This is a genomic window from Kribbella sp. NPDC056861 (assembly GCF_040687575.1).
Taxonomy (GTDB): Bacteria; Actinomycetota; Actinomycetes; order Propionibacteriales; family Kribbellaceae; genus Kribbella.
Genome location: NZ_JBFBNQ010000001.1, coordinates 340010 through 451229 on the forward strand (window position 1 = coordinate 340010; position 111220 = coordinate 451229).

Here is a 111220-nt window from a genome sequence, read left to right on the forward strand (position 1 = left end):
TCCAACATCCTGGTCGGTACGGCGGGGCAGATCACCGACATGCTGAAGCGGTACCAGGAAGCAGGGCTGACGATGCCGCTGCTGTGGCCGCCGTTCGCCGACGTACCGGTGTCGAAGACGCTCGATGACCTGAAGCGGCTCAAGGAAGAGATCATGCCGAAGGTGGAGGCGTCCTAGCTGAGCTGTCGCGCGGGGGCGAAGGCGTCCAGGACCGCTTCGGCAGTCTCGGTCACCGCCCCCGCGTCCACCTCCGGTGAGAAGTTCGGGTCGAAGAACACCTCGGTGACACCTTGGGCGCGCAGGTGCGCGAGGTCGCCGAGGATCTGGTCGCGGGTGCCCTGAAAGCGCCGTCGGTCCGCACCGGGATCTTCGTCCAGCAACTCGACCACCGACCGTACGACGATCCGCAACGCCGCCGGATCGCGTCCGGCCTCCAGCGCTCCCGCCCGCACCGTCTCGATCGACTCGGCAATCCGGCTCAGGTCCTGCCGCGAGCTGCAGATCCAGCCTTGCGCCAGTCGGCCGGCCCGGCGCAGCGCTGGTTCCGCCATACCGCCGAGGAGGATCGGCGGATGAGGTCGCTGGACCGGCTGCAGACCCAGGTGTGAGCGGGGCACCGTGTAGAACTCCCCGGCGAACTCGACCGGGTCCTGCGTCCACAACGCCTTCAAGCACCGCAGGTATTCGTCCATCCGCGCACCTCGGCGAGCGAAGGGGATGCCGGCCGCGGCGTACTCCTGTGGCATCCACCCTGACCCGAGCCCGACGGTCACGCGGCCACCAGTCAGCTGATCCATCGTCAGCATGGTCTTCGCCAGCAACGCGGGCGCGGTGAACGGCGCGCACAGAGTGGCGGTGCCGAGCCGAATCCGCTCGGTGTGCCCGGCAACGTACGCGAGGGTGACCACCGGGTCATGGACCGCCCGGTACGACGTGTCGTCGGCCGGCCGTCCCGTCGGATCCTGCCCACCGGCCGCGGCTGGGACGAGAACGCGCTGGAACGTCCACAACGACTCGTACCCGAGCGCCTCGGCGCGTTGCGCGATCCGAATCATCGTGGCCGGCGTCGCCCAGCTCCCCGACACCGGCAGTCCGAACCCGAGCAGTGGCAGCTGATCTCCCATGGACGCAGCCTCTCAACCAGTTCGGTCGGTGAGAAGCCGAGCAGGCATTGCCAGGTGGGGGCTGTCGGCGGGATGCTGGGCATAAGCAAGGGGGGGCGGTTGGAATGGCTACTACATCGCGTGCGGGGGCAACGCAGAAGACCAAGCCGTACAAGGCGGTCGGGGCCGGGGTCTTGAGTGGGCTCATAGCCTTCGGAGGGTCTTTGGTGACAGCGCTTCAGGGGCCGACGGCAAGCTTCGGCCAGATGACGGACGGGCAGTGGGTCGCCGCGGTGCTCGCCGCGTTGGTTGCCATTGGCGCCACCGGAGGGGTCACGTACGCCGTACGCAATCCGCCGGCCTAGCGGTGAGCGCGGTCGAGCTGCATGCGCTTGCTCCTGCCGCATCGGGACACCATCGGTTGTGGGTCGGTGTCTTCGATGGTGCGCGGCCGGAGCGGCTCGAGTGGACGGTCAACGGGAACCCGGTCCGGGACGGTGACATTCGTGAGGTGAGGGCGCTCACGCCGGTGCCGTTGCCGGAGGTGGTGACCCAGACCGGGGTGTTCGAAGTACCGGTCTCGGAGGCGCGGCTGGATCGCCCGCCGCCGGACACGGTGGTGGTGACCGCGGTGTGGGCCGATGGTCGCCGGGAGAGCAGTTCGCTGACGAATCGTCCGCTTCCTGGCCGGCTGCCCTCGGGGCTGGGGGAGACGTTCAACGTCCTGGCGGTCTCGTGCTTTTACGAACCAGGCGACTCGGGTGGTCGAGCCGGCCAGCTGGTGGAGTACCTGAGCCAGAACGACGCCACCCGTCCGGACCTGGTGATCGGCATGGGGGACCAGGTGTACCTGGACAATCCGTTCCTCAAGTCGCAGGCGCTCTACAGCCAGGCTGCGCTCGCGAAAGCGTTCGAGGTCAAATACCGGAAGAACTGGCAGGGTTCCTCCTACGCGAAGATCCTGCGGGCGGCTCCGGTCGCGTCGATCCCCGACGACCACGAGTACTGGAACAACTATCCGCAGTCGCAGATCTTCTGGCCGGCGACGATGTTCGGCGGCAGCCGTGATCACTGGGAGCTGGCGGCGCGCGAGCTGTTCGACGCCTTCCAGCTCGCGGAGACCGGCCGGTACTCGTATCGCATCGACGTTGCGCCGGTGTCGTTCTTCCTGCTCGACAACCGGTCGTTCCGCACGGTCAGCCGGTGGCGCAACCCCGGCAGCAGCGCTCGCGCCGACGATCTCGAGCTGTTCGACAGCTGGGTCGACGAGGTGATCCAGAGCAGCGAGTTGCTCCCGGTGCTGGTGACCGGACCATCGCTGTTCCAGCCGGCGAAGGGCGGCTTCGCGAAGTACCGGGATCAGAATCTGGCGAACCTGACCGACTACCCGCACATCATGCGAGGCCTGCTCAAGCTGTCGAGCCATGGGCGTCCGCCGCTGGCGCTGACCGGCGACGTCCACTACGGCCGGGTGGTCTCGGCGACGCACCGGACCGGCAACCGGGACCGGCCGTGGAGCAACCTGTACGAGGTCATCTCCTCGCCGTCGTCCATGGTCGGGCTGCGGCCGCGGCCGGACGGCAAACGGCCCGAGGCCGAGAAACCGGATCGGCATTTTCACGTGGAGGGCACCACGGCGATGCTGGACTGCACGATGCAGTGGCCGGCCAAGGACGCGGACAAGATGGGCGACCACGTCACCTTGCTGCAGTTCAGCCGGAGCCAGACCGGCGTCGACGTGGACACGCAGTACTGGATGATCAACGAACCCGGCAAGTCCATGAACCCGATCCGCGCGCCGCGGCTGTCGCTGCGGCGCCTGTGATGGCCAAGGAGATCTGATGCTCACTGTTCGCGGCTCGGCGGCGCTCGACCCGGCGAAGAAGCACTTCCAGTGGGACGCCCGTGCGGCCGGCGAGGACAACCTCGACTGGGTACGCCGTCAACTGGTTGCCCTGGGCCACAGCCCGAAGGGGCCGAAGGCAACCTGGTTGTTGCTGGTCGGCGGCACCGGGATCTACGACTTCCGGCTCAAGGTCGCCCAGTCGCACCTGCGGCACGACATGACGCCGAGCCACTGGTCTCATGCCGCGCTGATCTCCACCGTGAACACGAGGACCGGGACGAGCCGGCTGCTGGAGACGTCGCTGGAGCCGCAGGAGGGGTTCGAGATGCCTTCGACGTTCAACGGAGTCCAGGGCGCGACGCTCGACCGGTACGCCGATCCGGAGCGGTACCCGAACATCGCCCTGATCAGGGTCCCGGTGGATCCCGACCTGTGGCGCGGCGATCTGGAGAACCAGAAGTCGATCCTCGCTCAGTTCGCTGAGCAGCGCGTCGCGATCGACGTGCCGAGTCTGATCCTGGAGTGGCTCGCTTTCGTCTGGGGCGCGGGCGCTGCCGGCAACCCCATCCTGAACGGGCACGGCATCCCCTCGGCGGCGGTGATCGAGTCGCTGATCGGCGCCGCGGGGTACGACCTGTGTCCCGGCTTGGACAGCGCGGCCAGCTCCCCGGAGGCGTTCTGGCAGACGGCCAAATGGTGGCAGGCCAGCGTCGAGGCGCTGAACCTTGAACCGCTGCAGACCCGCTACTACCTCTACGGGCACGACCCTGCGGATGCCGCCGCGACGCCGCCGACCCGCAAGCGTCCCGCGGCGAAGCGCGGCGCGGCCGCCAAGAAGGCCGCGACTGCCAAGAAGGCGGCGTCCGGTACGCCGGATGTCTCCGACCTGATCCGTACTCCGGCGCCGCCGCTGTTCCGGCAGGCATCGCAACTCACCCAGGAGCTGTTCCGACGGCAGTGAGGCGCGTGGGTCTTATGGGGTGCTGAGACCGAGGTCCGCGGTTGTAGGCGGGCTCTCGGCGTCCCAGACTCTGGCGTAGGTCTCTGCGACGAGCGGCCAGATCTGGCGCAGACCGTCTTCGACCGACTCGATCTCACCGGCCAGGTCTCCGGACACGACGAACTCGTGGGGGATGAGGCGACCGGCGGTGTCTCGGCGTCCTAGCGGATCGGGCCAGCGCAGCGCGACCTTTCCCGCAGTACGCCGGTACGCCGTCGGCTCGTCCTGGAGGTCCGCGAAGGCGTTTTCGTACTCGCGGAGTGGGTCGGGCAGTCCGCCGTTGAGAAGGAAGCGGAACCCCCAGGAGCGGCCGCGGGTGGCCCAGATCAGGGTCTCGGGCGGGGCGCTCATTTCAGGCTCTTGATGATGAGTTTGTTCTTGACGCCCTGCTCGAGGTCCAACTTGAACTGGGTGAGCGTCGCGGTCAGATAGTCGTGGTGCTCGCGCGCCTGGGCGTTGATCTCCCGGAGCTGCGAGCCGGCCAGCTTCGCCGCCTCGGTCAGGACCGGAATCGCCGCCACACCAGCCAGCGGGCCCACCTTGGGCAGGAATGCCATCAGCTTGTCGATCCCCAGGGCCTTGCCGCCCGCCAGGACCGCCGCCAGCGTCTCGGCGCCGTCCGCCAGGGTGTCCAGTACCTTCCGCGGGATCTCCATCCGCTCGTTCCACTGGACCCGGCGCTCCAGCGGAAGCATCGAGGCCACCGGCAGGATCAGGTCGAGCCCGACCCGTTGGGTCACGTCGATCTCCACCGGTTCGGCACCGGCCGCGGAGAGCTCGAACTTGGCCGAGGAGAGCAGCATGAAGTCCTCGCCGACCGAGAGCGCCTCCGGCGTGTCCACCAGGTCCTTGAGCGTCGAGCGCAGACCCTCGATGTGGCTGGCCGCCTTCTCGATGACGAGATCGCGGAAGGAGTGGATGTCCCAGTCCGGGAACAGATCCGCCTTGGACAGCGCCAGGATCCAGATCCGCGGGAACTCGACCAGCCGGTCCTCGTCGCCGAGCAGGTCGTCCTTGAGGCGCAGTACGCCCTGGCGGAAGTTTGTCAGCAGCGACTTGAGGTACCGCTCCTCCTCGCCCGCGTAGTCCAGCAGCTTCTGGCCGTCCACCAGCAGGATCGCGACGTCGGACCGCAGCAGCGACCGGAAGGTGTCGATCCGCCGGTTCGCCTCCTCCTCACTGCTCGGCGTCTCCTCGAACCACTCACCGGGGTAGTCGTGCCACGCGAGCCGCAACGCGTCGAACGGCCGCTTGCTCGCCGCGGGCTTGTCGCCACCCTTGAGCTTCACCGAGAAGTAGTAGGTCGTCGCCTCGAACCGAGTCGGCGCAGGCGCCCGCGCGCGGTCTCGCATGCCGAGGTAGTTCTGGTAGAGCCGGTTGCCCTGACCCGTGTCGTCCGCGACCAGGTCCCACAGGTCGTTCGAGTACGACCCCTCCTGGGTCGGCCCGAAGAACGAGGAAACGAGCACGGTCTTCCCGGAGCCGCTCTCTCCGAACACTGCGATGTGCTGCTCGCGGATCCTGGGATATTTCGCCATAGCGCGAAACGTACAGGCTTTGGCCGTTCCGCGGGTCAGGGGCGGCGGGTGTGGAAGGTACGGCGTAGGTCGGTGATCCAGGCGTTGGGGTTTTCCTAGGGGATGAAGTGGCCGCCGTGGTCGGGGGATTCAGGTGACCGTTCGACCGACGCAGTGCGGGACATCGATCTAGACAGACGGGTGGTCCGTCAGAGAGTTGGTGCAGATAAGGCATCTGCGGGATCTATTCGCGGGCTGCCAGTTCGGACAGACTGTGCGCGGTAGCAGGGGGGGGCACCATGTTTTACCTTCGAAGTTCTGTCAAGGCCGGACCATTTCGCTTCAGTATGGGGACGTCCGGGCTCGGGGTCAGCGTAAAAGTCCCTGGTTTCCGGGTGGGCGTCCGGCCTCGCGGCAATTACGTGCGTGTCGGCGGCGTTGGGGTGAGCTACCGCGCCACCGGTGCGGGGACGGTGCCGTTGGCTCGACCTGGGCCGGGGTCCCACTACCAACAGGCGCAGGTCGAGATGAAGGACGTCACAGGCGTGACAGCGATGTCGCTCGCCCCGACAGGTAGGGGCGATGTCGTCGACCAACTCAATGCGGCAGCGGCACGGCGAGGCTGGGGTTTACCTGTAACGATTATCGCCGGTGTGCTAGGTCTCTTCACGTTGCCTTACGGCTTGTTGATCTGGATGTTGGCTGCACCGTTGTGTTGGTGGCTCTTCCTTCGGGACAAGGCACGCCGCACCGTCGTGCTGTTCTACGACGTCAACGACGCGCCGGCCGCCTGGTTCGACGCCATGGTGACGAACTGGGGATGGCTGGTGGGGGCGAAGCAGTTGTGGAGAGAGGTCCAGTCCGGGCGCGTTCATACGACGTACCAGCACAAGACCAATGCCGGCGCCAGTAATTTGGTAAGCCGGGTGCCGGTGGCAGCCAGTCTGGCTGGTCCGGGGCACCTGGCCACCAATGTGGCTGTTCCTTCGCTCGTCGCAGGTGGCTCCAGTCTCTACTTCCTGCCCGATCGGGTTCTTCTCCTCGACAACAAGCACTACACGGACATCAGCTACCGGCATTTGCACGCCAACGCGTACCGGCAGCGCTTCATCGAGAGTTCCGGTCGGGTGCCGAAAGACGCGCAACGGGTCGGTCAAACCTGGCAGTACGTCAATGTCAAAGGTGGTCCGGATCGGCGGTTCGCCAACAACCCGGTTCTGCCGGTCATGCTGTACGGGAATGTCGATTTCAGCACTGTGCAAGGGCTGGATTGGCGTCTGCAGGTGTCGCGAACGGATGGAGCGATCTCGATCTCCGAGACACTTGCCGCCGTACCTGCGATCGAAGGACCGTCCTTCTGACTGCTCCACAGCTGGCCGCTCATTTGCTTCAACACCACCTCCACACTCGCAGTACGGGGTCAGGGGCGGCGGGTGTGGAAGGTACGGCGTAGGTCGTTGACCCAGGCGTCGGGGTTTTCCCAGGGGATGAAGTGGCCGCCGGTGGTGTGGGCGGTGACGTTGACGTGGTTGAACCAGGCTGACTGGGGGCCGGATTTGAAAGCCTCGACGCGGTCGTCGGTGGTGTGGATGCCGGGTGGGTTTTCGTAGCTGACGAAGGTGAGGCCGACGGGGGCTTCGACCACCGGGGTGCGGTTGTGGGACGGGGTCCAGGGGTAGCGGTTGGCCCAGTAGATGGTGGCGTGGGTGAGGAGGTCGTCTTTGGTGAAGACGGTTTCGAGGGGGCCGTCGCTCCAGGCGTTCCAGCGTTCGAGGAGCCAGGCGAGGAGGCCGATGTGGATGCCGTAGAGGGCGTCGGCGTACTTGTGGCCGAGTTGGCTGGTGACGAGGCCGCCGATGTCGCAGCCGCCGGCGGCGTACTTGCCGTAGCCGAGGGTCTCGGTCATCAGGGTGTGAGAGAGGTCGGAGACCTTCCAGAAGTTGACGTCCGGGAAGCCGGTGAGGGGGCCCGGGACTTGCGCCAGTCGTAGCCGTCGCGCCAGTAGGTGACTAGCTCGGTGAGGTAAGCGGCCGGTACGCCGTACGACCAGTCCTCGTTGCCCTCGTCCAGCGGGGGGGGGGGCGAGTCGGGTGCGCAGGTCGGCGAGGACCTCGTCGGAGACGTGGATCGGGGTGGGCTGGAGATCAAGCACACAACAGATTTACAACATCACCGGAAGGCAGGCGGACCACCCTGCAGCGCCCGATGCGTGGCGTCGGTGTCGGCGAAGAAGTTCGGGACCTGGGTCTCCGCGTCGTAGTACCGGTGGAAGACCGGCGTCTGCGATCCGGACAGCGGGGGTACGATCCAGCTCCAGTCGGCGGGGCAGCGGCGGCCGGCTCGTTCTTCGCGTTCGAGGTGGATGAGGAAGCGGCGCGACTCGGTGTGGTGGTCGCTGATGCTCACGCCGTTCTGCTGGAACGAATGCAGGACCGCGCGGTTGATCTCCACCAGCGCGCGGTCACGCCAGAGGGTCGCTTCACTGGAAATGTCGAGTCCCATCCGACCGGCGACCTCAGGGACCATCGCGTAGCGGTCGCTGTCGCCCAGGTTGCGGGCGCCGATCTCCGTGCCCATGTACCAGCCGTTGAACGGCGCGGCCGGATACGAGATGCCGCCGATGTCGAGCCGGTTGTTGCTGATCACCGGTACTGCGTGCCACCGCATCCCCAACTCGGCGAACCACGCCAGCTCAGGGTGTTCCAGCGGTACTTCGTGCAGCGACTCATCAGGCAACTGGAACAACTGCGGCCCGTCCTCGACCGTCTCCACCACAAGCGGCAACACATCGAAAGCCCCCGGTACTTCGGGCGGCTGCCACCCACGCTGGACGAGTTCGCTGGTGAAGGCGACATAGCGGGGATCACCGAGGACCCGGTCGTGCGGCTGCTCGTACCCGGCGTACCGGATGAGTTGCTCGTTCCAGATCCGCGGCGCGGGCCTGGTCGGGGTCTCGGGGGCGAACACGCTGATCATCGGCCGGATCTTGCCGCCGTTGTGCGCCATCCGCAGATGGTCGAAGCAGTGCCCGGCCAGCTCGGCGGCGTCGGAGACGGTTCTCAGATCGCGCACCTGCAGGCTGTGCCAGTACAGCCGTCCGATGCAGCGGGCGTTGTTGCGCCAGGCGACCCGAGCGCCGAAGGTCAGCTCCTCGGGGGTGTGCCAGTAGGTGCCGGTCAGGTCGATCTCGCGCATCACCGCGAGCAGCCGCGGTCCCAACGGCCCCGCCTGCGCGTTCTCGGTATGGAAGAGCTCAAGAAATTCCTCAGCAGCAGCCCGAACCTGCTCGACGTCAGCGCTCCCGGGGCGCGGCTCAGGAGCAGGCTGGCTCACCAACGGACGCCTGACCCGGATTCGCCCCGGAGCGGGCACTGCCCGCCGTCGACCGGTCCGTAGCGGCTTGCGCCACGGCCTGTCGCCGACCTGCAGCAACTGCTCCCCGGCGTGGACCGCGATCAGCTGCCGAGCGCAGATCCAGACGGCCAGGAAGAGCACAGCCACACTCAGTACTACGAAAGCCTGCCGATCGGCCGCCTCGGTCCGGCGAAGACCGACTGCGCCGATCGCGGCACCGAATCCGATAACAGCGAGTAGAAGAGCCACCAGCCGGCGATGCTGTGTCACCGGTTGAGCGGCCGAGACGCCATGGGCGGGGCAGGTCGGCTGCGACTCACTCATGGGGGGTCAGTCCGACCTTGGCGAGGTCGAGCGGCTGCCGTTGCGGGTGACGGCCCGCCAGTCTCCCGCTGGATCATGCAAGGGATCCGGCGGGCTGGGCGGGACGACGTTCCCGAGGTTGTCGACCTCGGTGGCGAACGAGTCCACCAGCGACTGCATGTGCGCCTGCGCCGTCTGCGCGTACGAACGGACCTGCTGCCCGGCCGTGTCCATCGCCTCGGCGACGATCTTGCGCTCGTGCTCGCGGGCCTGCCCGATGCGCTCGCGAGCGTCCCGGCTGACGTCCTGGACCATCTCCTCGACCACCAGCTGGGCCTGGCTGAACATCTGGACGACCTGCTCGTTCACCCGGTCGCCGGCCTGCTCGTAGTGGTCCAGCTCCGCCTGAACGCGCTGCAGCTCCAACCGGCTGCGCTGCTGCTCGGCCTGCCCGCGTAGCAGCTCCGCCTGCAGGCGCTCGTTCTTGGACCGGCTCTCGCTCAGCTCCAGTTCGGTGGCCTGGATCTGGTCAGCCAGCAGATCGAGGTACTCGTAGACCTTGCCCGCGTCGAGGCCGCGCATCCGCCGCTGGAACGTCTCGTCCCGAATCGAGCGGGGTGTCTGATGCGCGGAGCGGTGTCGGTGGTTGCTGCTCGTCACTTGCTGTCTCCTGACCTGATGGCGCCGGCCCGACGGCGTGCTCGCCCGCGGCTGCGTAGTAGAAGTGCTCGTACTTGATGTACTCCGGGCGCAGGCCGGCGGCGGCCAGCTGCTCCAGCGTGTGCGCGACCATCTGCGGACCGCCGCACACCATCGCGGTGCGTCCCGTCAGCGACTGCCGGGCGGCGACGGTGCCGACCTTCCCGCGGGTGCCGGGGTACGACGGGTCGTCGGACACCACCTCGGTGTACTCGAACCAGGGCCTGGTCCGGGCCAGCTCGCGCAGCCGGGGCCGGTCGTAGAGGTGCCAGGGCATCCGGACACCGTGCAGCAGATTGACCAGCGGTCCGGCCTGGAATCGTTGCCACTCTTGGTCGATCTGCTCCAGCACCGACAGCAACGGAGCCAAGCCGGTACCGCCGGCGACCAGCAGCAGCTCCTTGCGGTCGCCTTCCCGCCTGGTCAGCCGCTCGCCGACCGGTGCGCCGAGCTTCACCGTGTCACCGGCCTTCAGGGACCGTACGACGGTAGGGCTCACCCGCCCGCCGTCGATCTGCTGGACGTGCAGGTCGATCGTGCCGTCCTGGCGCGGCGCGTTGGCCGGGCTGAAGTACCGCCACAGCTTGGGGCGTTGCGGGATCTCCATCGACAGCGACTGCCCGGGCCGGAACGGGAACGTGCGCCGTGGCCGGACGGTCAGCAGGGTGAGGTCCATGGTCCGGCGCTCGGCCGAGACCACCTCGGCGTCCCACCAGTCCGGCGTGGTCTCCGACGACGTCTCCGCCGCCTCGACCATGATCCGCGCGACCAGCTGGTACGCCGCGGTCCAGTGCGAGGCGAGGTCCTCGTCCCACTCGGGGCCGAGGAAGTGCGCCAGGGTCGCGCACAGCGAGGCGCCGACCGCGTTGTAGTGCTCGGTCATCACCGCGTACTTGCGGTGGTCGCGGCCGAGGTGTTGCAGGAAGGCGACGTCGTTCTCGATCTGCTCGGCGTGGCTGACGATCCGGCCGAGCGCGCCGACGAACTTGTCCCGCTGGTTGGACATGTTCAGCGGGAACATCGTCCGGACCTCGGGATGTGACACGAAGAGGTGCGAGTAGAAGTACAGCGGGACTTTTTCGCCGTGTCGGGTGACCTGGTCCCAGCTGCGTTGCAGCGCGTTGGCGTCCATCGGGTCTATCCGCGTCGGAAGGACGGCTCCTCGGGGAGAACGGATGGTTCGGCACTGGACACCTGGTACTCCCGGTTGTCGGCAGCTCGAGCCGACGGATGATGCGTGGACAAGGGTTCCCTCCCAGTTCAGTCCCCGAGCCTGCGGTTCTCTGCGACCTACCCCCGGTCCGGAGGGCCGAAACCGCCGATCGGACTCAATCGTTCCGAAATTCCCGCCGGGACGAAACGGGCAAGCGCTTAACACGCGGTGAAGGCCCGGACACGCTGCGAGAAAGGCGATCTGGACCGGAATCGCGGAGAATCAGGAGAGCCGAGCCGGAGGGTGCGCAAGGTGATCGCTGATTCGTCCTACGACCGTGCGGCCGCGGCGCAGATCCTCGGTGACGTGCTCGCTGACGTCGTACTGCGTGCGGAGCAGCCGTTCCCGATCGCCGGAGAGCCGCGATCGACCGAGCTGGAATCGATGCCGGGAAGTCACCTCGGCAAGGCCCAGTCCAGCTACTTGCGGACCAGGATGCAGCCTTGCCCGGCCGAGCTGGTGACCAGCGCGACGCACCAGGTGATCTGGAACGACAGCGGCGGTGTGGTCAACGTCGCGCACTACGGGCCGTTCGGCGCAGTCGTGCCCGTCGTTGCGCGCGAAGCGACGCTGGTACTGCGGCGCGCGCTGGCGGCCGACTCGAGGGCGCAGGCCGCAGCAGAGCACTTGACCGCGGGGGAGCGCGCGACGATGGCCGCGACCACGACCGATCGCGATCCGATCGAGATCCTCAGCGTCGGGCTGGAGACCACGGCTCGCGCGCTGGTCCAGCACGCTTACCTGGCCGAGCAGACGCCGTACCGGGATCCGGCGTCGTTCGCGCGGGGGCTGCGGGACTCAGGCGTCTTCGCGGTGGTGGCGAACACCTGGTTCTGGGGGCTGCAGTCGTCGACGTACCGGCGCGGGATGATCCCGGTGGCCTTCACGCAGAAGGCTGACGGTGGGGTTCGGTACACGACCAGGTCGGCGGCCATGCTGCGGGCGATGAAGGACGCGACGATCGCCCAGGCTCGCAGCGGGAGAGATGAGGATGCGCCGGCGCAGTACGTTCACCTGCCGGTCGGTGAGCAGCCGCGATGCCTGGCCAATATGCCGACCTCGGTGGGCGGCCTGAGGGTGATCCTGCTGCCCCGGGTGGTCGACGCCTTTGTCGAAACGTTCGTTCGTCTGCTGGAGTGGGAGGAGAGCCCGATGAGTAGTCCCGTCGACGAGGTGTTCGAGGTACCGGACATGACCTGCTCGCACTGCACCAGCACGGTCACCAAGGTGCTGCAGACCAACGGCGTCACCGTGTCGCAGATCGACCTGGAGACGAAGAAGGTGGTCGCGGCCTTCCCGTCCCCGGACGTTCGCGAGCGCTGCTTCGACGCGATCCGCGACCGCGGTTTCACCGTGATCGCCTCCTGACCAGCGGCTACTGGCCGTCCTTCGGCTCCTGTTTCCTGGCCTGCTTGGACTGAGCGGCGGCGCCGATCCCGGCGCCGAGAGCGATCCCGATCCCCATCCCGAGGGCGAGGTTGTCCAACAGCAGGCCGAGGGAGGAGCCGAGAGCGACTCCTATTGCGATGCCGAAGGCCATCGCCGTGCCGGCGTCGTTCTTGATCGACTTCTTCTCCGGCTCGGGCTCGTTGTGCTGACTCATGGTCTCCTGGTGCCCAGGTCCGGCGCTTTCAGTCGCGCCGGACCTGGGCCGGTCAGCCCTTGACCGCGCCGGACGTCATGCCGGCGACGATCTGGCGGTTGAAGAACAGGAACATCACCAGCGGCGGGATGGTGATCAGCAGGATGTTCATGAACAGCAGGTTGTACTGCGTGGTGAACTGGCTGGAGAAGTTGTAGAGGGTCAGCTGGACGGTGGCGTTCTGGTCGCCGGGCAGGAAGTACAGCGGGTTGACGAAGTCGTTGAAGACGACCACCGACTGGACCACCACGACCGTCACGATGACGGAGCGCAGCAGCGGGAAGATCACTTGGAAGAACAGCCGGACCGGGCCGGCGCCGTCGATGATCGCGGCTTCGTCGAGTTCGCGTGGGATGGTGGCGACGAAGGCCCGGAACAGCAGGATGCAGAACGACAGCCCGAAGGCGATCTCGACCAGGATCAGCCCGGGCATGGTCCGGAACAGGCCGATTCGCTGCAGCACCCAGATCGTCGGAACCACGGCCGGCGGGATGATCAGCCCGGCCAGCACCAGGAAGTTGATCAGGCCGTTCCAGCGGCTCGACCGGCGTTGCAGCACGAACGCCGACATCGCGGCCAGCACGACCATCCCGGCGACGCTGGCGACGGTGAGCACGGTGCTGTTGATGAAGGCGATGATCAGCATGTAGTCGCGGGCCTCGACGACCGCGACGAAGTTCTGCACGAACTGGAACTGGTGCGGCCAGGAGAAGTCCAGCAGCGAGGCCTGCTGCCGGTCCTTGACCGCGGTCAGCACGATGAACGCGAACGGCACCAGGAAGACGACGAACGACACCAGGATCGCCACCGAGCTGAGCAGGTAGTTCTTCTGCCTCACAGCTCCACCTCCCTGCGGTTGAGGAACCGCGACAACGGCAGCACGATCGCCGTCACCACCAGGAACAAGATCACGTTGCCCGCCGTCGACAAGCCGTAGAACCCGGCCTGGTACTGCTTGTAGATCACCGACGCGATCACGTCCGAGGTGAACCCGGGACCGCCCCGCGTCATCGCCCAGATCAGGTCGAACGACCGCAACCCGCCGATCAGCGACAAGATGATCACCGTCACCGTGGCCGGCCGGGCCAGCGGCAGGATGATCCGCCGGAACCGCTGCCACGCGGTGGCCCCGTCGACCTTCGCCGCCTCGAGGTACTCCGCCGGGATCGACACGATCCCCGCGATGTAGATCAACGTCGCCAGCCCGACCCCTTTCCAGACATCGACCAACGCCACCGACAGCAGCGCGTACTTCGGGTCGGTCAGCCACCCCGGCCCGTCGACCCCGAGCGCCGCCAACGCGCCGTTGATCAGCCCGCGCTCGGGGTTCATCAAGACGGTGAAGGTCAGCCCGACCCCGATGGTGGAGACCAGCACCGGGAAGAACACCACCGACCGCAGGTAGCCGCGGGCAACGATCTGCGAGGTCAGCAGGACCGCCAGCAGCAGCCCGAGCACCACCTTCGTCCCGGAGGTGACGACGGCGTAGATCAGCGTGTTCGTGAAGCCCTTCACCAGGGCGGGCTCGGAGAAGAACGTGCTGAAGTTGCCGAACCCGATGAACTTCGACTCGAAGATGCTCCAGCGGGTCAGGCTGAAGTAGAACGACGCGAAGGTCGGGATCGCGAACAGCACGCCGTAGACGACCGCGGCCGGCAGGTAGAACCAGTGCGAGTACGGACTGCGCAGCCGCGCACTGCTCACCAGCCCTCCAGCCCGAGCTGCTGGGCCTGCTTCTTCACGTCGGCGTCGTAGAGCGTGGCGCCGGCGTCGGCCTTGCGGATGCCCGAGCCGACCTCGACGGTGATCTGCTCCAGCGACGGGCCCTTCACCGGGGACAGGAACTCCAGCGCGAGGCTGGACGAGCCCTCCTTGTCGATGTAGGGCTGCATGTCCTGGACCACCTGCGGTACGTCGGCGGGCAGCTTGCAGTCCTTCACCGCGAACGGCCCGGTGACCGCCCCGGCCTTCGCCTGCGAGTCGCACCCCTCCTTGCTGGAGATGAAGCCGAGGAACTTCTTCGCCGCGTCGAGCTTGGCGCCCGTCGTACTGGTCGGGACGTAGACGCCGGCCGGCGCCCAGACGGTCAGGCCGTTCTTCGCTGCGTCGTCGCCGGGGATGGCGAACAGGCCGACGTCCTTGGTCGAGTTCGGGTAGGTGGCGGCCAGGTCGCTGACCACCGCGGACAGGATCGGGTAGTGCGCACCTTTGCCCTGGGCAAGCAGTTTGAGCCCGTCGGGGAGTTTCGCGGAGGCGAAGTCCTTGTTCACGTAGCCGAGGTCGTGCACCTGCTGCAGGTGCTCGAAGCCCTTCCGTGCGGTCGCCGACGTACCGTACTTGGCCTGGTTCTTGGTGTACTTCTCGGCGAAGTCGGGCTCGGCCGCCGACACGTTGTGGAAGTCGCCCAGGACGAACAGCTGCGAGGTCCAGGTCTCGCCGTAGGTCTGAATCACCGGTGCGACCCCGGCCGACTTGACCTTCACGTTGTTCGCCATGAACTCGGCCCACGTCTTCGGCACCTGCAGCCCGAGCTTGGCGTAGAGCGGCTTGTTGTAGAGGATCGCGCCGCCCATGAACCCGCCGTACGGCGCGCCGTAGATCTGGCCGTCGGCGGTGACGGTGCTCTTGAAGTTCTCGTCCAGGCCGGCGCCCCACGGTTGGTCGCCCATCGGGACCAGGTTCTTCTGCGGCGCGATCGCCTGGAACAGCGAGCCGGAGTTGTACATGAAGACGTCGGTCATGTCCCCGGTGGAGAGCCGGGTCTTGACGATGTTGTCGCCTTCGCTGCCGGCCGGGCGGGTCTCGACCTTGACCGTGACGCCGGGGTTCTTGGCGGTGAAGTCCTTGCCGAGCTGCTCGGCGGTCTTCACCGTCTGCTCGCCGTTGTCGACCAGGAAGTTGAGGGTGACGGCGTCGCTGCCGCCTTCGTCGCTGGATGAGCCGAGACTGCCGGCGCTGCAGGCGGTCAGCGCGAGCGCGGCAACAGCCAAGGTGGCCAGTGCTGCCGTCCGTGATTGCTTCATGGTGAAGGCCTCCGTAGCTGTCTAGTGCGTGATGTTCAGGGCTTCGAACTGGGCCCGGACGGCATCGGCGGCCGGGGAGAAGGCGCCACCGGCGACGGCGATGATCTTGGCGGCGGGGGCATCCAGATAGGGCTTCAGGCGACCGGCCAGCTGAGCGTCGTCCTCTGCCACGCCGGCGCCGACCGCTGCGGCGACGATGGCGTCCCAGCTGGTCTCGTGGTCGAGGACCTGCCGCACGGTCGGATCGGCCGCGAGCCGTGGCGCATCGGCGTACGGGTCGGCGACGGTCCACTCGTGCTTCCCATGCCGTACCTCGACCGGGCCGCTGCCATCGGGCAGGTGCACGGTCGCAGTCACACCGACGGGGATGGTGACCGCCAGGTGGAAGCTGCCGTCGTCACGAGTCCACTCGACACCCGCTTCCCCGTACGGCGTGAGGTGGCGAGCCGCCACCCGGGTGAGCTGTTCCGCAGGCAGTGGGTCGATGACGATCGAGCGGTACCCCGCTGACCCGGCTGCGAGCCCGGCAACTCGGCGGTGCATCCAGTCGGCCACTGCGCCGAGCGCGTAGTGGTTGAACGACGTCATCTCGCCCGGGTTGATGCTCCCGTCGGGAAGCATGCTGTCGTAGCGCTCCCAGACAGTGGTGGCGCCCATGGTCACGGCATAGAGCCAGGACGGGCAGCCGGTCTGAAGGAGCAGCCGGTAGGCCACCTCGGGCTCCCCGGCGTCGGCGAGTGCGTCGGTCATCAGCGGAGTACCGACGAAGCCAGTGCTGATCCGGAAGCCAGAGGTGCGTACCAGGTCGGCCAGTCGCTGACCTGCTCGCTTCCGCTGCACCTCGGTCGGCAGCAGTGCCCACTGCAGCGCCAGCGCGTACGCCGTCGGCGCATCGCTGAGCACCCGCCCACCATCAGTCGCGTACTCCGTTGCGAAGGCCACCCGCACCCGTGCCGCAAGGTCCGCGTACTGCGTGGCCAGGTCGCTGTCGCCCGTCACCTCGGCCGCCCAGCCCACGATCTCGGCCGAGCGAGCCAGATGCGCTGTGGCAATCACGTCGGGATCGGCCTTCGCCGCGGCAGCGTTCTCCGGGGGAGCCGTCGGGTCGAGCCAGTCCCCGAACTGGAACCCGCCCGACCACAGCAGGTTCTCACCGGCCAGCCCCGCCATCCGGTCGACCCACGCGCGCATGCTCGGCAGCTGCCGGGCCAGGAGGTCGCGGTCGCCGGTCCGCTGGTACAGCACCCAGGGGACGACCGTCGCCGCGTCGCCCCAGGCAGCGGTCGCCGGGCCGGCGTCGCGCAGTACGTCGGGGATGACGAAGGGGACAGAACCGTCCTTGTGCTGCTCAGCGGCGAGGTCGGCCAGCCAGCTGGTGAGGAAGCCGGCACTGTCGAACAGGAAGCTGGCGGTGGGGGAGAAGACCTGGATGTCGCCGGTCCAACCCAGTCGCTCGTCGCGCTGCGGGCAGTCGGTGGGGACGTCGAGGAAGTTGCCGCGCATCCCCCAGACCACGTTCTCGTGGAAGCGGTTGAGCAGGTCGTTGGACGACTCGAACCAGCCGGTCCGCTGCAGGTCGGAGCCGAGTACTACGGCTTCGAGATCCTCCTTGGCGAGATTGGCGACGCCGGTGACCTCGGCGTACCGGAAGCCGTGGAAGGTCAGCGCCGACTCGAGGACGGTCTCGTCCGGTCCGGCCAGCACGTAGGAGTCGGTCGCCTTGGCGGTGCGGAGCGGTCGGACGCCGAGCTCGCCCTCGTCGAGGACCTCGGCGTGGCGAAGGACGATCTCGTCTCCACGAGTGCCACCGCGAACGCGCAGGCGGACCCGCCCGACGAGGTTCTGGCCGAAGTCGACCAGCGTCTTGCCAGTGGGCGAGGTAGTGATCTCCAGCGCGGGGAGCACGTCGGTGACTCGGACGGGCGGCCCGTCGGGTGCGACCAGGAGGCTGAGGTCTGCATCCAGTACGTCGACCGGCGTCGGCTCGGCGGCCGCGTGAGTGAAGTCCGTGCGCTGGCCGTCGTAGAGGTCGTCGCTGAGGATCTGGCTCTCGCGGGCTGTCCAGCTGCCGTCGCTGGCGAAGGTGTGGGTCTCGCCGTCGGCAGTGGTGACTTCCAGCTGCGCGAGGATCGCCAGGCGGTCGCCGTACACGGCCTGCTGGTCCTGGAAGCCGAGGCGGCCGCGGTACCAGCCGTTGCCGAGCAGGAAGCCCAGGGTGTTGTCACCTGGCTGGACGAGGTCGGTGACGTCGTGCGTCTGGTAGCGGAGCCGGAACTGGTAGCTGGTCCAGCCGGGAGCGAGTTCCTCGTCGCCGATGCGCTGGCCGTTGAGTTCTGGGACGTAGACGCCGTGGGCGCTCGCGTGGAGCCGGGCGCTGACTATCCCCTCGGGAAGGCTGGCTGTGCCGCTGACGATCGGTGCGGGCTGCCCCTGGGACCCGATGTCGCGGGGGCTGACGAATCGCGCGGTCCAGTCGTCTGCACTGAGCAGGCCTGCCTCGACGACGACCGGTTCGCTCCAGTCGCTCCACTCGATGCCGTCGCTGACTCGTAGTCGCACGGCGGCCTGCTGGCGAGACGCCAGCGGCGTACCGGGCCAGGGGACCAGGACCTGGTCGGGGGACTGGACGGTGTGGACCTCGGGGGAGCCGTCGCCGGTCTGGATCTCGACCTCGTACGCCGTCTGCTGGTAGCCGGCGTCGGCGGTCGGGACCTGCCAGGACAAGCGGGGGGTCGCAGTACCGAGACCTAGGACCGAGTCGGCGGCAGTGCGGTGTTCGAAGCGGACGGACACGGGTGCGGCTGCAGGGCGGGTCATGGCACTCCAGACTGTGAAACGATTCATTCGATGTCTTCCTGATCCTGCGACGCCGGGTCGGTCGCGCATAGTCCGGAGTGCACCGGAGCTAGCACAAAACGCACCTGCGCTCGTATGTTGGACCATGACCGAGGTGCCGATCGTGAACGCCGGGACGCTGCTGCACTTCGTCGACGGCGCCTACGCCTATGCCGGGCACTACGTGCACCAAGGCGTGCAGACCGCCCACACCCACAGCTTCTTCGAGGTAGCCGTCGTCACCGGCGGCCGCGGGCTGCACCACAGCCCGGCCGGCTATCAGGAGCTGACGGTCGGCGACGTGCTGCTACTGCGCCCCGGCGTCTGGCACGGGTACGACGGGTGCGAGGGCCTGGACGTGTTCAACTGCTGCTTCTCCGCCGACCTGTTGCAGCACGAACTGGCCTGGACCCGCGAGGACGCGCTGCTCGGCTACCTGCTCTGGACCGGCCCGAACTCGGCCCATCGGCGGGGAGTGCTGACCGGCCGGCTGGGTGAAATCGCGATGGAGGAGTGCATCAGCCAATTGGAGCATCTGGAGGATCTGCGCGCCCGGCCGCTCGACCTGCATCGCGGCGATGTGATCGGGCGGTTGTCGCTGTTCCTGAGCTGCCTGGGCCGTGCGCTGTCCGGCGACGCGATCGGAGCCGCTCGGCCGGCGCACCCCGCAGTACTGACGGCAATGCGGTTGCTGGAGTCCGACCCGGCGTACCAGTGGACTCTGACGGAGTTGGCTGCCGAGCTGCATCTGGCACCGGGGTATCTGGTCCGGTTGTTCAAGTCGTCGACCGGGTTGCCGCCGATGTCCTATTTGTCCCGCCACCGCGTGGAGCTGGCCGCCGACCGGTTGCTGCACTCGGACGAGCCGATCGGCCGGATCGGCGAGGCGGTCGGCTGGCCCGACCAGAACTACTTCGCGCGCCGCTTCAAGTCCCACTACGGGCTGAGCGCGACCACCTACCGGACCCGCTTCACCCGCGTCTGATCACAGCAGGGGCAGCTTGTGCAGGAGCGACTCCCAGGAGTCCGGCAGCCAGCCTGGCACGCCGAGAACCGCCATGTAGAGCCACATCGCGATCAGCACGCAACAGAACAGCGCTACGGTGCCGAGCGCCTTCAGCCAGGCCGGCTGCTTGCCGGTCCAGGCGGTCAGGGCCTTGACCCAGTCCTTGACCCGGTAGAGCAGGCGCTGCGCCCACTCGAACTCGCTGGCCAGCACGGCCAGGCCGGCGATGAACAGCGGGATGCCGCCGGGACCGGGCAACCAGCCGGTCAGCGGTGCCGCGATCACCAGGATGCCGCCGACGACGCCGACCCCGATCCGGTAGATCAGGTGCTTGCGCGGGTTCGCACGGATCTTGCGCCGCCACTCCCAGCGATCGTCCTGGGCGTCCAGCGTGAGGTTGTCGTCCGTGCGGTCGGGACTGGTCTGCTCGGCCACAACCACAGCGTACGTGCTGACCGGACCGAAACCCTGAAGATTTCCCAAGGGTTAGGTGCGGGCGTTGCCGAACTCCCAGTGCCAGGGCTCCTCGCGGTTGCCGCCCTGCTTGGCCCAGCTGGGGTGCACCCAGCCGTAGGCGCCGGCGTGCGACACCATCCACTGGTACTGCGCGGTGCCGAACTTGTCGACGCCGCCGCACAGGTCCACGGCCACACCCCAGCCGTGGTTCGACGTACCGGGCAGGGCGGCCAGGGACGGCTTGCGGCCGTACAGGCTGACCTGCGACGAGTAGGACCGGTAGGAGTCGGTGATGCAGAGGCTCTTGCCGAAGGTCTGCTTGTACGCGCTGGAGAGCTGCTGGTACGCCGCTGCGGCGTCGCAGCGCAGCGAGTGCCCGTTGGGGAGGCTGCAGAGCTGCGACTGCGGGATCAGACCGTTGCTGTAGCCACCCCAGTTGCCGCCGGCCCCACCGGTCGCGAGGAACGGCATCGGGTTCACCGCGTCGCCACCGAGGCGTACTTCGAAGTGCAGGTGCGGGCCGGTCGAGTTGCCTTCCGTGCCGACCGCGCCGATCCGCTGGCCAGCGGTGACCGTCGAGCCGTCGGCGACGTCGACCGCGCTGAGGTGCGCGTAGAGCGTCTCCAGGCCGTTGCCGTGGTCGATGCGGACCAGGTTGCCCGCCCAGGCCGGGTGCTCGACCCGCACGGTGCCGGCGGTGACCGCGCGGACCGGCGTACCGATGGAGGCGGGGAAGTCCTGGCCGGTGTGGATGCCGCTGGACCACATCGCGCCGGACTGGCCGAACGGAGTACCGATCTCGTAGGTGCCCTCGGCAAGCGGCCAGGTCCAGGCGCCGGTGCCGACGTCGACCGTGGTGGCGGTGTTGCCGCAGCGGAAGGAGGCGGCGCTGGCCGTGGTGGCCGGGGCGACCTGTGCCTTGGCCGGCTTGCCGAGCGTCGGCCGCAGGGCGGCGTACAGGCTGTCGGGGATGGAGCTGACGGCTACGGAACCCTTGGCCTCGTCAGCGGCGATCATCTCGGCGTTGTCGAGGGCGATGCCGACATGGAAGAGGCCGACGGACCGGCTGCCGATCAGCAGGATGTCGCCCGGCTGCACCAGCGAGTTGGGGACCTTCTGGTAGCTGCCGTAGACGGAGGTCGCGAGTCCGGCGAGGGTCGTGTAGGGCTGCCAGGCAGCTCGGGCAGCACCGAGACAGCCGTACTTGTCCGGACCGGTGCCGCCGACGCCGTACGGCTTGCCCATCAGTGAGAAGGCCTGGTTGACCGCGCGGATCGTCTCGGCCGGTAGTACACGCAGTGCGCGTCCGGCGCTGGCGACGGCCGCAGTGCCCGGCACCGGCTGACCAGCGATCTTGTACTGCGTGAGCCCGGTCGGCAGGTTGAACGGGTTCTTGATCGTCGCCGCGGCCGGTGGTGTGACCTTGGCCGCAGTCAGCTCGGCCAGATAGGTCTGCCAGCTTGCCAGCGCCTGCTGGTTGCGCGTGCTCTGCAGTTGCTTCGACAGCTGAGTGGCGCCGGCCAGGTCGGCCAGCTGGCCTTCCATGGCCATCGCTGCGCTCGCTGCCTTCTCGCGGACCGTCTTGCCGAGCTCGTTGGCGGTCTGGGTGGCCTTGTCGGCTGCAGCACGCTTGGCTGCGGCGTCGGCGGTCGCAGTACCGGCTGTGGACTCGGCTGCCGTGGCTGCTTTGTACTGCGCGACCTGGGTGCTGCCGAGCTGCCTGATCGAGGTCTGGCGGTCGGCGATCTCCTGCAGGTTCTCCGCGACCGGTGCGAGGGACCAGAGCATCGACTCGGTGCCCATGACCGTCGGGATGCCCATTTGGTACGCCTGGGCGGTCAGCAGGCCGAGGCGGCGGCGCTCCACCTGTGACTTGGCCTGGGTGCCGGCCGCGAACGCCTCTGCCTTCTTGGCGGCGGCCTCGGCAGTCTGCGCGGTCTGCAGGGCGTTGGTGTAGGCGACAGTGGCCTTGGCGACGTCGATCTGGATGGCGGCGGCCTCGGCCTGCAGCTGCTCGAGGGACCGGTTCACGTCCGTGACGGAGGCCGGGGGCGGCAGGGTCGGGTCGGCAACAGCGGCGTACGTCGGCAGTGCGAGCACTGCCACCACCGCGCCGAGTGCGGCGAGCCGCAGTCTCCGGCCGTTGCCCAGCATCGAGCCCCCATTGTCCTCGTGTCCGAACCCCTGATCGAGTACCCGGCCAGGGGGCGCCTCACGCGCGCACGGAAAGAGGACCGCCCCCGTGCCTGCCCCAGCGTAGGCGTCCGACGGTCCTTACGGAACCCGGTCCGGGAAACGCTGGCGCCAGCGACTAGGATTTGGGTCATGGCCTCGCACTTTGACGTTGTTGTCCTCGGCGCCGGCCCGGGTGGGTACGTCGCGGCGATCCGCGCCGCCCAGCTCGGGCTCAAAACCGCCATCATCGAGAAGAAGTACTGGGGCGGTGTCTGCCTGAACGTGGGCTGCATCCCGTCCAAGGCGCTGCTGCGGAACGCGGAGCTGGCGCACATCTTCCGGAAGGAGGCGAAGACCTTCGGGATCAGCGGAGAAGTGAGCTTCGACTTCCCGACGGCGGTGCAGCGCAGCCGCAAGGTGGCCGACGGCCGCGTCAAGGGTGTGCACTTCCTGATGAAGAAGAACAACATCACCGAGTTCGACGGGTGGGGTTCGTTCGTCGACGCCAACACCCTCGACGTCTCGCTGAACGACGGGGCGTCCGAGACCGTCACCTTCGACCACTGCATCATCGCCACCGGCGCGACCACCAAGCTGCTGCCGGGCACCCAGCTGAGCGACAAGGTCGTCACCTACGAAGAGCAGATCCTCACCGAGGAGCTGCCGGGCAGCATCATCATCGCGGGCGCCGGCGCGATCGGCGTCGAGTTCGCGTTCGTGCTGTCGAACTACGGCGTCAAGGTGACGATTGTCGAGTTCCTGGACCGGATGGTCCCGCTGGAGGACGTCGAGGTCTCCAAGGAGCTCGCCAAGGCGTACAAGAAGCTCGGGGTCGACGTGCTCACCTCGACCCGGGTCGACTCGATCGACGACTCCGGCGACAAGGTGAAGGTGACCGTCACCGGCAAGGACGGCAACCAGCAGACGCTGGAGGCCGACAAGGTGATGCAGGCGATCGGCTTCCAGCCCCGCGTCGACGGCTACGGCCTGGACAAGATCGGCGTCAAGCTGACCGAGCGCGGCGCGATCGAGGCCGACGGCGTACTGCGCACCAACGTGCCGAACATCTTCGCGATCGGCGACGTGAACGCGAAGCTGATGCTGGCGCACGCCGCCGAGGCGCAGGCGGTGATCGCGGCCGAGACCATCGCCGGGGTCGAGACGATGGAGCTCGACCACGTGATGATCCCGCGGGCGACCTTCTGCCAGCCGCAGATCGCCAGCTTCGGCTACACCGAGGAGCAGGCCCGGGAGAAGGGCTACGACGTCAAGGTGGCGAAGTTCCCGTTCACCGCCAACGGCAAGGCGCACGGTCTCGGCGACCCGAACGGGTTCGTCAAGGTGATCGCCGACGCGAAGTACGGCGAACTGCTCGGCGCGCACCTGATCGGCCCCGAGGTGACCGAGCTGCTGCCCGAGCTCACCCTGGCGCAGAAATGGGACCTGACCACCAAGGAGCTGGCCCGCAACGTGCACGCCCACCCGACCCTGAGCGAGGCGCTGCAGGAGGCCTTCCACGGTCTCGAAGGACACATGATCAACTTCTGATCCCGCTGTGACGAAGGGCCCCGGACCACTCGGTCCGGGGCCCTTCGTCGTGATCAGCGTTCGTCGGTGAGCACAGGTTTGACGTCGATGATCGGGGTGCCGTCGAGGGCTTCCAGGTGGTTGACCTTGATCCGGAGGCCGTCCGTCTCGAGCACAGTGACCCGATGCACGCCCAGCGGGTTGGGCCGGTCGGGTGAGCGGGTGCTGAACACTCCGGTCGGCGGGCGCTCGGTGTCGCCGCGGGGATGCACCACCTGGGCGGAGCGGTCGGCGCGGTCGAACCAGGTGATCAGCAGGACCTCGTCGCCGACGGCCAGGTCGCGCAGCGCATCGCCGTACTGCGCACCGAAGGCCAGCCACGCGTCGGGCGCGCCTTCGTCGCCCTGTCGCGGCGCGTCCTCCTTGGCGGTGAGGACCGACTCGACCTGCCCGACGGGCTGCAGTGTGAGGTTCATGAGCTCGAAGGGACGACCCGGTAGACCGTTACCAGAGGCTGGCCGTCGGCGAGGACGTGGAGGGCCAGGCCTGGCGGGGTGTCGGTGTCCGTGAGGGCCTTGGCGGCGGCCGGCTCGAAGGGCAGGGGAGCGGTCGATCTGATGCCGGGGGCAACGAGTAGCGGGTGGCCGGCGAAGCTGGTGGCGACACCGTTGTGGACGTGGCCGGTGAGGATCGCGGTGATCGGTTTGTCCCGGAGTACGGCGGCGAACGGGTCGGCGTCCTGCAGGATCCACTGGTCGAGCACGGGATGCTGCAACTCGTTGGGCGGGTGGTGGAACGCCACGAACTGAGGACCGTCCACCGGCTCGTCCAGTACTCCGGCCAGCCACTTGAGCGACTCCGCGCTGAGCAGTCCGTGATCTTCACCGGGCACCGACGTGTCGAGCAGCACGAATCGGGCCGCGCCCACGAAGCGCACCTGATGGACCGGGTGCCCTTCGCCCGGCGAATCGATCGGCAGGCCCGCCCGCAACGGCGCGCTGAGGTCGTGGTTGCCCGGCAACATCAGTACCGGTACGTCGAGGTCCAGCTCGGCCACGACCTCGGCGTACTCCGCTGCCAGCCCGTGATCGGCCAGATCCCCGGTCACCAGCACCACGTCGACCGGCCGCGAGAACGCCCGCAGGTAGTCGACGACGCTGCGCAGCCGGTCCCGCGCGACCGCGGTGCCGTCGAGGTGTGGGTCACTGAGATGCGCGATCACATACATGGGGACAACCTACTGTCAGCGGGCCTGATCGGTCGGCCGAATTACCTGCTTCCTTACTGTCCGATGACGCACCGCCAGGGGGCTTGGCCAGCGTGTCGCCGTCTGCGAGATTAGCGCTATGGCTGAACAGGTGGACGTGGTCGTGATCGGGTTGGGCGTCGGCGGCGAGGAGGCCTCCGGCCGGCTGGCGCAGGCGGGGCTGAACGTGGTCGGCATCGAGCCGCGGCTGGTCGGCGGTGAGTGCCCGTACTTCGGCTGCATCCCGAGCAAGATGATGATCCGCGCGGCCAACCTGATCGCCGAGACCCGGCGGGTCGACGGCATGGCCGGTACGGCGTCGGTCACGCCCGACTGGGCGCCGGTCCACAAACGCATCCGGGACGAGGCGACCGACAACTGGAACGACAAGGTCGCGGTCGACCGCCTGGTCGGCAAGGGCGTCACCTTCGTGCGCGGCCACGGGACCATCACCGGGCCGGGCCGGGTGGTGTCCGGCGATCGTGAGTTCGAGGCGAGCCGCGGCATCATCGTCGCCACCGGCACGGTCCCGGTGGTGCCGCCGATCGACGGCCTGGCCGGTACGCCGTTCTGGACGAACCAGGACGCGATCCAGCTCGAGACCCTGCCGGACACCTTGCTGGTGCTCGGCGGCGGCGCGATCGGGCTGGAGCTGACGCAGGTGTTCGCGCGGTTCGGGGTCAAGGTGACGGTGATCGAGGGCTCCGACCGGATCCTCGCGATGGAGGAGCCGGAGTCGAGCGAGCTGGCCAGGTTCGCGCTGGAGCGCGACGGCGTGGTCTTCCGGACCGGCGTCCATGCCAAGGCGGTCAGTCACAGCGGTGACGGGTTCAGCGTGACGCTGGACGACGGCAGCGCGGTCGCGGGGGAGAAGTTGCTGGTGGCAACTGGTCGCCGGGTGGACATCCGGCAGCTCGGGCTCGACCAGGTCGGGCTGGACCCGGCCGCCCGCCGGATCGAGGTCGACGAGCACGTCCGGGCCGGCGACGGGGTCTGGGCGATCGGCGATGTCACCGGGGTGGGCGCGTTCACGCACAACGCGATGTACCAGGCCAACATCGCCGTCCTGGACATCCTCGGGACTGACGACGCGCCGACCGCGAGCTACCACGCGATGCCGCGGGTGACCTTCACCGATCCGGAGATCGGCGCGGTCGGGGTGACCGAGCAGCAGGCCCGCGATCAGGGGATCGACGTCCGGACCGGGATCACCCAGGTGCCGTCGTCGACCCGGGGCTGGATCCACAAGGCGGGGAACGAGGGGTTCATCAAGCTGGTGATGGACAACGAGCGCGGTGTCCTGGTCGGCGCGACGAGCTCGGGGCCGACCGGCGGCGAGGTGCTCGGCGCGCTCGCGCTGGCGGTGCATGCCGCAGTACCGGTTCACTCTCTGCAACAGATGATCTACGCCTACCCGACGATCCACCGGGCGATCGGTGACGCCCTCAAAGATCTGTAATCGGACGTAAGGACGGCTCTTGTTGCGATCGGGTCGCAACAAGATCAAGAATGTCCACATGCATGTTCCTGACGGATTCTTCGACGCGCCCACGTCCATCGCGACCGGCCTGATCGCGGCGGGCGCGGTCGGCTTCAGCCTGCAGCGCGCGAACCGGGAGATCCGCGAGACCGGCCCGGCGCTGGCCGGGCTGACCGCGGCCTTCGTCTTCGCGGTCCAGATGGTCAACTTCCCGGTCGGCGCCGGCACCAGCGGCCACCTGCTCGGCGGCGCGCTCGCCGCCGCGCTGGTCGGGCCGTGGACGGCCGTGCTGGTGATGTCGACGGTGCTGCTCGTCCAAGGTCTGCTCTTCGCCGACGGCGGGCTGACCGCGCTCGGCACCAACATCACCTTGATGGGTGTCATCACAGTCATCGTCGGGTACTTCGTCACCCGTGCACTGCTGCAGGCGCTCCCCAAGCGAGTCGGCAGCGTCGTGCCCGCTGCAACTGCAGGCGCGCTCGTCTCGGTGCCCGTCGCGGCGCTCTGCTTCACCGGTCTCTACGCGATCGGTGGCGCGGTCGACATCCCGCTCGGCAAGCTCGCGACCGCGATGGTCGGCTGGCACGTGCTGGTCGGTCTCGGTGAGGCCGTGATCACCGCCGCCGTCCTGAGCGCGGTCGTCGCGACCCGGCCGGATCTGGTCTACGCCGCCCGGCACCTACAGGCCGACCTCGTCCTGGTCGATGCCGATGGCAACACATCGACCGTCTCGCCGGACCGCCCGATCGCGGCCAAGCCGGCCGGCCGGTCGTACGGGATCGCCGTCGCGGCCACGTTGGTGGTCGCGGGCGTGGTCAGCCTGTTCGCCAGTGCGCATCCCGACGGGCTGGAGTTCGTCGGCGCGAAGCTCGGCTTCGAGAGCGCTGCCAAGGACTCGGCCGTGGCGGGCAGCCCGCTGGCCGATTACGGCGTGAGCGGGATCGGCAACAGCCATGTCTCCGGCGCGCTGGCAGGCATCATCGGCGTACTCGTCACGATCGCTCTCGGCCTGGCGATCGCGAAGATCGCGTCGCTGCGCTCGTCCGCCCGCGCGGACAAGGTCGCCTGATGCGCCTGTCCGCTCGGTCGCTGACCTGGGCGACCAGACCCCGCGTCGGCCGCTCGTGAGCGGTTCGGCCGGGGACGGTCTGCTGGTCGCGGTGGACAGCCGGATCCACCGGCTGCCCGCACAGGTGAAGATCGTCGCGTTGTTCGTCTTCGTGCTGGCCGTCGTCTCCACCCCGGCCGGTGTCTTCTGGGCCTTCGCCCTGTACGCCGTACTGCTGGCCGGCGCTGTCGCACTGGCAAAGCTGCCCCCGACGACGGTTCTGCGGCGGCTCGCGGTGGAGACGCCGTTCATCGTCTTCGCGCTGGTGCTGCCGTTCGTGGCGACCGGCCCGCGGGTCGACGTACTCGGGGTGTCGTTGTCGGAGTCCGGCGTACTCGGCTCCTGGAACGTCCTCGCGAAGGGCACCCTCGGCGTCATCGCCGCGATCGTGCTGTCCGCCTCGACCGGACCACGCGACCTGCTCGCCGGCCTGGAGCGACTCCGGCTGCCGTCGACGCTCGTCGCGATCCTCTCCTTCATGGTCCGCTACCTGAACGTGGTCTCCGACGACCTGCACCGGATGCGGATCGCCCGCGAGTCCCGCGGGTACGCCGGCGGCCGGGCCGGCCATCTGAAGGCCGTCGCCGGGGGAGTCGGCGCGCTGTTCGTGCGGAGCTTCGAGCGCGGCGAGCGAGTCCACCTGGCAATGCAGTCCCGCGGCTACACCGGCCGGATGCCGCAGCTGACCACCTCCGGCGCAGCCCGGAACCAGTGGGCCGAGGGCCTCGCGATCTCCCTGCTCGCCGTCCTGATCGCGATCACGGCTAGGGTTGCGGGCTTGTGAGCGGTCCATCGATTCTTGTCGAGCGTCTCGTCTTCGCCTACCCCGACGGCCGCCAGGCCCTGTACGGCGTCGACTTCACCATCCAGCGCGGTGAACGCGTCGCGCTGCTCGGCCCGAACGGCGCCGGCAAGACGACTCTCGTGCTGCACCTGAACGGCATCCTCGGCGCGGTCGCCGGTGGCAGTGGCAGCGGCCGGATCCAGATCGGCGGCTCGGACCTGCACCGCGAGCACCTCCGCGAAGTACGGCGGAAGGTCGGGCTGGTCTTCCAGGATCCCGATGATCAGCTGTTCATGCCGACCGTCCGCGACGACGTCGCCTTCGGTCCGGCGAACCTGGGGCTGCGCGGCGCCGAGCTCGAGGACCGGGTGCGCGAGGCACTCGTCCAGGTCGGCATGCAGGACCACGCCGACCTGGCCCCGCATCACCTCTCGTACGGTCAGCGCCGCCGGGTTGCCGTCGCCACAGTGCTGGCGATGCGCCCCGAAGTACTGGTGCTGGACGAGCCGTCCAGCAACCTCGACCCCGCCAGCCGCCGCGAACTCGCCGACATCCTCTCCGGCCTGGACGTCACCTTGCTGATGATCACCCACGACCTCCCGTACGCCCTCCAGCTCTGCGAACGCAGCCTGCTGATGGACGCCGGCCGCATCGTGGCCGACGGCAAAACCCGCGACCTGCTGGGCGACGCGGACCTGATGTCAGCTCATCGCCTGGAGCTCCCGTACGGCTTCGACCCTCTTTCGGTCCCAGGTCCCGAGCACTAACACCGAAGGGTGCGGTCGAAGAACGAGCGGACCTGGCTGCGGATCAGCGGGATCGACCGGGTCGGAGGCAGCGCGCCGATCAGGGTGGTTCGGTCGGAGGCGGTCATCAGGCCGGCGGTCTGGAGTTGGGGCGCTATGGCGCCGAGGTCGGTGAAGATCCAGTGATTGGCGTTGGCGATCTCGGTACGGCGTACTGGGCCGCCGTGGGCGAGAAGAGCCGACCACGAGTTGTCGAAGCGGCTGTCGCGGTAGCCGTCGGTGCCGGTCAGGAGTAGCGGGCGGTCGGTGCCGTGCTGGGCGATGGGGTAGAGCTCGTTCGGCTGGCCGGGGGTGAGGGGCAGGAAGTCGAGGTAGCCCTCAAGGTTGATCGCGGACTTCACCTGGCGGTTGTCGTAGAGGGCTTGGGAGGCAGTGGCGCCGCCGGCTGAGTGACCGTAGATACCGATCCGGCGGAGGTCGGCGGCCGGGGCGATCCTGGGTAACTGGGAGAGCACGAAGCGGACGTCGGCGAAGCGGGTGGTGAGCATCAGCCGCGACAGGACCGGGTCCATGGGTGCTGTCGGTGGCATGTCGAGTTGGCGCAGCCGGCCGTTGGGGAACTCGACCTCGCTGGTCTCGCCGGGGTGGTCGATGGTGACCACGATGTAGCCGTGGCTCGCCAGTTCTTCGGCGAGACCGGTGCCGAGCGTTCGGGGGTCGGTACCGCCGGGGGAGTAGAGGACGACTGGGCGGCGTCCGGGCAGCGGCGGCGCATCGGCGTACGAGTGGGTGCGGGTGGCCGCCCAGTCGACGCCTGCGGGCAGGTGGTGGTACCAGGCGCCGAAGCCTTTGAACGACTCGGCGGCTCGCGGTGTCATCTGTGGCGCCAAGCGATATCCGCGGGTCGCCGCGGCGGGGTAGAAGACGGTGAGCATCAGCTCGCGATCCGCGCTGCCGTCCCACGGATCAGGTCTACCCCTCTCAATGAGGTGCAGAGTCCGTACGCCGGTCCGATGGCGTCCGGTCGGCGCCGGCAACCTCAACTGGAGGCCGGTCGACGGTGAGGCTGAGGTAGAGGTCGAGGCGGTTGCCCTCGGCATCGCAGCGCTCAGCGAGGTGAGTGAGGTCAGGGCCAGGAAGCTTCGTCGGGTCCACATGCCTTCACCGTCGCAGCGAAATCCCGCCGGGCGGCCGGTCCGGACCGGATCTCCATCCGGTCGGCGCCGAAGTTCCACCGACGGGTGGACGCTGGTTACTGATCTCCCCACGCGCCGGTGAATTTCTTACCGAGGTCTTGCGTGTTACTCATTGGTCGTGGATGGTGACTCTCAGTTCACCCTGCCTTGGTCTCCCCCCACACCAACGCAAAGGCGGTTCCGCCCCATGAAAACCATCGCCGGCCTCATCGGCGCCGCAGTCCTCGGTACTGCGTTGCTCACCTCCGTCCCCGCCCATGCCGCCGCGCCGGTGTACGTCGCTCTCGGCGACTCGTACGCCTCCGGTGTCGGCACCCGCACCTACATCCCCGACAGTGGCTCCTGCCAGCGCTCGACCAAGTCCTACCCGTATCTCGATGCCGCCCGGGTCGGCGCAGCGCTCACCTCGGTCGCGTGCTCTGGCGCCCGGGTGGCCGACGTGACGGCCAACCAGCTCGGCCCGCTGAACAGCGGCGTCAAGTGGGTCACTCTCCAGGTCGGCGGGAACGACGCCGGCTTCTCGTCGGTGATCACCGAGTGCGCCAAGCCGTCCTGGCTCGGCAACTGCACCGCCGCGGTCACCACGGCGCAGGCGACCATCAACAACACCATCCCCGGCCGGCTGAACACGCTCTACGCGACCGTGCGCAGCCGGGCGACGACGGCGAAGGTGATCGTCGTCGGCTATCCACGGTTGTTCAACGGCACCGACTGCAACGCGGCCACCTTCTTCAGCCCCGACGAGATGACCAAGCTGAACGCGACCGCCGATCTGCTGAACTCCAAGATCGCGGCCGCGGCCAGTGCGGCCGGGTACAGCTTCGTGAACCCGACGGCGTCCTTCGTCGGGCACGCGGTCTGCGGCAGCCCGGAGTGGATCAACGGCCTGTCGAACCCGGTCAGCGAGTCGTACCACCCCAACACCACCGGTCAGGCGGGGTTCGCGAACCTCGTCGACGACCACCTGACGTAAGCGGCTGGAATCGGTTCGACCTGCGCGGTTTCCCCGAACGTGATGTCATGCAGGGGTGCCGCGCAGGTCTGTCCGGTGCACGAGGCCGACCCCGGAGGGGTGGCCGGTGTCGTCCGCCGGACAGCGCGGTGCCGCCGCCCGCCACGCTGCCGTGCCCATCTTCCGGCCGTGTCGCCGTCCTCCCGCCGTCCCCGGCAGGACGCTGAAAATCTCTTGTGCCGTTGGCCTTCTGGTGTCGCGGCGCACCAGTGCCAGCACTCTGCGTAGGCCCCGCTGAGCGGGCGTTTCAACGCTGTAGTGACCGTCCGTAAGCCCGGAAAACGGTTGGGTGTGAGATGGGTCACGTCGAGTCGCGCCCGGGATTGGCCGGATGACAGATTGCAGCGGTTACGCCCGCTCAGCGTAATAACGGCAATGGGGAGGAATTTCTTCGTGAAAGCTCGTACCTGGCTCGCCGGCCTCGCGGTCGGCGCAGTTTCCCTCGGCCTGACGGCCCCGGGGCTCGCGAACAGCGCGCCGCTTCCGTCCGCCGACAGCAGCACCACCGCCCAGAGCCCGGAGCTCCGCACGCTGGGGACTCCGCTGGCCGGCGGCAAAGGCCTGGTCGCCAAGCGTGACGCGACCGGCCGCGCCCACTCGATCCGGCCCACCACCCCGCTGAAGGCACCCGCCTCGGTCAGCGCGAAGGCCGGCAGGTCCGCGACCAGCAAGACCGACGCGGTCGCCGTCGCCAAGGCGCAGGTCACCGCGATCGCGCCGTACTTCGGCGCCCGCCCGGCCGACCTGGTGGCGAAGTCGAGCACGCTCAGCGCGCTCGGTTCGCAGGTCCGGTTCCAGCAGAGCATCGACGGCGTCCAGGTGTACGGCGGCGAGATCGTCACCACCCTGGACAAGGCCGGCTCGCTGGAGTCCGCCAACGGCGAGGTCGCGCTGGCGACGTACGGCACGTTCCCGAAGCCGGAGGCGGCCGACGCCGCCAAGGCCGCCGCGCAGAGCGCCGCCCTGCAGTCCGTCGCGGACCGCGGCAAGCTCGACGCCTCGACGCTGACCGCCAAGCTGGCCGGCCCGCGCTGGTTCGACCTCAGCATCGTCACCCGTCAGCCCGGCTCGTCCGCGCTCCCGGTCTACCTGTACGACGTGACCGGCCCCGGCGACACCCGCTGGCAGGCCATCGTGCACGCGTCGGCCGGCAAGACGCTGATCGCCTGGGACATGGCCGAGCACATCAAGCGCGTCGTCTGCGACGCGAACCGCACCAACATCGTCACCGGCGGCGAGGACGCCCGCTGCGGCGGCGGTGTGTTCGCCCCGACCCGGGTCGAGGGCGGACCGGTCTCCTCGGTCCAGGACGTCAACCAGGTCTTCGAGTTCTTCGGCGACACCTCGAACACGTACGCCGGGGTCGGCACCGACCTGACCGACCTGATCGGCGCCGACTACGGCGACGGTCTCGGCAAGGCGCTGCGCGGTACCGTCCGGGTCTGCGTCAGCGGCAGCTGCCCGTTCGCCAACGCGTTCTGGAACGGCGAGCAGATGGCCTTCGGTGAAGGCGTCAGCACCGACGACATCACCGGTCACGAGCTGACCCACGGCGTCACCCAGCACACCTCCGCCCTGGCCTACCTGTGGGAGGCCGGCGCGATCAACGAGTCGCTGTCCGACATCATGGGCGAGTTCGTCGACCTGACCAACGGGTCCGCGGACGACACCGCGGCCAACCGCTGGCTGCTCGGCGAGGGCTCCAGCCTCGGCGCGATCCGGTCCCTGAAGGACCCGACCGCGTTCGGCGACCCGGACAAGATGACGAGCGCCAACTGGTTCGACGACCAGTTCTTCCAGGACAACGGCGGCGTGCACTTCAACTCCGGCGTCGGCAACAAGACGGCGTTCCTGATCACCGACGGCGGCACCTTCAACGGCCAGACCGTGGCCGGCATCGGCATCCCCAAGTCCGAGGCGCTGTGGCACGAGACCCAGAAGGTGCTGACCACCGGCGCCGACTACGGCGACCTGGCCGAGGGCCTGCGGGCCGTCTGCAACGTGCTCCAGAAGCACGACGTGAAGGGCATGACGAAGGCCGACTGCGCCCAGGTCGAGAAGGCCATCAAGGCCACCGAGCTGGACCTCGGCCCGAGTGTCGGCCTGCCGGCCCAGGCTCCGGTCTGCGACACCACGGACGCCAAGGTGAAGAACCTGATCACCACCAGCTTCAAGCAGTACCCGGACGGTGTCGTCACCCGTAGCCCCGGCTGGGTGCTCGGCAAGGCCGAGGGCAACCCGAACGCCGCCGTCGACACGGCGTACACCTCGGACGGCAACGACTCGATGTACGGCCAGATCACCGACCCGGCCGGCTCGATCTCGGTGCAGACCAAGAACGCGATGAAGATCAAGAACGAGAAGACGTACCTGCGCTTCACGCACGCGTACAACTTCTACAACGTCTTCATCATCTTCGGGGTCCGGACCGGTACCGCGACGCTGGACTACTCCGCCGACAACGGCGCCACCTGGCACGACAGCTCGGCCCTGCCGTGGAAGAACGGGCCGACCGTCGACCCGAACTTCGACGACGAGCCGGCTGCCTGGCACGGTAGCTCGGGCGGCTTCGAGACCAGCCGGCTGGACGTGTCGCAGTTCAGCGGCAGCCTGCTGAAGTTCCGCTGGAACGGCAACGGCGGAGAGTTCTCCGACATCCTGCCGGGCAACTGGTGGCTCGACAACGCCACCATCTACACCTGCTCGTAGTCAGTAGTTGAAGGCCCGGCGGCACCGTCCGCCGGGCCTTCTTCTTGTCTCGTATATGCCTAGCGCGGTATATATAGACCATGACCGAACAGCTGACCACCGAGAACGGCCGGACCGTACTGCGGATGGAACGCGCCCTGCGTCATCCACCCGAGAAGGTCTGGCGGGCCCTCACCGAGCCCTCTGAGCTGGCCGCCTGGTTCCCGGCCGCCGTCGAGCTGGACCTGCGACTGGATGGGCGGATCGCCTTCAGTTTCGAGGGGGAGGAGGGCTCGGACGGCGGCGTGATCCGCGCCTACGACCCGCCGCGCCTGCTCGAGTACAACTGGGGTGCCGAGATCCAGCGCTGGGAGCTGGTCCCGACCCCGGACGGCTGTCTGCTCAAGCTCACCGCCACGTACGACGACCGCCCCGGCTCGGCCAGCTTCACCGCCGGCTGGACGCTCTGCCTGGACGCGCTCGACCAGGCCCTCGGTGGCAACTCGATCCCGCGCGAGCACTACGCGCTGCTGCACGAACACTTCATCAAGACCTACGGCCTGGACCAGGGCGAACTCCGCGAGGACGGCAGCATCCGCTTCGAGCGGCAACTCACCGCGCCGAAGGAACGGGTCTGGCAGGAGCTCACCGGTTTGGTTGCCAACGGCATCGAAGCCGGATCCGTGCTGGTGGCCGACGAGCCGGGGGAGCTGACCTTCGAATGGCAGCACGGAGTGGTGACCTGGCGGCTGCGGGACGGCAACGGGGGAGCGCGGCTGACGCTGACCCAGAGCGGACCGGCCGCGCAGTACCTCAAGGCCTGGCGTCAGGTGATCGAGGAACTGGCGACCGGTCTGGCGGCTCAGACCAGCGCCGGCTGAACGCCGATGTAGCGGCGTAGGTGGTCGGCGGTGAGGGAGGCGCTGCTCTCGACCAGGTCGGCGGGGATGCCGGTGAAGACGATCCGACCGCCGTCGTGGCCGGCGCCTGGGCCGAGGTCGATCAGCCAGTCCGCGTGGGCCATCACCGCTTGGTGGTGTTCGATCACGATCACTGTGTTGCCGTCGTCAACCAGGCGATCAAGTAGCGTCAACAGTTGATCGACATCGGCAAGATGCAGTCCCGTGGTCGGCTCGTCCAGGATGTACGTCGTCCCGTTCTTCCCCATGTGGATCGCCAGCTTCAGGCGCTGCCGCTCGCCGCCCGACAGCGTCGTCAGCGGTTGCCCCAGGCCCAGATAGCCGAGGCCGACGGCAACCAGCCGGTCGAGGATCGCTCGCGCCGGGCCCTTGGCGAAGAAGGCCTGCGCCTCGACCGCCGACATCCGCAGTACCTCGCTGATGTTCTTTCCCCGCAACTGGTACGCCAGCACCTCGGCCGTGAAGCGCTCGCCGTTGCAGTCCTCGCACACCGACGCGACCTCGGCCATCATCGCGAGATCCGTGTAGACCATCCCGAGCCCCTTGCAGCCCGGGCACGCTCCCACCGAGTTCGCGCTGAACAGCCTCGGCTTCACCTTGTTGGCCTTCGCGAACTCCGCCCGGATCGGATCCAGCAACCCCGTGTACGTCGCCGGGTTGCTCCGCCGCGACCCCCTGATCGGCTCCTGCCCGGCCAAGATCACCCCTTCGCGCCCGGCCAGCGAACCGTGGATCAGCGAACTCTTCCCCGACCCCGCGACACCGGTCACGACCGTCAGCACCCCGAGCGGGATCTCGACGCTCACGTCCCGGAGGTTGTGCAGCGTCGCCCCCTCGATCGGCAACCAGCCAACCGGCCGCCGGACCTGGTCGCGCAGCCTGACCCGGTGATCGAGGTACCGCCCGGTCAGCGTCCCGGACTTCTTCAACCCCTCCAGATCGCCCGCGTAGCAAAGCCGCCCACCGGCCTGCCCGGCGCCCGGACCCAGATCGACCACATGGTCGGCGATCCCGATCGTCTCCGGCTTGTGCTCGACCACCAACACGGTGTTGCCCTTGGCCCGCAGTTGCAGCAGCAGATCGTTCATCCGCTGGATGTCGTGCGGGTGCAGCCCGACGGTCGGCTCATCGAAGACATAGGTGACGTCGGTGAGGGAGGACCCGAGATGCCGGACCAGCTTCACCCGCTGCGCCTCGCCGCCCGACAGCGTCGACGATTCCCGGTCCAGGCTGAGATACCCCAGCCCGATGTCGATCATCGACTCCAGCGTTCCGCGCAACCCTTCCAGCATCGGCCCGACCGCGGCGCTCTGGATCCCGCGGACGAACTCCGCCAGGTCGCTGATCTGCATCCGCGAGCAGTCCGCGATCCCGACCCCGTCGATCCGCGCCGACAGCGCCGCCTCGTTCAGCCGCGCACCCTCGCAGGCAGGACACCGGGTCAGCTTCATCGCCCGATCCGCGAACACCCGGACATGGTTCTGCAGCGACTCCCGATCCTTCGCGAGCAACTGCCGCTTCACCTTCGTGACGAGACCTTCGAAGGTGAGATTGCTCGTCCCCACCTTCACCTTCGTCGCCGGCTGGTACAGGAACTGCTCCCACACCTCGTCCGGATAGTCCTTCAGCGCCAGCTCCGGATCGAACAGCCCCGACTGCGCCATCAACTGCCAGTACCACGTGCCGACGCCGTACCCCGGCACCTTCACGGCCCCCTCGTTGAGGCTCAGCGACCGGTCGACGAACTCGTCCAGGTCGATCTCGGACGCCTTCCCGAGCCCCTCGCAGGCCGGGCACATCCCCTCGGCGCGGTTGAAGCTGAACGCCGACGGCGGTCCGACCCGCGGCGTACCGAGCCGGCTGAACAGGATCCGCAGCATCGTGTGCGCGTCGGTCGCGGTGCCGACCGTCGAGCGGGCGTTGGCGCCGATCCGCTCCTGGTCGACGATGATCGCGGCGCTCAGGTTGCGCAGCGAGTCGACGTCCGGCCGGGCCAGGCTTGGCATGAAGTTCTGGACGAAGGCGGTGTAGGTCTCGTTGATCAGCCGCTGCGACTCCGCGGCGATGGTGTCGAAGACGAGTGAGGACTTCCCGGAGCCGGAGACCCCGGTGAAGACGGTCAGCCGCCGTTTGGGGATGTCGACCGAGACCCCGGCGAGGTTGTTCTCGCGGGCTCCGCGGACCTGGATGACGTCATGGCTGTCGGCGTTGTCGAGGTCTGAATTCGTTGCAGGCATGCATTCAAGCTTCTCATTGCAGCGCCCGTAGAGACTTTCCCCGTACTACGCTCCGCTGCCGAGCCTTAGAGCCCGCCAAAACCTTTGAACGGCAGGTGAAACCCCGGGTGCAAGGTCAGCGCGTCACCGGCGCGGTCCAGAGACCGGCGAGGGCATCGATCAGCCCGGTCGCGGTCTCGTCCCAGCTGGCCCGGGGGACCGGTGTGCCGTCGGCCAGCCCCCGCTCGTACTCCGCCAGCAGGTGCACCATCAGCAGCCGGGCCATGTCGCCGCGCTCCCGCTGTACCTCGGCAGGCAGGGCCGGCAGGCTGAGCTTCAGCCCGTCGATGATCTGCAGCAGCGACGGCGAGCTCAGCGACTCCTCGGCCATGATCTTGCGCAGCCCCGGGTCCGTCATCACCTGAGCGCCGAACCGCGCGAACCAGGTCGGCGGCCCGCTCTGGGCCAGATGCTCGGTCTGCGGCCGGATCAGGCAGGTCAACCAGTCCCGGATATTCGGCTCAGGACCGAGCTCGGCCAATCGCCGGGCCCGGAGCTGCTCGACCTGCTCGGTGTGTTTGCGCACGATCGCGCGGACCAGGTCGGTCTTGGTACCGAAGTGGTAGCCGACCGCCGCGTTGTTGCCCTGCCCGGCGGCCTCGCTGATCTGCCGGTTGGAGACCCCGAACACCCCGTGCTCGGCGAACAGCCGCTCGGCGGTTTCCAGGATCACGTCACGGGTGGCGCCGGCCCGGTCGGCCCGCGCGGTCTTCTCGGCCGCTGTCATCGGTGCACCCTTCGTCTCGTACCGCGGCCAGTCTGTCAGTTCACTTGCTTAAGTCAACTGACTGACTTAGCGTCGTCCAGGTTGCCTGTTCCTCGGCGACCGTTTCCCTGTGCACGTCAATCGGAGGCTCCCCGTGCCCGCTGCCCCTGCCGAACCGGCTGAGGTGTCCACCCCGCCGAAGGTCACCGCCGTGGTGGCGGTCCTCGCCTTCGGCGGCATCGTCGTCTCGCTGATGCAGACCCTCGTCATCCCGCTGATCCCCGAACTGCCCAAGCTGCTGCACGCCACAGCGGCCGGTACGGCGTGGGTGATCACGGCAACGCTGCTCGCCGCCGCGGTCGCGGTACCGGTGGTCGGCCGGCTGGGCGACATGTACGGCAAGCGCCGGATGCTGCTGGTCAGCCTGCTGCTGCTCATCACCGGCTCGGTCATCGCCGCGCTGAGCGACTCGCTCGCGCCGATGATCGTCGGCCGGGTCCTGCAGGGTATGGCGTCCGCGGTGATCCCGTTGGGCATCAGCATCATGCGCGACGAGCTGCCGTCCGAGCGGCTCGGCTCCGCGACCGCGCAGATGAGCGCCTCGCTCGGGGTCGGCGGAGCGCTAGGCCTCCCAGCCGCCGCCTTGATCGCGGACCGCTTCGACTGGCACGTGCTGTTCTGGACCTCCGCCGCCCTGGGCGTCATCGTCCTCGCGCTGGTGCTGACCTTCGTACCGGAGTCCGCTGTCCGCAGCGGCGGCCAGTTCGACTTCATCGGCGCAGCCGGTCTCTCGGCCGGACTGATCTGCCTGCTGCTCGCCATCTCCAAGGGCTCGTCGTGGGGCTGGGGCAGCAGCCGCACCCTCGGCCTGTTCGGCGCGGCGGTCGTCGTCGTGTTCCTGTGGGGCTGGTGGGAGAAGCGCGCAACACAGCCGCTGGTCGACCTGCGCACCACCGCCCGGCCGCAGGTGCTGCTCACCAACCTCGCCTCGGCCGTCTTCGGCTTCGCGATGTTCTCCATGTCGCTGGTCCTGCCGACCCTGCTGCAGTTGCCCAAGGCGACCGGCTACGGCCTCGGCCAGTCGATGCTGACCGCCGGCCTGGTGATGGGACCGTCCGGCCTGGTGATGATGGCCACCGCGCCGTTCTCCGCCTCGGTCTCGAAGAAGCGCGGCCCGAAGGTCACCCTGATGATCGGCGCGGTGATCGTCGCCATCGGCTACGCGCTCGGCATCGTCGCGATGTCGGCCGTCTGGCACCTGATCATCGTCTCGGCCGTGATCGGCGCCGGCATCGGCTTCGCGTACGGCGCGATGCCGGCCCTCATCATGAGCGCCGTCCCGGTCTCCGAGACCGCCGCGGCGAACAGCCTCAACACCCTGATGCGTTCCATCGGCACCTCGGTCTCGAGCGCCGTCGCCGGCGTCATCCTCGCCCAGCTGACCATCACCATGGGCCCGGTCACCGTCCCGTCGAAGACCGGTTTCCAGGTCATCCTCGCGATCGGCTCAGCCGCCGCCCTGATCGCCTTCGCGATCGCCGCCTTCATCCCCACCCGCCGCCCGACGGACACCGGCAAGCCCACCCCGGTCGCCGCCAACGCGGCCTGAAACCAGAGTCACGAGGTCGCCCGGAGCTCGGCCACCACCGAGACCATCCGGGCGACCTCGTCCTCGGTGTTGTAGTAGTGCGGCGAGAACCGCGGACACCAGTCGAGCCCGGCCGACCGGGAGAGGTTGCCCATAGCAACCAGTAGCCGCTGACAACGAAGGCATCGCGCGGTGCGCGGGATCGTCGGTGACAATGGCCCCATGCGTGCCACCGTCAAAGACGTCGCCAAGCTGGCCGGGGTGTCGCCGAAGACGGTGTCGAACGTGATCAACGGGATCGTTTTCGTCCGGCCGGAAACCCGCGAGCGGGTCGAGCAGGCGTTGGCCGAGCTCGACTACGTGCCGAACATGAGCGCCCGCGGGCTGCGCAACGGCCGGTCCGGGATGATCGGGCTCGCGTTGCCCGACCTGCTCCGGCCGTACTCCGCCGAGATCACCCACCTGGTCGTCGAGTTGGCCCACCAGCGTGGCTGGGGAGTGCAGATCGAGCAGACCGCGGCCGAGCCGAAACGCGAGTTCGAGCTGCTCTCCAAGGCGCGCGCCCATCTGGTCGACGGGCTGATCCTGAACCCGGTCAATCTCGACGACAGCGCCGTGACGACTGCCGGCGTACTGCCGCCGGTCGTCCTGATCGGTGACGTCGACCAGGACATGGTCAGCCAGGTCGCCATCGACAATGTCGCCGCCGCACGCGACATGGTCCAGCATCTGCTGGATCAGGGATGCCGGCGCATCGCAGCGCTCGGCACCCCCGAGGTCCCGAGCGGGTCCAGCGGTACCGGCCGGATCGGCGGCACCACCGACTCAGCCGGTACTGCGGCTGCCCGCCTCCGCACCCGCGGCTATCGCGAGGCCCTCACCGCCGCCGGCATCGAGCCTGACCCGGAACTGGAGATCGCCCTCGATCGCTGGAGCCCGGAAGGCGCCGCGTTGGTGGTCGGCCGCTACCTGGAGAGTCACGAGCCGCCGGATGCGCTCTTCTGCTTCACCGACACGCTCGCTGTTGGTGCACTGTCGGCGCTCTGGACGGCAGGTGTCGCAGTACCGGCTGATTGTGCGGTGGCCGGGTTCGACAACCTGCTGGAGAGTCCGTACACGGTGCCGCCGCTCACGACGGTGGACTTCGACCGGCGGCTGTTCGTCGAGTCGGCGCTCGATCTGCTCGCCGAGCGGATGGCCGACCTGGACACCAAGCCGCGGCGGGTGATGATCCCGCACCGGATCGTCCCGCGCGCCAGCTCAGCCCGCTAGACCACAAACTCGCACAAAAACCCAGATCATCAGACTCTTGTCAACGTATTCCAACGATGTAATGATCGAAGCGGCCTGCGAAGGAGAAATCCATGACCGCGTTTGATCGTCCGTTCTCCCGGCGCCGGCTGCTCTCCGGAGCGGCCGCGGTGGCTGGCAGCGGACTACTGCTCGGCTGTTCACCCAGCGCCGGGAAGTCCGCCAGCGAACTGAACTACTGGCATCTGATGACCGGCGGCGACGGCATCGTAATGGCCGGCCTGGTTGACGCCGTGAACGGCCTCAACGCCGGTTTCCACACCACCCAGACCGTGCTCGCCTGGGGTCCGCCGTACTACACGAAGCTCGCGATGGCCTCGGCCGGCGGGCGTGCCCCCGATGTCGCGATCATGCACGCGTCGCGGATCGCCGGCTACGCGCCGGGCGGCCTGCTCGAGCCGTGGGACACCGAGTTGCTGGCCGAGTTCGGCGTTCACGAGAGCGACTTCCCGCCGCTGGTCTGGCAGAAGGGCCAGTACGACGGGAAGCTGTACTCGCTCGCGCTCGACACCCACCCCTTCGTCCTTTACTACAACACCGAGCACGCTCAGAAGGCCGGTGTCACCGACACGCTGCGCACGATGGACTCACCCGAGGAGTTCACCGAGGTCGCGACCAAGCTCCAGCGGGCGACTGGCAAGCACGGCTTGTCCTACGGGTACCTCGGCGACGGCCCACAGATGTGGCGGTTGTTCTACACGCTCTACCGTCAACAGGGCGCCGAGATGAAGCTGGTACCGGGCCAGAAGGCGCAGGTCGACGAGGCTGCCGCGGTCAAGGCGCTGACCTTCGTCCGTTCGCTGCTCAATGACACGATCGCCTCGCGCAGCGGTGACGGCGGCACGGCGTCGAGCGAGTTCCTGCACGGCGAGAGCGGGCTGTTCCTGGGCGGCGTGTGGGAGCTGCCGGTGCTGAAGGCCGCGAAGCTGCCGTTCGACGCGATGCCGATCCCGACGTTGTTCGGCACCGAGGCCGCGTACGCCGATTCGCACACGTTCGTGCTGCCCCGGCAGTCGAAGGTGTCGCCGGAGCGCCGCCGGCACGTCTACCAGCTGGTGGCCGAGATCCTCAAGCGGTCGGTGAAGTGGGCCGAGGGCGGTGGCCACATCCCGGCGTACCAGCCGGTGATCAAGAGCGCGGAGTACCAGGCGCTGAAGCCGCAGTCGAACTACGCCGGCATCCCGGCGTACGTGAACTACGACCCGGACGTCTGGTTCGCGGGCGCCGGCAGCGACTTCCAGAACTACTTCGCGGAGAACGTGCAGAACGTCTACCTGGGCAGCGGCGACCCCGCGGCCGGGTTCGACGGATTCGTCCAGCGGCTGAACGTGCTGCTCGACCGGCCGCAGCCGGTCTGAGCCCGGAAGGGAGATCAACGATGTCGACTGCCATCGACAGTCCCGCGGCCGCGACTCCCGTTGTCGCCGACACCAAGCTTCGGGCCCGCCGCGGCGAGACGCTGACCGGCTGGGCCTTCGCCGCGCCGTTCGCGGTGCTGTTCGTGCTGTTCCTGGTGGTGCCCGCGGTCTACGGGCTGTACCTGAGTTTCACCGGGGAGACGCTGACCGGCGCGAACAGCGGCCTGGTCGGCCTGGCCAACTACACCGAGGCACTCACCGATCCGGACATGTGGCGCTCGCTGGGCAACACACTGTGGTTCACCTTCCTCAGCACCGTGCCGCTGGTCGTCCTGTCGCTGGCCTTCGCGCTGCTGGTGAACCTGGGGCTGCCGGGACGCTGGCTGTGGCGGCTATCGTTCTTCCTGCCCTACTTGCTCGCCTCCACGGTCGTGGTGCTGTTCTGGACCTGGATGTACAACCCGAAGATCGGGCTGATCAACGGCGTGCTGGCCGAGCTCGGGATCGCGCCGGTGGCCTGGCTGCAGGATCCGAAGGTGGCGATGTTCTCGGTGGTGATCACCACCTTGTGGTGGACCATCGGGTTCAACTTCCTGCTCTACCTGGCCGCGCTGCAGAACATCCCCGAGCAGCAGTTCGAGGCGGCCGCGATCGACGGCGCCGGCAAGTGGCGGCAGCTGTTCTCGATCGTGATCCCGCAGCTCGCACCGACCACCGCGCTGATCCTGACGCTGCAGGTGCTGGCCTCGCTGAAGGTGTTCGACCAGATCTACATGCTCACCAACGGCGGTCCGGCCGGCTCGACCCGGTCGATCGTGCAGTACATCTACGAGTCCGGCTTCACCGGCTACCGGTTCGGGTTCTCCTCGGCGATCTCGTACCTGTTCTTCGCCATCATCGTGCTGGTGTCGCTGGCGCAGTACCGAATTCTCAACCGCCGGAGTGGCCGATGAGCAGCTACACGTTGTCGCGTGGGATCAACAGGAAGCAGTCCTACAAGCCGGGGGAGAACCCCTGGAGCCTGTGGCGGCTGGGCGCGTTGCTGGTACTAGCCTTCCTCGCCCTGACCTGGCTGGTCCCGTTCGCCTGGGCGGTGCTGACCTCGCTGAAGAGCGAGGCCGACGCCGGTGCCTCGACACTCAGCCTGTCGCCGCCGGACGGACTCGGCTTCGACGCCTATCGCAAGGTGCTCGCGGCCGGCGACATCCCGGCCTGGGCCTGGAACAGCCTGATCACCTCGGTGGCCATCACCCTGATCACGGTCGCCACGTCGGCGCTGGCTGGTTATGCATTCTCCCGGATGAATTTCCGCGGCCGCCGCTGGCTGTACGCCGCGATCATCGCCGCCATCATCATCCCGCCGCAGTTGCTGATCGTTCCGTTGTTCCGGCAGATGTTGGCCTTCGACCTGGTCGACACGTATTGGGGAATTATCCTTCCGCAGGCGTTCGCGCCCGCGATGGTGCTCATTCTCAAGCGCTTCTTCGATCAGATCCCGGTCGAACTCGAGGATGCCGCCCGGGTGGACGGCGCGAATCGGCTCCGGGTGTTCTGGTCGATCGTGTTGCCTTTGTCTCGCCCGATACTTGCCGCGGTAGCTATTTTCGTCTTCATCGGCGCCTGGAACAACTTCCTCTGGCCCTTCATCGTCACCACCGACGCCGACCTGATGACGTTGCCGGTCGGCCTGCAGACGGTCAAGAGCGCCTACGGCCTCCAGTACGCGCAGAACATGGCCTCCGCGATCCTGGCAGCGTTGCCACTGGTCGTCGTTTTCCTCTTTTTCCAAAGGCAGATCATCAAGGGCATCGCCACCACCGGTTTCGGTGGGCAGTAGTTCCTGGACGCTGGTTCCGGCTGGCGGGATTCCCGTAGTCATCCCTTGAAAACACCGTCACTGTAAGCAAGGCTGCCGGGATCACTTGTGCGCCGTCCGATGCACAAGTGCGGCAACTGTCGCGCGTACTGCGCAATGAGGACCGTTGCGTAGCACTACTAACAGTTGTCCCGTCAACAACTGTTTCTTGGGTAACCAAGGGAGGAGGATGTGTGTCAGCGATGAAAGAGCTCGCCGAGCGGTGCCGTGGTGTGAGGAGTCACGGCACTTCCCAACTCGGCCGGGCTGCGATTCAACCAGCGGTCTGCACCGGCGTCCACGAGGTGAACTCGTCGATTCCGTCCGGACGACCGCGTCGAGTGGCGGTGCTGAGGCTGAGTAACGGCCTCACCACCACGCTGCGTCTCGGTGACGGCGTGCAGGCGCCGGAACGGGGTACGACAGTGTTCGTCCAGGGTGGCCTTGGGATGGGCGATCAGCCTGCCTCAGGTGGGGTCACCCTCGCGCCGAGCCGCCCCAGCTGAAGGTGCAGGGCTGAAGAAACCGAGTGACACCCCAGCCTGCGGCTGGGCACACCGGCTGAATCAGTGGCTCGCCGGTCTCAGGTCAACGCCGAGCTGAGACCGGCAAGTCCCTGGACGACCGGCCTACTCCTCGAACGGCTGCATCAGCGCGCGAACCTCGACCGGCGAGTACCGGGCCTCCGGCAGCCGGGCCGCGAGTTCGGTCGCCCGCTCGAGCGTGCAGTCCAGCAGGTAGTAGCCCGCCAGCACTTCCTTCGCCTCGGTGAACGGCCCGTCCGTGATCGCCGGTACGCCGTCCTTCAGCTGGACGACCCGGGCGTTCTCGGTCGTCAGCCCGTTCGCGGCCAGCAACTCCCCGCTGGCGCGCGTCTCGGCCAGGATCCCGCGATGCGCGTCGAACACGGCCTCCATCCCGCCGGCCGCCATCGCGTCCCACATCTCGGTGTTCCCGTAGATCAACAGCATGTACTTCACAACAACTCCTCTGCCGAAGCGGACACCGGGGACGTCGGAGCCCCCGGCGTCACTTCGACATGATCCCGCTCAGACCAGCGAACGGGCCGTCGCCAGGTCCGCGGCGAGTCGGTTCTCGACCGGGACCGACGGATCGGAGTACTGGCCGGTCAGGCAGATTGGGCCGGTGTAGTCCTTCAGGTTCGCGAAGACGGCCGACCAGTCGGACAGGCCCTCGCCGGCCTGGCCGAACCAGGTCTTCCAAGCGCCGTCGACCTCGATGTACTTCGCGTTCTTCAGGTTGACGATGCCGAGCCGGTCCCTGACCAGGTCGAGCGTGACGGCAGGGTCGTCGCCGGCTAGCGCGTCGTGGGCCGCATCCCAGACGACCTTGAAATCATCCGGAAGGCCATCCAGCAACTGCAGGACACCAAGCGACGAGGTGACGAACTTGCCGTGGTGAGGCTGTACCCCGACCTGTACGCCGTACTGCGCGACGTAGCCGGCGGCATCCTCCAACTCCTGCCGGATCCGCCGTACCGAGGCGGCATAACCGTCCGGCCCGAGCGGCGCCATGATCCGGATCATCGGCACCCCCGCCTTCGCGCACGCCGCGAACGCGCTCTCTGACAGGTCACTGGCGATACTGATCGGCTCGACGCCCTCGGCGCGGAGCTGCTCGACGAAGGTGGGCAGACCGGCCTCGGCGGTGGCCGGCGTGACGTAGGCGGTGTCGCGGACGGGGATCTCGGCGCCGCTGAAACCGAGGCCGGCGACGAGCTTGCCGAGCTCGTCACCGGGCAGGCCGGACCAGGGCTTGGTGAATACGGACCAGGTGTAGGTCATAAGAGTCAGCGGCCTCCGAGCCCGCTCATGGTGATGCCTTTGACGAACCAGCGTTGGGTGAGGAAGAACAACACGATCAACGGCACGGTGGTGATGGTCGCTGCCATCAGGAGCAGGTTCCACTGGGTGCCGTTGGTGTCCTGGAAGACCTGCAGCCCGACGGCCGCAGTACGGGTCGAATCGCTGTTGGAGATCACGAGTGGCCACAACAGGTTGTTCCACTGTCCGATGAACTTGAACACCGCGAGCGTCGCGATCGCCGGCACCGCCAGCGGCACGATCACCCGGATGAACGCCTGCCAGCGGTTGGCGCCGTCGAGCCGTGCCGCCTCCTCGTAGTCGCGCGGGATGCCGAGGAAGAACTGCCGCAGCAGGAACACGCCGAGCGCGGTGAACGCGTGCGGCAGGATCATCCCCGGCCAGGTGTCGATCCCGTGCAGCTTCGCCACCAGGATGAACTGCGGGATCAGCGTCACCTGCGACGGGATCATCAGCGTCGCCAGATAGATCCCGAACAACCAGGTCCGCCCGGGAAAGTTGAGCCGCGCGAACGCGTACGCCGCCAGCGCGGCCGTGACGGTCTCGAGCAGCGTCGTACCGGCCGCGAAGATGATCGTGTTCAGCAGGTACCGCCCCAGCGGGACCAGCTCGAACGCCCGGGTCAGGTTCTCCGGATGCCAGCTGCTCGGCCAGAACGACGGCCGCGCGGCCATCGACTCGGCATCGGACTGGAACGCGACCAGCACCATCATCACGACCGGCACCAGCGTCACCGCGGTGACCAGGTAGCAGCCGAACAGGACCAGCTTGCGGGTCACCACCGGGCTCCTGAGCAGGGGAGAGACGGCGTTAGTTGTCATAGTGGACGAGCCTCCGCTGCAGCACGAACTGCGCTGCGGTGATGACGACGATGAACCCGAACAGCACCAGCGACTGCGCCGCGGCGTACCCCTGGTCGTAGTTCTCGAAGCCGGTCCGGTAGATGTACATCACGAGCGTGGTGGTCCGCGATCCCGGCCCGCCGTTCGTCATGATCAGCGCCTGGTCGAAGACCTGGAACGAGCCGATGACCGAGGTCACCACGACGAAGAACAGCGACGGCGACAACATCGGCAGCGTCACGTTGCGAAACGTCTGCCAGGCTGAGCTGCCGTCCACCTTGGCCGCCTCGTACAGCTGCTGCGGGATCGCCTGCAGACCGGCCAGGAAGACCACCATGCCGAACCCGAAACTCTTCCAGACGCTCATCGCGATCAGCGCCGGCATCGCCCAGTCGTCGCTGATCAGCCAGGCCGGCCCGCTGATCCCGAACCAGCCGAGTACGGCGTTCACCAGACCGTCGTGCGGGATGTAGAGCCAGATCCAGACGAACGCCACCGCCACCGTGATCGTTGCGTACGGCAACAGCAGCAGCGACCGGAAGACCGCGACGTACCGCAGTCCCTGATTCAGCAGCAACGCCAGGGCCAGGCTCACCACGATCGTCAGCGGCACGCTCACGAAGGTGAAGTAGACCGTGTTGCCGAGCGCCGACCAGAAGGTCGGATCAGGACCCAGCCGGGCGAAGTTCTTCAGCCCGGCGAACGTCGGCGAGCTGAACAGGTTCCAGTTCAGCAGCGAGATCACCCCGGCCGCGAGCACCGGGCCGGCGGTGAAGATCAGGAAGCCGACCAGACTGGGCAGCAGGAACAACCAGGCGGTCAGCGTCTCCTTGCTGTACTTCCGGTACCCGGTGGGAAGGGCGTCGACAGCCATTCGCGATCACCCCTTCCTGGCTTCGGCCTGGCGAACGTTGTCCTGGTGCTGCTTCATCAGTACGTCGAGCCGCGGCGTCAGGCCCTTGAGGGCCTCCCGAACCGAGACCTGGCCGAGGAACGTGCGCGGCAGGTCCTGGCCGAGCAACTGCTTCACCTGGTTCCAGTTCGTCGTGACGTCGTACGCGTGCCCGCCCGCGACCTTCCCGGCGAGGATGTCCTGCACCACCCCGAGGTTGTCGGGCGGCGGTTTGAACGCGCTGCCCGCCGAGCGCCGCGCGGGGTTGTTCCGGCCGGCCTTCGCATAGATGTCGAGGGCACCGGTGCTGGTCAGCGTCTTGAGCAGCTTCCAGGCCAGGTCGAGCTCGGCGCCCTTCACCCCCGCGGGAATCGCGAACGACGAGCCGGACACCCGCGGCGTACTGCCGGCCGCACCGGCCGGGAACGGGATCACGTCCCAGTCGAACTTCGCCTTCCGGACGTTCACCACCTGCCACGGCCCGTTCTGCATGAACGCGACGTTGCCCTCCATGAAGTTGGACAGCGAACTCTCGGTCACCAGGTTGCTGATCGGCGGCGTCACCTGGTCCTTGACGAACAGGTCGATCACGAACTGGATCGCCTCGGTCGCCTCCGGCGCGCTCAGGATGCTGCGACTGCCGTCGTCGCTCATCACGTTGCCGCCCGCGCAGTAGATCCACGACACCAGGTCGTCGATCGCCGGCGCACAGGTGAAGCCGTACTGGTCCGGAGCCCTGGTCAGCTCCTTCGCGAGATCACGGAAGGTCGCCCACGACATCGGCTCGGTCGGCGACGGCGCGGCGATCCCGGCCTTCGCGAGCAGCGTCTTGTTGTAGTAGAGAACGGTCGGCGCGACGTCGAAGCCGATCGCGTAGGTCTGCCCGTTGAAGGTGGAGATCTTCTGGATCGCCGGATAGAAGTCGGCGAGCTTGAAGTCGGGGTCGGCGGCGATCAGGTCGTCGAGCGGCCGGTGCGCGCCGCGGGCGGCGTACGTCGGGATCAGGGTGCCGTTCAGCGCGGTCACCAGGCCGGCCGTTCCGCTTACGAGCTGGAGGTCGAGTTTGGTCGGGTAGCCGCCGGACGGGGTGAGAGTCGGGATCGACTCGACTTGTAATTGTTGTTCGACGTACTTGCTGAAGTCGTCCCAGACCTTGCGTTCGGCGGGACTGCTCGACCACATCGCCCAGGTGGCGGCACCTGACGGGGTGTTCGAGCAGGCAGTGAGTACTCCGGATGCGGCCACCGCGGCGCCGGTGTACTTCAGGAAGCTGCGGCGGGACAGCTCAGGGGACATACAGGTAACTCCTCAGGTGAAGAGCAAGGTGATCGACTCGGCGCGGATGCGCTCCTCGTCGACCTGGACGCCCAGACCGGGCGCGGTGGGGACCGTGGCGACGGCCTTGGTGATGGTCAGCCCCTCGACGTACAGGTCGGAGAGCAGCTCCGGACCGTTCAGCTCGGCCGGCAGCGCCAGCTCGAGCTGACTGAACAGGTGCAGCGCGGCCGCGAAGCCGATGCCGCAGTCGGTCAGCCCGCTGGCCAGGATCTCGACCCCGGCAGAGAGCGCGACCTGAGCGGTCTTCAGCGCGTTCCGCAGACCACCGGACTTGCAGATCTTCACCACCACCAGGTCGGCGGCGTCGAGCCGGATCGCCCGGGCCAGGTCCTGCGCGGTGAAGCTGCCCTCGTCGATCGCGATCGGCAGGTCGATCAGTTCGCGCAACCGGTGCATCGCGAGCGTGTCCGTACTCGGTACCGGTTGCTCGACGCAATGAATCGTGCGGACGTGGCTGGTCCGGTCGAGCAGCTGCTTGAGCGCGCTCGGCCGGTACGACTGGTTCGCGTCCAGCCACAACGGCTTGCCGCCGGCCACCTCCGCGACCGTCTCGATCGCGGCCGCGTCGGAGTCCAGATCGCCCCCGATCTTCACCTTGTACGCCGCATAGTCCGACGACTGCTGCGCGTGCTCCCGGACCACGTCCGGCGCGCCGACCCCGATCGCCGAGCAGAGCGGGATCTCGTCGTGCACCTTCCCGCCCAGCAACGCGTGCACCGGTACGCCGGCCAGCTTGCCCGCCGCGTCGTGCATCGCCAGGTCCACCGCGGCGCGCGCGAACGGGAACCCGTTCGACACCGACGGGCTCAGCCGCTTCGACACCCGCTGGTGGAACAGCTCGACGTCGAACGGCGTCAGCTCCAGCAGAATCGGCTCGAGGTGCCGCTTGATCACCACCGCGATCGTCTCGGCGGTCTCGTAGCTCCAGCTGGGGAGCGCTCTCTGCTCACCCCAGCCGACCACGCCGTCCTCGGTCGTCAGCTTCACGAACACCACGGCGGCGGCCTGATCCTGCGCCTGGTCCGGTGAGCCAACCGCGCCGCTCCCGAGGACAAATCGTCGCGCGAACGGCACCGCGACCGGGAAGACCTCGACCGACCTGATCCTGCTCATGCCGCGATGGCCCAGACAGCCGGATCGACGAAGCTCGGGCCGCGAACGCCGTCGTCGAGCCACTTCAGCACGTCGGCGACGACGTAGCCTGCCAAGGCCAGGTGCCCCTCGACGGTGTCTCCGGCGATGTGAGGAGTCAGCAACAGGTTCTGTGCCGCCAGCACTTCAGGCCCGAACTTCGGCGGCTCCGGGTCGAACACATCGAGCGCCGCGAACAGCCTGCCGTCGAGGCAGTGCTCCAGCAACGCGGGCTGGTCAACGGCCGGGCCGCGAGACGAGTTGACGATGATCGTGTTGTCGGGCAGTTGCTCGATCAGCTTCCGCGTCACCAGGCCGCGGGTCTCCGGCACATCGGGCACGTGGATCGACACGAACCTCGCCTGCAGCGCCTCCTCCAGCTCCACCGTCCGGACGCCGAGTTGCTGCGCACGCTCGGCGGTCAGGTAGGGGTCGTAGACGAGGATGTCGCAGCCGAACGGCTTGAGCAGCGTGATCAGCGCCCGGGCGGTCGAGCTGGCGCCGAGAATGCCGACCTTCTGTCCGGCGAGCTCGCCTCCTCGCAGCTGCGGCTGCTTCCAGCCGCCGTCGCGCAGCGCTTGGCCGAACTGGGGGAGCCGTCGTGCCAGGGTCAGCATCGAGGCGAGGCAGTACTCGCCGACCGACCAGGCGATCCGGGTCCCGGCCGAGAAGACCGCGACGCTTTGATCGAGGATCGCTGGGTCGATCAGCTTCTTGACCGAGCCGGCGGCGTGCGCGACCACCTTCGGGCCGTTGCCGTCCGCCCAGAGCGCCTTGTCGAGATGCGGCGTGCCCCAGCTGGTCAGCAGCACCTCGCTGCCGGCGGCGAGATCGGCGACCACCTCGGGACTCAGGTCAGCGCCTGCCCACGTCACGTCGAACCGCTCGGCGAGCAGCGCACGGGTCTGCGGACTGCAGACGTCGTCCGCGCGGTCCGGCGTCATCACCACGGCAAGCTTGGACAAGCTGACTCCTCAGGTCGGATCCGGGCGGATCGGGGCGGGTCTCGGTGTGCCCGGCGTATGCCCGACGGTAAGGGTTTTCCGTTATGCTCGTCCAAGCCCATTTCCGCATCGACCGATACCGTGAGGGCATCGCATGGATCTCTCGCTCCAGCAGTTGCGCGGTTTCGTCGCCGTCGCCGAGGAACAGCACTTCGGCCGCGCCGCCCAGCAGCTGAACATGACCCAGCCGCCGCTGACCCGGCAGATCCAGGGGCTGGAGCGCTCTCTCGGCGTCTCGCTGTTCGACCGGACCGGCAGGGGAGTGCGGCTGACCGCGGCCGGCAGCGTGTTCCTCGAGCACACCCGGCGCGTGCTCGCGCTGCTCGAGGTGGCTCCCGAGGCGACCCGGCGGGCGGCCGAGGGGCAGACCGGGACGTTGCGGATCGCGTTCACGGCGATCGGGGCGTATGCGGTACTGGCTGACTTCCTGACGATGGTGGGCAAGCGGACCCCGGCGGTGACGTCGGAGCTGACCGAGTTGGTGAGCCCCGACCAGTTCGAGGCGCTGGCCAATCTGGAGATCGATCTCGGGTTGGTGCGGCCGCCGATTCCGGAGCAGTTCGACTCGGTGCTGGTGCATTCCGAGGACCTGGTGCTCGCCGTACCGGCCGATCACAAGCTGGCGTCAGGGGACGGACCGGTCTCACTGGCCGATGTGACCGACGACTACATCGGCTACAGCCCCGAGGGTTCGCAGTACCTGCATGACATCTGCGCAGCGATGATCGGCATGAACCGGTACGCCGTCAGCCAGCTTGCGTCGCAGGTGCCGACCATGCTCGCTCTGGTTCGCGCTGGCCTCGGCTGCGCGCTGGTCCCGCGGTCGATCATGGCGATGGGCGTCCAGGGCGTGCGGTACCGCGAACTCGACGCGGCGGACGCGCACTCGGTCACGCTGCACGCCGCTTGGAGCCCGGACAGCCCGAACCCCGCGCTGCAGCGCCTGGCCGAGTCACTGAAGGCGAATCCGCACCTCGACGCTTGACCTAGAGTTGGCTCTAACTCCTAAGGTCGAGGGTATGAGCACCCCACAGCACAAGATCGATTCGGGCTTCGGCCACGGCAGCACGGCGGACGAGGTCCTCGAGGGGATCGACCTGACCGGCAAACTCGCGCTCGTCACCGGCGGCTACTCGGGACTCGGGCTGGAGACGACGCGCGCGCTGGTCAAGGCGGGTGCGCAGGTCGTCGTACCGGCTCGCCGTCCGCAGGCTGCCGAGGAAGCGCTCTCTGGCCTGGCCGGCGTCGAGGTCGGCGAATTGGATCTGGCCGACCTGGCGAGTGTCCGGACGTTCGCCGAAGGATTCGTTGCTTCGGGGCGGTCGATCGATCTGCAGATCAACAACGCGGCCGTGATGGCTTGCCCGGAGACGCGGGTCGGGCCTGGTTGGGAGGCGCAGTTCGCGATCAATCACCTCGGTCACTTCGCTCTGACCAATCAGCTGTGGCCGGCGCTGGTCGCCGATGGCGGCGCGCGGGTGGTGTCGGTGTCGTCGACCGGGCATCGGCGATCGGACATCCGCTGGGACGACCCGCAGTTCGAGCAGGGCTACGAGAAGTGGGCGGCGTACGGGCAGGCGAAGACGGCCAACTCGCTGTTCGCGGTCCAGCTAGATGCTCTGGGCAAGGAGTCCGGCGTCCGCGCGTTCACGCTGCACCCGGGTGGCATCCTGACCCCGCTGCAGCGGCACCTGCCGCGCGAGGAGATGGTCGGCCTCGGCTGGATCGACGAGGACGGCAAGCCGCTGCACCCGGAGGTGTTCAAGAGCCCGGAGGCCGGCGCCGCGACCCAGGTCTGGGCGGCCACCTCGCCTCAGCTCGACGGCCAGGGCGGTGTCTTCTGCGAGGACTGCGAGATCGCGGAGGTCTCGACCGACGACGCTCCCGGCGTACGGCCGTATGCCGTCGATCCTGCCGCGGCTGCCCGGCTGTGGACGCTGTCGGCCGAACTCACCGGAGTGAACGCGTTCAGCAAGTAATCTGACCGCATCACTACTTCAACCATCGTCAGCACGCTTCGCGCCGCCGGCTGCGTTTTCGCCGAGGACGAAGCCGCGCTGCTGATCTCCGCCGCCCGTGACGACGCCGAGCTCGACCGCATGGTCGAGCAACGCGTCGCCGGGCTGCCGCTCGAGCACGTGGTGGGCTTCGCCGAGTTCTGCGGACTGCGGATCTTGCTCGATGCCGGCGTCTTCGTTCCGCGTCGACGCACCGAGCACCTCGTCGCCGAAGCCCTGTGGCTGACCGGCCCCGGGTCCGTCGTCGTAGACCTCTGCTGCGGCTCAGGCGCCCTCGGAGTCGCCGTCCACGCAAGCCAACCAGGCATCAGCCTGTACGCCGCCGACCTCGACCCGGCAGCCGTCGCCTGCGCTCGCCGCAATGTCGAGCCCATCGGCGGCCAGGTCTTCGAAGGCGATCTGTTCGCGGCCTTGCCCACCGCCTTGCGCGGCCGAATCGACGTCCTGCTCGCGAATGTCCCGTACGTCCCCACCGACGAAGTCCGCTTGCTGCCGTCCGAAGCTCGTCTCCACGAACCCCTCACCACCCTGGACGGCGGCGCCGACGGCCTCGCCATCCTTCGCCGAGTCGGCGCCGACGTCTTCGACTGGCTGGCCACCGGAGGGTCCGTTCTCACCGAGACCAGCGACGAGCAGGCGCCGATCGCCGCCGCGATCTTGGTTGACTCCGGTCTGACGGCCAGAATCACCACCTCGGACGAGTTCTACGCCACGGTCGTTATCGGCACCAAGGAGTAACTCATGCACGTCAGACCAGCCACCTCGGTCGATCTGGACGGTCTGGTGGCCTCGACCGCGGCCCTCTTCGCTGAGGACGGCGCCGCCCGTGACAGCCTGCGCAATGCCGACTGGCCCGCCGCGCACGGCCTTGAGTGGTGTACGGATTTGTTGGCCGATCCGCAGGCGCTGGTGCTCGTCGCCGTCTCGGGTGACGAGGTGGCCGGCCACCTGGTCGGCAGCTTCAGCGAGCCGTCGGACATGTGGACCGGCAGTCGTGCTGAGTTGGTCAGCATGTACGTCCGGGGTGAGCTGCGGGGGCAGGGAGTCGGCGGGCAACTGGTGGATGCGTTTGTCGAGTGGGCCAAGAGCCGCGGGGCTGCGCAGCTGCACGTGACGGCGTACGCGACGAACGAAGCCGCCTTGCGGTTGTATGCGAGCCGTGGGTTCGCGGCGAGGTCGATCACGCTCGCGGCCGAGCTCTGATCCTTGACTCATACCCGGCGGAGTACGTGGAGCAGGTAGTCGCGGCGGTTGAGTGGGTCGTTGTCGGTGCGGGGACGGTTGGGGATCGGCCCGGTGACGGGCTGGTAGCGCTCGAAGGCGGACTCCAGGACGCCTTCGCCGCGGGAGAGAGCTGGTAGCTGCTGCTCCAGTTGGTAGACGGCGGCGGCTGGGATTTCGCCTTCCAGGGTTGAGGTTTCGGCGGCCAGGGCCGGGACCTGCGGGATCGCGCGGAGACGCGCCAGTGCTGCCAGAACGCCGCGGACCGTGTCGGTCGGGACGTCGAGGCGGAAGTGGTGCATCGGCTCGTGGACCGTCGTACCGGCTTCTTGGAGTGCGGTCATCAGGACGAGCGGCGTCAGGTGGCGGAAGTCGCCCGCCGTACTCGACATGCTCTTGTCGAAGACGGCGTGCGCATGGCTCTGGCGCGCGGAGTAGCCCGAATGCGTCATCGTCACGGTAGCGTCCGGGATCTGCCAGCCGTGCAGACCCTGCTGCAGCGTCTCGTGGACGGTCTCCTCGACCGCCTTAATGAACGCGTACGGCATCGAGCCGAGCTCGACCTCGAGGCCGAACGAGACACCGGAGTTCACCGGCGCCGGCTCCACCCGCAGACCGATCGTCGCCAGGAACGGATTCGGGTCCTGCTTGTTGAACTCAACCGCGGCGCCGCTGCCGTCCAGCCGCTCGACGCAGATCGTCGTCGTCTCGCGGAAACTGACGTCGATCCCGAACTCGGCGGCCAGCGTCGTCTGGATGACCTCCTTCTGCACCTCGCCGTACAGCGACACGAAGGTCTCCTGGCGGACATCGTCCTGGCGCAGGTTGATCAACGGATCCTGCTCGGCCAGCTGAGAGAGCGCTACCTGAAGGTTGCCCTTGTCCGACGGCTTCGTCGGCGCGATCACTGTCTCCAGCGTCGGGGGAGCGAAGTACCCGCGGCCCGCAGTACCGGTTCCGGTGCCGATCGCGTCGCCGATCTGGACCTCGCCGAGTCCCCAGAGCTTGCCGATCTGACCCGCCGAGACCTCCGGCTTCGTCAGTACCGAACCGCTGCTGAAGACGCTGATCGCGGTTACCTTCGACTCGCGGTCGCCGTGGAAGCGGAGCCGGTCGCGGATCCGGATCGCGCCCGAGAACATCCGCACGAACGCGATCTTCTCGCCGGCCGGCCCTCGCTCGACTTTGAAGACCGAGCCTGATGCAGGTGCGTCGACGACGCCCTCGGTCGCCGGCAGCAGCTCGCGGATCCCCGCGATCAGGGCGTCCGTGCCAGCACCGGTGATCGCGGAGCCGAAGTACACGGGATGCACGAGCGCTCGCTGCGTCTGCTCGGCCAGCCGCTCGCGCAAGGCGTCGTACGAGAGCGCTTCCTCGTCCTCCACATAGGTCTTGAGCAACTGCTCGTCATGCTCGGCGAGCAACTCGATCATCTTGGAGGTGAACTCGGCATCGCCCCGCCCGTACGGCGTGAACGCCGCGCCGCGACTGCCGAGACCACTGGTAGATCCCATCGCGATGACCTCGGACGACAGCCGTTCAGCGATCCGCCGCAGCAACTCGGGTGCCTGCGCTCCTCGGCGGTCGAGCTTGTTGACGAAGATCAACGTCGGGATCCGCAACCGTTGCAGGGTCCGCATCAGCACCCGCGTCTGCGCCTGGATGCCCTCGACCGCGGACACCACCAGCACCGCGCCGTCGAGCACGCTCAACGCCCGCTCCACCTCGGCGATGAAATCCGGGTGACCGGGGGTGTCGATCAGGTTGACCGTGACGTCGTCGATCGCGAACGAGACGACCGCGGACTTGATCGTGATCCCACGCTGCCGCTCCAGCGCGAGCGAGTCGGTCTGGGTGCTGCCGTCATCGACGCTACCGACCTCGTCGATCACCCCGGCGGCGTAGAGGAGCCGCTCGGTCAGGCTGGTTTTACCGGCGTCGACATGCGCCAGGATTCCTAGGTTCAGTGTTCGCACGCAGCTTCATGTCCCTTGAAGAGAAGGAGTGATCTTCTGGGGTGACCATGAAGTGAGGTCGCATCGACTGCGCTCCTTGCGTAAGAACTGTGGACTGGTGCTGCTCCGGAGTACAGCAGAGAGCGCTTCCCGGCAGCAATCGGTTTTCGTGGACTACCCTCGCTTGATGCCTGATCTCAGTCGCTACGCCTCGGTGGAGCCCGTGCAGGGTTTCGCGGGCAACGAGACCTTTCGCCTGCGGACCGAGGCGGGGGAGACGCTCTACTACAAGTCAGGTGCTGAGGCGGCGATGGCGGCTGAGGCGTGGGCTTGTGGGCGTGCCCGGCAGGCCGGCGTACTGACTCCGGAGGTTGTGGAGACCGGGCCGGGCTATCTGATCGAGCGTGCAGTTGCGGGGGAGCCGTCTTCGTCCGAAGGTGTGTTGGAGCAGGCCGGGGCGCAGTTGCGGTTGCTGCACGAGGTGGCCGGTGAGGGGTTCGGGTTTCTGCACGAAGGGCTCAGTGCGGACTGGGTCTCGGTGTTCAGGGAGCCGTTGGATGAGCTCGGAGTACTGGCCGGGATTGTCGACGACGAGCTCGTACGGCGGTTGCGGGCGCTGAGGTTTCCGGACGGGCTGGCGGAGGTCGAGCCGCGGTTGCTGCACGGGGATCTGCACCCTCGGCATATCTATGCCGAGGGCAACCAATTGAGCGGGTTCATCGACTGGGGTGATGTCGCGTTCGGGGATCCGTTGTTCGATCTCGGGCGGTTCTCCCGTGCGGGGCCGGGGGCGACAGAGGCGTTGTTGCGTGGGTATGGGATCGGGAGGACTGATTCGCTGGAACGCCTGCTGGTCTTCTACCGGACCATTTGGGCGGTGAAGGTGATGCTCTGGGAGCACGCGGCCGGCGGAACCTGGTACAGCGGGCACCTCGAAGCGATCGCGGCAGACCTCCCGCTGCTTGAGGTCAATTGATGATGGTGCCGATGTGTGCGCCGGAGCTGATCGCGGCAGCTGCGCCGTCGTGGTCGATGTCGAAGACGTGCAGCGGCAGGCGGTGGTCACGGGCCAGGATGAAGGCGCTCTGGTCCATCACGCCGAGGCCCTTGTCGATCACCTCTTGGTAGCTGAGGTGGTCGAATCGGCGCGCGTCGGCGTACTTGTTCGGGTCGGCGTCGTACACGCCGTCGGCACCGTTCTTCGCGACCAGCAAGGCATCTGCACCTAGCTCGACGGCGCGTTGCACCGACGGATAGTCGGTGGTGTGGAACGGCTGCCCGTTGCCGCAGGCCAGCAGGACGATCTGGTTCTTCTCCAGGTGCCGCATCGCCCGCAGCCGGATGTACGGCTCGGCCAGGTTGTTGATCGGGATCGCGGTCATCAGCCGGACGTCGTCCGCGCCGAGCGCCGCCAGCCGGCCGCGGAGCAGGACCGCGTTGATCACCGTGCCGAGCATGCCGATGTTGTCGGCCTCGACCCGGTCGATACCCCAGTCCTCGGCGCGGTTGCCACGGAACACGTTGCCGCCGCCGATCACCACCGCGACCTGTACTCCGGTGTCGTGGACGGCGAGCACCTCGCGCGCCAGATGCGTCAGGCTGTCGCTGCTGAAGCCGAACTCGGCCGATCCCGCGATCGCCTGGCCGGACAACTTGATGACAAGCCTTCGGTACATCGGGTCTCCTCACAGCGGTGGTCGCAGACGGCGATCATCTGGTGATCGCGCTGAGCCCCCTCCGCCTGCCGGGCCAGCGTAGTCAGTACCGCGGTCGCTCGGTGCGGCCGCCCGGAGAGTCCCTAGCGAGTTCTCAGTCAGTCTCGGAGGAGTTAAGGGCGGGGGATCAGTCCACTGGGAGCTGATCGTCGGATGGTGGACTGATCACCTGGTCGAGGGAACGGTACGTACGGTTGCTGGCAGCGGCGGCCCTCTGCTCGCGGCCAGTCGCCTCGATGTAGTTCTGGCTGGTCGCGAGGCTGGCATGGCCGAGCAGTCTCATGATCTCCGTCGCGGTGGCGCCGTCCTCCGCGAGCCTGGTGGCGAAGGTGTGCCGGAGGGCATGCAGGTTTGCGCCGACAGGCACTCGGTCGTGCAGACCTGCCCAGCGATAGCAGGACTTCACCAGATACTCGAGACCGCCGCGGCCGATCGGCTCGCCGGTGCGGTCCACCAGGAGTTTGGTCGAGCGGCTGAATCGCTTACGGGGAAAGCGTTGTGCGCACGATTCGACGTACGTCTCGATGATCCGCTCCATGATCGGCTCGACCGGGATGGAGCGATCACGGCTGCCCTTGCCGTGGATGTGCAGGCGCATCTCGCCGGGTCGGCCGGCCAGCGAATCGGCCGTCAGAGTGCGCATCTCGTTGGACCGGAGACCGGCGACGAGGCCGAGCGCGATCACCAGCACGTCACGCTCCGGCCAGGGATCCCGGGCTTGCCTGGCGCCGTCGGCGACCGAGCGCAGGAGGACCTCAGGGGTGTCATCGCCGCGGAGAGGCTTGGGGGAGAGGGGAGGGGTTTTGGGTCTGGCGACTGCTCCCATCGGGTTGCCTGCCAGGAGGTTGTCGGACACACAGAAGGTGAGGAATTGATTCCAGGTGGACCAAGCACGCAGTACGGAACTCTTGGCGTGGTCGTCGGCGAACGCACCGAACGCGGCGCGCAGAGCATGGGCGGTGAGTTGGTCGACCGTGAGTTCTTCGAGCTCGACGGCGAGGTTGGCGCAGAGCAGAGTGGTGATGCCGGCCAGGTCGCGACGGTAGGCGTCGGTGGTGTGGGGGGAGTCCTTGCGAGGACGCCGGGCAGCGAAGAACGCCGACTGAGCTGCGAGAACCTTCATAGGGGAGTTGTATCGAGTCCCACCGACAGTTTCGTGAAGAGTGCTTGACTCCCCCGTTCATTTAGTTGCTTGCAGCAACTGTCGCCTTATGGAACTGCTGCATAATGGTGATTATGCATGACAGAATGAGCTGAGCGGGGTGGGCTGGGGCTCTCTGGGGGATGGTGTTGATGCGGGTTCTGTCAGCGGCATCCTCAGCGAGGTCGTGGCCGGCCCAAGGCGTGACTGCCGCGTCGAGGGCGACGAGACCCGGACTCCAGCGAGTAGATTCCGCCGCTGACTCTGGTGCTCGCGGTCACTCAGTGTGAGCCGACGTCTCCAGGTGCCGATTGGGCCGAATCGGCCAGATCCAGCCTGCTGGTCCGCCGATCTGCTGATCTCCGGGTCGCCGCCGGGCAGCCATGGGGTGAATCCGTCCGGTAGGTCAGCGAGGCAGGTCGCTTAGGATGCCGCTGACAGAACCGTCGACAACACCGAACATCCTGCAGACACAGGCATTCCAGCCACTCAGCACCCCACTTCCACGCTTCACCTCGAATGTCCGATAACTGACATTATGTCAACTAGTACCGCGAGAGGGCTCCCCTTGTGAGGATCAGCCAGGCCGGTACCGACGACATCGCAGAGTCGAGAAGTTCGCGGCCGAACTCGCGAGCTGGTGGGCAACTCATCAGGACTCGCACCTGGCGTTCGTCGCTCGCAATCCTGAGATCGTCGGCATGGCCTGGGTGGCGCTGGTTCCTCGGATTCCGAGACCTGGCGCCACCAGCAGGCTGTCCGCAGATATCCAGAGCGTCTTCGTCGATCCGGCGCATCGAGGCCATGGGATCGGCTCGGCGCTTGTCCAGGCTGCTTCGGAGCATGCGATCCGGCTAGGAGCTGCGCGGGTGACTGTTCACTCCGGCCGCAGGGCAGTGCCCGTCTATGAGCGCCTCGGTTTCGAGTCGTCCCGGCAGCTTCTTCAGCGGCAGGGGAATGACTAGCCCTACTCCCCCGTGCTCAGGGGCGAGCAGCGACGGCTTCGACCTCGAACAGGATGTCGGGCATCGCCAGGCCGGCTACTCCGATGACGGTTTGAGTGGGTGGCGTGACGCCGCGCTCGGCTCCGACGGCTTGGCCGATGATGCCGAGCTTCTCGAAGTCGGGGTTCACGACGTACGTCCTGAGCTGGACTACGTGAGTCAGGTCGAGGCCGTGGGCCGCGAGCGCGACTCCCAGGTTACTGAAGGCTTGCTTGACCTGGCCGGCGAAGTCGGGTGAGACGACCAGGCCGTCGGGACCCGATCCGTACTGGCCCGAGACGAAGACCAGTTCTGCTCCAGCGGGTACGGCGGCGGTGTGGCTGTAGCCGAACGGGACCGGGTTGTGCAGGCCGTCCGGGTTGACGAGCGTGTGTGACATGGCGGGTCACCTCTCTGGGTGTGGTGGCGGTCAGTCTGGCGTGGTGGCGTTCAGTGCGAAGGCGAGCTGAGCGAGAGCAACCTCGCGGTAAGCCGCGGTGTGCGGGGTCGGGTGACCCAGGACGACCGGGTAGAGCTGGCCGACGATCGTCGCCACGGCGACCTCGACGATCGCGGCGGTGACGAAGCGCGGCGTGAACGCACCGCTCTCGATCCCCCGCTGGACCGCGTCGGTGAACGGCTCCCGGTACTGCGCCGCCAAGGCGGCCGCGTGTTCCTGCAGCTCGGTATCGTGGGCGGCGGCAGTCCAGAACTCCATCAGCATTCGCCAGGTGGCGACATCTGTGGACAGGCCTTGGTCGACCATCGCGACTAGCTGCTGCCAGGGGTCGTCGAATTGAGCGGCCAGCTCGTTCATGCCCGTGACTGCGACCGACGTTGCGCGGCCAAAGGCCTCGATCAGCATGTCCTCGCGCGAGCCGAAGTAGCCCTGCAGGGTGCTGACCGCGACCCCGGACGCCTCGGCGACGTCGCCGTACCGGGTGCCGGCGTAGCCACGATCGGCGAGCACCGTGATCACGTGGTCGAGCACAAGCGTGCGTTTGGCGCCGCCCGCGCGTCGGCTACGACTGGTCCCAAGGGTGCTCATGTCGGTACCGTATCACCATACGGTACCGACATGAGTGTACAGCGGAAGAGTGCTCAGCTGATTGAGCCCTAGCTACTTGTGCAGGCTGAACTCGTTGCCGTCGGGGTCGACCAGGTCGATCCAGCTGGTCTCCCCCGCGGTGTCGCCGATCCGCTTCGCGCCCAGAGAGATCAGGCGATCGACCTCTGCTTGCTGGTCGCCGTCGGCGCTCAGGTCGAGGCGGAGCCTGTTTTTCGCGGTCTTCTCGCGGAACGGTGGGCCGCCCCAGCTGATCTTCGAGCCGCCGTTCGCCGACTGGATCGCGGTCTCCTCGTCCTGGTCCCAGACCAGCGGCCAGCCGAGCGCCTCGCTCCAGAAGTAGCCGACCGCCTGCGAACCGTCGGAGGACAGCGCGCCGATGGCACCGGTGTTGGCGAGGAAGTTGTTGGTCGGTTCGATCACGCAGAACTCGTTGCCTTCGGGGTCGGCCAGCACGATGTGCGGCTCGTCCGGTCCCTGGCCGATGTCGAGGTGCCGGCCGCCGAGTTCGAGTGCCCGCGCGACGATGTCCTGCTGATCCTCCAGCGACTTGCTGGTCAGGTCGAAGTGCATCTGGTTCGGGTAGGTTTTCGCGGCTTCGGTCGGCCGGAACCGTAGTTCGAAGCCGTTGTCCTCGTTCGGCAGCAGCGTGACGCCGTCGGCGGCCAGCTCGCGGCGCAGTACGCCGGCCCAGAACTGGGCCAGTCGAGCGGGATCGTGCGCGTCGTAGCTGAGGCCGACCAGGTGTGAAGTCATCTTTTGACGCTAGGCGCTCGAAGGCACCGGCGGCAACACAGTTAGATCAGGACGCGATGACTTCGGCGATCATCCGGTGGCCTTGCTGCTCGAAGTCCTCGGCGCCAACCTGGTAGGACCATGCCGTGGTACCGATCGCCTCGCGGAGGCGTTGACGCTGCCAGGATGCGGGTTCACGCGGGTCGCTGCCGTAGCCGTCCAGGAAGGCCGCTTCGAGGGCAGGATCTTTGCGGAACTGCTGTGCTGCCAAACGCCCGAGATCCGTGTACGCCGGGCGCAGGTCGGCGCGGCCGAAGTCGATCACCTTGAGTGTGCCTTGGTCGATGAGCCAGTTGCGCGGTTGCCAGTCGCCGTGCGTCGGCACAAGCAGAGTGGGCTCGGTCGGCCAGGCTTCGACCATTGCCCGGAGCTGGTCGGTGAGGTCGGGGGCGATCCGGTGCGGTTTCGCCAGCCAGGCAAGCGTCTTCGCCTTCTCCTTGGCTTCGAAGTCGGCGTCTTCGATCGACAGCTGGCCGTGGAAGCGTGCGAGGAGCTCGCCGGCTTGGCGATAGGTCTGCGGGAGGTGCTCGTGGTCGGTGCCTTCGACCAACTCCCCCGGTAGATACCTGGTGACGATCAGCTTGGCGTCGTCGTCACCGTCTACAAGCTCGGGAGCTGAGCCTGTCGCTGTCCACGGACCTAGCCATTCGCGGTGTGCCCGGAGCTCGCGCGCGATGTGGGTGTCGGCGGCGTCGCCTGCCTTGACGATGTAGCGGAGGTCGTCCTGCTGCAGCTCGACAACGGTTGTGCCGACCAGACCCCAGCTGTGGTCCTTCACCACCTTTGCTTGCGGCAACCAACTCGCCAAGAGGTCCCGTTGCCGTTGGTCCATCGTCACGCGGGCAGCCTTCCCATCACTTGAACCCCGGGTCGCAGTACGCCGAGCTTGCGCCACCGGGCGGACAGGTAGAGGCGAACCGCCGGGTCCTGCAGGTCGTCGTTGGTGCCGAGCAGAGAGCGGCCGGTGACACCCTCGAGGACCTTGTCGTGGACAGCCCGCCCCACACCCTGGCCGCGATAGGCAGGCAGGACCGCAAGCTCGACCAGCTCGAAGTGACCGCCGACCCACTCCTCAGTGGTAGCCGACGGCAACGAATCGCAGACCAGGTCCGACCAGAACTGACCCCGTCGACCGATGTAACCCCACGCAAAGCCGACCATCGCGCTGCCGCTGCCGACAGCGCTGTCGGTCGACGACATCACCGGCTCATCAACAGCCGTGACCAGCCGATAACCATCCCTCGCCGCATGCCGGTCGTAGAGATCGATCCGCCAACTCTCGTAACTCTCGAAGTCCCCAAACACCTCCTGATAAAGCGGCCAAACCTGATCAGCGAGCGCGCCGGCATCAGCTGGTTTGTGCAGGCGAATCTCCACGCAGATCTACCTCGGCTGTAGTGGCCGTGCCGGCTTGGCGGCCGGGAGCGGTGTGATAGGTCCAGTACAGATTGGTGTGCGCGATGACCTTGTCAGGAGTCGGCGCCCCCCACTCGGATTGGTCCTCGGTCGTATGCGCATCACTGACCAGCAATGCGTCGTACCCGCGGACGAGAGCACCGTGCAACGTCGAGCGGACACACTCATCGGTCTGCGCGCCGGCAACGACCAGCCGACCGATCCCACGGTCAGCCAGCACAGCCTCGAAGTCCGTCTCCTCGAACGAGTCCGCGTAGCGCTTGCGCACGACCGGCTCCGACTCCCCCACCTTCAGCTCCGGCACGAATTGCCAGCCGTCGCTGTCGATCGGCATCCCTTCACTGGAGTGCTGCACCCAGATCACCGGCACCTCCTCGGCCCGCGCCCGGTCGACCAGCGCGGCGATGTTCGCGACCACCGCGTCCCGGTTGTGCCCACCGCTCACCACGTCGTTCTGCACGTCGATCACGACCAGCGCAGACCCCGGCCGCCCATCCAGCGTCGTCATGACTGTCTCCTCAACCCACTCGGCAACTGACCCGCCCCATGCTAGAAACCCCCACCGACAAAACGGGGAAAGTGGTCAGGTGGTGAGCAGTTTGTTTGGGAGGATGGGGCAATGCGGGCTGACCGGTTGGTGGCGACCTTGTTGCTGATGCAGGCGCGGGGGCGGGTGACCGCGGCGGAGTTGGCTGCGGAGCTGGAGATCTCCGTGGCGACGGCGCGACGGGATCTGGAGGCGTTGTCGACGGCTGGGATCCCGGTTTATCCACAGCCCGGGCGCAATGGTGGCTGGTCGTTACTGGGTGGGGCGCGGACGGATCTCAGCGGATTGAACGCGACCGAGGCGCAGGCGTTGTTCTTGCTGGTCGGTCCGGCGGCTTCGGTGGCGCCCGAGGCGAAGGCGGCGTTGCGGAAGCTGGTGCGGGCGTTGCCGGACACGTTTCGGGCGGATGCGGAGGCTGCTGCCGAGGCGGTGGTGATTGATCCGGCGCGGTGGGGTGAGCACGTCAAGGAGCGGCCGGAGATGGTGCGCCGGTTGCAGGATGCCGTCGTACGGCGGTTGAAGGTCAGACTCCGGTACTCCGGTCGCGGGCGCGGCGAGACCGAGCGGTTGGTGGACCCGTTGGGGCTGATCGACAAGGACGACATCTGGTATCTGATCGCCGGGACCGAGAAGGGTCAGCGCACCTTCCGGGTCGAGCGGATCACCGAGGCCGAGGTGACCGCCGTACCGGCTGAGCGGCCGGCGGACTTCGATCTGTCGCAGGCGTGGAGCCGGGTGGTCGAGGAGATGGAGCAGCAGCGGTCGTTGATGGCGGCGACGTTGCTGATCGAGCAGCGGTACGTCTGGGTGATGCAGGATCGGCACGGGCGGCATCTCGAGGTGGTCGGTCCGGTCGACGACGGCCGGGTCAAGCTGCGGCTGACCGCGCCCACTCCCCTGATGATCGCGCAGCATCTGGCGGGCTGGGGCGGCATGATCGAGGTACTGGATCCGCCGTCGGTGCAGGCGGAGCTGGCCCGGCTCGGCACCGAGTTGGCGACTCGCTACAGCGGCGCGGTGTAGATGATGAAGCCGCGGTTCTCGGCGACCTGGTCGTAGAGGCGGCGCGCGGTCGCGTTGGATTCGTGCGTGGCCCAGTAGACGCGTCTGCACTGCTGCGCTCGGGCCCAGTCGGTGACGGCTTCGATCAGTGCTCGGCCGACGCCGCGCCCGCGGGCTTCGGGTGCGGTGAAGAGGTCTTGCAGGTAGCAGGAGTCCGCTGAGGTGGTGCTGGCGTGAGTGAGGAAGTGCGCGATGCCGACCAGTTCGCCGTCGAATCGCGCGGTCAGGGCGTGCATCCGGGCGCCGGTGATGAACTCGGTCCAGGATCGGTCGAAGAACTCGTCCGGCATGGTGCGTTCGTAGAACTCGTTGTAGCCGGCGAAGAGCTGCTGCCACGTACTGCGATCGCCCGGTTGCAGCGGGCCGATGGTGAGGTTCTGGGTGGTCACTTTGGTCACCGTTTCATACCGGCGGGCCGTCAAGGCCTTACCGGGTGAGTACTCTGCGGTGTTCGGTTTTGTCCCAAATCGAGTAACAGGATTCCGCCGTGACCACTACGCCCCCGCAGCCGCCGCAGCAGCCCCCGTTCCAGCCGGGTGGTGGTGGATACGGTCCCCCGCCTGGACCGCCGCAGTACGGGCAGCCGCCCTATGGCCAGCCGCAGTACCCGGCGCCGGGGCAGCCGCCGCAGCAACAGCAGTTCCCGCAGTACGGGCAGCCTGGTGGTTACCAGCAGCAGCAACCGCAGGGCCAGCAGCCGCAGTACGGGCAGCCGCAGTACCAGCAGCCTCAGCCTCAGTACAACCAGCAGCACCCGCAGGCTCAGCTGCAGTGCCGGTTCTGTGGCGGGGTCCCGGCCGTCGACGCGACGGTGCGCGGCCACCAGGGCATGATCATCCTGATGCGGTTCCTGAAGTTGCAGGGACCGTTCTGCAAGACCTGTGGCACCGCGGCGACCCGCGACATGACCGCGAAGAGCCTGTGGCAGGGCTGGTGGGGCATCGGGTCGATGATCATCAACCCGATCACGATGCTGATGAACCTCGGCACCTACTCGAAGATCAAGAACCTGCCCGAGCCGGCCCCGGGTGCGCCCGGTCAGCCGATGAACCCCGGCAAGCCGCTCTTCCAGCGTCCGGTCATCCTCGGTCTGCTGATCCCGATCGCGTTGATCGCGCTGATCGTCGTCGCGAACCTGACCAAGGGCCCGGACGCCACGGTCGGCTCCTGCGTGTTCAACGACGGCACCGCCTCGAAGCCGAACCTGAAGGTCGTCGAGTGCACGTCGAGCGACGCCGACTACAAGGTGGTCGGCAAGATCGACAACACCGTCGACGGCGATCAGTGCACGAGGTTCGAGTCCTCCACCACCTCGTACACCGACAGCCGTAAGAAGTTCACTCTCTGCCTGGCGCAGCACTAGGTCAGACGTAGTAGCCGTCCACGGGCACCCGCGCTTCGTCGTACAGCGCGGGGCCCTGCTGCGGTACTGCGGGGAAGCCGCCGCCGGGTTTGAGCCCGTTGAGCTGGTCACCGGACAGGGCGTAGACGACCTGGCCGAGTCCGGAGCGCTCGATCGCGCCGGTGCACATGCCGCACGGTTGGCAACTGGTGTACATCGTCGTACCGGCGGCCGTGGCGGCGTCGAGTTCGCGGGCTGCCCATTTGGCGAGCTTGAGCTCCGGGTGGGCGCTGATGTCGGAGTCGGTGATGCTCGTGTTGTGGTCCTCGGCGATCACCGTGCCGTCGGGGCCGACGAGTAGCGAGCCGAACGGCGGGTTGCCGGACTCCCGGGCCTTGGCAGCCAGTGCGATAGCGCGGCGCAGGAAGTCTTCTGCTTCGGGGGTCACAACGATTCTCCTTCGAGTCTCCAGGACGCCGCGACGGTCGCGAGGTCCTTCCACGCGTACTGCGGCCGCTCGGTCTCCGCGGGATCGCCGCCGAATGGATCCAGTACAACGTCCGTCGCACCCAGCGCCCGCAGCTCGGCCAGATCGCCCATCACCTGGTCGATCGATCCCTCCCCGGCGACTCTCTCGGCATCCGGCAACGGCTGGTCCGTGAGTCGCAGCACGATCCGCGGCGCGAACCCGGGCACCGGCCGGCCTTCCTCACGAGCGATTGCCTCGACCCGCTCCAGCTTCGAGCGCATCCAGTCGACGCGCTGGCGCAGCGGATGCCACGCGTCGCCGAGCCGCACCGCGCGTCGCAGCCCGGCCTCGCTCCCGCCGCCGACCCAGATCGGAATGTCGCCGGCGCGGTAGTCGGCGTCATCGCTCCACGCCTCGCGGACGGTCACGATCAGCTCGTCGGTCAGCTTGCCGCGGCGGCTGAAGTCGACGCCGAGCGCCTCGAACTCCTGCCGTGCCCACCCGATCCCGAGGCCGAGCACGAACCGGCCGCCGCTCAGCGCGTTGAGGTTGGCCGCCATCCGGGCCACCAGCAACGGATGCCGGTACGGCGCGATCAATACCGTCGTACCGAGCCCGATCGTGGTGGCCCCGGCCAGCCAGCTGAGCAGTGTGAAGGGTTCGTAGAACGGCGCCGGGTACTGCGTGGCGACGTCGGGCGTGATCGCGACATGGTCGGAGACCATCAGCCGGTGGTAGCCGAGACCTTCGATGGTCTGCGCCCAGTCGCGCAGCCGGCCGGGGTCGGTGCCGGGGCCGAAGTTGGGAACGTTCACAGCGAGATGCACCCCTTTAGGCTATCCAGCCGAAAGGGCCGGTCTGAAGAGATTTCCCGGCGAAAAGCGGCTGCCCGGCCGGGGATTCCCCGGTAGTTTGGCCGGATGACCGAGACTCTCGATCCGACCGACTGGGCCATCCTGGTCGAGGTGCAGCGGGACGGCCGGATCCCGCTGACCGAGCTGGGCCGCCGGGTGAACCTGAGCGCGTCGGCGACCACCGAGCGGCTGAAGCGGCTGGAGGCGACCGGGGTGATCAGCGGCTATCGCGCGGACGTCGACCTGGCGAAGGTGGGCTTCGCGGTGCTGGCCGTAGTACGGCTGAAGTATCCGGGGAACAAGCACGAGCCGCTGAAAATCCTGTTGCGGCAGCGGACCGAGATCCTGGAGTGTCTGCGGACGACGGGTGACGACTGCTACACGCTCAAGGTGGCGGCGGGCTCGATGGCGCATCTGGAGGAGCTGGTGAACGAGCTGACCGAGTTCGGCAGCACCACCACCAACCTCGTCTACAGCCAGACCCAGCCGTACCGCGGCCCGCAGGCCCCGCCCCCGGAGGTGTAGTGGAAGTCCTCGGCACTCACGTCTCCCCCGCTCTGCTGCGGAAGTGGGTCGACTGGCTCGCACCGGCCAAGCAGCCGTTCTACGGGACGGCGAAGCAGCTCAGGTCCTGGAAGCTCCAGCAGGACGACACCGAGCCGGATCGGCAGCAGCGTGACACCTACCTGACCTACCACCTCGACAGCCGGTTGCGCTCGGTCTGCCTGGACGAGGAGACGTTCATGAGCTTGCCGCAGGCAACCCGGGCGGCGATGGTTCGCGCGCAGGTGACTCATGAGCGCGGTGCCGTTCCGTCGGTACGCCGCTGGCGCGCGGTGCTGGGGCCGGAGCTCAAGGCGCAGGCCGACGGGCATCGCTTCGTCTGGTGGAAGCCGCTGCTGCGAGGCTCTCGCGCGGCCGCCGTGTTGCCGTCGATTGTCGGCGAGGGGCTGCACCCGAGCCGGCACGATGAGGTGACCGCCTGGCCGACCAAGTTGCTCCCGCAGGCGCGTGCACTGGCCGGCACCTGGTCGACCACCGGCGAGGCGAACTGCTTCGGCACAGTCCTGGCGGCGACCGGGGTCAAGGACGCCGTCGAGACCTGGATGCAGCGTGAGCCGTTCGAGCAGTGGTTGGCAGCGCACACCGAGAGCGGTGGGCGGGACGACGTACCAGGCACTGTGTTCGTCTGGCGTGACACCGCGGAAGGCTTGGTGCAGCACGCCGGTGTCACGCTCGGCGGCGGCTACATGCTCCACAAGCCGTCGCAGCAGTGGATCACCCGGCGTGAGGTTCGCACGGTCGCCGAAGTACGCCGTACGACGCGTGGAGCGGGTTGGCGCCTGGAGAAGCGCGCCCTGCTGCAATAGGTCAGTCGAACAGCGTGGTGGTGACGGGCGTGCCGAGCTCCACCGTGCGGCTGACCGTGCAGAGGCGGTCGTGGGACATCTTGACCGCCCGCGGCAGCGCCTCGCGGGCCTTGTCGCCGTCCTCGCCCTCGGGGAAGACGATGGTGAACTCGACCGCGAGGTTCTCGATCCGGTTGCCCTGCTCGGGGTCGCGGATCTTGTCACCGCTGACCGTGCCGCGGAAATCGATCGGCTCGGCCCGGCGGCTCGTCACCACGTCGACGTCGATCGCCGAGCAGGTGCCGATCGCGGCCAGGAACAGCTCCACCGGGGTGAAGTCGGTGTCACCGCCGGAGCCGACCGACAGGCTGCCACCGCGCACGTTGCGGACCTCGTACTTGCTGTTGGCGGTGCGCTCGAACTGCACCTGCCGGCGGTTGTCGTCGCCCATGTCCGTCACAATCTGTTGCCGGTGGCAACGTCAGAGGGTGGCCAGGGCCTCGGCGGCCGGGGTGTCGCCGGCGATCAGCTCGAGGGTGCGGCCGATCGCGCCGGGCGTGCTGCAGAGGCCGGCCAGGACGAGCGCGACGTCGTCGCGGGTGACGCTGCCGCGGCCGGTCTTGTCCGCGAGCAGCACCAGGCCGGTGCCGGCGTCGTTGGTCAGCGCGCCTGGCCGCAGGACCGTCCAGTCGAGCCCGTCGCGGGCGCGCAGGTCGTCCTCGGCGGCCTTCTTGGCCTTCAGGTAGATCGTGAAGGTGTCGTCGGGGTCCAGCTCGTCGATGCGGTCGGCGCCCATCGAGCTGACCTGCAGGTAGCGGCGGACGCCGGCCTGCTCGGCAGCGTCGGCCAGCAGCGCCGAGGCGCCACGGTCGACGGAGTCCTTGCGGTCGTTCCCGCTGCCCGGTCCGGCGCCGGCGGAGAAGATCGCCACGTCCGCGCCGGCCAGCACCTTGGCGACTGCCTCGACGTCGGCGGACTCCAGATCCAGTACTGCGGCCTCGCCGCCGGCCGCGGCGATATCGGCCTCGTGCGCGGGGTTGCGGACCAGCCCGACGACGGAGTGCCCGTCAGCGGCGAGCAGCTTCGTCAGCCGCAGCGCGATCTGTCCATGTCCACCAGCAATTACGACTCGCATGGCCCCGAGCCTAGGTCACTCCTGGGTGATGCACCGATTCCAGGGGGTTGCGGCCGGCTGAACCTGACCCTCAGGACTCGTGCCGCAGTACCGGTCGCAGCGCGTCGAGAACGCTCGCGTCCTCGATCGTGGACGGCACGGGTTCGTCGCGGCCGTCGGCGATTCCGCGCATCGTCTTGCGAAGAATCTTGCCCGACCGGGTCTTGGGCAAGGCGTCGACCACGGCCACCTCGCGGAACGCGGCCACCGGACCGATGTCACGGCGTACGGCGGCGACCAGCTCCTCCTGCAGCTGCTCCGGCGAGATCGTCGCGCCGGCCTTCAGGACGACGAGTCCACGCGGCAACTGTCCCTTGAGCGGATCGTGGACCCCGATCACGGCGCATTCGGCGACGGCCGGGTGGCTGGCGAGGACGGCCTCCATGCTGCCGGTCGAGAGCCGGTGCCCGGCCACGTTGATCACGTCGTCGGTCCGGCCCATCACGAACACATAGCCGTCGGTATCGAGGTAGCCGGAGTCGCCGGTCAGGTAATACCCGTCGAATCGGCTCAGGTAGTTGTCGATGTAGCGTTGGTCATCGCCCCACAGCGTCGGCAATGCGCCGGGTGGGAGCGGCAGCTTGATCGCGATCGACCCCTCCTCCCCCGCCGGCAGCTGGCTTCCGTCGACATCGAGCGCCTGCACGTCCCAGCCAGGTAGCGGCACGGTCGCTGAGCCGGGCTTGACCGGGAGCGGCTCCAGACCGCGCGGGTTGGCGACGATCGGCCAGCCGGTCTCGGTCTGCCACCAGTGGTCGATCACCGGTACGCCGAGCTTTTCGTGCGCCCAGTGGTAGGTCTCGGGGTCGAGCCGCTCCCCCGCCAGGAACAGCGTCTCGAAGGCATCCAGCGAGTACTTCGCCAGCTCACCTGCCTCCGGATCGACCTTCTTGATCGCCCGCAGTGCGGTGGGCGCGGTGAAGAGCGCCTTGACGTGGTGGTCGGAGATCACGCGCCAGAACGCGCCGGCGTCCGGAGTACCGACGGGTTTGCCTTCGTAGAGCACGGTGGTGGCGCCGATCAGCAGCGGCGCGTAGACGATGTAGGAGTGGCCGACGACCCAGCCGACGTCAGAGGCGGTCCACCAGACGTCGCCGGGGTGGATGTCGTAGACGGCGCTCATGGTCCAGGCGAGCGCGACCGCGTGGCCGCCGTTGTCGCGGACGATGCCTTTGGGCTTGCCGGTCGTGCCGGACGTGTAGAGCACGTAGAGCGGGTCGGTCGCGGCCACCGGTACCGGGTCGGCCGGTGTCGCGCCTGCCACCGCGTCGGCCCAGTCGATGTCGCGCTCACCGAGGTCGGCAGGCGCTTGAGGACGTTGCAGCACCACAGTCCGCGATGGCTGATGGGTAGCCAGCTCCAGCGCCGCATCGATGATCGGCTTGTACTCGACCACCCGGGTCGGCTCGATCCCGCAGGACGCCGCGACGATCACCTTCGGGGTCGCGTCGTCGATCCGGGCGGCCAGCTCCTTCGGCGCGAAGCCGCCGAACACGACCGAGTGGATCGCGCCGAGCCGCGCGCAGGCCAGCATCGTGATCACGGCCTCGGGGATCATCGGCAGGTAGACGATCACCCGGTCGCCCTTGCCGACCCCGAGGCCGCGGAGTGCACCGGCAAAGAGCGCGACCTGGTCCCGAAGCTCGGCGTACGTGTAGCTGCGGGCCGAGCCGGTGACGGGTGAGTCGTAGATCAGCGCGGTCCGGTCGCCGAGCCCGGCCTCGACGTGCCGATCGAGCGCGTTGTACGACGTATTGAGCTCGCCGTCGGGGAACCACCGGTAGATCGGCGCCGCCGAGTCGTCCAGTGCCCGGGTAGGCGGCCGCGTCCAGCTGATCGCGCCGGCGGCGTCGAGCCAGAAGCTCTCCGGATCCGCCAGGCTGCGGCGGTGACTGTCCTCGTACGCACCCATCAGGTCGCCTCCATCTGATCGTGAAGCTCGCACCACCGTAGTCCTAGGCTGGGACATATGACCGTGACCCGCGATGACGTTCAGGCCGCTGCCCACCGGATCGTCGGCCAAGTTCGCCGTACTCCGGTCCTGCGGGTCTCGCCGACGCTGGCCTTCAAGCTCGAATTGCTGCAGCACACCGGGTCGTTCAAGCCGCGCGGCGCGTTCAACCGGCTGCTGAGCGCCAAGGAGCAGGGAGCGCTCACCGGGCAGGGCGTCGTGACGGCGTCGGGCGGCAACGCTGGTCTGGCCGGCGCGTACGCCGCGCGCGAGCTCGGCGTACCGGCGCGGATCTTCGTCGCGGTCACGGCGCCGGCCGCCAAGGTCGCGCGATTGCGGACGCTCGACGCCGACGTGGTGCAGGTCGGGAACGAGTACGCCGAGGCGTATGAGGCAGCGGTTGCCGAGGCCGACAGGTCGGGTGCGTTGCTGCTGCATGCGTATGACCAGCCTGAGGTCGTTGCCGGTCAGGGGACGATCGGTCTCGAGTTGCTGGAGGACGTTGAGTTCGACACGGTTCTGGTCGCGGTCGGCGGCGGTGGGCTGATCGGCGGGATCGCGACTGCGCTCGGCGATCGGGCGAAGGTGGTCGGGGTCGAGCCTGAGCTGGCGCCGACACTTGGCGAGACGCTCGCCGCGGGTGAGCTGGTCGACGTACAGGTTGGTGGGGTGGCGGCGGACTCGCTCGGGGCGCGCCGGTTCGGGGCGCTGGCCTTCGAGGCAGTTCAGGAGGTGCAGTCGGTCCTGGTCTCCGAGGACTCGATCGTCGCCGCGCGCAACGACCTCTGGCGCGAGTATCAGCTCGCTGTCGAGCACGGCGCCGCGGTCACCTATGCGGCACTGCAGAGCGGTGCCTACCAGCCGGCTCCAGGCGAGCGTGTGGTCTCGATCGTCTGCGGCGCGAACACGGACCTGTCGACGATCGGCTAGATGACCGGCTTCGGGGCCTTCGGCTTGTCCTCGGACAGGACCCAGGCGGCGAAGACTCCAGCGATGCCACCGAACAGGTGACCTTGCCAGGAGATGCCGTCCTGCGGCAGCAGGCCGCCGAGCAGCGCGCTGCCCCAGACCAGCACGACGATCACGCCGACCGCGACCTGGCCGAGGCGGCGGTTGAAGATGCCGCGGGCGATCAGGTAGGCGGCGTACCCGAAGACCAGGCCGCTGGCGCCGATCGTGATCGTGTGCGGCGGTGAGATCAGCCAGGTGCCGAAGCCGCCGATGGTGGCGACGATCGCGGTCACCGAGAACAGCCGCATCGCGCCGCTGACGGCGATCAGCGCGCCGAGGGTGACCAGCGGCAGCGTGTTGGAGATCAGGTGGCCGAACCCGAGGTGCAGGAACGGCGCGGTCAGGATGCCGAACAGGCCGTCGGGCTCGCGGGCGATGATCCCGTACTGATCGAGCTCGCCGTTCAGCGCGGTGTCGATGGTCTCGCTCAGCCACATCAGCCCGATCAGCACGACCAGCAGCTTCAGTCCGCTGCTGATCTTGGCGCCGTCGACGACGCCGCGGGTACGCCGCGCTGGGGTCGGGTAGCTCATGGTCCAACTCTGCCCGATCCGGCCAAACCAGAGTGCCTCCGCCGCGCGTGCCGCGACCGCGACACGCCGGGAAGTTGGAGTTGCAGGAACCTGCAACTCCGGTCCGGGGTCCGGGCGTGGCGCTGCGTGATCGTAGTCGCTCAGTCACACTGGATGACAGGGTCGCGACACGCGCCGTAATCAGGCGTGGCCGGGACCGTTCTGGAACCCAGAACCCGGAGGGGGATTTCTAGCGATGCCGCTCGCCGTCTACATCCTCGGCCTGGCCATCTTCGCCCAGGGCACATCGGAGCTGATGCTGGCCGGGCTGCTCCCGGAACTGTCGGCCGACCTCGGTGTCTCCATCCCGCAAGCGGGTCTGCTGATCTCCGCGTTCGCGGTCGGCATGCTGGTCGGCGCTCCGGTGCTGGCCGTGGTTACCCTGCGCTGGCCCCGGAGGACGGCGCTGCTGGTGTTCCTGGCCCTCTTCGCGCTCAGCCACGTCGCCGGAGCCCTCACCCCGAACTACGAGATCCTGCTCGTCACCCGCATTGTCGGCGCCTTCGTGTACGCCGGGTTCTGGGCGGTCGCGGCCGTCACGGCGGTCGGCCTGGTGCCGGTAACCTCGCGCGCCCGGGCGATGAGCGTGGTCACCGGCGGCCTCACGATCGCGACGATCGTCGGGTTGCCGGCCGGCACGATGATCGGTCAGCACCTGGGCTGGCGGGCCGCGTTCTGGACCGTCGGCGCCCTGTCGGTGTGCGCGATGGCCGGCGTACTGGCGACCATCCCGCTCGGCCGCCCCGACCCGGCACGCATTCCGCGGATCAGCGCGGAGGTGCGCGCGATGGCGAACCCCCGGCTGTGGCTGTCCTATGCCACCACCGCGTTCGTGACCGCCGCGATCCTGGTCGTCTTCAGCTACCTGGCTCCCCTGCTGACCGAGACGACCGGTCTGCACGCCAGCGCCGTACCGGCCGTCCTCGCCCTGTACGGCGTGGGCTCGCTGATCGGCATCACCATCGGCGGCCGGTACTCCGATGCGCTGCCCTTCCACACCCTGGCCATCGGCATCACCGGGCTGTGCGCGATGTCGACCGTGCTCGCCTTCTGGGCCGCCGCGCCGATGGTCGCGATCGCGGCGATCTTCCTGCTCGGCGGTTTCGGCTTCGCGGTCAACCCGGCGCTCAACGCCCGGGTGTTCAGCCTGGCCGGTGACGCGCCGACGCTGGCGACCGCGGTGAACTTCTCGTCGTTCAACGTGGGCATCACGATCGGGCCGTGGCTGGGCGGGCTGGCGATCAACGCCGGGGCCGGCTATCAGGCGCTGGGCTGGATCGCCGCGATGCTCGGACTCGTTGCCCTGAGCACGGTCGTGCTGGCCGTCCTGCTGCCCGGCCGGGTCACGAGCCGGACGAGCGGCCGGGTGGCGCCGGTGAGCACCAGAGTGGTGCCCACCGGACGCGGTACCGAGATCAGCGGGATCTAGTTCACCAGTTCTTAGTTGACCGGCCCGCTGTGGTCGAGCTTGCTCGGGTCGAAGTCGGCCTTGCGCTTGAACACGTACTTGTTCAGCACCCAGGTCAGGGCCCACAGCGCGACGCCGACGATCATCAGGTAGCCGGCGATCTTGTAGTCCTGCTTGGCCCGGCCCGACAGCGGGCTGGCCAGGTAGACGCACAGCACCACGCCGAGCACCGGCAGCGCGGTCGGCGCGTGGAAGTGCTTGTGCTCGACGGTGTCGCGGCGCAGTACCAGGACGGCGACGTTGACGATCGCGAACACGCACAGCAGCAGGAACGCGGTGGTGCCGCCGAGCGCGGTCAGATCGGCGTACCCGATCAGCAGGAAGGCCAGCAGGGTGGTGAACAGGATCGCCACCCAGGGCGTCCGGCGGCCGTGCAGGACGCGGCCGAGCGGACCGGGCAGCACCTTCTCGTGGGACATGCCGTAGAGCAGCCGGCTGGCCATCAGCATGTTGATCAGGGCCGAGTTCGCCACCGCGAACATCGTGATCCAGGCGAAGATCTGGATCGGGAAGTCCGGGGCGCCGGCCTGGATCACCTTCAGCAGCGGGGTGGCGCCCTTGTTCAGCTCCTCCGGGGAGACCAGCGCCACGGCCGAGATCGCCACCAGGATGTAGATCACGCCGGTGACGCTGAGGCCGATCAGCATGATCTTGGGGAAGATCTTGACCGGGTCCTTGGTCTCCTCGGCCATGTTCACCGAGTCCTCGAAGCCGACCATCGCGAAGAACGCCAGCGCGGTGGCCGCGGTCACCGCGCTGAACGGCGACTCGCCGTCGGGGGTGTTGAACTGGGTCAGCCGGGCGGTGTCGCCGTCGCCGTGGGCCAGCGCCCAGGCGCCGACCGCGATCACGATCAGCAGACCGGTCAGCTCGACCACGGTCAGGACGACGTTCGCCTTCACGCTCTCGCCGACCCCGCGCAGGTTGACCAGCGCGATCAGCGTCATGAAGCCGAGCGCGGTGATCATCAGCACCGAACCGCGATCGGGATCGATCTTCAGCGCCGAGAAGAAGTTCGCCGCGAACGCCTTCGAGGCGCTGGAGGCCGAGGTCAGCCCGGAGCACATCACCGCGAAGGTGAGCAGGAAGGTGAGGAAGTGGATCCCGAACGCCTTGTGCGTGTAGACGGCGGCGCCGCCGGCCTTCGGGTACTTCGTCACCAGCTCGAGGTAACTCGTTGCCGTCAGCATCGCGACCACGAACGCGCACAGGAACGGCAGCCAGACCGCGCCGCCGACCTCGCCGGCCACCTTGCCGGTCAGCGCGTAGACCCCGGTGCCGAGAATGTCGCCGACCACGAACAGCAACAGCAGTCCGGGCCCCATCACCCGTTTCAGTTCGGGACGGTCGTTGGTGGTCGCGGCGGGTGCACTCGCACTCTCGCTCATCCTGCCTCCCAGGTCTCTCGAAGTCGTCACATCGTCCCACCGGAACAGGACACGTGCCCTGGACACGCCCTGTGTAACCGTGCGGACAGCCAGTCAGAGCGCCGGTCGGGCAGGCGCTAGAGTCGCGGGACTGCGAAAGGGAGGGATGGCGTGGCGTTGACCGGCCAGCGGAGTTCCGTCGTACGCGCTGGATTGCTGGCGATCCTCACCACGGCCGCCGTGCTGCGGCTGACCCGCGCCGCGTTCCTGTTCGTCACCGTCGTCGGCAACAGCATGGAGCCGACCCTCGATCCTGGTGATCGTGTGTTCGCCCTGCGGCGACGGGTGGCCCGGCCGTTGCGGGTCGGCGACATCGTGGTGCTGAAGGCTGAAGGCAGGAACCTGATCAAGCGCCTCGCGGCGACCGGCGGGATGCCCGTCCCGGCTGACCCCGACCAGGTCGTGCCGGCCGGATCGCTGTGGCTGCTCGGCGACGGCGAGCAGAGCTTCGACTCACGGCACTTCGGTGCGGTCGCTGACGACGAGGTGATCGGCCTGGTGGTCAAGCGGCTCTGGAGCGACCCAGGAGTCGGCGTACCCGGTGCTCTGTAGCCGGAACAGCTCGGCGTAGAGCCCGTCGGCCGCGATCAGGGCCTGATGGTTGCCCTGTTCCACGATCTCGCCCTGGTCCACGACGACGATCAGATCCGCATCCCGTACTGCGTTGAGCCGATGTGACACCAGCAACCTGGTCCGTCCCCGTGTCACCTCGGACACCACCCGATGCAGCTCGTACTCCGCTCGTGCGTCGAGTCCCGAGCTCGGCTCGTCCAGCAACAGCAGGTCCCGGTCGGCACGCATCAGCATCCTGGCGATCGCCAGCCGCTGCCACTGCCCGCCGGACAGATAGCTGCCACCCGGCGCATCGTCGGCTTCCTCGCCGTCCCCCAGTTCGTCGTCAGGAACCTCGTCGAGGAACATCCGGGTCAGGGCCGTGTCGAAGCCTCTCGGCAGCGCGTCGAGCGTCGCGCCGAGGCCGACCTGATCGGCCGCCGTCCGGATCCGGTCCAGGTCGTCCATCGCCGGCAGGTCACCAAGCCCGATGTTCGCCTTCGCGCTGAGGTCGTAGCTGACGAAGTCCTGGAACACCGAGCCGATCCGGTTCCGCAGCGAGACCGGATCGAGGTCGCGCAGATCCTCGCCGTCCCAGCGGATCTCGCCGCGCTCCGGGTCGTACAACCGGCACAGCAGCTTCACCAGCGTGCTCTTGCCGGCGCCGTTGGGCCCGACCACGGCGACCGAGGCGCCGGCCGGGATGGTCAGGCTGACTCCACGCAGGTTCCATGGGAGGTCCTCGCGGTAACGGAACCACACATCGTGCAGTTCGACGCCCTGCTGCAGCTTCGGGGCGTCCCGGCCGGGACCGGTGCGAAGGTCAGGCTCGAGGGCCAGCAGTTCGTCGAAGCGCCCCAGGGTGAGGGCGAGTTCGTCGAAGCGTGCGACCAGGACGGCGAGTTCCGCGGTACCGGCGGTCACTGCGGCCAAGGCGGCGAGGAAGAGGACCACGTCACCCGCGCCCAGCTGGCCCGAGGCGACTGCTCTCGCGACCCAGATCAGCGCGACCGCGAACGGCAGCACCGAGACCAGATCCAGCCCGACCCGGGCCACCGCCACCCGGCGGTCCATCCGGCGTTGACCTCGGTGCGTGGTCGCCAGCTCGACCATCATCAGGTCGCGGAAGTAGCGGCCGAGTCCGAACAGCCGGATCTCCTTGGCCGCCGCGGCCTGGGTCTGCAGCATCGAGTAGAACAGCTGCTTGCGCTCGGCCGGACTCAGCTCGCTCTGCAACGAGAAGCGTTCCTTGCTCAGCCGCAACTCGACGATCAGCTGCGGAACGGCGGCCAGTACGGCCAGCAGCGTGATCAGCGGGTGGATCAACCACAACGCGACCAGGAATCCGGCCAGCGTGATGGTGCGTTGCACGGTCCCGGTCAGCGTTCGCAGGATCTGGGTCGGGGCGTACTCCCCTGCCTCCAGCGCGAGCCGCAGCTTGTCGTGGAAGACGGGCTGCTCGAAGTACCCCAGACCGGTGAAGCCGTTGACCTTCGTGAACAGCTTCTCCTTGGTGGCGGCCGCGACCCGTCGACTGAGCTCGGACTCGGCCAGGGTGAGCAGCGTGGGCGCCAACTGCGAGACTGCGGTCGCCGCGATCAGCCCGACGGCGATACCGATCAGCACTCCGAGACCAGCCGAGTCGGTGATCGCGTCGATCAGTGCCTTCGTCAGCCAGCCGATCGCCACCGGGACCGCCCCCAGCAGGACCGCACCCAGCAGCACGATCGCGGACCGGACCGGGTCGATGGCGAAGACCATCCGGGTGGCCGCCACCGACCTGACGACGAGCGTCCCGGCCCGGCGAGCGATTGACCTCAGCACAGTGCTCAGGACCTGATCGGTACCGCGGGTACGACCTCGTCGAGCTCGCCACCGACCCTGGCGACCCGGCCGTCGGCATCTACGAGCACGTAGTTCGGGTACGCGGCGACGCCGAGCGCCTGGTGGATCGGGCCGGTCCCCGGCTGTTCGAGGACCACGCGGGCGTGTGGGCTGAACTCGCCGATCAGGGTGCCGCCGTCGCCCTGGTCGTCCGCGATCACCACGATGCCTGCCTCGCCACGAGCCCGCCGGGCGTCGAGCAGTTCGATCAACTTGGGTCGTGCGCTCTCGCAGCCGCCGCATCCCGGCGCGGCGAACGCGATCAGGGTCGACACAGTGCGCAGGTCGTCCTGGGTCAGCTGTCCGTCGGTCGCCGCGGTGCTGAAGTCCGGTACGACGTCGCCGACAACGACCTTCGGCAGTACCGACAGCGGTGACGAACCGTCGAATTCACGCAGCAGCTCGTCATGCCTGCGGAGCTTGCGGATCACCGCCGTGGTCAGCAGCAGGTTCAGCACGAGGAGAAGACCGATCAGGACGAGAGCGGCCACGAGGACAGGCGACATGGAGTATCTCCTCAGCGCGAAAGCAGGGATCAGGAGGCGAACAACGCGATCAGGTGGTCGACCGAGATCGCCACCGCGGCCAGCAGCACGGCGATGGCAGCGACCAGGATCATCAGCGCCGGCTGGGACCAGGCACTGCCCTGGTCACCGGCGAGCAGGGTGACCAGTCCGGCGGCGGCCAAGCCGGTCAGGATGACGTTCCGGACCACGTGCGGCCAGCCGAGGCTGGCCTTCACCGATCCGAAGCAGGCACAGGGCAACGGTGCCGGCGCCAGGGCCGAGCGCAGCGCGACCACCGCGAAGGCGGCCAGCAGCACGATCGCGAGGGCCAGCCCGAACGCGAGCGTGGCCGGTACGAGGCTGGTCACCGCCGCCAGTAGTTCGGCGCCGATCACGAGCCAGGCGACCTGTTTGCGGACTGCGCGCGGTACGAGCGTGCCGACCGCGGTGACGAAGGGACCGGGTTCCCGGATCTTCGCCACCGCGGCGGTACCCAGCACGACCGCGATCAGCAGTCCGACACCGGTGGAGAAGAGCGTCATCGTGACGATCGCTGGGTGATGGAGTCGATCAACAGAGCATCTGCGTCACCCGGCAGCTGCTGCGCAGCCACTGGCGGTTGCAGACGTCGTAGTAGCAGACGGCGCAATCGACGTAGCGGCCGTCCGACCGACAGTAACCACAGCGACCGCGTGGCTGCTCACACGGTGCCGCGGCGGCTTCCGTGGTACCCAGTGTCTTGCTCAGCATCCAGTCGCCCATACGGGTGAGAACGGACATGAAGACCTCCTCCAACTGTCGGGGGGCGGGACAGCCGGCGAACCAGCCGCCCGGCAAATTTTGGCCGACAATAGTCACGGATGCGCAGGAAGGTAACGGCTAACTCACACTATTGCTGACCAATCAATGACATCGGCACCAATTGGCCGCAAATGAATAGGGCGCGTCAGCAAGCATCAAGCATTTGTTGCAGGGCGGTCTTCTCGGTCGTCTGCAGGCTCAGGCCGTAGGTGTGCTTGACCCAGATCCACTGCCGCGCGTAGACGCAGTGCACCGACGCGTTGGTCGGCTTCCAGGAGGCCGGATCCTTGTCGCCCTTCGAGCGGTTGCTCGAGGCCGAGACGGCGATCAGCTGCGAGATCGTCAGGTTGTTGGCGAACTCCTGCCGCTTGGCGGTGGTCCAGCCGCTCGCGCCGGATTTCCATGCCTCCGACAACGGCACGATGTGGTCGACGTCGACCTTCGAGTCATCGGTGAATGTCGCAGGTGCACGAGACCGTCTTCCAGTGCGGGAACTTGTCGCGACTGTAGCCAGTGCTGGAGCCTTCGGCCTTCATTGTCAGCGAATTCAGCTGGGTCTGCGCCGAACTGGTGGACGGTGGCGACGGCGGTGCGGCGAGCGCTGCCTAACCCCTCCCCGGGCACGACTGCCGGGAAACCACCCACTGCTTAATGCGTGGTGAAACCTAGTCGTGCTCGACCACGGTCAGCGTCCAGGCCGCGCCGGTCGGCTCGAGCTCCGCGTTCCAGCGCTCGGAGATCAGCTTGTGCAGGGCCTTCGGCGTACCGGGGTCCTTGCCCGACTCCAGCAGATGTCGCGCGACCAGGCCGCGGGTGTGCTTCGCGTTGTGCGACACCACCGAGCGGACTCCCCCACGTTCGCGCACGACCGAGACCGCCACCCACTTGGCCGCCTGCTCGCCGGCCGGCCGCCACGCGGCGGCGTACGTCGACGAACGGCAGTCCACGATCACCGACTTACCTGCGGCCTCTGCCAGCGTCGCGGCCAGCGGGTCGCGCCAGACCGATGCGAGCGGCCCGAGCCCGGGCAGCGTCGTCCCCATCGACAGCCGGTACGCCGGTACGCGATCCGCCATCCGCAGCGCACCCCAAGCCGCCGACATCACCAGCAGCCGCGAGTTGGCCCGCCGCTTGCTCCCTGCCGACAGCGTCGAGTAGCCCAGCGCGTCGTACAGAACACCCGAGTACAACTCCGAGACCGGCACCGACGGCTCTTCGCGCCAACGCGTATTCCGGTCGACCTCAGGCTTCAACGACGCACCAACCCCCAGTACGCCGTACGCGTCGTCGGTGGCGCTCAGCTTGGCCAGCGTCTCCAGGATCGACTCGCGAACGGCGTTGAGCTCCGGGAAGGACAGTGCCGGCAGGTGCACCGCCTTGCCGCGAGCGCGACCGGTCTTGCCCTCCGAGGGGGGCAGCAGGATCAGGGTCACGTCAGCTCGTCCAGTGCGGCCAGGTCGTCGAGCGTCGGCTCCCAGAGTCCGGCCGCGACGTTCTGCTCGATCTGCTCGGGCCGGGTCGCGCCGGCGATCACCGACGAGACGGCAGGCTGCGCCGCGAGTCCACCGATGGCGATGTCCAGCAGCGTGAGATCGCGCTCAGCAGCAAAGGTCTCCAGCGCCTCGATCTTGTCGAAGTCCGCCCCGGCCAACCGGTCGGGCATGTTCGCCAGCCGAGTGCCCTCGGGGGCTGCCTCGCCCCGCTTGTACTTGCCGGTCAGCAGGCCGGAGGCCAGCGGGAAGAACGGCAGCAGCCCGATCCCGAGGTGCTCGCAGGCCGGAATCAGCTCGTCCTCGGCCTCGCGCTCGAGCAGGTTGTAGCGGTTCTGCGCGCTGATGAAGTGCTGCGAGCCGTTGGTCCGCGCGGCCCAGTCGGCGTCGACCACCTGCCAGCCGGCGAACTGGGAGCTGCCCAGGTAGCGAACCTTGCCCTCGGCAACCAGTTCGGAGAGCGCGGCCAGCGTCTCCTCGATCGGCGTGACCGGGTCCGGCACGTGCAACTGGTACAGGTCGATCCAGTCGGTGCCGAGTCTGCGCAGACTCGACTCGACCGCCTTGCGGATGTAGCGCCGGGAACCGCGCACGCCCCAGTCCGGGCCGTTGACGCCCTTCATGTCGCCGCCGAACTTGGTCGCGATCACCGCGTCGTCGCGGCGCTTGCCGAGCGCCTGGCCCAGGATCTCCTCGCTCGCCCCGCGATCGCCGTACACGTCGGCGGTGTCGAACAGCGTGATCCCGGCGTCCAGCGCGGCCGTCACCACGGCGCCGGCCCGGTCGGCGTCGATCCGGCCGCCGAAGTTGTTGCAACCCAGGCCGACCACACTCACGGTGAGGCCGGAGTCACCCAGCTGGCGGTACTCCATCTCGGTCATGAAGTGAACTGTATCGATGCTGCTCCCGGACGTTGGAACGACGGCATAGAGTGCTCGGCATGCCGAGTCTCACCGTCGACGGCGCCCGCACCCGGGCCGCCGCGCTTTCCGTCCATTCGTACGACGTGGATCTCGACCTGACCCAGGGCGAGCACACGTTCGGATCGACCACCAGGATCGTCTTCTCCGCCGTCGAGCAGTCCAGCTGGCTGGACGTGCGGCCGGGCGAGCTGACTTCGGTCACGCTGAACGGCCACCCGGTCGACGTGAACGGGCTGAGCGACGGACGGCTCGCGCTGACCGGCCTGACCGCCGAGAACGAGCTGGTCGTGGTCGCGTCGATGCTGTACTCCAACGACGGCGAGGGCCTGCACCGCAGCGTGGACGCCGCCGACGGGCTGACCTACCTGTACGCGATGTCGTTCCTGGACGCCGCGCCCCGGATCTTCGCCTGTTTCGACCAGCCCGACCTCAAGGCGCCGTACAAGGTGACCGTGACCGCGCCAACCGAGTGGATCGTGCTCGGCAACGGCGCCGCCACCCAGGTGTCCCCGGGCCGCTGGGAGCTGGCCGAGACCAAGCCGCTCTCGACGTACTTCGTGACGCTGGTCGCCGGGCCGTACCACCAGATCCTCGGTGAGCACGACGGAATTCCGCTCGGCCTGGTCTCGCGCCAGTCGCTGGCCGAGGCGCTCGACCGCGAGGCCGAGGACCTGTTCGAGGTGACCGCGCAGTCCTTCGACGAGTTCCACCGCTTGTTCGGCTACCGCTACCCGTTCGGCGAGTACCACCAGGCGTTCGTGCCGGAGTTCAACGCGGGCGCGATGGAGAACCCGGGCTGCGTGACGTTCCGCGACTCCATGGTGTTCCGCTCCGCGGTCACCGACGGCGAGCGCAGCGGCCGGGCCCGGACGGTCGTGCACGAGATGGCGCACCAGTGGTTCGGCGACACAGTGACCATGAAGTGGTGGAACGACCTGTGGCTGAACGAGTCGTTCGCGGAGTACATGGCCCAGCGGGTCTCGACCGACGCCACGCGGTACACGGACAACTGGCTCGACTTCGCCCTGGTCCGCAAGTGGTGGGGGCTGCAGGCCGACCAGCGGTCCTCCACCCACCCGGTGGCCGCCGACGCGGTGAAGGACGCGGCCGGTTCGCTCGACGACTTCGACGGCATCTCCTACGCCAAGGGCGCGGCGGTGCTGAAGCAACTCAACGCCTACCTGGGTGACGAGGTCTTCCTGAACGGCGTGAAGGCGCACATCAACGCCAACGAGTTCGGCAACGCCACCTTCGCCGACCTGGTCGCGAAGTGGACCGAGGCCGGCGCGGTCGGCCTGGAGAACTGGGCCCAGAACTGGCTGCGGACCCCGGGCGTCGACACCATCACCGCCGAGCGGACCGCCACCGGCATCAAACTGCACCGCACGGCCCCGGCCGCCTACCCGGCCGACCGCCCGCACAAGCTGACCGTCGGCGCGTACGACGCAGCCGGCCGCGGCACCTCGGTACCCGTACTGCTCGACGCCGATGTGGTCGAGGTCGAGCTGGACCCGTCCGTGGCGGTCGTCGTCCCGGACGCGGCCGACGACACCTGGGCCAAGATCCGCTTCGACGCCGAGAGCCTGGCCAACCTGACGGCAGTGCTGCCGAAGATCGAGGACGGTGTCACCCGGGCCGTCATCCTGAACGGACTGCGCGACGCCACCGCCGACGCCGAGCTCGACCCGCGGCTCGGTTTCGACATCGTCCTGGCCGGCCTGCCGACCGAGACCAGCGACATCGCCGTCCAGACGATCGTCAGGTGGGTGACCAGCCGGCTGCTCGGGCTCTACCTGCCGGTCGAGCCGTACCGCGCGCGCCTCGCCGCAGTACTGACCGAGCGGCTGGGTTCGACGCCGGCCGGGAGCAGCCTGCAGCTCGCCGTCGCGCGGGGAGTCGTCGAGCTCACCGACGACGCGACACTGCTGTCGGGTTGGCTCGCGGGCGACGGCGTACCGGAGGGGCTGGCTGTCGACGCCGACCTGCGCTGGCTGGTCACGCTGCAACTGGCGACACTCGGCGCTGTCGACGACGCCGCGATCGACGCCGAGCTGGCTCGCGACAACTCGTCGGAGGGCGTCGTACACGCCACCCGGTGCCGCGCCGCGCTGCCGACCCCCGAGGCGAAGGAACGCGCCTGGGCCCAGATCACCACCGATGCGGAGCTCGCCAACTACGAGCTGTACGCCGCCTGCGAGGGGTTCTGGCAGCCGAGTCAGCAGGAGCTGACCGCGCAGTACGTCGACCGGTACTTCGCCGAGATCGCGGGCACCGAGAAGCTGCGTTCGGGCTGGGTGGTCGCCTGGAGCTCGAACCTGGCCTTCCCCAGCTACGAGATCGACGAGCGGGTGGTCGGCCTGGCTGCCGGTCTCGCCGCCGATGAGGCGGTCCCGGCCGGGATCCGGCGGGCGGTCGGCGACAAGCACGACGATCTGATCCGGACGCTGGCTGTCCGGGCGGCCTTTCCGGGCGAGTAGCCGGTGAACTGTCCGGTTTCCAGGGACTCGGTGTCGTGCTCACTGGCGGTTGTGACTACTGTGACTGGTGTGACGACAAGGACCCTCCTGAACAGGCAAAATAGGGTTTTGTGACATAACCTCCACAATGACCGGCGGGCACGGCGCGCCGGTCTTGGTCGAGGCGCAGGTATCGGGAGAGACTGTCGAGAACCGCACAGGAGAACAAAGGCAATGCGCGAGGCGAGGCTCGTTGGCCTGAGTCAGGATGGCAAGCAGCTCATCCTGGCCATGGCGGAGACGGGTGAGGAGTTCGCCGTCCCGGTCGACGACCGGTTGCGTGCGGCCCTGCGCGGCGACCGTGCCCGACTCGGCCAGCTGGAGATTCAAATGGAGAGCGCGCTCCGCCCACGAGACATCCAGGCTCGGATCCGAGCCGGCGAAAGTCCCGAGGCGGTCGCTGCCGTCGCGCAGATGCCGATGGAGCGGGTGATGGCGTTCGCCGGTCCCGTGCTGGCCGAGCGTGACCACGTCGCGAGCCTGGCGCAGCGCGCGTCCGTGCGCCGCCGCGGCGGCGGGGACGCCCCCACCCGCAACCTCGGCGCCTGGGTGTCCGAGCGGCTGCGGATCCGTGGCGTCGATCCGGCCTCGGCCGAGTGGGACGCCTGGCGCCGCGACGACGGCCGCTGGGCCGTGCGCGTCTCGTACTTCGCCGAGCAGAACGACGAGAAGGTCGCCATGTTCGCCTACGACGCCCCGGGCCGGTACGCCGTCCCCGACGACGACGAGGCGCGCTGGCTGGTCGGCGAGCAGGTGCAGGTGATCGCGCCGCAACCGACCTCGGAGCGCCGGCTGACCGCGGTCGCCGACTTCGATCTGAGCCTGGCGCCCGATCACGGCGCGGACAGCTACGAGGCCGGTTTCGAGGACACCATCAGCCTGCCCCGGGGCCGAGCGGCCCAGGCTGACCGCGACGCGAACCGCGACACCGGACGCGGCTACGGCCGCGACCCGGAGTACGGGACGGCGCGCGATGTCGAGCGTGGCGCGCGCCGGGTCCACTCGGTGCCGAGCCCGGACGAAGAGCCGACCCTGATCAACGTGCCGATCGAGCCGCCGCCGTCGGTGCGGCAGTCCGTGCGCGCGGTCGAGCGTTCGGCGCAGCTGCCGGTGGAAGCACCGCCGCTGTCCCCGCCGGAAGAGCGCGCCGCCGCCCCCGAGAACCGCTTCACCGAACGACGGATGTCCCCACCGGACTCCCGCCGGGTCGAGCCACGTCAGCCCGAGCCGTACCAGCCGGAGCCCCGGCGGTCGGAGCCTGCTGCCGATGAGCGCCGCCCGGAGTCGGGAGCGCCTTGGCAGACCAGGCGGCCGACGCGGGAAGAGGAAGCCCGCGCGGAGCTGGCGCGCCGGGAGCGCGTCCGCGAAGAGCAGGCTCGCGAGGACGAAGCTCGCCAGGAGCAGGTGCGGCGGGATGAGGCTGAGCAGGAGAAGGCCGCGCAGGCGCGGGCCCGACAGGAGGAGCTGCAGCGCGAGTCCGAGCGCGAGGAGTTCCTCCGGCAGGAGTCTGCTCGCCAGGAGTCGGCCCGGCAGGAGTCGGCCCGGCAGGAATCCGCCCGGCAGGAGTCAGCGCGCCAAGAGTCGGCTGCCCAGGAGCAGGCCAAGCAAGAGGTTCCCCGGCCGGCCGATCCGCGCCCCTCGGTGCCGAAGCCTTCCGATCCTCGGCAGTTCGCTCCGAAGCCTTCCGACCCACGCCGTCAGCAGGCACCTGCCGCTGACCCCGTGCCTGTAGCCGAGCCCGCAGCAGAAGCAGCTCCGGCTCCGGCTCCGGAAGAGAAGAAGAAGCCCGCGAAGCGTGCCTCCAAGCGTGCCAGTGTGCCGAGCTGGGACGAGATCATGTTCGGCAAGAAAGCCGACTGACCCAGCCACCATCCTTCGCCCGACAGCCCGCGCCTTCACGGCGCGGGCTGTCGTCTGTTCCGGTGTCTCAGAGTGCGGGCGGTGTTTGGCAGTGCCCGCGGCTTCTGCCATGATTTCCGCATGCGGATCACGCTCTGTTGTCGCTGTTGTTGTCGCTGACGCGCGCCGTCTGAGGCGCGCGAGGCCCTGTCCATTCCCAGGCCCGCCCGCCGACACCAGCCAACAGGATTCCTGCAGATGAACCTCTCCGCTTTGGCAGACCTTTTCGCGTCCAACGGACTGCGACTGCTCCCCGGCTCCCACCCGGTCCCGGTCGAGCTGTACGTCGAACTTCCCGACGCGAGCATCGCGCGCTTCACCGCGCGCGGCCGCTCGCTGCGGTTGCGCCACTACTCCCCCGACGCGCTGACCTCGGTGGTGATCGCGGCCGAGTGCGGTTGCGGCGACCACCACCCGACGACCGGCCCCGACCGGGTCACCTTGAGCGCCTTCGCGACGCCGCTGACCGAGCACGTGCTGGACGGCGAACTGCTGTTCGGCTGGACCGGTCACGAGGCCGGCGCCCTGCGCCTCGCGGACGCCGTCCCACACTTCTTCACCCTGCTCCCGCTGCTGGAGCCCAGCCGCACCCTCGTCAGCGTCGCCTAGCTCACCGATCACCGTCGGGGAGCGCCACCGACGGGCTCGACGTCGCCACGTAGACCAGTCCGTCGTACTCCTGGGTCAGCAGCGTCGGGGCGAAGTGCATCTTGTAGGTCCAGCGCTGCACATAGGCACCGAAGCTGCGGAACATCTGCGGCTCGGCCAGCCACCGCTTCACCGCCTCCGGTGCGTCGTCCGCGCCGCGCAGATCCAGGAAGTGATCCCCGGGCGTCGCCGCCGCGAGCTGCCCCTCCAGCGCGTTGAAGCCACCCCGATCGATGCTGTTGGCAACGACCGGCCCGTCCATCGGACCCGGCCACGGACCGGGCCGCAACCGCCGCGCCCGGAACGCCCCCGAGCCGAACAGCAACGCCAGCGCGTAGTACTCCGCGCCGAACCGCTCCCGCAGATGCTGACCCATCGGCCGCAGCTCCGCCGACTGCCGGCTGGCCGCGAGATGACCGTTGTGTGCCCACACCGCGATCCGCCGGGACGGATCCTCGTCGGCCAGCCGCCCGATCGCCTCGGCCATGTAGGCGTCCCGGACGGCGAACACCGTCTCGGCCGAATCCTTGTGCTCCTTCGCCCGGCAGACCAGATCCGCGACCCGCTCGAGGATCCGCGCGTGCCGCAGCACGTCCTCGGAAGCCCCCTTGGCCTCGAGGAACGGAATCAGTTGCTGAGCCTCCTTGACCACCAGCCGCTCCGGGTCAGGCGCCGAGCCGGGCTGCGCATCCGCCAGGGAGCCGAACCCTTCGTCGAACGCGGCCAGGCGGTCCGGCACCGACTCCGCCAGGAATGCCCGGACAGCATCCAGCGACGCCGAGCAACGCTGCGGGTCGATCCCCGCGAAGCCGATCTGCTCGGCAGCCGGCCGATCGGCGTTGTAGGCGCGCATCCACTCGACCAGCGCGACGACTTCTTCGGTCCGCCAGGTCCAGAAGCCGAGGCCAGCGACCACAGTGGCCGCGTCACCGGCACCGCCGCGCACGTAGGTGTCGACGGCCGGGGCGGCCGACTCGCTGGCCTCCATCGCCAGTACGGAGTACCCGAGCTCGGTCACCAGATACTCGAACAGCCGATGCTTCAGCTGGAAGAACTCCCGCGTCCCATGCGTGGCCTCCCCGAGCCCGACCACCCGCACCTCGCTCAGCGCTTTGCCCAGCGGGACAAGGTCCTCAGCGGGCGATCCCGCGACCACGCTCGTCAGCGGGCGCGCAGTACCGGACAGCCATTGCTGGATCTCGGCGAGAGTTTCGTTTGGCACTGGAAAATCCTATCCAGCGGGCCTAGCGACCACGCTCTTGAATAAGTAACACGCATGGTTTAACTTAACCGCACCCTGCTCCTGGGCCCGCCACCTGGAGGTTTTCGCCATGTCCCCAAGACGTCTGCTAGCGGGGTTGCTCCCCGCTGTCCTACTGGGCGGCATCCTCGCCGCACCTCCAGCGCACGCGGCCTCGATGTACCCGAGCGGCGTCGGCGCCGACCTCGGTGCCACTCCCACCACGCTGGGCGTGAAGCCGTCCGCCGGTGTGGACCCGGCAGGCCTGCAGACCGGCACCGAGCAGGGCCGCACGTTCTGGCGTACCAACCAGGCGGCGAACACGACCTACTTCACCTTCGATGTCGACGGTGACTACGTCAGTGAGCTGAACACCGATGACGTGGTGGTCACGGTGACCTACCTCGACAGCGGTACGGGCACCCTGCAACTCCAGTACGACGCGGCCGCAGATCCCGCCGCCCGCGCCGACGACGTACAGCTCAAGAACACCGGCCGCTGGCAGACCGGCACGTTCGCGCTGAACGACATCGCCTTCGACGACCGTCTCGGTGGCGGCGATCTGCGGCTTCAGGGCAGCGAGGACATCACTGTCGCCGGCCTCCGCATCAGTACTGCGGGCGCCTCGGTCCAGCTCGGCGCGTCACCGACCCAGAGCGGCATCTCGGTCAGAGCAGGCGACCGCCCGGAGAACCTCATCACCGGCGTACAGGACGGACGGTCGTACTGGCAGACCGACCGGACCGCGCCGGCGCCTGGCACGAACTTCTTCTACCTGAACGTGTCGGACACCTACCTCTACGACAACCGCAACCTGGTGCTGGTCAGCATCGACTACTTCGACGAGGGCAACGGGCAGTTCGGCCTGCACTACGACTCCCCCGGCGCGACGATCCCGGAGATGTTCAAGAACTCCGAGGTGATCACCTACGGCAACACCAGAACCTGGAAGACCTACACCTACGCGCTCAGCGACGCGGTGCTGACGAACCGGTCCAACGGCTCGGACTTCCGCATCCACAACGGCGACGGCGCGGTCGATCTGAAGGTGGCCGCGGTCCGGGTCGCCAAGGTGGCGACCGTGCTCGACGTGACCGAGGGTCTCGGCGATCTCATCGACCAGGCGGCGCGGGTGCAGAAGTCGGCTCGCGAAGGCTCGCGGGACGGACAGTTCCCGGTCGGCAGCCGCGCGACCCTGCTGCAGGCGATCAACGATGCCCAGGCTGTCGCGGCGACGCCGGGGGTGACCGACGTCCAGGTGAAGGCCGCGCTGCGGACGCTCCAGACCAAGCTCGACGCCTTCACTGCCTCGGTGGTGAACACCAACTTCGCCACGACCGGTACTGCGAGCGCCAGCAGCGGCGCAGCGGCTGCCAACGCCATCGACGGCAACCACCAGACGACATGGACGAGTGGCACCGGCGACGCCTGGTTGCAGGTGGACCTCAAGACGAAACGCGCGGTGAACGACGTACGGGTCGAGTGGGCTCAGACCTCCTCACCTGACTACACCGTGCAGGTCTCGAACGACGGGAGCAGCTTCACCACAGTCGGCCGCACTGGTTCCCCTGGTGCGAACCAGTTCAGCAAGACCCGCTTCGCGACCACCGAGGCGCGCTACGTCCGAATCGCGCTGACCGGCGCCGACAACTTCACGGTGAAGGAACTCGAACTCCGCGAGTCGCCGGTCGTCACCCCGAAGCCGAAGCTCGTCAAGACCGACAACCGGACCGAGGACACCGTCGTCGCCGACTTCGACGCGACCGAGTACGGCGCTGACCGCACCGGCCAGGCGGATTCGACCAAGGCCATACAGAGCGCGATCTACGCGTGTCAGGACGCCGGTGGCGGCACGGTCTGGCTGCCGACCGGTAAGTACCGGGTCACCGACACCGTCGAGGTGCACGCGTTCTGCACCCTGCGCGGTGACCGTCGCGACCCGGACAAGCCCGGCAACCACCACGGCGACTACGGCACCACCGTCATCGCGGATCTTGCCTCCGGCAACGACGGCCCGTCGCTGTTCCGGATCGGCGGCTCGGCCGGCGTGATCGGCGTGACCACCTACTACCCGCGGCAGAGCGCCGCCACGCCGATCCCGTACAACTACACCTTCGAGATCCCCGGCGGCGCCTGGATCGGCAACGAGAACTACATGATGTCGACCGTCTCCGACGTCACGATGCTGAACTCGTACCGCGGGATCGGGATCAGCACCTTCCCCAGCGACCAGGGCAACGCGCCGAGCTCCGGCCAGGTGCACGAGTCCTCGACGATCCGGAACGTCCGCGGAACCGCTCTCTTCGAAGGCGCCCGGGCCTACAACGGCGCCGACGTCGGCACCTGGGAGAACGTGACCTTCAGCAACGCCTACTGGGCGGCGGCCCGCTCGTTCAACCCGCCGGCCCGGGCCACGCTCGATGCCTGGACCCGGGCCAACGGCACCGGCCTGGTGCTCGGTGACCTCGAGTGGGACCAGTTCCACAAGATCACGCTCTCCGACTACAAGATCGGCATCCACGTCGTCGCGGGTCAGCGGGCCCAGTTCACCGGCAGCTTCCTGCAGCCCGACGTACGGCGTACCGGGACCGCGCTCAAGGTCGACGTGATCGACGACCGGTGGGGTCTCACGCTGGCCGGTGGACATCTCGAAGGCGACCAGGCGATCCAGAACGACGCCCGCGGTTATGTGAAGGTCACCGGCACCACTGTGGTCGGCTCAGTCGCCGGCATCGTGCACCGGATGGCCGGGACGGCCCCGACTTACACGGCGAGAGCGCTCCCTAGCCCGACCGAGGACATCCTGTACGTCGCGGACGCGCCGCACGGCGTCGGCTACCTCCCGGCCGCGGACGCGACCAGCGCAGTACAGGCAGCGCTCGACAAGGCCGGCCGGGCCGGTGGCGGGATCGTGTACCTTCCTGCCGGTTGGTATCGGATCAGCAGCCACTTGCGGGTACCCGCGAAGGTGGAACTGCGTGGTGCATCTGCCGTCCCCAACCGCGACCAAGGCGGAGCCAGTGGCGGCACTGTTCTGCATGCGTTCGAGGGACGCAACACGGCCGCACCTGACACGGCGACCGCGCTGGTGACTCTCGACGGCAAGAAGTCCGGCCTGCGAGGGCTGCGGGTCTTCTACCCCGAGCAGAACCCGGGCAAGGCCGAGGGCATCGTTCCCTACCCGTACGCCGTCCGCGGCAACGGAGCTGCGACGTACGTGATCAATGCCGGCTTCCCGAACGCGTGGAACGGCGTCGACTTCACCACGCATCGCAACGACGGCTTCGTCGTCCGCAAGGTGGCGGGGGCGTTCTTCGACCACGCGATCGCCGTCGGCCGCAGTACCGCCGGGCGGATCGAGGGTGTGCTGTCCAACGGCAACGCGGTCACCCGGATCGGCTACCAGCAGCCGAACTGGATGAACGAGGGCAGCATCTTCGAGCTGGTGATCGACAAGTACATGCGCAAGACCGCCAAGATCGTCACCGTCGACGGCGCGACCGGACTGACCCTGTTCAACGTGTTCGCGTACGGCTTCCACGACGGACTGGTGGTGAACGACGGTCAGGTCGACGCCTTCAACCTGGGCACCGACAACCTCGGCGAGGGCGGCTTCACGGTGAAGGTGGTGCAGGGCGACGTCGAGGCGACCAACCTGGCCCGCTACAACGGCGCGACCAGCACCGGGCCGGTGACGCTGCACAACGTGATGGTGATCAACGTCGTCCAGCGGCACGTCGCGGTCACGGCGGCCGGGAACGGCACGGTGAAGATCGCCGGGAACGAGTCCGAGCCGGGCAGCTACGAAGTCGGCGCGCAGGTGACCGTGACAGCCACCGCTGCGTCGGATAGCGTTTTCCAGAACTGGACCGTGGGCGGCGCGGTGGTCTCCACCGAGGCGTCGTACAGCTTCGCGGTGTCCGCGGACCAGGTGCTGACGGCGAACTTCACCGCTAGGTAGCTGAAAGGGCGAGATGTCTGACTCGACGAACCACCACCAGGTCGCCATCGTGGGCTGCGGGATCATCGGCCGCACCCACGCCGACACCATCGCGGCGCGACCGGACGCCATCGTGACCGCCTTGGTCGACGGTGACTCCGCCGCCGCCGAGGCACTCGCAGCCAGCCTGAAAGAGGCCGGTCAGCCGGAGCCGAAGGTGTACGGCGACCTCGGGGCGGCTCTGTCGGGATCGGACATCTCGCTCGTCGCCATCTGCACGCCGAGCGGCACGCACGCCGCGCTCGCCGAGCAGGCGCTCAGCGAGAAGAAGCACGTCGTGATCGAGAAGCCGCTCGACGTCGATCTCCCCCGGGCCCGCCGCCTCGGCGCGGCGGCCACCCGGGCGGCCAATCACGGCGTCGTCTCGTCGGTGATCAGTCAGCACCGGTTCGACCCGGGCAGCGCGCAGGTCGCCGAGGCGATCCAGGCCGGCCGGTTCGGTCAGCTCACCTCAGCCGTCGCGACGGTCGCCTGGTGGCGCAGCGACGAGTACTACGCCTCCGCCGGCTGGCGTGGCACCTGGGCTCAGGACGGCGGCGGCGCGCTGATGAACCAGGGCGTGCACACCGTCGACCTGCTGCTGTGGTTCATGGGTCGCCCGGTCCACATCCAGGCCCAGGCGCTCCGGGCCGCGCACCACGCCATCGAGGTCGAGGACACGGTCGTCGCCACGCTGACCTTCGAGAACGGATCGGTGGCGACTCTGCACGCGACCACCGCGGCCTTCCCCGGCAGCCGCACTCGCGTCTCCGTTCATGGCACCCAAGGCGGAGCCGAGCTCGAGGACGACGTACTGCGCCGGCTCAACCTCGACGGCTCCCCCGACAACCAGCCGGTCGAGACCGAACGCCCGGCCGGCCATGTCGCGCAGTACGCCGACATTTTCGATGCCATCGGCAACGGAGAGCAGCCGGGCATCACCGTGCACGACGCCATCGACGCGCTGGCCACCGTCCGGGCCGTCTATATCGCCTCGACCCTGCAGCGGCCGGTCAAGTTCATCGACGTGCTGAAGGGCCGCTACGACGACGTCGACGTCAGCCGGGGTATCCGCCTGCCGCCGGACTGAGTCAGGGAGACTCGCCGGGCAGGCGGGAGTTGAGGATTCGCTGGAACAGGTGGCAGTCCTGCCAGACACCGGCGATGTGCAGGTAGGTCGGCGCGGTGCCGATTTGGGAGAAGCCTGCCTTCAGCAGAACCCGCTGCGAGGCGACATTGCTGGTGAGGGTGCTGGCCTCGATGCGGTGCAGGAGCAGTTGGGTGTCGGCCAGCTCGGCCACGGCCTGCACCGCAGTCGTGGCCAGGCCCTTGCCCAGCTGATCGGTGGCGATCCAGTAGCCGAGGCTCGCGCTGCGGAAAGGGCCGGGCACGATGTCGGTCAGGGTCATCGAACCGACCACCCGATCGCCCTGGAACAGGAACCACGGGACGACCTCGCGCCGCTCGAACCGGGCCAGCTGAGCTTCGAGACGGTCCTCCTGACCAGCCGTGGTGAACCAGCGCTCGGTGCGAACCGGCTCCCAGGGCCGCAGGTGCTCCCGGTTGCGGACCTGCGCCTCGGCCATCGCGGCGGCGTCGTTGAGCGTCGCCACCCGGAGCAGAATGTCGTCGGTCAGGGGTCGGTCGAGAGTCACTTCGGCAGCCTACGAGCCTGACTGGAGCCGCCGACGCGGGGGGTGAAGGCGTCGTGGAAGATGGTCGAGGCGGCGCCGACCGCGGCCGCGTCCGCCTGCAACATCGACTCCTCCACCGCGACCGTGCGGGTGCCTTTCGCGATCGGGTGCGAATTCACCGCCCGGCTGATTTCGGAAAGGAACACCGCGGCGATTTCGCTTTCGAACGCCGGGCCGCCGAGCACGATCAAATCGATATCCAGCAGATCGACCAGTCCGACCGCACCCTGCGCAATCACCGAGGCGACTTGGGTGACCGCCTTCTGGGCCGCTTCGTCGCCACTCGCGGCGGCTTTGCAGACCGCTTTGTAGCGTTTCGCCTCATCGGTCGCGCCGGTATCGGTCTCGACATATCCGAAGCCCGCCGCGATCACCGGCAGGCCGGCCGTCGGATTGCATTCGGCCATCATCTGCGGGCCGGTCTCCTCGTCCCACTGACCCGTCCTCAGCGCGCACAACTGGCCGAACTCACCGGCGTTCGCGGTCAGCCCGCGATAGATCGAGCCGTTCAGGATCAGGCCGCTGCCGACCCCGGTGCCGAGATAGAGATAGGCGAAGTCGCGGGCCCGCGCGGAGCGGCCGGTCCAGCGCTCGCCGATCGCCGCGGCAGTGCCGTCCTTCTCGACCAGCACCGGATGGTTCAGCTTGCCCTGCAGCAGGTGCCGGATCTCCAGTCCGCGCCAAGCCGGCTGCAGCGGCAGGTCGAGCAAGGTGCCGTCGGCATTGATCGGCCCCGGTACGGCGACACCGACGCCGAGCATCGAAGCGGGGTCGACCTGGCTGATGCTCAACGCGGCGGTCACAGTCGCGGCGGCCAGGTCGACCAGCCGCACGGCGTCCAGGTCGGCCGGCAGGTCGACGGTCTCACGGCGCACGATCGTGCCGTCGAGGTCGACCACGGCGACGGTCAGCAGCTCGGGGTCGATGTGGATGCCGACGGCATGCGCCGCGTTCGAGCGCAGCCGCACCGGAGTACGGGGTTTGCCGAGACGTTCGGCGCGCTCCTGCTTCTCCTCGACCAGCAGTCCCTGCTGCAGCAGGACGCGCAGGATCCGGGACACCGACTGCTGGGTCAGGCCGGTCCGCCGGGAGATCTCGGTGCGGCTGATGATGCCGGCCAGCCGGATCGTCTCGATGATCACGGCCTCGTTGAAGGAGCCCAGGTCGTACTGGTTCGCGCCGGAACGCGTCGGCTCGTCGAGCACTGCGGCGTCACTGTCAGGCGTGACCATCGCCCACCTCCTCATCCATAACTTTCCCCGCTCATGAAAAGAACCCCGAGAAGTTAGCCGAGATCGTACCCCGCAGCGTGTGCGAGCCCGCTGAGGTATTCGAGATTCGCCGCGGTTCTTTCGGCCAGTGGTTGCGCGGTGGAGAAATCCTCCACCGTCACCCAGCCCGCATAGCCGACCGCAGCGAGTGCTTTGAAGAATTCCGGCAGGTGCGCCCGGCCTTCGCGCAACGGCACCCATTTCGGCGCCCACCGCAAGGTGCCGTCGTTTTCCACCGCGGCCAGGTGAAACGCGACGTTCTTGACGTGCACATGGGCCAGGTACTCGCCGAGCAGGTCGAGCGCGTGCGCCGGTTCCTCCCAGCCCTCGATCACCGTGTTGCCGATGTCGTGCAGGACCCCGACGTACCGCGGATCGAGCCCCTCGACCAATCGCCGGGCCGCCGACGCGCTCGGCGTCAGGCTCTCGTGATGCAACTCCAGCAACGCCCGTACGCCGTACCGCCGGGCGCAGTCCGCGAGCCACTCCCAATCACCCCGGTACGCCGCGAACGCCTCCCGGTAGCTCTGCCCCTTCTCCACGTTCACCCCGAGGAAGCGAACCTGACCGGCCCCCAGCACGGCGGCCGCCGACAGCATCCGTTCGGCATCCTCACGGTGTCGCGGCGTCACATAGGCACCGAGCGCCGGCAGCTCCAACCCGGCCTCCAGAGTGACCGCGCGGATCTCGTCGAGTCGTGACTCCAGCCCGGTGAGCGGCCAGGTCGCCCGATTGCCGGCCCAGAACGTCGGCTGCGCCGAAGCCACCGGGTCGGTGATCCGCCACTCGACGCCGTGCCACCCCTGCGAGGCCAGGATCTTGGCGGCCTCCGCGGGAGTCCAGTCCGGCGTCGAGTCGGTGAACACCGCGAATTTCACGGTGCCTCCAACGCCCCGTCGATCCGCCGTACGCCGGCCGCCCACTCGTCGTGGCCCGCCAACTCGGCGGGGTACCGCGCGGCCGCCGCCAGGTCGATGTCGATCCCCCAGCCCGGCTTGTCGTTGGGGGTAAGCCAACCGTCGACGATCCGCAGCGTGCCCGGGAAGACCTCATGAGTGGCGTCGTTGTAGATGTGACCTTCCTGGATGCCGAAGGCGACCGAGCTGACATCGAGCGCCACGTTGGCAGCAGCACCGATTGGCGAGGTGTCCCCCGGCCCGTGCCACGCCGTCTTCACGCCGCACAACTCCGCAAGATCAGCGACCTTGCGGGCCGCGGTGAGGCCGCCGATGTCGGAGATGTGCGACCTGATGAAGTCGACGCCGCCGTCGCGGACCAGCCGGACAGCATCGACCAGCGAGGTGGTCAGCTCGCCAACGGCCAGCGGCACGGGTGATGCAGCCCGGACCTCCGGCAGCCGGTCCCAGAGTTCCGGCGCCAGGACGTCCTCCAGGAAGAACAGGCGATAGGGCTCGAGTGAGCGTGCCAGCAGGACGGCTTCCTTGGGAGTGAGCCGCGAGTGCACGTCGTGCAGCAACTCGATGTTGTCCGGCAGCGACTGCCGGGCAGCGGCGAACAGGTCGGGCGTAGTACGGAGGTAGTCGCGGGCACTCCACCCATTCCGGTACGGCGCCTCCGGGTACAGCGTCGACAGTTGGGGAGCGCCGTACCCGCCACCCCCGGGAGTCGAGACCTGCAGACGGATGTGTCGCCAGCCCTGCGCCACGAACTCTTTTGCCTGATCGATGGTGTCCTCGATGGTGATGCCGCCAGCGTGGATATACGTGTCGGCCGCCGCCCGGACCTTGCCGCCGAGCAACTCGTAGATCGGCATCCCGGCCCGCTTGCCGGCGATGTCCCACAGCGCCTGATCGATCCCCGAGATCGCGTTGTTGGTGACCGGGCCACCACGCCAGTAGCCGGAGAACCCGGCCAGCCGGACCAGGTCGCCGATGTCACCGGGGTACCGGCCGATCAGCAGCCGGGCCAGGTGCTCGTCGACGAACGTCTGCACCGCCTTCCAGCGCTGGGTGAAGGTCGCGCAGCCGAGCCCGTACAGCCCCGGCTCGGTGGTGTCGATCTTCACCACCACCAACGGAATGCCCTGCGGCGCGGTCACGATCGTCTTGACCGAGCTGATCCGGAGGTCGTCGCGGACCGGCCAGGGCTGGGCGAAGGTGGCGGGGGTCTCCTGCGGCATTCAGGTCTCCAAATGATTCGTCGGGAGGTCCAGCTCATGACGGGCACTGAAGCCGAGCACGGTCCGCGCCGCGGTCAGGTCGATCGGCACCTCCCGCCCGGTGAAGCGCCGCAGCCGCGGCACCCCCGGCGCGAAGGCGTCGAGCAGCGCCTCGGTCTCGTACGGCGCATTGGTGCTGCCGGCCGCGACGAAGAACGTCTGCGCCCCGGACAAGGTTGCCGTCAGCCCCAGTTCGATCGCGTACGCCGCATCGCGGGTGTCCAGATACGCCCACCCCTCCCGTACGCCGCCCGCCGGCTTCTCGCCGTAGCCCTCGGCCTGGCGCTGCAGGATCTCGGCGGTGTTCACATGCGGGAACCGGAAGGCCACCACGTCGATCCCCCAGCGCCGCCACGCCATCCGGCAGGTGTTCTCGTCGTTCTGCTTCGACAGCGAGTACCAGTCAGCGACGTCGCTGGGGATCTTCTCGTCCAGCGGGTAGTACGCCGGCCGGATGTCGTCGGGGTTGAACGGAACCCCGAACGCGTTGATGCTGCTCGCGACCACGGCCCGCTCGACGCCCAGCGCACCGGCCTGGGCGAGCACGTTGAAGGTCGACACGACGTTGATGGTGTAGACGTCGTACGGCGTACCGGCCCCGGGGTGAGCCAGGGCGGCCAGGTGGACGACCGCGTCGGCGCCTTCCAGCGCTGTCGCCACGTCCTGCTCCGACCTGGTGTCGCCGACGACGATCCGATCCGCCTTCAGCTCGTCGTCCTGGACGTTCGTGAACGCGGTGACCAGCGCGCCGAGCTCGGTCAGGTGCCGCGTGGTGACCGAGCCGATCCGCCCCGCCGCTCCCGTGACCAGAACCCGGCGCCCACTCAGTGATGACGTCATTCCTTGATGCCTCCCGACATTCCGACCCCGCGCAGGAACTGCTTCTGGAAGATCAAGAAGAGCACTACGGGGATCAGGACCGCCAGGAACAACGCACTCATCTGCAGGGAGATCTCAGTCGTCTCGGCGACTCGGGGCAGCGCGACCGAGATCGGCTGCATGGCTGGGTCGGGCAGTACGAGCAGCGGCCACAGGTAGTCCTTCCAGGAGCCGATGACCGTGAGCAGCGCGACCACGCCGAGGATCGGCTTGGACAGCGGCAGGATCAGCGAGGTGAACAGCCGCAGGTTGCTCGCGCCGTCGATCCGCGCCGCCTCGATCAGCTCCCGCGGGATCGCGTCGAAGTACCGCTTCATCACCAGGATGTTGAACGCGCCCGCCGCCTGCGGCAGCCAGACCGCCCAGAAGGTGTTCTGCAGGTTCACCCCGAGCACGGGCATCTTGAGGATGGTCAGGTAGAGCGGGACCAGCGAGATGACACCGGGCAGGAACAGCGTGGCCAGCACCGCGCCGGTGATGATCGGGCCCCACTTGGGGCGGAGCACGCTCAGCACGAACGCGCCCGTCGTACAGACGAACAGGGTGGACAGCAGCGAGCCGATCGCGATGATCGCGGTGTTGCCGAGGTACGAGCCGATCTGCACCCGCGTCCACGCGTCCGGCATGTTGTGCCACTGGATCCCGCTCGGCCACAGACTCATCGGCCCCTGCAGGATGTCCTGGCTGATCGACAGACCCGACTTCAGCAGCCACAACAGCGGGCCGACCCCGGCCACTAGGACGCCGATGAACAGCAGCACCTGGATCGCCGGCAGCCCGTACTGGATCAGTGGCCGTTTGCGGTCGGCCGTGGAGATGATGCCGCGCTCCTGCACGTCGGTGCTCATGTCGTACTCCAGCGCTTCGTCATGAAGTGGTAGCCGACCGACAGCACGCACAGCACCAGCGCGAGCAGCACGCTGAGCGCGGTGGCGGCGCCGAAGTCGCCGTTGATGAACGCGTACCGGTAGATCAGCAGCAGCACGGTGGTGGTCGCGTTGTCCGGACCGCCGCCGGTGAACAGGAACGGTTCGGTGAAGACCTGGAACGTCCCGATCAGCTGCAGCAGCATCATGATCAGGATGATTCCGCGGATCTGCGGCAGCGTGACGTGCCAGACCCGCCGCCAGATCCCCGCGCCATCGAGCTCGGCCGCCTCGTACAGCTCGGTCCGTACTCCGGTGAGCGCGGCCAGGTAGATGATCGAGGTGGCCCCGGCGCCGGCCCAGGTCGCCTCGATCACGATGGCCGGCATCGCCAGATTCGGCGAGTTCAGCCAGGCGAACGGGCCGGCCCCGAACCAGCCGAGGATCGCGTTGAAGACACCGGACTCACCGGGGTCGTAGAAGAACTTCCACAACAAGATGGCCGCCACCGGCGGGACGACCGCCGGCAGGTAGGACAGCACGTTGTAGAGCCAGCCCGTCTTGCGCAGCTCGCTGATGAACACCGCCAGGAACAGCGGCACCGGGAAGCCGAAGATCAGCGCGAGCAGCGCGAAGTACAGGGTGTTGAGGGTGGCCTGCGGCAGTTGCGGGTCGGTCAGCACGTAGCTGAAGTTGGCCATCCCGACCCACTCCGGCGTCGTGACCAGGTTGTTCTTCTGGAACGACAGCACCAGGCCGCGGACGATCGGGCCCCAGGAGAAGTACAGGAAGATCAGTACCAGGGGCAGGATGAACAGGACGCTGCTCAGTCCGCCGGAGCGCCACCAGGTGATCGGACTCCGGCCGGAGCGAGCCGCTGGGCGTGCCGTGGACACGCGGGTCAGGACGGCCATCGGACTACCGGGCCAGGCGGGCGTCGATCTTCGAAGCGGCGTCGGCGAGTAACTTGTCGATGTCCGCGTCCTTCTTGGTCAGCACCTGCTGGACCACCGGGTCGAGCAGCGCGTAGACCTCCTGGCCCTTCTTCACCGGCTCGGGCAGCAGCTTCAGCGACGTGGTCGACTCGACGTAGCCCTTGAACTGCTCGACCGGAACGTTGTTGTAGGGCTCACGCCACTTGTTGTACTGGTCGTAGGTCTGCTGGCTCAGCGGCGTCACGCCCGGCCGGCCGACGAAACCCTTGTCGGCGATGGTGTCCTTGGCGTTCTGCACCGCGAGCGTCTCCGAGGTGTACTTGTCGAACTCCTGCGACTTGATCCACTTCAGCGCGGCGACGATCTCGTTCTTCGACGACTTGGGGTTGATCATCTTGATCGAGCCACCGGTCAGGGTGCCGTGCGGGCCGCCGTCCTGCGGCAGCGCGCCCTCGCCGAAGTCGGCCGGCTTCATGCCGAAGTTCTTGACGGCCATGTCGTAGGCGTCCGGAGCCTGCATGATCATCCCGATCTTCCCGGCCGCGAAGTCCTGCCGGGCCTCCTCCTGGTTGTAGAGGAAGTTGGTGCCCATCGTGTTGTCGGTCCAGCGCATGTCCTTCAGCAGCTGCAGCGCCTTCTTGGCGGGCGCGTCGTCGAAGGTGCTCTTCTTGCCGTCGGGGCTCTGCACCGAGCCGCCCATGCTGTAGGTCATCGTCGTGAGCATCCAGCCGCCGGTGTTGTCCTTGGTCAGCTGGGCGTAGCCGGCCTTCCCGGTCTTCTCGGTGATCTGCTTGGCGAACTGGCGGACCTCTTCCCAGCTCGTCGGCGGCTTGTCCGGGTCGAGCCCGGCCTGCTTGAACAGCGCCCGGTTGTAGGCCAGCCCGACCGAGAACGCCTCGAACGGCACCCCGTAGATCCGGCCCTTGTCGTCCTGGACCATCTTCAGCGTCTCGGGGTTGAGGTCCTTGGTCATGTCGACCAGCTTCAGCTCGTCGGTGATGTCCGGCAGCTGCTTGTTCGGGATCATGTTCAGCGGTTCGGTGAAGCTGATACTCATCACGGTCGGGAGCGAGCCACCTGCCACCTGAGCCTGGAAGGTCTGCGCGTCCCACGCGGTCTCACTCGACTTGACGGTGATGTTCGGGTTGTCGGTCATGAACTTCTTGACGTTGCGCTCGAACGCGGCGACGTCGGCCGGCTTGTCCGGCTTGGGCTTGTTGCCCACCGTGATGGTGACCGGCGCCTTCTCGTCGATCGCGCCGGCCGCGGTGTCGGCCGCCGGGGTGCTGCCGTCCGCGCAGGCTGCCGTCGCCAGCAGCAAGGCCGCCGAGGTCAGGGTCGCGGCAAGCCGTGCCGTTCTCGTCATCGGAACTCCTCAGATGTCCGGGAACACCCCGCTCACCGGGCGGTTCAGGGGTGTGGTCTGGGCCACAACAGCCCAATTTCGAGTAAGTTAAACCATGCGTGTTACTTTATCAATGCCGAGTTGCTCCCGGCCCGCGAGAAGATGTCGCCCGTGACGATTCGAGCAGCCACAGCCGCCGACCGAGGCTTCCTCGAGGAGATGTTGCTGGAGGCCTACAACTGGGACGGGCACCCCCGCTTCACCGCCGAACAGCTCGCCGCCGAGGACCACGCCTGGCGATACGTCGACGGTTGGATGCGCCCCGGCGACTTCGGTGTCGTCGCCATCGACGAGGCCGGCCTGCCGATCGGCGCCGCGTGGGCGCGACTGATGACCGCGGATCGGCCGGGGTACGGGTACGTGGCCGACGACGTGCCGGAGCTGAGTATCGGCGTCTCCCCGGGGCAGCGGGGTCGCGGCGTGGGGCGCGCTCTGCTCGAGGCGCTGCTCGAGGCAGCAGCGCCGTACGGGCGGTTGAGTCTGAGCGTTGAGCCGGAGAACCGTGCGGCGAAGCTCTACCGGTCGCTCGGTTTCCAGAAGGTCGGCCGCAGTGGCGGCTCCGACACCATGCCGTTTCGTCGCTAGTCGAAATGCTTCGACTAGCCGAAGTTGCGGACGCGGAACTGCATGACGCGGTAGGGCCAGCCCGCGCTGGTGTTCCACTGGCTGACCGAGAGGTGCATGTCCGACAGCGTGGAGCCGGGGATGATGTAGCCGCCGTAGAGCTGCGCGACGTGGTTGCCGTCCTCGGAGCCCCAGGCGCCGCCGTAGATCAACGGCTGCCGGTACGCCGTGTAGAGGTTCGACGTCGGCGTGTCCATGATCATCCCGTCGATCCGGTAGTCGCCGGCGTTGAACCAGGTCAGCACCCACTTGCCACCGAGCGGGCGCAGACTCATCTCACCGAAGCTGCCGGTCAGGATCGGCGTCGGCGGATTACCCCAGGCCCAGACGCCGTCGCGGAAGCCCCACGGCTGGTACGCCGCCGGATTCGCGATCTGGTCGCTGCGCACCCGCTTCAGAATGATCGGCTTGTTCCGCTGGAAGCCAGTGGAGTAGACGTAGACATAGCCGTCGCTGCCCAACCCCCAGGTGAGTAGCTGGAACAGGCCCCCATCCAGGTTTCCGGCGAACTTCGCGCCGGTGTGATACCAGCTCGCGCCGGAGTTGTCCGACCGCCAGATCTCGGTCCAGACGACATTGCCCAGGCCCTTGTTGACCATCGCGTGCAGATACATCGAGCCGCCGACGGTGATCACGTCCGACGGCAGCACGGTCGAGAAGGTCGGGTTGTCGTGCGGGTAGTCCCACAGCTGCTGCGCCGCCGCTCCCCCGACCGCGCCGGACCACTTCACGCCGCCGGCCAGATTGGTCGTCGTCGACCACAGCGCCACCGGCGATCGCCACCAGCCACCGCCGACGCTCGCGTTCTCGAACGTGTCGCCGAACATGAACAGCATCCGCCCGTCCGGCGTCCGCACCGGGATCCCCAGGTCGGTCGCCTGCATCCGGTACTGGTTCGTCAGCCCCGGTCCGGTCAGGTCCGCAATTTTGCTGGTCGACACAGCCTGTACGCCGTTGCGCCCGGCCGCGGCGATCCCGGGCCCGGCCATCAGTACGCCGGCACCGGCCGCCGCGGCTTTGAGAAACGTGGATCGCTTGATCGTCGGCTCGGGCGTCATCGGGTCTCCTCGGGGCGATGAGAAATCGATTTCCCCAGCAGAGTGACGCGCGCCGGCCCGGTAAGTCAAGAACTTACCGGGCCCCGATGTCGAAGGTTGTTTATTGGCGACCGGTCGCGATCGGGCGATCCGGGTCGGTGATCCACTCGGACCAGGAGCCGACGTAGACCGCTGCCTCGATGCCGGCGACCTGCAGAGCGAGGGCTTCGTGGGCGGCCGTGACGCCGGAGCCGCAGTACGCGCCGACCGGGGTCGAGCCGTCGGCACCGAGGGCGGTGAAGCGGGCGCGGAGGTCGTCGGCGGAGAGGAAGTGACCGTCCGCGGAGACGTTGGCGGCGGTCGGGGCATTCACCGCGCCGGGGATGTGGCCGGCGATCTTGTCCAGCGGCTCGACCTCACCGGCAAAGCGTTCCGGCGCGCGGGCATCGAGCAGTACGCCGGTCGACGCGAGCTCGGCGGCACTGTCAGCGTCGAGCAGCGGGACCTGTCCGGCCGTCGCGACGAAGCTGCTCTTGCCGTCCTCAGGCACGTCGGTGGTCACCTCTCCCCCGGCGGCGCGCCAGGCCGCGAAGCCGCCGTCGAGGACGCGGACGTCGCGCACCCCGAAGTACCGGAGGATCCACCAGGCCCGCGCGGCGGCCATCGAGTTGGCCGCGTCGTAGACGACCACGGCGGAGTCCTCGGTGACTCCCGCGCGGCGCAGCGCCGCCTCGACAGTTGTTGCTGAGGGCAACGGGTGACGGCCGCCCTCACCGGGCGGGCCGGCCAGCTCGGTGTCCAGGTCGACGAAGTGCGCGCCGGGCAGGTGACCGGCGTCGTAGGCGTCCCGGCCGGGTGCGGCCTTCGGGGCGCCGGCCGGCGCCGACAGGTTCCAGGTGACGTCGATCAGGACGGGCCTGTCGGTGGCTGCCAGCAACGAGTCGGCAGAGATCAGCGGGTTCACAACGCTCCTCCGAACGGGAGTACCTCGGGAGACAGGGTGGCACGAGCACGAGCGGCGGTCAGCCGGCGTCGATGGTGGCGACGGCAGAGCACCTCGTAGGCGATGTCGGCGGCGTTGGTGACCATGTCACCGACGACCAGCTGCTCGCCTTCGGTGACCATCTCACCACCGACCGTCCGGGCGTTGTGGGTGGCGCGCTCACCGCACCAGCACAACGCCTCGACCTGCAGCAGCTCCATCCGGTCGGCCAGCTCGACCAGCCGGGCCGACCCGGGAAACAGGGTCGCGCGGAAGTCGGTCAGGATGCCGAAGCAGAAGACGTCGATCTGCAGCTCGTCCACCAGCCGGGCCAGCTGGTCGACCTGTTCGGGCTGGTAGAACTGCGCCTCGTCGGCGACCACGTAGTCGATCCGGCCGCCCTGGGTCAGCTCGTCGACGACGTACTGCCAGAAGTCGAAGTCGGGTTTCACCTCGATCGCGGTGGCCTCCAGGCCGAGCCGCGACGACAGCGTCGACTCGCCCGCCCGGTCGTTGCTGGTGAAGATCTTCCCCAGCCGGCCACGCGCCGCGTGGTTGTGATTCAACTGCAGCGCCAGCGTGGACTTGCCGCAGTCCATGGTCCCGGTGAAGTACAGCAGCTCAGCCACGGGCGATCATCCTGCCAAAGTGGTTGGTGCATCAGGTACGCCGGGGTGCGTCGGCTTTTGTTCTTCGGGTGGTCCGGGGTCTACTTGAGCGTGCGCAAAGCCCTGATTCTGCTCCTCATGCTCTGCTTGACCCTGGTCGCCCCGACGGTTCCGTCGGCGGCCACACCTACCCGGGTCGAGGCAGGCTTGCGGGCGTACTTCGTGATCACGGCTCCCAAGCAGACCACCGCGGTGATGGCCGGGGTGACGGCCAACGCGGGCACCATCTACGCGGCGTACGACGCCATCGGGGTGCTGGTCGTGCATTCGTCGAACGCCGGTTTCGCCGGCGCGATGCGGACCGTGCCCGGGGTGCAGAAGGTCGGCGCGACCCGGACCTCCGACGTACCGGCCGCGGCGGCCAACCCGCCGATCCCGGCCGCTTCGGTCGAGATCCCGGACAGCTCGCCCGAGACCGTGCGGCCGGACATGACCGCGATCGGCGCGGACAAGGCCTGGGCGGTCAACCCGGGGTCGAAGGCGATCACCGTCGGCGTGCTGGACACCGGCGTCGACGACCTGCACCAGGACCTGAAGGCGAACTTCGACGCCTCGAAGTCCGCGTCCTGTGCCTACGGCAAGGCCGACACCCGGCCCGGCGCCTGGCGGCCGGTCGCCTCGCACGGCACCCACGTCGCCGGCACGATCGCCGCGGCGAAGGACGGCAAGGGCATGATCGGCGTCGCCCCTGGCGTGAAGGTCTCGTCGATCCGGGTGGCCGAGCCGGAAGGCCAGCAACTGTTCTTCGCCGAGAACACCGTCTGCGCGTTCGTCTTCGCCGCCGACAAGGGCGTCTCGGTCACCAACAACAGCTACTACGTCGACCCCTGGCTGTTCCTGTGCCCGACCGACCCCGACCAGGACGCCATCCAGGAGGCGGTCAAGCGCTCGGTCGCCTACGCCGACTCCAAGGGCGTGGTGAACGTCGCTGCCGCCGGCAACGAGAACTACGACCTGGCCGCCAAGGCCAGCGACCCGTCGAGCCCGAACGACTCCAAGCCCGCCACCCGCGCGGTCACCAACGCGTGCCTCAGCCTGCCGACCGAGCTGCCGAACGTGGTCGTCGTCTCGGCCCTCAGCCCGGAGGGGGCGAAGGCGAGCTTCTCGAACTTCGGCGAAGGCAAGATCAGCATCGCGGCTCCTGGCCAGGACGTGTACTCGACCGTTCCGGGCGGTGGCTACCAGTCCCTGGACGGTACGTCGATGGCGTCACCGCATGTCGCTGGTGTGGTCGCGCTGATTCGCAGTACGAATCCGAAGCTGAACCCGGAGCAGGTCCGGGCCAGGCTGGCCGCGCAGGCCAACGACCTGCCGTGCCCTCCGAGCGGGGCGGCGACCTGCAAGGGGACGGACGCGCTCAACTCGTTCTACGGCGAAGGCGTCACCGATGCGGCTGAGGCAGTCGGCGCGGCCGCCAAAGCACCGACCTCGGGCGTGAGCATCACCAAGCCGGCCGAGCAGTTAGGCTTCGGAGGAGCACCTGCGATCCCGCTGCTGCTCAAGGGTCTGAGCAGCAAGGGCGAGATCAGCTACACCGCGACCGGCCTGCCGCCGGGGCTGAGCATCGACGGTCAGCGCGGCTGGATCACCGGCGTGCTGACCCCGGGCTCCGGCCGCTACAAGGTGACCGTGACGGCTCGGGACGCCGAGGCGAAGACCGCGCAGGCGAGCTTCTTCTGGAACGTGTGGAGCTTCTAGTCCCTTGCGTCGATCAGGAGCGGGATCAGCATCTCGTCCTCGGTGAGCGAACCGTGCAGGCCGATCAGGCCGGCTTCCTGCGGGTAGCGGCGGCCTGCCACCAGGGCGACCGGTCCGAGTGAGGCGACGATGACGTCGCCGAGGCGTGGCGCGACGCGCTCCTCGACGGAACCGAACCAGCCGCGGCCGATCGCCTCGTCCCGGCTCAGCACGAGGGCCTTCTCGCCGACCCGCTCCCGGTACGTCGACAGGACGTCGTCGGTCGCGCCGTCGACGCAGTACAGGTGACGGAAGCGTGACTCGCCGCCGATCAACCGGAGTCCGTCGGTCAGGGCGGGCTCGGCATCGAGGTCGATCCGGTGCTCGGGGGCCACGTCGATCATGCCGTGGTCCGCGACGACCAGCAGTACTGCGTCGCGGGGCAGCGCAGACCTGATCTGCGAGGCGAAAGCGTCAGCCGCAGCGAGCTCCTTGCGCCATTGCCACGATCCACTCCCCTGCCCGTGACCGGTGTAGTCCAGCTGGGAGTCGTAGACGTAGACCAGCGACTTGTCGCCTTCGCGGCTGGCGAACCTGGTCGCGTCGAGCCGGTCCTCGATGGTGTCGGCGCCTCGATGCTTGCTGCCCCGGAACGCCGCCGAGGTCAGCCCGGAGTTGTCGAAGCGCGCCTTGCTGACGTTGCGTACGGCGACGCCGGCCGCGGCGACCCGCTCGAAGACGGTCTGGTGTGGTTGCCAACGGCGCGGATCAACCGGGGCGTCCCACTGCAACGCGTTCAGCAGGGCACCCGTCTCGGGCACGATCGAGGTGTAGCCGACGATGCCGTGCGCGCCCGGCGGGAGGCCGGTGCCGAGGCTGGTCAGGCTCGCGGCCGTTGTCGACGGGACCCCGGCGGTCAGGCTGCGAGCTGCCAGGGATGACAGGTACGGCGCGGTCTCCGCGTTGCGGCGAAGCAGGTTCCAGCCCAGGCCGTCGAGCAGCAGTACGGCGTACCGGGGTGCGGGTGGCAGGTCGAGCAGGTTTTGCTCGCCGGGCACCGAGAGCGCGCCGGCGACCGAAGGCAGCACGTCTGCGAGCGACCCGCCGCCGTAAGCAGGCAGGATGGGCGTCGGGTCGGACACGGCTCTACCTGCTGGTCGTCGCGAACGACAGCGCCGCGGCGAAGTCGAGCACCTGCTGGATCCCGGCCGGGCCGTCGGCCGCCGCGGAGATCCGCAGCGAGATGTCATCGGCGGCGACGGAACCGGTGTAGCCGTGGTCGGCCTCGCAGTTCGGGTCGGCGCAGACTGCGGGCTCGAGGTCGATCCGGTTCACCATGCCCCAGCCGATGGTCAGCACGACCTCGCCGCCCGCTGCCGGGTCGGCCTTGCCGCCCGAGGCCTTGGAGGCGTAGCCGGCCGGATTCGGGACCACCCTGTTCACCACCACCGCGTTCACCCGGTTGAGCGGGATCGCCTCGGTGGAGGTGGACGCGTAGGGCGCGCGGATCAGGTCGTCGGCCGCGTGTTCGTCGGTGTGCCCGACGATCAGCCGGCTCGGGGTCAGCGCCAGGATGGTGATGTGGCGCCGCACCTCGTCCCGGTCGAACGTTGGTTCGTGCTGCAGCACAAAGGCCCGGATCGGTTCGCCGGCGATGGCCACGGCGAGCGAGTCCGTCACGACGTCTGGGTAGTAGCCGCACCGGTCGATCGAGTCGCGAAGTTCGGACGAGGCGTCCGCGAGCTCCGGGACCGGCGCATTCAGGTCACGCATGACCTCATCCTTGCATGCGCCGGGCCCGGAGCCCGATTGGTGCCTGTGGATAGCGGCGTGCCAGTTGTTCGCTGGGATCAGCCGACGCTGGCTTTGCGGAGTACGGGTGCGCCTGCTGCTCCCGCGACGGCGACCAGTACGAGGCCGATCACCACCTGCCCGAAGAGCAGCAGGACTCCCGAGCTGCCCTCCGTCAGGATCTCCCCGCCGCTCAGTGCCAGACCGGTCAGCGCTCCGAAACCGACCACCGGAAGCCCCACCCCGACCACCGGTAGGACGGCCGCGAGCCGGGCGGATCGCTCGATCACCTTCAGCGGTACTCCGGAGCGCCGCAGCGCCTTCGCGGGTCCGGCCTGGTCCAGTGCCGTCCCGACCGCACCGGCTGCTGTCGAGGCCGCGCCGGTGACGAAGACGAGTCCGAGCAGCAGTGCCACGCCGAGTCGCAGGTCCTTATACATCCCGGCGTCCTGCCCCTCCCGCTCCGCCTCGGTCAGCGGCACCTTGCCCGGGACGAGGTTGTAGAGAGCGGTGCGGGCCTGCTCGCGATCGTTGCTCGGCACGGAGATGTAAACGACCTGGTCGGAGGTGGTGACCTGGCCCTTCAGCCCGGCCTCGGCGAGCTTCGCCTTCGCGTCCTGGGCCAGGACGACGGTCTGTCCTTGTTTGGCGTAGAACTCGAAGGATGCGTCCTTGGCGTCGCTGCTCATGCCGTAGGGCATGAACAACGCGAGGAAACCGGTGACGAAGCCGCTCAGCACCAGCGCCGCGACCGGGCGGAACGCGGCCTTCGGGTCGTCGGCGAGTCGCCGGCCGGCCAGCAGCGCGACCGGGCCTCTCGCAGTACGGGCCATGAACTTGCCGATCACCTGGACCGCGAACGGACCGACGATGCGGACCGCGAGGGCGGCGAAGCCGATCCCGATCAGGATCGGCAGGATCGCGCCGCCGGTGCCGATGATCGCGAGCATGATCGGGCCGACCACCAGCAGGCCGAGCCGCAGCGCGCTGGTGCCCTTGCGGGTCTGGCCACGGACGACGCCGAGCGGGGTGATGCTGACCCGGCCGAGACCGATCAGCGCGCTGAGCACCGACAACACCGGTACTGCGACCAGGACGATCAGCACGACCCACCAACTGGGCATCAGGTCGTGCACGTACCAGCGGCCGCCGCCGAGTGGGATGCGGGCGATCAGCGGGGTGAGGGCGAGGTAGCCGATCACGCCGACGACCGCGCCGATCACTGCGAGAACTGCTTGTTCGACGGCGCTCAGCCAGAGGACCTGGCTGCGGGTCGAGCCGGCGAGTCGGAGTGCTGCCAGTCGATGCTCACGGCGCTTGGCCGCGACGCCTGCTGCTTGCCCGACCAGGCTGAGCAGCGGGAAGAGCACGAGGGTGATGCCGAAGGCGACCAGGACGAGGAGCGTCGCCATCCGCTCGTCGAGCGACTTGCCGTTCCAGGTCTCGAGGTACTTCGGACGGTCGGCCTCGGCGACACCGGGTGAGTTCTTCTCGACGCCGTGGATGATCACCCAGTCGCTGGCCGAGGACAGGCCTTTGTCGGTGATGACGCCGGTCGGCTTGGCTTGGTTGTAGCGCTTCGCCAGGTCTGCTGACCAGTGCTTCGCGACCTCCGGCGAGACGAAGACCTCACCCGGCTTGGGCGATCTGGCCAGGCCCGGAGGCGGTGGGAGCTTGCTGTCCTTGTCAGGGTTGTTGATGGCGACGTCGTACCGGGTCAGCGGGACGCCGCCGGCCATGTCGTCGATCTCGTTGACCACGCCGACCGCGGTCTGTACGGTGCCGTCGTCGGTGTTGCGCCAGCCGATCCGGTCGGAGCGGTGGGTCAGGCCGAGTGAGCCGGCGATCAGGAACGTGATGAGCAACGCGACGATCGCCGTGGCACCGAGGGCGGCCAGGTTGGCTGCGCGTCCGCCTGGTCCTGGGCGGCGGACGAACCGCAGGCCCAGGTCGGTCATCGGATTCATCGGTCGCTCACCTTGCCGTCGACGATCCGTACTACGCGGTGGCAGCGGGCGGCGACAGCGTCATCGTGGGTGACGACGACAACGGCCGCGCCGCGATGCGTGGCGGCTGCGATCAGCAAGTCGATGACCTGAGCGCCGGTGGCGGCGTCGAGGGCGCCGGTCGGCTCGTCGGCGAAGACCGCCTGCGGCTCACCGACGAGAGCTCTCGCGATGGCGACGCGCTGAGCCTGGCCGCCGGAGAGTTCGC

109 protein-coding genes and 1 pseudogene (2 of these 110 cut by a window edge) are annotated in these 111220 nt (G+C 68.2%); 42 read left to right on the top strand and 68 right to left on the bottom strand.

Translation table 11 applies throughout. The features are described from left to right. Nucleotides 1-177: the 3' end of an LLM class flavin-dependent oxidoreductase gene (locus tag AB0P21_RS01475; protein WP_363692910.1), read on the top strand. Its footprint begins 810 nt before the window's first position; 177 of the gene's 987 nt are visible here — the last part of the coding sequence; its start codon lies off the left edge, out of view; its stop codon occupies nt 175-177. On the opposite strand, the gene AB0P21_RS01480 is transcribed toward AB0P21_RS01475, so the two are convergent. Then, a complete protein-coding gene (locus AB0P21_RS01480; protein ID WP_363692912.1) occupies nt 174-1124 on the bottom strand; it encodes an LLM class F420-dependent oxidoreductase in 951 nt (316 codons plus the stop codon). The genes AB0P21_RS01475 and AB0P21_RS01480 overlap by 4 nt on opposite strands. Before the next feature lie 206 nt (nt 1125-1330). Here AB0P21_RS01480 and AB0P21_RS01485 point away from each other — a divergent pair, with 206 nt between their 5' ends. The 3 genes from AB0P21_RS01485 to AB0P21_RS01495 are packed head-to-tail and all read left to right on the top strand — an operon-like array spanning nt 1331 to nt 3910. After that, the gene (locus AB0P21_RS01485) at nt 1331-1468 is read left to right on the top strand and encodes a hypothetical protein (protein ID WP_363692914.1); all 138 of its coding nucleotides are present in this window, start codon (nt 1331-1333) and stop codon (nt 1466-1468) included. Nucleotides 1469-1470: 2 nt separating this feature from the next. Then, nucleotides 1471-2928 (top strand): hypothetical protein, encoded by a 1458-nt coding sequence (locus AB0P21_RS01490; RefSeq protein WP_363692916.1) that lies wholly within the window; start codon nt 1471-1473, stop codon nt 2926-2928. Nucleotides 2929-2944: 16 nt separating this feature from the next. Further along, entirely contained in the window at nt 2945-3910 is a 966-nt protein-coding gene (locus AB0P21_RS01495) for a hypothetical protein (RefSeq protein ID WP_363692918.1), read from the top strand. A gap of 12 nt (nt 3911-3922) precedes the next feature. Here the strand turns inward: AB0P21_RS01495 and AB0P21_RS01500 are convergent, their stop codons facing one another. Next, on the bottom strand, nt 3923-4300 hold the full coding sequence (locus AB0P21_RS01500) for a hypothetical protein (RefSeq protein WP_363692920.1): 378 nt from the start codon (nt 4298-4300) through the stop codon (nt 3923-3925). Beyond that, nucleotides 4297-5487 (bottom strand): hypothetical protein, encoded by a 1191-nt coding sequence (locus AB0P21_RS01505; RefSeq protein WP_363692922.1) that lies wholly within the window; start codon nt 5485-5487, stop codon nt 4297-4299. The genes AB0P21_RS01500 and AB0P21_RS01505 overlap by 4 nt, the downstream gene beginning before the upstream one ends. Before the next feature lie 278 nt (nt 5488-5765). Here AB0P21_RS01505 and AB0P21_RS01510 point away from each other — a divergent pair. Both AB0P21_RS01510 and AB0P21_RS01515 read left to right on the top strand, forming a co-directional pair. Then, nucleotides 5766-5909 (top strand): annotated as a pseudogene (locus tag AB0P21_RS01510) (DUF4236 domain-containing protein); the annotation flags it as partial. Between the two features lie 84 nt (nt 5910-5993). Further along, nucleotides 5994-6827, top strand: coding sequence for a hypothetical protein (locus AB0P21_RS01515; RefSeq protein WP_363694437.1), 834 nt, complete (start codon nt 5994-5996; stop codon nt 6825-6827). Nucleotides 6828-6886: 59 nt separating this feature from the next. Here AB0P21_RS01515 and AB0P21_RS01520 read toward each other — a convergent pair whose 3' ends face one another. From AB0P21_RS01520 to AB0P21_RS01540, 5 genes are read right to left on the bottom strand one after another with little or no spacing between them, the layout of a single operon-like run. Next, the gene (locus tag AB0P21_RS01520) at nt 6887-7372 is read right to left on the bottom strand and encodes a hypothetical protein (protein WP_363692924.1); all 486 of its coding nucleotides are present in this window, start codon (nt 7370-7372) and stop codon (nt 6887-6889) included. Further along, nucleotides 7372-7620, bottom strand: a complete 249-nt coding sequence (locus AB0P21_RS01525) for an epoxide hydrolase N-terminal domain-containing protein (RefSeq protein ID WP_363692926.1) — start codon at nt 7618-7620, stop codon at nt 7372-7374. Before AB0P21_RS01525 ends, AB0P21_RS01520 begins: the two co-directional genes overlap by 1 nt. 15 nt (nt 7621-7635) lie before the next feature. After that, nucleotides 7636-9144, bottom strand: a complete 1509-nt coding sequence (locus AB0P21_RS01530) for a nitric oxide synthase oxygenase (protein ID WP_363692928.1) — start codon at nt 9142-9144, stop codon at nt 7636-7638. Nucleotides 9145-9150: 6 nt separating this feature from the next. Beyond that, nucleotides 9151-9705 (bottom strand): hypothetical protein, encoded by a 555-nt coding sequence (locus tag AB0P21_RS01535; protein WP_363692930.1) that lies wholly within the window; start codon nt 9703-9705, stop codon nt 9151-9153. Continuing rightward, nucleotides 9653-10954: a globin domain-containing protein gene (locus AB0P21_RS01540; protein WP_363692932.1), complete on the bottom strand. Its 1302-nt coding sequence runs from the start codon at nt 10952-10954 to the stop codon at nt 9653-9655. Before AB0P21_RS01540 ends, AB0P21_RS01535 begins: the two co-directional genes overlap by 53 nt. Nucleotides 10955-11287: 333 nt before the next feature. Here AB0P21_RS01540 and AB0P21_RS01545 point away from each other — a divergent pair, with 333 nt between their 5' ends. Further along, complete coding sequence (locus tag AB0P21_RS01545) at nt 11288-12403, top strand: heavy-metal-associated domain-containing protein (RefSeq protein WP_363692935.1); 1116 nt, start codon at nt 11288-11290, stop codon at nt 12401-12403. Between the two features lie 7 nt (nt 12404-12410). Here AB0P21_RS01545 and AB0P21_RS01550 read toward each other — a convergent pair whose 3' ends face one another. The 5 genes from AB0P21_RS01550 to AB0P21_RS01570 are packed head-to-tail and all read right to left on the bottom strand — an operon-like array spanning nt 12411 to nt 18517. Continuing rightward, on the bottom strand, nt 12411-12638 hold the full coding sequence (locus AB0P21_RS01550; RefSeq protein ID WP_363692937.1) for a hypothetical protein: 228 nt from the start codon (nt 12636-12638) through the stop codon (nt 12411-12413). A gap of 52 nt (nt 12639-12690) precedes the next feature. Then, complete coding sequence (locus AB0P21_RS01555; protein ID WP_363692939.1) at nt 12691-13515, bottom strand: carbohydrate ABC transporter permease; 825 nt, start codon at nt 13513-13515, stop codon at nt 12691-12693. Beyond that, the gene (locus AB0P21_RS01560) at nt 13512-14381 is read right to left on the bottom strand and encodes a sugar ABC transporter permease (RefSeq protein ID WP_363692940.1); all 870 of its coding nucleotides are present in this window, start codon (nt 14379-14381) and stop codon (nt 13512-13514) included. The genes AB0P21_RS01555 and AB0P21_RS01560 overlap by 4 nt, the downstream gene beginning before the upstream one ends. Further along, on the bottom strand, nt 14378-15700 hold the full coding sequence (locus AB0P21_RS01565) for an extracellular solute-binding protein (RefSeq protein ID WP_363692941.1): 1323 nt from the start codon (nt 15698-15700) through the stop codon (nt 14378-14380). Before AB0P21_RS01565 ends, AB0P21_RS01560 begins: the two co-directional genes overlap by 4 nt. 21 nt (nt 15701-15721) lie before the next feature. Next, nucleotides 15722-18517, bottom strand: coding sequence for a family 78 glycoside hydrolase catalytic domain (locus tag AB0P21_RS01570; protein ID WP_363692942.1), 2796 nt, complete (start codon nt 18515-18517; stop codon nt 15722-15724). A gap of 124 nt (nt 18518-18641) precedes the next feature. On the opposite strand from AB0P21_RS01570, the gene AB0P21_RS01575 reads away from it, so the two are divergent. Next, nucleotides 18642-19520 carry an AraC family transcriptional regulator gene (locus tag AB0P21_RS01575; RefSeq protein WP_363692943.1) on the top strand — a complete coding sequence of 293 codons (879 nt, stop codon included), beginning with the start codon at nt 18642-18644 and terminating at the stop codon, nt 19518-19520. On the opposite strand, the gene AB0P21_RS01580 is transcribed toward AB0P21_RS01575, so the two are convergent. Further along, nucleotides 19521-19976 carry a PGPGW domain-containing protein gene (locus tag AB0P21_RS01580; RefSeq protein ID WP_363692944.1) on the bottom strand — a complete coding sequence of 152 codons (456 nt, stop codon included), beginning with the start codon at nt 19974-19976 and terminating at the stop codon, nt 19521-19523. It abuts the gene before it with no gap. A gap of 51 nt (nt 19977-20027) precedes the next feature. Continuing rightward, on the bottom strand, nt 20028-22151 hold the full coding sequence (locus AB0P21_RS01585) for a peptidoglycan DD-metalloendopeptidase family protein (RefSeq protein ID WP_363692945.1): 2124 nt from the start codon (nt 22149-22151) through the stop codon (nt 20028-20030). A 171-nt stretch (nt 22152-22322) separates the two neighbouring features. On the opposite strand from AB0P21_RS01585, the gene lpdA reads away from it, so the two are divergent. Next, the gene (gene lpdA / locus AB0P21_RS01590; RefSeq protein WP_363692946.1) at nt 22323-23720 is read left to right on the top strand and encodes a dihydrolipoyl dehydrogenase; all 1398 of its coding nucleotides are present in this window, start codon (nt 22323-22325) and stop codon (nt 23718-23720) included. A gap of 53 nt (nt 23721-23773) precedes the next feature. Here lpdA and tsaA read toward each other — a convergent pair whose 3' ends face one another. Together tsaA and AB0P21_RS01600 are read right to left on the bottom strand one after the other, a co-directional pair. Continuing rightward, nucleotides 23774-24175, bottom strand: a complete 402-nt coding sequence (tsaA, locus tag AB0P21_RS01595; protein ID WP_363692947.1) for a tRNA (N6-threonylcarbamoyladenosine(37)-N6)-methyltransferase TrmO — start codon at nt 24173-24175, stop codon at nt 23774-23776. After that, entirely contained in the window at nt 24172-24927 is a 756-nt protein-coding gene (locus AB0P21_RS01600; RefSeq protein ID WP_363692949.1) for a metallophosphoesterase, read from the bottom strand. Before AB0P21_RS01600 ends, tsaA begins: the two co-directional genes overlap by 4 nt. Nucleotides 24928-25045: 118 nt before the next feature. On the opposite strand from AB0P21_RS01600, the gene AB0P21_RS01605 reads away from it, so the two are divergent. The 4 genes from AB0P21_RS01605 to AB0P21_RS01620 are packed head-to-tail and all read left to right on the top strand — an operon-like array spanning nt 25046 to nt 29084. After that, nucleotides 25046-26404 (top strand): NAD(P)/FAD-dependent oxidoreductase, encoded by a 1359-nt coding sequence (locus AB0P21_RS01605; protein ID WP_363692950.1) that lies wholly within the window; start codon nt 25046-25048, stop codon nt 26402-26404. A gap of 58 nt (nt 26405-26462) precedes the next feature. Continuing rightward, the gene (locus AB0P21_RS01610; protein ID WP_363692951.1) at nt 26463-27494 is read left to right on the top strand and encodes an energy-coupling factor ABC transporter permease; all 1032 of its coding nucleotides are present in this window, start codon (nt 26463-26465) and stop codon (nt 27492-27494) included. Nucleotides 27495-27549: 55 nt separating this feature from the next. Beyond that, a complete protein-coding gene (gene cbiQ, locus AB0P21_RS01615; protein ID WP_363692952.1) occupies nt 27550-28317 on the top strand; it encodes a cobalt ECF transporter T component CbiQ in 768 nt (255 codons plus the stop codon). Next, on the top strand, nt 28314-29084 hold the full coding sequence (locus AB0P21_RS01620) for an ABC transporter ATP-binding protein (RefSeq protein ID WP_363692953.1): 771 nt from the start codon (nt 28314-28316) through the stop codon (nt 29082-29084). Before cbiQ ends, AB0P21_RS01620 begins: the two co-directional genes overlap by 4 nt. On the opposite strand, the gene AB0P21_RS01625 is transcribed toward AB0P21_RS01620, so the two are convergent. Next, nucleotides 29081-30220, bottom strand: coding sequence for an alpha/beta hydrolase (locus AB0P21_RS01625; protein ID WP_363692954.1), 1140 nt, complete (start codon nt 30218-30220; stop codon nt 29081-29083). The two genes, AB0P21_RS01620 and AB0P21_RS01625, sit on opposite strands and share 4 nt — an antisense overlap. A 226-nt stretch (nt 30221-30446) precedes the next feature. On the opposite strand from AB0P21_RS01625, the gene AB0P21_RS01630 reads away from it, so the two are divergent. The 3 genes from AB0P21_RS01630 (at nt 30447) to AB0P21_RS01640 (ending at nt 34840) form a co-directional block, all read left to right on the top strand. Then, nucleotides 30447-31232 carry an SGNH/GDSL hydrolase family protein gene (locus AB0P21_RS01630; protein ID WP_363692955.1) on the top strand — a complete coding sequence of 262 codons (786 nt, stop codon included), beginning with the start codon at nt 30447-30449 and terminating at the stop codon, nt 31230-31232. Between the two features lie 432 nt (nt 31233-31664). Continuing rightward, a complete protein-coding gene (locus tag AB0P21_RS01635; RefSeq protein ID WP_363692956.1) occupies nt 31665-33980 on the top strand; it encodes a M4 family metallopeptidase in 2316 nt (771 codons plus the stop codon). An 80-nt stretch (nt 33981-34060) separates the two neighbouring features. After that, nucleotides 34061-34840, top strand: coding sequence for an SRPBCC family protein (locus tag AB0P21_RS01640; protein ID WP_363692957.1), 780 nt, complete (start codon nt 34061-34063; stop codon nt 34838-34840). Here AB0P21_RS01640 and AB0P21_RS01645 read toward each other — a convergent pair. Further along, entirely contained in the window at nt 34822-37116 is a 2295-nt protein-coding gene (locus AB0P21_RS01645) for an excinuclease ABC subunit UvrA (RefSeq protein ID WP_363692958.1), read from the bottom strand. The genes AB0P21_RS01640 and AB0P21_RS01645 overlap by 19 nt on opposite strands. Before the next feature lie 115 nt (nt 37117-37231). Then, nucleotides 37232-37882, bottom strand: coding sequence for a TetR/AcrR family transcriptional regulator (locus tag AB0P21_RS01650; protein WP_363692959.1), 651 nt, complete (start codon nt 37880-37882; stop codon nt 37232-37234). Nucleotides 37883-38015: 133 nt separating this feature from the next. On the opposite strand from AB0P21_RS01650, the gene AB0P21_RS01655 reads away from it, so the two are divergent. Further along, nucleotides 38016-39470, top strand: coding sequence for an MFS transporter (locus AB0P21_RS01655; protein ID WP_363692960.1), 1455 nt, complete (start codon nt 38016-38018; stop codon nt 39468-39470). Nucleotides 39471-39478: 8 nt separating this feature from the next. Here the strand turns inward: AB0P21_RS01655 and AB0P21_RS01660 are convergent, their stop codons facing one another. Continuing rightward, complete coding sequence (locus AB0P21_RS01660; protein ID WP_363692961.1) at nt 39479-39604, bottom strand: hypothetical protein; 126 nt, start codon at nt 39602-39604, stop codon at nt 39479-39481. A gap of 67 nt (nt 39605-39671) precedes the next feature. Between AB0P21_RS01660 and AB0P21_RS01665 the strand changes: the two genes are divergently transcribed. The 5 genes from AB0P21_RS01665 (at nt 39672) to AB0P21_RS01685 (ending at nt 44479) form a co-directional block, all read left to right on the top strand. Continuing rightward, complete coding sequence (locus AB0P21_RS01665) at nt 39672-40721, top strand: LacI family DNA-binding transcriptional regulator (protein WP_363692963.1); 1050 nt, start codon at nt 39672-39674, stop codon at nt 40719-40721. Nucleotides 40722-40813: 92 nt separating this feature from the next. After that, the gene (locus AB0P21_RS01670) at nt 40814-42118 is read left to right on the top strand and encodes an extracellular solute-binding protein (RefSeq protein ID WP_363692966.1); all 1305 of its coding nucleotides are present in this window, start codon (nt 40814-40816) and stop codon (nt 42116-42118) included. A 20-nt stretch (nt 42119-42138) separates the two neighbouring features. After that, complete coding sequence (locus AB0P21_RS01675; RefSeq protein ID WP_363692968.1) at nt 42139-43071, top strand: sugar ABC transporter permease; 933 nt, start codon at nt 42139-42141, stop codon at nt 43069-43071. Beyond that, a complete protein-coding gene (locus tag AB0P21_RS01680; RefSeq protein WP_363692970.1) occupies nt 43068-43955 on the top strand; it encodes a carbohydrate ABC transporter permease in 888 nt (295 codons plus the stop codon). Before AB0P21_RS01675 ends, AB0P21_RS01680 begins: the two co-directional genes overlap by 4 nt. A 212-nt stretch (nt 43956-44167) precedes the next feature. Continuing rightward, entirely contained in the window at nt 44168-44479 is a 312-nt protein-coding gene (locus AB0P21_RS01685; RefSeq protein ID WP_363692972.1) for a hypothetical protein, read from the top strand. A 123-nt stretch (nt 44480-44602) separates the two neighbouring features. Here the strand turns inward: AB0P21_RS01685 and AB0P21_RS01690 are convergent, their stop codons facing one another. From AB0P21_RS01690 to AB0P21_RS01720, 7 genes are all read right to left on the bottom strand, one after another. After that, a complete protein-coding gene (locus tag AB0P21_RS01690) occupies nt 44603-44944 on the bottom strand; it encodes a YciI family protein (RefSeq protein ID WP_363694401.1) in 342 nt (113 codons plus the stop codon). A 78-nt stretch (nt 44945-45022) separates the two neighbouring features. Beyond that, nucleotides 45023-45778: a sugar phosphate isomerase/epimerase family protein gene (locus AB0P21_RS01695; RefSeq protein WP_363692974.1), complete on the bottom strand. Its 756-nt coding sequence runs from the start codon at nt 45776-45778 to the stop codon at nt 45023-45025. A gap of 5 nt (nt 45779-45783) precedes the next feature. Further along, on the bottom strand, nt 45784-46596 hold the full coding sequence (locus AB0P21_RS01700; protein ID WP_363692976.1) for a carbohydrate ABC transporter permease: 813 nt from the start codon (nt 46594-46596) through the stop codon (nt 45784-45786). 31 nt (nt 46597-46627) lie between these two features. After that, a complete protein-coding gene (locus AB0P21_RS01705) occupies nt 46628-47533 on the bottom strand; it encodes a sugar ABC transporter permease (protein ID WP_363692978.1) in 906 nt (301 codons plus the stop codon). A 6-nt stretch (nt 47534-47539) separates the two neighbouring features. Beyond that, entirely contained in the window at nt 47540-48847 is a 1308-nt protein-coding gene (locus AB0P21_RS01710; RefSeq protein ID WP_363692979.1) for a sugar ABC transporter substrate-binding protein, read from the bottom strand. A 12-nt stretch (nt 48848-48859) separates the two neighbouring features. Next, nucleotides 48860-50002, bottom strand: a complete 1143-nt coding sequence (locus AB0P21_RS01715) for an enolase C-terminal domain-like protein (protein ID WP_363692981.1) — start codon at nt 50000-50002, stop codon at nt 48860-48862. Continuing rightward, nucleotides 49999-50985 carry a hydroxyacid dehydrogenase gene (locus tag AB0P21_RS01720; protein ID WP_363692983.1) on the bottom strand — a complete coding sequence of 329 codons (987 nt, stop codon included), beginning with the start codon at nt 50983-50985 and terminating at the stop codon, nt 49999-50001. Before AB0P21_RS01720 ends, AB0P21_RS01715 begins: the two co-directional genes overlap by 4 nt. A gap of 133 nt (nt 50986-51118) precedes the next feature. Here AB0P21_RS01720 and AB0P21_RS01725 point away from each other — a divergent pair, with 133 nt between their 5' ends. From AB0P21_RS01725 to AB0P21_RS01740, 4 genes are read left to right on the top strand one after another with little or no spacing between them, the layout of a single operon-like run. After that, nucleotides 51119-52009 (top strand): LysR substrate-binding domain-containing protein, encoded by an 891-nt coding sequence (locus tag AB0P21_RS01725; protein WP_363692985.1) that lies wholly within the window; start codon nt 51119-51121, stop codon nt 52007-52009. A gap of 34 nt (nt 52010-52043) precedes the next feature. Further along, on the top strand, nt 52044-53003 hold the full coding sequence (locus AB0P21_RS01730; RefSeq protein ID WP_363692986.1) for an SDR family NAD(P)-dependent oxidoreductase: 960 nt from the start codon (nt 52044-52046) through the stop codon (nt 53001-53003). A gap of 24 nt (nt 53004-53027) precedes the next feature. Beyond that, on the top strand, nt 53028-53780 hold the full coding sequence (locus AB0P21_RS01735) for a putative protein N(5)-glutamine methyltransferase (protein WP_363694402.1): 753 nt from the start codon (nt 53028-53030) through the stop codon (nt 53778-53780). A 3-nt stretch (nt 53781-53783) separates the two neighbouring features. Next, nucleotides 53784-54245: a GNAT family N-acetyltransferase gene (locus AB0P21_RS01740; protein ID WP_363692987.1), complete on the top strand. Its 462-nt coding sequence runs from the start codon at nt 53784-53786 to the stop codon at nt 54243-54245. A gap of 8 nt (nt 54246-54253) precedes the next feature. Here the strand turns inward: AB0P21_RS01740 and AB0P21_RS01745 are convergent, their stop codons facing one another. After that, entirely contained in the window at nt 54254-56239 is a 1986-nt protein-coding gene (locus AB0P21_RS01745) for a translation factor GTPase family protein (protein WP_363692989.1), read from the bottom strand. A gap of 166 nt (nt 56240-56405) precedes the next feature. Between AB0P21_RS01745 and AB0P21_RS01750 the strand changes: the two genes are divergently transcribed. Then, entirely contained in the window at nt 56406-57194 is a 789-nt protein-coding gene (locus AB0P21_RS01750) for an aminoglycoside phosphotransferase family protein (protein ID WP_363692990.1), read from the top strand. On the opposite strand, the gene pyrH is transcribed toward AB0P21_RS01750, so the two are convergent. Both pyrH and AB0P21_RS01760 read right to left on the bottom strand, forming a co-directional pair. Next, entirely contained in the window at nt 57187-57894 is a 708-nt protein-coding gene (gene pyrH, locus AB0P21_RS01755; protein WP_363692991.1) for a UMP kinase, read from the bottom strand. The genes AB0P21_RS01750 and pyrH overlap by 8 nt on opposite strands. Before the next feature lie 166 nt (nt 57895-58060). After that, a complete protein-coding gene (locus AB0P21_RS01760; protein ID WP_363692992.1) occupies nt 58061-59056 on the bottom strand; it encodes a tyrosine-type recombinase/integrase in 996 nt (331 codons plus the stop codon). Between the two features lie 548 nt (nt 59057-59604). Between AB0P21_RS01760 and AB0P21_RS01765 the strand changes: the two genes are divergently transcribed. After that, nucleotides 59605-60039 carry a GNAT family N-acetyltransferase gene (locus AB0P21_RS01765; RefSeq protein WP_363694404.1) on the top strand — a complete coding sequence of 145 codons (435 nt, stop codon included), beginning with the start codon at nt 59605-59607 and terminating at the stop codon, nt 60037-60039. Between the two features lie 16 nt (nt 60040-60055). Here AB0P21_RS01765 and AB0P21_RS01770 read toward each other — a convergent pair whose 3' ends face one another. The 6 genes from AB0P21_RS01770 to AB0P21_RS01795 all read right to left on the bottom strand — a co-directional run bounded on the left by AB0P21_RS01770 (nt 60056) and on the right by AB0P21_RS01795 (nt 63842). Then, nucleotides 60056-60457: a RidA family protein gene (locus AB0P21_RS01770; protein WP_363692994.1), complete on the bottom strand. Its 402-nt coding sequence runs from the start codon at nt 60455-60457 to the stop codon at nt 60056-60058. A gap of 30 nt (nt 60458-60487) precedes the next feature. After that, on the bottom strand, nt 60488-61105 hold the full coding sequence (locus tag AB0P21_RS01775) for a TetR/AcrR family transcriptional regulator (RefSeq protein WP_363692996.1): 618 nt from the start codon (nt 61103-61105) through the stop codon (nt 60488-60490). Between the two features lie 72 nt (nt 61106-61177). After that, nucleotides 61178-61879 carry a VOC family protein gene (locus AB0P21_RS01780; protein ID WP_363692998.1) on the bottom strand — a complete coding sequence of 234 codons (702 nt, stop codon included), beginning with the start codon at nt 61877-61879 and terminating at the stop codon, nt 61178-61180. Between the two features lie 46 nt (nt 61880-61925). Beyond that, nucleotides 61926-62750: an aminoglycoside phosphotransferase family protein gene (locus tag AB0P21_RS01785; RefSeq protein WP_363694405.1), complete on the bottom strand. Its 825-nt coding sequence runs from the start codon at nt 62748-62750 to the stop codon at nt 61926-61928. 2 nt (nt 62751-62752) lie between these two features. Further along, entirely contained in the window at nt 62753-63295 is a 543-nt protein-coding gene (locus AB0P21_RS01790; RefSeq protein ID WP_363692999.1) for a GNAT family N-acetyltransferase, read from the bottom strand. Continuing rightward, on the bottom strand, nt 63267-63842 hold the full coding sequence (locus AB0P21_RS01795) for a cysteine hydrolase family protein (protein WP_363693001.1): 576 nt from the start codon (nt 63840-63842) through the stop codon (nt 63267-63269). Before AB0P21_RS01795 ends, AB0P21_RS01790 begins: the two co-directional genes overlap by 29 nt. 111 nt (nt 63843-63953) lie before the next feature. Between AB0P21_RS01795 and AB0P21_RS01800 the strand changes: the two genes are divergently transcribed. Further along, nucleotides 63954-64904, top strand: a complete 951-nt coding sequence (locus AB0P21_RS01800) for a WYL domain-containing protein (RefSeq protein ID WP_363693003.1) — start codon at nt 63954-63956, stop codon at nt 64902-64904. Here the strand turns inward: AB0P21_RS01800 and AB0P21_RS01805 are convergent. Further along, nucleotides 64886-65341 (bottom strand): GNAT family N-acetyltransferase, encoded by a 456-nt coding sequence (locus AB0P21_RS01805; protein ID WP_363693005.1) that lies wholly within the window; start codon nt 65339-65341, stop codon nt 64886-64888. The two genes, AB0P21_RS01800 and AB0P21_RS01805, sit on opposite strands and share 19 nt — an antisense overlap. Nucleotides 65342-65430: 89 nt before the next feature. On the opposite strand from AB0P21_RS01805, the gene AB0P21_RS01810 reads away from it, so the two are divergent. Then, complete coding sequence (locus AB0P21_RS01810) at nt 65431-66306, top strand: toxin-antitoxin system, toxin component (RefSeq protein ID WP_363693007.1); 876 nt, start codon at nt 65431-65433, stop codon at nt 66304-66306. Nucleotide 66307: 1 nt separating this feature from the next. Here the strand turns inward: AB0P21_RS01810 and AB0P21_RS01815 are convergent, their stop codons facing one another. Both AB0P21_RS01815 and AB0P21_RS01820 read right to left on the bottom strand, forming a co-directional pair. Then, nucleotides 66308-66733, bottom strand: a complete 426-nt coding sequence (locus AB0P21_RS01815) for a nucleoside deaminase (protein ID WP_363693008.1) — start codon at nt 66731-66733, stop codon at nt 66308-66310. Further along, nucleotides 66730-67581, bottom strand: coding sequence for an LLM class flavin-dependent oxidoreductase (locus AB0P21_RS01820; RefSeq protein WP_363693010.1), 852 nt, complete (start codon nt 67579-67581; stop codon nt 66730-66732). The genes AB0P21_RS01815 and AB0P21_RS01820 overlap by 4 nt, the downstream gene beginning before the upstream one ends. A 93-nt stretch (nt 67582-67674) precedes the next feature. Here AB0P21_RS01820 and AB0P21_RS01825 point away from each other — a divergent pair, with 93 nt between their 5' ends. Together AB0P21_RS01825 and AB0P21_RS01830 are read left to right on the top strand one after the other, a co-directional pair. Further along, nucleotides 67675-68133, top strand: coding sequence for an Lrp/AsnC family transcriptional regulator (locus AB0P21_RS01825; protein ID WP_363693011.1), 459 nt, complete (start codon nt 67675-67677; stop codon nt 68131-68133). Beyond that, a complete protein-coding gene (locus AB0P21_RS01830) occupies nt 68133-68978 on the top strand; it encodes a hypothetical protein (protein ID WP_363693013.1) in 846 nt (281 codons plus the stop codon). The genes AB0P21_RS01825 and AB0P21_RS01830 overlap by 1 nt, the downstream gene beginning before the upstream one ends. A 1-nt stretch (nt 68979) precedes the next feature. Here AB0P21_RS01830 and AB0P21_RS01835 read toward each other — a convergent pair whose 3' ends face one another. The 3 genes from AB0P21_RS01835 to AB0P21_RS01845 all read right to left on the bottom strand — a co-directional run bounded on the left by AB0P21_RS01835 (nt 68980) and on the right by AB0P21_RS01845 (nt 72043). After that, nucleotides 68980-69408: an OsmC family protein gene (locus AB0P21_RS01835; protein WP_363693015.1), complete on the bottom strand. Its 429-nt coding sequence runs from the start codon at nt 69406-69408 to the stop codon at nt 68980-68982. Between the two features lie 30 nt (nt 69409-69438). Continuing rightward, nucleotides 69439-70092, bottom strand: a complete 654-nt coding sequence (locus AB0P21_RS01840; RefSeq protein WP_363693016.1) for an SDR family oxidoreductase — start codon at nt 70090-70092, stop codon at nt 69439-69441. A gap of 70 nt (nt 70093-70162) precedes the next feature. Beyond that, nucleotides 70163-72043, bottom strand: coding sequence for a propionyl-CoA synthetase (locus tag AB0P21_RS01845; RefSeq protein WP_363693017.1), 1881 nt, complete (start codon nt 72041-72043; stop codon nt 70163-70165). Between the two features lie 57 nt (nt 72044-72100). Here AB0P21_RS01845 and AB0P21_RS01850 point away from each other — a divergent pair, with 57 nt between their 5' ends. Further along, entirely contained in the window at nt 72101-73012 is a 912-nt protein-coding gene (locus tag AB0P21_RS01850) for a threonine/serine dehydratase (RefSeq protein ID WP_363693019.1), read from the top strand. Here AB0P21_RS01850 and AB0P21_RS01855 read toward each other — a convergent pair. Further along, a complete protein-coding gene (locus AB0P21_RS01855; RefSeq protein ID WP_363693020.1) occupies nt 73009-73626 on the bottom strand; it encodes a rhomboid family intramembrane serine protease in 618 nt (205 codons plus the stop codon). The two genes, AB0P21_RS01850 and AB0P21_RS01855, sit on opposite strands and share 4 nt — an antisense overlap. Before the next feature lie 235 nt (nt 73627-73861). Here AB0P21_RS01855 and AB0P21_RS01860 point away from each other — a divergent pair, with 235 nt between their 5' ends. Beyond that, nucleotides 73862-75094, top strand: a complete 1233-nt coding sequence (locus tag AB0P21_RS01860) for a Cmx/CmrA family chloramphenicol efflux MFS transporter (RefSeq protein ID WP_363693022.1) — start codon at nt 73862-73864, stop codon at nt 75092-75094. Nucleotides 75095-75105: 11 nt separating this feature from the next. On the opposite strand, the gene AB0P21_RS01865 is transcribed toward AB0P21_RS01860, so the two are convergent. After that, entirely contained in the window at nt 75106-76521 is a 1416-nt protein-coding gene (locus AB0P21_RS01865; protein ID WP_363693023.1) for an APC family permease, read from the bottom strand. Between the two features lie 150 nt (nt 76522-76671). On the opposite strand from AB0P21_RS01865, the gene AB0P21_RS01870 reads away from it, so the two are divergent. Further along, nucleotides 76672-77112 (top strand): S26 family signal peptidase, encoded by a 441-nt coding sequence (locus AB0P21_RS01870; protein ID WP_363693024.1) that lies wholly within the window; start codon nt 76672-76674, stop codon nt 77110-77112. On the opposite strand, the gene AB0P21_RS01875 is transcribed toward AB0P21_RS01870, so the two are convergent. From AB0P21_RS01875 to AB0P21_RS01905, 7 genes are all read right to left on the bottom strand, one after another. Beyond that, a complete protein-coding gene (locus AB0P21_RS01875; RefSeq protein ID WP_363693025.1) occupies nt 77014-78936 on the bottom strand; it encodes an ABC transporter ATP-binding protein in 1923 nt (640 codons plus the stop codon). The genes AB0P21_RS01870 and AB0P21_RS01875 overlap by 99 nt on opposite strands. A 5-nt stretch (nt 78937-78941) precedes the next feature. Continuing rightward, on the bottom strand, nt 78942-79502 hold the full coding sequence (locus tag AB0P21_RS01880; RefSeq protein ID WP_363693026.1) for a redoxin family protein: 561 nt from the start codon (nt 79500-79502) through the stop codon (nt 78942-78944). A 29-nt stretch (nt 79503-79531) separates the two neighbouring features. Then, nucleotides 79532-80044, bottom strand: a complete 513-nt coding sequence (locus AB0P21_RS01885) for a MauE/DoxX family redox-associated membrane protein (protein ID WP_363693027.1) — start codon at nt 80042-80044, stop codon at nt 79532-79534. 28 nt (nt 80045-80072) lie between these two features. Continuing rightward, nucleotides 80073-80282, bottom strand: coding sequence for a hypothetical protein (locus AB0P21_RS01890; protein WP_363693029.1), 210 nt, complete (start codon nt 80280-80282; stop codon nt 80073-80075). A gap of 166 nt (nt 80283-80448) precedes the next feature. After that, a complete protein-coding gene (locus AB0P21_RS01895; RefSeq protein WP_363693030.1) occupies nt 80449-80718 on the bottom strand; it encodes a DUF1524 domain-containing protein in 270 nt (89 codons plus the stop codon). A gap of 250 nt (nt 80719-80968) precedes the next feature. After that, nucleotides 80969-81736 (bottom strand): peroxide stress protein YaaA, encoded by a 768-nt coding sequence (locus AB0P21_RS01900; protein WP_363693032.1) that lies wholly within the window; start codon nt 81734-81736, stop codon nt 80969-80971. Beyond that, nucleotides 81733-82674 (bottom strand): aldo/keto reductase, encoded by a 942-nt coding sequence (locus AB0P21_RS01905; protein WP_363693034.1) that lies wholly within the window; start codon nt 82672-82674, stop codon nt 81733-81735. The genes AB0P21_RS01900 and AB0P21_RS01905 overlap by 4 nt, the downstream gene beginning before the upstream one ends. A 59-nt stretch (nt 82675-82733) precedes the next feature. Between AB0P21_RS01905 and pepN the strand changes: the two genes are divergently transcribed. The 3 genes from pepN (at nt 82734) to AB0P21_RS01920 (ending at nt 87740) form a co-directional block, all read left to right on the top strand. Then, complete coding sequence (pepN, locus tag AB0P21_RS01910; protein WP_363693036.1) at nt 82734-85193, top strand: aminopeptidase N; 2460 nt, start codon at nt 82734-82736, stop codon at nt 85191-85193. Between the two features lie 213 nt (nt 85194-85406). After that, entirely contained in the window at nt 85407-87092 is a 1686-nt protein-coding gene (gene sepH, locus AB0P21_RS01915; RefSeq protein WP_363693038.1) for a septation protein SepH, read from the top strand. Between the two features lie 237 nt (nt 87093-87329). Beyond that, on the top strand, nt 87330-87740 hold the full coding sequence (locus AB0P21_RS01920; RefSeq protein ID WP_363693041.1) for a hypothetical protein: 411 nt from the start codon (nt 87330-87332) through the stop codon (nt 87738-87740). Nucleotide 87741: 1 nt separating this feature from the next. Here the strand turns inward: AB0P21_RS01920 and AB0P21_RS01925 are convergent, their stop codons facing one another. Continuing rightward, on the bottom strand, nt 87742-89001 hold the full coding sequence (locus AB0P21_RS01925) for an erythromycin esterase family protein (RefSeq protein ID WP_363693043.1): 1260 nt from the start codon (nt 88999-89001) through the stop codon (nt 87742-87744). A 109-nt stretch (nt 89002-89110) separates the two neighbouring features. On the opposite strand from AB0P21_RS01925, the gene AB0P21_RS01930 reads away from it, so the two are divergent. Together AB0P21_RS01930 and AB0P21_RS01935 are read left to right on the top strand one after the other, a co-directional pair. Then, the gene (locus AB0P21_RS01930; RefSeq protein ID WP_363693045.1) at nt 89111-92980 is read left to right on the top strand and encodes a glycosyl hydrolase family 28-related protein; all 3870 of its coding nucleotides are present in this window, start codon (nt 89111-89113) and stop codon (nt 92978-92980) included. A gap of 13 nt (nt 92981-92993) precedes the next feature. Beyond that, a complete protein-coding gene (locus tag AB0P21_RS01935; RefSeq protein WP_363693047.1) occupies nt 92994-94088 on the top strand; it encodes a Gfo/Idh/MocA family oxidoreductase in 1095 nt (364 codons plus the stop codon). 1 nt (nt 94089) lies between these two features. Here AB0P21_RS01935 and AB0P21_RS01940 read toward each other — a convergent pair whose 3' ends face one another. Genes AB0P21_RS01940 through AB0P21_RS01975 form a run of 8 tightly spaced genes read right to left on the bottom strand, consistent with a single transcriptional unit; the run spans nt 94090 to nt 102188 of the window. Then, nucleotides 94090-94653, bottom strand: coding sequence for a GNAT family protein (locus AB0P21_RS01940; RefSeq protein ID WP_363693049.1), 564 nt, complete (start codon nt 94651-94653; stop codon nt 94090-94092). Then, entirely contained in the window at nt 94650-95924 is a 1275-nt protein-coding gene (locus tag AB0P21_RS01945) for an ROK family transcriptional regulator (protein WP_363693051.1), read from the bottom strand. Before AB0P21_RS01945 ends, AB0P21_RS01940 begins: the two co-directional genes overlap by 4 nt. A 53-nt stretch (nt 95925-95977) precedes the next feature. Continuing rightward, nucleotides 95978-96841, bottom strand: coding sequence for a sugar phosphate isomerase/epimerase family protein (locus AB0P21_RS01950; RefSeq protein WP_363693052.1), 864 nt, complete (start codon nt 96839-96841; stop codon nt 95978-95980). Then, the gene (locus AB0P21_RS01955) at nt 96838-98103 is read right to left on the bottom strand and encodes an enolase C-terminal domain-like protein (RefSeq protein WP_363693053.1); all 1266 of its coding nucleotides are present in this window, start codon (nt 98101-98103) and stop codon (nt 96838-96840) included. The genes AB0P21_RS01950 and AB0P21_RS01955 overlap by 4 nt, the downstream gene beginning before the upstream one ends. Further along, on the bottom strand, nt 98104-98982 hold the full coding sequence (locus tag AB0P21_RS01960) for an NAD(P)-dependent oxidoreductase (RefSeq protein WP_363693054.1): 879 nt from the start codon (nt 98980-98982) through the stop codon (nt 98104-98106). Next, the gene (locus AB0P21_RS01965) at nt 98979-99869 is read right to left on the bottom strand and encodes a carbohydrate ABC transporter permease (RefSeq protein WP_363693056.1); all 891 of its coding nucleotides are present in this window, start codon (nt 99867-99869) and stop codon (nt 98979-98981) included. The genes AB0P21_RS01960 and AB0P21_RS01965 overlap by 4 nt, the downstream gene beginning before the upstream one ends. Further along, nucleotides 99866-100783, bottom strand: coding sequence for a sugar ABC transporter permease (locus tag AB0P21_RS01970; RefSeq protein ID WP_363693057.1), 918 nt, complete (start codon nt 100781-100783; stop codon nt 99866-99868). Before AB0P21_RS01970 ends, AB0P21_RS01965 begins: the two co-directional genes overlap by 4 nt. Nucleotides 100784-100805: 22 nt before the next feature. Then, nucleotides 100806-102188: an extracellular solute-binding protein gene (locus AB0P21_RS01975; protein WP_363693058.1), complete on the bottom strand. Its 1383-nt coding sequence runs from the start codon at nt 102186-102188 to the stop codon at nt 100806-100808. A gap of 150 nt (nt 102189-102338) precedes the next feature. Between AB0P21_RS01975 and AB0P21_RS01980 the strand changes: the two genes are divergently transcribed. After that, nucleotides 102339-102812 (top strand): GNAT family N-acetyltransferase, encoded by a 474-nt coding sequence (locus AB0P21_RS01980; RefSeq protein ID WP_363693059.1) that lies wholly within the window; start codon nt 102339-102341, stop codon nt 102810-102812. Between the two features lie 14 nt (nt 102813-102826). Here AB0P21_RS01980 and AB0P21_RS01985 read toward each other — a convergent pair whose 3' ends face one another. The 3 genes from AB0P21_RS01985 to AB0P21_RS01995 all read right to left on the bottom strand — a co-directional run bounded on the left by AB0P21_RS01985 (nt 102827) and on the right by AB0P21_RS01995 (nt 105499). Then, on the bottom strand, nt 102827-103909 hold the full coding sequence (locus AB0P21_RS01985; RefSeq protein WP_363693061.1) for a DUF4185 domain-containing protein: 1083 nt from the start codon (nt 103907-103909) through the stop codon (nt 102827-102829). A gap of 100 nt (nt 103910-104009) precedes the next feature. Beyond that, the gene (locus AB0P21_RS01990) at nt 104010-104852 is read right to left on the bottom strand and encodes a sulfurtransferase (RefSeq protein ID WP_363693062.1); all 843 of its coding nucleotides are present in this window, start codon (nt 104850-104852) and stop codon (nt 104010-104012) included. Next, nucleotides 104849-105499, bottom strand: coding sequence for a thymidine kinase (locus AB0P21_RS01995; protein ID WP_363693064.1), 651 nt, complete (start codon nt 105497-105499; stop codon nt 104849-104851). The genes AB0P21_RS01990 and AB0P21_RS01995 overlap by 4 nt, the downstream gene beginning before the upstream one ends. A gap of 117 nt (nt 105500-105616) precedes the next feature. Between AB0P21_RS01995 and AB0P21_RS02000 the strand changes: the two genes are divergently transcribed. After that, a complete protein-coding gene (locus AB0P21_RS02000; protein ID WP_363693066.1) occupies nt 105617-107236 on the top strand; it encodes a S8 family serine peptidase in 1620 nt (539 codons plus the stop codon). Here AB0P21_RS02000 and AB0P21_RS02005 read toward each other — a convergent pair. The 4 genes from AB0P21_RS02005 to AB0P21_RS02020 form a co-directional block, all read right to left on the bottom strand. Next, nucleotides 107233-108357, bottom strand: a complete 1125-nt coding sequence (locus AB0P21_RS02005; RefSeq protein WP_363693067.1) for a nucleotide pyrophosphatase/phosphodiesterase family protein — start codon at nt 108355-108357, stop codon at nt 107233-107235. The two genes, AB0P21_RS02000 and AB0P21_RS02005, sit on opposite strands and share 4 nt — an antisense overlap. A 4-nt stretch (nt 108358-108361) precedes the next feature. Further along, on the bottom strand, nt 108362-108988 hold the full coding sequence (locus AB0P21_RS02010; RefSeq protein ID WP_363693068.1) for a DUF5998 family protein: 627 nt from the start codon (nt 108986-108988) through the stop codon (nt 108362-108364). A gap of 77 nt (nt 108989-109065) precedes the next feature. Further along, a complete protein-coding gene (locus AB0P21_RS02015; protein WP_363693069.1) occupies nt 109066-110973 on the bottom strand; it encodes an FtsX-like permease family protein in 1908 nt (635 codons plus the stop codon). Continuing rightward, nucleotides 110970-111220: the 3' end of an ATP-binding cassette domain-containing protein gene (locus tag AB0P21_RS02020; RefSeq protein ID WP_363693070.1), read on the bottom strand. Its footprint extends 778 nt past the window's final position; only the last 251 of its 1029 coding nucleotides appear in the window; its start codon lies beyond the right edge, outside the window; the stop codon is at nt 110970-110972. Before AB0P21_RS02020 ends, AB0P21_RS02015 begins: the two co-directional genes overlap by 4 nt.

What these genes read in the sequence shown, in the direction of transcription:
- AB0P21_RS01480 (WP_363692912.1), bottom strand. Translation starts at nt 1,124, where the DNA reads ATGGGAGATCAGCTGCCACTGCTCGGGTTCGGACTGCCGGTGTCGGGG.
- AB0P21_RS01495 (WP_363692918.1), top strand. Translation starts at nt 2,945, where the DNA reads ATGCTCACTGTTCGCGGCTCGGCGGCGCTCGACCCGGCGAAGAAGCAC.
- AB0P21_RS01500 (WP_363692920.1), bottom strand. Translation starts at nt 4,300, where the DNA reads ATGAGCGCCCCGCCCGAGACCCTGATCTGGGCCACCCGCGGCCGCTCC.
- AB0P21_RS01505 (WP_363692922.1), bottom strand. Translation starts at nt 5,487, where the DNA reads ATGGCGAAATATCCCAGGATCCGCGAGCAGCACATCGCAGTGTTCGGA.
- AB0P21_RS01515 (WP_363694437.1), top strand. Translation starts at nt 5,994, where the DNA reads ATGAAGGACGTCACAGGCGTGACAGCGATGTCGCTCGCCCCGACAGGT.
- AB0P21_RS01520 (WP_363692924.1), bottom strand. Translation starts at nt 7,372, where the DNA reads ATGACCGAGACCCTCGGCTACGGCAAGTACGCCGCCGGCGGCTGCGAC.
- AB0P21_RS01530 (WP_363692928.1), bottom strand. Translation starts at nt 9,144, where the DNA reads ATGAGTGAGTCGCAGCCGACCTGCCCCGCCCATGGCGTCTCGGCCGCT.
- AB0P21_RS01535 (WP_363692930.1), bottom strand. Translation starts at nt 9,705, where the DNA reads ATGCGCGGCCTCGACGCGGGCAAGGTCTACGAGTACCTCGATCTGCTG.
- AB0P21_RS01540 (WP_363692932.1), bottom strand. Translation starts at nt 10,954, where the DNA reads ATGGACGCCAACGCGCTGCAACGCAGCTGGGACCAGGTCACCCGACAC.
- AB0P21_RS01550 (WP_363692937.1), bottom strand. Translation starts at nt 12,638, where the DNA reads ATGAGTCAGCACAACGAGCCCGAGCCGGAGAAGAAGTCGATCAAGAAC.
- AB0P21_RS01565 (WP_363692941.1), bottom strand. Translation starts at nt 15,700, where the DNA reads ATGAAGCAATCACGGACGGCAGCACTGGCCACCTTGGCTGTTGCCGCG.
- AB0P21_RS01570 (WP_363692942.1), bottom strand. Translation starts at nt 18,517, where the DNA reads ATGACCCGCCCTGCAGCCGCACCCGTGTCCGTCCGCTTCGAACACCGC.
- AB0P21_RS01575 (WP_363692943.1), top strand. Translation starts at nt 18,642, where the DNA reads ATGACCGAGGTGCCGATCGTGAACGCCGGGACGCTGCTGCACTTCGTC.
- AB0P21_RS01585 (WP_363692945.1), bottom strand. Translation starts at nt 22,151, where the DNA reads ATGCTGGGCAACGGCCGGAGACTGCGGCTCGCCGCACTCGGCGCGGTG.
- lpdA (WP_363692946.1), top strand. Translation starts at nt 22,323, where the DNA reads ATGGCCTCGCACTTTGACGTTGTTGTCCTCGGCGCCGGCCCGGGTGGG.
- tsaA (WP_363692947.1), bottom strand. Translation starts at nt 24,175, where the DNA reads ATGAACCTCACACTGCAGCCCGTCGGGCAGGTCGAGTCGGTCCTCACC.
- AB0P21_RS01600 (WP_363692949.1), bottom strand. Translation starts at nt 24,927, where the DNA reads ATGTATGTGATCGCGCATCTCAGTGACCCACACCTCGACGGCACCGCG.
- AB0P21_RS01605 (WP_363692950.1), top strand. Translation starts at nt 25,046, where the DNA reads ATGGCTGAACAGGTGGACGTGGTCGTGATCGGGTTGGGCGTCGGCGGC.
- AB0P21_RS01610 (WP_363692951.1), top strand. Translation starts at nt 26,463, where the DNA reads ATGCATGTTCCTGACGGATTCTTCGACGCGCCCACGTCCATCGCGACC.
- AB0P21_RS01625 (WP_363692954.1), bottom strand. Translation starts at nt 30,220, where the DNA reads ATGTGGACCCGACGAAGCTTCCTGGCCCTGACCTCACTCACCTCGCTG.
- AB0P21_RS01630 (WP_363692955.1), top strand. Translation starts at nt 30,447, where the DNA reads ATGAAAACCATCGCCGGCCTCATCGGCGCCGCAGTCCTCGGTACTGCG.
- AB0P21_RS01640 (WP_363692957.1), top strand. Translation starts at nt 34,061, where the DNA reads ATGACCGAACAGCTGACCACCGAGAACGGCCGGACCGTACTGCGGATG.
- AB0P21_RS01645 (WP_363692958.1), bottom strand. Translation starts at nt 37,116, where the DNA reads ATGCCTGCAACGAATTCAGACCTCGACAACGCCGACAGCCATGACGTC.
- AB0P21_RS01650 (WP_363692959.1), bottom strand. Translation starts at nt 37,882, where the DNA reads ATGACAGCGGCCGAGAAGACCGCGCGGGCCGACCGGGCCGGCGCCACC.
- AB0P21_RS01660 (WP_363692961.1), bottom strand. Translation starts at nt 39,604, where the DNA reads ATGGGCAACCTCTCCCGGTCGGCCGGGCTCGACTGGTGTCCGCGGTTC.
- AB0P21_RS01665 (WP_363692963.1), top strand. Translation starts at nt 39,672, where the DNA reads ATGCGTGCCACCGTCAAAGACGTCGCCAAGCTGGCCGGGGTGTCGCCG.
- AB0P21_RS01670 (WP_363692966.1), top strand. Translation starts at nt 40,814, where the DNA reads ATGACCGCGTTTGATCGTCCGTTCTCCCGGCGCCGGCTGCTCTCCGGA.
- AB0P21_RS01675 (WP_363692968.1), top strand. Translation starts at nt 42,139, where the DNA reads ATGTCGACTGCCATCGACAGTCCCGCGGCCGCGACTCCCGTTGTCGCC.
- AB0P21_RS01680 (WP_363692970.1), top strand. Translation starts at nt 43,068, where the DNA reads ATGAGCAGCTACACGTTGTCGCGTGGGATCAACAGGAAGCAGTCCTAC.
- AB0P21_RS01690 (WP_363694401.1), bottom strand. Translation starts at nt 44,944, where the DNA reads ATGCTGTTGATCTACGGGAACACCGAGATGTGGGACGCGATGGCGGCC.
- AB0P21_RS01695 (WP_363692974.1), bottom strand. Translation starts at nt 45,778, where the DNA reads ATGACCTACACCTGGTCCGTATTCACCAAGCCCTGGTCCGGCCTGCCC.
- AB0P21_RS01705 (WP_363692978.1), bottom strand. Translation starts at nt 47,533, where the DNA reads ATGGCTGTCGACGCCCTTCCCACCGGGTACCGGAAGTACAGCAAGGAG.
- AB0P21_RS01710 (WP_363692979.1), bottom strand. Translation starts at nt 48,847, where the DNA reads ATGTCCCCTGAGCTGTCCCGCCGCAGCTTCCTGAAGTACACCGGCGCC.
- AB0P21_RS01715 (WP_363692981.1), bottom strand. Translation starts at nt 50,002, where the DNA reads ATGAGCAGGATCAGGTCGGTCGAGGTCTTCCCGGTCGCGGTGCCGTTC.
- AB0P21_RS01725 (WP_363692985.1), top strand. Translation starts at nt 51,119, where the DNA reads ATGGATCTCTCGCTCCAGCAGTTGCGCGGTTTCGTCGCCGTCGCCGAG.
- AB0P21_RS01730 (WP_363692986.1), top strand. Translation starts at nt 52,044, where the DNA reads ATGAGCACCCCACAGCACAAGATCGATTCGGGCTTCGGCCACGGCAGC.
- AB0P21_RS01740 (WP_363692987.1), top strand. Translation starts at nt 53,784, where the DNA reads ATGCACGTCAGACCAGCCACCTCGGTCGATCTGGACGGTCTGGTGGCC.
- AB0P21_RS01750 (WP_363692990.1), top strand. Translation starts at nt 56,406, where the DNA reads ATGCCTGATCTCAGTCGCTACGCCTCGGTGGAGCCCGTGCAGGGTTTC.
- pyrH (WP_363692991.1), bottom strand. Translation starts at nt 57,894, where the DNA reads ATGTACCGAAGGCTTGTCATCAAGTTGTCCGGCCAGGCGATCGCGGGA.
- AB0P21_RS01760 (WP_363692992.1), bottom strand. Translation starts at nt 59,056, where the DNA reads ATGAAGGTTCTCGCAGCTCAGTCGGCGTTCTTCGCTGCCCGGCGTCCT.
- AB0P21_RS01770 (WP_363692994.1), bottom strand. Translation starts at nt 60,457, where the DNA reads ATGTCACACACGCTCGTCAACCCGGACGGCCTGCACAACCCGGTCCCG.
- AB0P21_RS01775 (WP_363692996.1), bottom strand. Translation starts at nt 61,105, where the DNA reads ATGAGCACCCTTGGGACCAGTCGTAGCCGACGCGCGGGCGGCGCCAAA.
- AB0P21_RS01780 (WP_363692998.1), bottom strand. Translation starts at nt 61,879, where the DNA reads ATGACTTCACACCTGGTCGGCCTCAGCTACGACGCGCACGATCCCGCT.
- AB0P21_RS01785 (WP_363694405.1), bottom strand. Translation starts at nt 62,750, where the DNA reads ATGGACCAACGGCAACGGGACCTCTTGGCGAGTTGGTTGCCGCAAGCA.
- AB0P21_RS01795 (WP_363693001.1), bottom strand. Translation starts at nt 63,842, where the DNA reads ATGACGACGCTGGATGGGCGGCCGGGGTCTGCGCTGGTCGTGATCGAC.
- AB0P21_RS01800 (WP_363693003.1), top strand. Translation starts at nt 63,954, where the DNA reads ATGCGGGCTGACCGGTTGGTGGCGACCTTGTTGCTGATGCAGGCGCGG.
- AB0P21_RS01825 (WP_363693011.1), top strand. Translation starts at nt 67,675, where the DNA reads ATGACCGAGACTCTCGATCCGACCGACTGGGCCATCCTGGTCGAGGTG.
- AB0P21_RS01835 (WP_363693015.1), bottom strand. Translation starts at nt 69,408, where the DNA reads ATGGGCGACGACAACCGCCGGCAGGTGCAGTTCGAGCGCACCGCCAAC.
- AB0P21_RS01840 (WP_363693016.1), bottom strand. Translation starts at nt 70,092, where the DNA reads ATGCGAGTCGTAATTGCTGGTGGACATGGACAGATCGCGCTGCGGCTG.
- AB0P21_RS01845 (WP_363693017.1), bottom strand. Translation starts at nt 72,043, where the DNA reads ATGGGTGCGTACGAGGACAGTCACCGCCGCAGCCTGGCGGATCCGGAG.
- AB0P21_RS01850 (WP_363693019.1), top strand. Translation starts at nt 72,101, where the DNA reads ATGACCGTGACCCGCGATGACGTTCAGGCCGCTGCCCACCGGATCGTC.
- AB0P21_RS01855 (WP_363693020.1), bottom strand. Translation starts at nt 73,626, where the DNA reads ATGAGCTACCCGACCCCAGCGCGGCGTACCCGCGGCGTCGTCGACGGC.
- AB0P21_RS01860 (WP_363693022.1), top strand. Translation starts at nt 73,862, where the DNA reads ATGCCGCTCGCCGTCTACATCCTCGGCCTGGCCATCTTCGCCCAGGGC.
- AB0P21_RS01865 (WP_363693023.1), bottom strand. Translation starts at nt 76,521, where the DNA reads ATGAGCGAGAGTGCGAGTGCACCCGCCGCGACCACCAACGACCGTCCC.
- AB0P21_RS01880 (WP_363693026.1), bottom strand. Translation starts at nt 79,502, where the DNA reads ATGTCGCCTGTCCTCGTGGCCGCTCTCGTCCTGATCGGTCTTCTCCTC.
- AB0P21_RS01885 (WP_363693027.1), bottom strand. Translation starts at nt 80,044, where the DNA reads ATGACGCTCTTCTCCACCGGTGTCGGACTGCTGATCGCGGTCGTGCTG.
- AB0P21_RS01890 (WP_363693029.1), bottom strand. Translation starts at nt 80,282, where the DNA reads ATGTCCGTTCTCACCCGTATGGGCGACTGGATGCTGAGCAAGACACTG.
- AB0P21_RS01905 (WP_363693034.1), bottom strand. Translation starts at nt 82,674, where the DNA reads ATGACCGAGATGGAGTACCGCCAGCTGGGTGACTCCGGCCTCACCGTG.
- pepN (WP_363693036.1), top strand. Translation starts at nt 82,734, where the DNA reads ATGCCGAGTCTCACCGTCGACGGCGCCCGCACCCGGGCCGCCGCGCTT.
- sepH (WP_363693038.1), top strand. Translation starts at nt 85,407, where the DNA reads ATGCGCGAGGCGAGGCTCGTTGGCCTGAGTCAGGATGGCAAGCAGCTC.
- AB0P21_RS01920 (WP_363693041.1), top strand. Translation starts at nt 87,330, where the DNA reads ATGAACCTCTCCGCTTTGGCAGACCTTTTCGCGTCCAACGGACTGCGA.
- AB0P21_RS01930 (WP_363693045.1), top strand. Translation starts at nt 89,111, where the DNA reads ATGTCCCCAAGACGTCTGCTAGCGGGGTTGCTCCCCGCTGTCCTACTG.
- AB0P21_RS01935 (WP_363693047.1), top strand. Translation starts at nt 92,994, where the DNA reads ATGTCTGACTCGACGAACCACCACCAGGTCGCCATCGTGGGCTGCGGG.
- AB0P21_RS01945 (WP_363693051.1), bottom strand. Translation starts at nt 95,924, where the DNA reads ATGGTCACGCCTGACAGTGACGCCGCAGTGCTCGACGAGCCGACGCGT.
- AB0P21_RS01955 (WP_363693053.1), bottom strand. Translation starts at nt 98,103, where the DNA reads ATGCCGCAGGAGACCCCCGCCACCTTCGCCCAGCCCTGGCCGGTCCGC.
- AB0P21_RS01960 (WP_363693054.1), bottom strand. Translation starts at nt 98,982, where the DNA reads ATGACGTCATCACTGAGTGGGCGCCGGGTTCTGGTCACGGGAGCGGCG.
- AB0P21_RS01965 (WP_363693056.1), bottom strand. Translation starts at nt 99,869, where the DNA reads ATGAGCACCGACGTGCAGGAGCGCGGCATCATCTCCACGGCCGACCGC.
- AB0P21_RS01975 (WP_363693058.1), bottom strand. Translation starts at nt 102,188, where the DNA reads ATGACGAGAACGGCACGGCTTGCCGCGACCCTGACCTCGGCGGCCTTG.
- AB0P21_RS01985 (WP_363693061.1), bottom strand. Translation starts at nt 103,909, where the DNA reads ATGACGCCCGAGCCGACGATCAAGCGATCCACGTTTCTCAAAGCCGCG.
- AB0P21_RS02000 (WP_363693066.1), top strand. Translation starts at nt 105,617, where the DNA reads ATGCTCTGCTTGACCCTGGTCGCCCCGACGGTTCCGTCGGCGGCCACA.
- AB0P21_RS02010 (WP_363693068.1), bottom strand. Translation starts at nt 108,988, where the DNA reads ATGCGTGACCTGAATGCGCCGGTCCCGGAGCTCGCGGACGCCTCGTCC.
- AB0P21_RS02015 (WP_363693069.1), bottom strand. Translation starts at nt 110,973, where the DNA reads ATGAATCCGATGACCGACCTGGGCCTGCGGTTCGTCCGCCGCCCAGGA.